We start from the raw sequence: 104,957 nt of genomic DNA, 5'->3' as shown, positions 1-104,957 counted from the left end.
TGACGATGACGACGATCTTGTGCTGGGCCAGCAGGCCGGTCTCCGGCGTGAACCTCATCGTGTTCACGTAGAAGCTGTAGAGGTTCTCCAGCTGGGTGATGATGCTGTTCGGATCGAAGTTGTACGGCGACGGCGCCGACACCGGGTCGGTGCCCGACTTCTCTCCCCAGAGCAGGATGAAGTTGGTGGACTCGCGGGTGCGGTTCGCGGCCCAGGGCACCTCACCGGTCTGGGTCCAGCGGGCGGGGATGTAGACGGTCTTGGCTGCGGCCGAGGCCGGGGGGACGAGCTGCGGCGCGAGGGAAGCACCGGTGAGCAGCGTGAGAGCGAACAGGACGACCAGCCAGGGTCGCCATCTCCGCGCACGGGGAAGCTGCATGTTTCACCACCTGTCGAGGGGAGCGGCCGACGGCCGGGCGGGGAACCCTGATAGGCCGCCGTCTATGCGTGCCACCCTGACCCATGAAAACGTTTTCGGCAAGGTTTCGGTGTGATGAACGCGGAACGTCGCCGCCGGCACATCGGACCGGCGGCGACGTGGCTCCCGCCGTCAGGGAGCCGCCCAGCCGACCGGGATCCGGCCGATGCGCACGCGCTGGGGATGGTCACCGACCGGGACCGAGGCGACCGCCCGCCCGGTGGCGAAACTGATCGCGGTGACCTTGTCGGCGCCCGCCTCGGAGATGACACAGTCACGGCCGTCCGCGCTGACAGTGGCCCAGTACGGCTTGATCGCATTGACCAGCGGCCCCGGATTGAGCGTGGCACGGTCGACGACGGTCGCGTAGTCGTCCATGGTTCCGGCGACGCAGAGTTTCGCGCCGTCCCGGCTGATCGACAGTCCGTGGTGGCGGGAGTCGTTCACCCAGGTGGTGCGGTCGGGGTCGGTGGCCGGGTTCTGCGGCAGGTCCCGTATCCGGGTGATCTTGTCGGTCGTCGCGTCGTACTCGATGAGGCCCGCGAAGAACGAGACCTGGAAGTACAGTTTCGACTCGTCCGGGGCGAACACCGCCGGGCGCACCGCGTCGGACAGGTCGGACCGGCCGAAGGCGTCCAGGCGGGGCCGCATGTCGATGGTCTTGACCACACGGAACGTGCTCGTGTCCGCGACCGTGATCTTGCGGTCGCCCTTGGTGAAGTCGAGCCAGGGCGCGTCGAGGTCGGTGTTGACCTCCCCGATCGACATGTTCCAGAGGTAGCGGCCGCCGCCGGTGTAGATGTTCTCGTGCGGCTTGTCACCCGTGGCGAACGAGCCGAGCTGCCGCCCCGTGACGATGTCCAGGACGTGCACGGTGTTGCCGGTGGAGGCGGAGACCGCGACGGTACGGCCGTCCGGCGAGACCGCCATGTGGTCGGAGCGGAAGCCGCTGACCGCGAATCGCCAGCGCACCGCCCCGGTGGCCAGGTCGATCGAGACCACGTCGGCGAAGCTGGGCCGGGAGACGACGAGAGCGTCACCGGCCGGTGTGGTGTACATGTCGTCGACGAGCTGGTCGTGGCCCTCCCCCGGCCCCTGCTGGATGCCGAGGTAGAACGCCAGCCTGATCGGGTTGAGGTAGATCTCGGCGAGCCGCTGCGTGCGGTCCGGGACGACCGAGAGCCGGCCTATACGGCTGTACGAGCCACTGGCCTCGATGACGTCGACGGTCCCCTCCCAGTTGTTGCCGACGAACATCACCTCCCGCAGGGCGGCCGCCGCATTCGCCGGCACCGCGGTGGCACCGGCCACGAGCAGGCCGCCCAGGGCTGCCGCGGCCAGGCGTTTCAGGGTTGCGAGTGAATTCACGAGTCGACTCCCATCGATGTTTATGGCTGTTACCGATCAGTAACGACCATGAAACAAGAGATAGACTCACATTGATAGATGTCGCAATGTTCCCCTGCTGAACGCGAAGCCCGAGACTCGCCGGACGCCGAGCCCTCGACGGGCCGACCGTCGCCGTGGGGCGCCGCCTTCCACGCCGAGGTGCGGGTCCACGCCGAGGAGGGACTGCTGGCGGCCGTTTCAGGCGTTCGCCGGGGCGATCACCGACAGTTCGAGGACCGGCGGCAGCGGCTCGACGCCCGGGCCGCCGGCGCGCACCCAGGCCATCAGGTCGCTGAGGACCGCGTCGTCGAGAACCAGGCCGAACCACACCGGCCGGGCGCCCTCGCGGCGGGCTCCGGGAGCCGGTTGAACCACGATCACGTTCGACTGGGCACACACGTCCAGGCAGTCGCTCGTGCGTACCCGATGATGGGGTTCGAGGTTCGCCCGGAGGGCGGTCAGCTGGGCGTCGTGGTCGACCGACGGATGTTTGCGCAGGCTGCCGCAGCAGCAGTCCCGGCACACCGTCACCGTACAACCCACAACAGCTCTCCCCTCGCTCCGGCACCACCCTACGTTCACGGGTCGCGCCAATTCGATTGACGGCCTGTCCCGTTGATCGAAGACTGGGATCGTGAGTGAACCGAATCTGCGGGTCGTCCGTCCCGGCGAGGGCCGCAAGGGTGACCTGGGCGACATGACCGTCGAGTTCAAGCTCTCGGGCGCCGACACCGGTGGCGCTCTGGCCATCGTGGAGCATGAATTCCAGCCCGGCGCGCTCGTGCCGCCGCACATCCACACGCTGCAGGACGAGTACTCGATCGTGACCGCGGGCGAGATCGGTTTCCGGTCCGGGGACCGCGAGGCCGTGCTGGGGCCGGGCGGCTACATCACGAAGCCGCGTGGTGAGGCGCACGCCATGTGGAACGCGGGTTCCGTGCCCGCCCGCATGATCGAGATCATCAGCCCGGCCGGGTTCGACCTGTTCTTCCATGCGGTCGTCGACATGGTCGAGGCCGCCGATGAGGACCCGGAGCGGGGTGCCGCGCTGGCTGCCGAGCACGGTCTCGAGTTCGTCGACACGCCGTGGCTGGCCGACGTCGTGCGCCGGTTCGGCCTCAGCGCGCCCTAGACCATTTCAACCCGGCATGACGTACGCCCGAACCGGCGGCCGAGAGAAGGACGACGACCATGGCGGCGGCCAGGATCCGCCAGCCGACGAACAGGCCGAGCAGCGCGCCGACAGCGATGAACGTGGTCTGCACCAGGCTCAGCAGCGACAGGCCCGCGAGGGCGACGCCGGTGGCGGTGGCCGGGGTCCCGCGCTGCTGGAGCGCGCTCGTGTACCCGATCCGGATCCACGGCAGCCCGGCGCCGACCAGGACGAACGCGGCGAGCGGCGGAGAGAGACCCGGCAGCAGGATCACGGCGTAGCCGGCCCCGGCGAGCAACAGCCCGATGGTGACCAGCAGTTCGGGCCGGGCGATACGGCGGATCGCGCCGATCCGGGTGCTGAGCAGCCCCGCCACCGACTGGATGGTCACGAACACCGCGATGAACTCGGCGGCCCGGTGCAGCGAGTGCTGGATGACGAGGAAGCCGAGCGTCTGCGCGAAGCCCTGGGCCGCGCCGGCCGCGACCGCGAGGAGACTGATTCTGCGCAGCTCCGGATCGGACCAGAGCACGCCGTAGCCGCCTCGGCCACGGCGCTCCGGTTCCGGCACCACGCCGACGTCGGGACCGAGCGTGATCAGCGCGGCCCCGAGAACCAGCGAGGCGGCCACCACGAGCACGACGAGCGTGATGTCGCCCGTCGCGAGCAGCCAGACCCCGGCCACCGGCGACATCAGGCGCAACAGCTGGTGCAGTGACTGGAACTCGGCGTTGACCGGGACCCGCAGCGGCTCGGGGACCAGCTCGCGCAGGTAGCCCACGAGGACGCCGGCGGAGACGGATCCGGTGAACGCGTACAGCGCCGAGATCGGGTAGACCAGCCAGAGCGGGCCGTGATCGGCCGCGAGCAGCGACAGCACGACGCCGGTGGCGGCCAGGTTGGCGAGCGCCATCATCCGGCGCGGGGCACGCCGCGCGACGAGGCCGCCGGCCGACGGCGCCAGCACCACGCCGGCTGCGAAGGCGAAGATCGTCATCGAGGCCGCCGAGCTGTTGCCGGTGCGGTTCTCCACCCAGACGGCGAGCGTGAGGATGAGCGCCGTGTCGCCGAAGACGGTGAACGTCTGCGCGGTGAGCAGCTTCGGCACACCGGGTACGCGCAGGACCGTACGCAGACCCGTGCCGTCGGCCATGACCGCAGTCTCCTCCGGCGCTGACCGGGCGACTCAGCCGGCCTCCTCCGCGGGAACGTCGTCCGGGTCGCTCACCCAGGCGGAGAAGACCGGGACGCCGTGCCAGGGTGCCTGTTCCGCGGGCCGCTCGTCGGTGGCCACCGCGACCACCGCGTAGGGGTGCCCGAACCGCAGCTCCGCGGACCGGACCACGCCCTCGGGCGGGAGGCCGGTGACGGCCATGAGGACGGTGACCGCGGCAGCCTCGAAGCCGTACCGGCTGTAGCGAGCCACCGCACTCTGCTTGGCCTTCAGGTCCAGCCCGCTCGCCCCGATGACCGGCTCCAGTACCCGTAGCGCGGCCGGGAATCCGAACACCTCGCGGCTCAGGTCGTGCTCGCTCTCCGCGGACCAGCACGGCAGGACCGACCGATAGCGCTCCTCCCGTCCATAGGTGAGCGCCGGCTCCTCCGTGATGGTCCACAGCGGGGCCTCGCCGAGCGGAAGGTCGTACAGCGACCGCCGTCCCGGCAGGTGGCCGGTCTGCGGGGGCCACTGCCCGAACGGGCCGGCTTCGTGGAGTTCCACGGCGAGGGTGTGCGCGGCGGCGAGCACGGTGGCGGGTGGGATCTCGGGGGCCGCGGCGACCGACAGCACCGAGAGGCCGGGCTCTCCGGGTTCGACCTTGGCCTCCGCCACGTGCACGATGACGTCGCCGGCCTCCTCGGTGGTCACGATGAACCCGTGATGGCCCCGGACCGGACTGCTCAGCACCCGGGTCAGCCGTCCGGCCCAGGCACTGCCGGCTCTCAGCTCCTCGGCGGGGACGATGTCGAACGGATCCCGCCATGACACCCGGGACGCCAGCGCTGTCGCCATCAACAGCACCGCCTCGGCCGGGACCTGCACCGGGAACGTGTTGATCAGGCCGAGGGTGTGGTCGTCCGCCCATCGGTCGAGGTCGGGCTGAGCCGGTATCGGTCCGGTCTCGGTGGAGGACGGCAGCGCGGCCAGCCATGCCCGCAGGGATTGAGTGCCGTCCTCCGGCAGGCCCCAGACCGCCGTCGCCGACAGGACCACCGGATGCTCGTCGGCCAGCATCGCCGTGGCCGCTGCCGCGGCGGAGGCCGGATCCATGCCGAGCGCTTCCGCCAGCTCCCGCCCGGCGCTGCCGGAACGCCGCCCGGCCGCCGCTCCGCACAGCGCCAGGAGCAGCCAGGCTCCGAGCGGCGACGCGACGCCATGCCCTTCGCCGGCCGCCGCATGAAAGCGCTTCGCGTACCGCGCCACCGCGCGGGCCACCTCTGCTGTCGCCATGAGCGGACATTCTGCCCGGCCGACGCCGAACCGGCGAGCCCGGACACAACGGGCGGTCAGGCGCGGCGAGCCCGGACACGACGGCGGTCAGGCGCGGCGGAAGGCTCGGACCGCGATCGGGACGAAGACCAGCAGCAGGGCACCGAGCCAGGCGACGGCCTGCACGGCGGGGCCGGCCGGGTCGGGTGCGCCGATGGTCAGGCCGCGGACGGTGTCGACGACCAGGGTGACCGGGTTGTGTTCGGCGAACGTGCGTACCGGCCCGGGCATCGTCTCGACCGGCACGAACGCCGACGACGCGAAGGTCAGCGGGAACACCCAGATGAAACCGGCGGACTGGGCGGTCTCCGGGTTGCGCACGGTCAGGCCGATCCAGGCACTGATCCAACTGAAGACGTACGAGAAAGCCAGCACCAGCAGGAACGCGGCGCCCAGCCGCCAGGCCGGTTCGGTGGGCCGGAACCCGACGAGCAGACCGACCGCGATCATCACCGTCAGGGTGAAGACGTTCATGACGAGGTCGGCGGCGGTCCGGCCGAGCAGCACCGCGGACCGGGCCATCGGCAGCGAACGCAGCCGGTCGACCACGCCGCTGCCCAGGTCCTCGGTGAGCCCGAGACCGGTGACGAGGGCGCCGAAGATCGCGGTCTGCACGATGATGCCGGGCATCAGGAAGTTGACATAGCTGGTCGCGCCGGTGTCGATGGCGCCGCCGAAGATGTAGCGGAACAGCAGCACGAAGATGACCGGCTGGATGAACGAGAACACGATGTAGGTGGGGCGTCGCAGGGTCTTGCGCAGCTGGCGGGCGGCGAGCACCCGGCTGTCGTGCAGAACGGCGGCGGGTGTGAGCCGTTGCCGGCCTCCGCGGGTGGTCACTCCGGTGGTCATCGAGCCTCCTCGAGGACGGCGGTACGGCCGGTCAGGGACAGGAAGACGTCGTCGAGACTGGGCTGGGTGAGCTGGACGGCGGTCACGTCCACGCCCTGCCGGTCGAGGCGGCGCAGTGCTTCGACGGAGGCGTCCGGCCGGGACACCCGGACCGTGAGCTCGCCGGTCACGCGGTCGGTGACGACCTCGGTGCCGGTGGCGGCCAGGTCGGTCAGCAGTTCCGCGGCCGCGGGCAGTCCGGCCGGTCCGGGCAGGCGCACGCGCAGGATGTCGGTGCCGATGCCGGCCTTGAGGGCGGACGGGGTGCCCTCGGCGATCACGGTGCCGGCGTCGACGACGACGATCCGCTGGGCGAGCCGGTCGGCCTCCTCGAGGTATTGCGTGGTGAGCAGCACCGTCGTCCCGGCGTCGCGCAGCTCGTCGACGATCGCCCACAGCTCCTGCCGGGACCTCGGGTCGAGGCCGGTGGTGGGTTCGTCGAGCAGCAGGACGGGTGGACGACCGGTGAGGCTGGCGGCCAGGTCGAGCCGGCGCCGCATGCCGCCGGAGTAGCCTGCCACGCGCCGGTCGGCGGCGTCGGTGAGCGACAGGCGCTCGAGGACCTCGGCGGCCCGGCGGCGCGCCTCCGCCCGGGGCAGCCGGTAGAGGCGGCCGACCATCTCCAGGTTCTCCCTGCCGGTGAGCTCCTGATCGACGGCGGCGTACTGACCGGCCAGCCCGATGGCGAGGCGGACCGGCAACGGGTCGCGGACCACGTCGTGCCCCATGATCCGCGCGGTGCCACGAGTGGGCCGCAGCAGCGTGGAGAGCACCTTGACCAGGGTCGTCTTGCCGGCCCCGTTGGGACCGAGCAGCCCGACGACGGTGCCCGCCTCGATGCGCAGGCTCAGTCCGTCCAGGGCGGTGATCTTGCCGTAGGTCACGGTGAGGCCCTCGGCCTCGACCGGACACGGCGGCGATTCCGTGTACGTATACATGTATGTAGTCGTACACGTATGAGTACACTCCTGTCCAGAGGGGGAGCCGCATGCCGAACAAGACCATCTACATCGCCGACGACGACCTGCCGCTGCTGCAGAGGGCCCAGGAGCTGACCGGGGGCAACCTGTCCGGCGCGATCGTCACGGCCCTGCGCCGCCTGGTCCAGGTCGAGCAGGCCAAGCAGGCCGGATTCACCGAGATCACGGTCAAGGTCGGGCTCGGGCGTACGTCCATCAAAAGGTTCCTCGGTGTCGCCCTGGGCGAGTGGACCGCCTCCGGCAACGAGGGTGAGGAGACGTTCTCGCTGTTCCGGACCAGCAAGGGCCGCTTCGCCGTGCACCACTCCCGCTCGGAGCTCAACATCCCGGTCGGCCCCCACGCCGACCGCACCCGCAAATGGTCCACCGGCTGGCGTGGCTGGATCGGCGACTGGTCACCCGACCAGGCCTGGATGCGCACCCCGGCGCAGGGAGTGTTCACGGTCGTCGACACGACCGAGGAGCTCGAGCCGCTGCTGCCGCCGGAGCTGTACGCGCTCGCGCTGCGGAGCATCCAGGACGATCCCGACGTGGAGGACCTCGACATCTGAGGGGACGCTTGTAAGGTCAGCGGCAGCGGGCCGGACTCGCATCGACGGGAGAGAGCGCGTGGCACTGACCGACGATGCGATCGGCAAGATCAAGAACATGATCATGTCGGGCGAGCTCGGCCCCGGTGACCGCCTGCCCCGCGAGGCCGATCTGGCCGCTCGTCTCGGTCTGTCGCGCAACTCGCTGCGTGAGGCCGTCCGGGCGCTGTCGATGATCCGGGTGCTGGACGTCCGGCAGGGCGACGGCACCTACGTGACCAGCCTCGATCCCGGCGTGCTCCTGGACGCGCTGAGCTTCGTCGTCGACTTCCACCGTGACGACACGGTCCTGCAGTTCCTCGAGGTCCGCCGCATCCTGGAACCGGCCGCCACGGCGCTCGCCGCGGAGCGGATGAGCGACTCGGACATCGAGAAGCTGCAGGCCCTGCTCGACGAGCTGGGCCCGGGGCCGACCGTGGACGCGCTGGTCGCGAACGACCTGGAGTTTCATCGCCGGATCGCGGCGGGCGCCGGCAACGGTGTGCTCTGCTCGCTGATCGAGGGCCTGTCGGCGCCGACCACCCGGGCCCGGGTGTGGCGGGGCCTGACCCAGGAGGACGCGGTGTCGCGGACCCGCGAGCAGCACCAGGCCATCCACGATGCCCTGGCGGCGCGGCGGCCCGACCTGGCCCGGTCATGGGCCACGATCCACATCGCCGGCGTCGAGGAGTGGCTGCGCCAAGCCCTCTGACCGCCAGTCATCCCATGTCTTGGCCGTACCGGCCATCCGGTTCCGGAACCGGACAACGACCGATGCCGATTGACCGCACCAAACATCGGATGTTAAATCCATGTCACGCCCTGATGTCGGCGGACAGGGCGAGTTGCGACCCCCACTCCCCTGCCACCGAAGGGTCTCCCCATGAAGGTGCTGCTCGCGGCTGCTCTCTGCCTGCTCACCATGGGCGCCACACTGACCGTCCCCGCACCGGCCGCGGCGTCCACGACGGACGCCGCGTTCAACTCCGGCACCGGCGCCCTGAACGTCGACCGCGCCGCGTACCTGTCCCGGCACGACGTCGTCTACAACTCCCCCAACACCGACCCGGTCAAGGGCCTCACCGTCGGCAACGGCCGCACCGGCGCGATGGCCTGGGACCAGAATGGTCTCACCATGCAGGTGTCCGGCGTTGACCTGGCCCAGCAGTCCACCTACGCCGCCGGGAACGTGAACCTCACCGGCGTCGGCGCGAGCACCGGGTCGCGGCTGTCGCTGCACGACGGCACGCTCACCACGCGATACTCCGGCAACCGGACAGTCACCGTCTTGGGCGCAGCGAGCTCCGAGGTGATGGGCCTCCGCGTCGAGGGCTTCGGCTCCACCACCGTCGGCCTCGACCTGAGCCTGTGGGACCTGAGCACCGTGCAGAACATCGCCGACGTGCCCAACCTGGACACCTGGCGGCAGGCGAGCACGTTCGCCGACTCCACGGGCGTGGGCCTGAGCCGCGGGCAGGCCGATCCGAACGGCTTCGGCTACACGCTCGCCGCCACGGTCGAGGGCACTGCCTTCACCTCGACAGTGGTCAACGGCACCCGGGTGCGGCTCAACATCACCCCGGCCAGCAGCTACACGATCTGGTTCACCGCCGCGAGCCGGGTCAACGCCCCGGACCGGAACTCGGTGCAGGCGGCCCGCGACCAGCTCGCCACGGTCAGGCAGGCCGGATACGCCACCACGCTGAACAACTACCGGAGCTGGTGGCACGCGTTCTGGGCCAAGTCGTTCGTGCAGTACAACACCGGCGGATCCGACGGCGACTACCTGGAGAACGTCTACTACCTGGCGACGTACATGATCGCCGCGGGTGGATACGGCAACTATCCGGTCCACTTCATCAACGGCGTGTTCCGGGCCACCCAGGACAACTCCAAGTGGAGCAACGGCTACTGGTACTGGAATCAGCGCGACGTCTACAACTCGTTCTACAGCTCCAACCATCCGGAGCTGATGCGTACGTTCAACAACCTCTACGGCCGCAACTACACCGCGCTGCGGTCGTACACCCAGACCAGGTACGGCACCGACTCGCTGTGGGTGCCCGAGACGATGGGCTGGGACGGCAACGCGCGCGGCACGATCAACAGCGATTACGTCAACGACCTGTACTCCACCGGGTTCGAGGCCGCTTACAACATGTACCTGTACTACCGGTACACCAACGACGCCGCCTACCTGCGTGACGTGGCGTACCCGTTCATCAGGGAGTCGGCCCGCTTCTACCAGAACCGGCTGTCGCGCAACGGCGCCCAGTACTACATGGCCAGCTCCAACGTGCACGAGACGTATTGGGACCAGCGCAACGCGATCACCGACCTGGGAGCGATCCGCAAACTGTTCCCGCTGGCCATCGACGTGTCCACACAGCTCGGCCTCGACTCGGGACTGCGCGCGGGCTGGCAGGACGTTCTGAACAACCTGGCCCCGTACCAGATCCAGAACGGGGCCTATCTGCCGCACGACCCGCCGATCTCGCAGACGCGTAACAACGAGAACCCGGTCCTGGAGCTGGTCTGGCCGTACGACCTGAGCGGCATCGGATATTCCGACACCCCGACGCTGATCAACTCGTGGAACGTACGCCCGCACCCGTACGGCAACGTCTGGTCCAACGACCACGTGCACGCGGCCCGGCTCGGCCTGGGCCAGCAGGCGCTCGCGGGCATGCGGACGATGCTGCAGAAGTACCAGAACCACCCGAACGGCATGACCACCAACACCAACGGCGTCCTCGAGTACCTCGGCATCCATCTGGCCGCGATGAACGAGTCGCTGATGCAGTCGTACAACGACAAGATCCGGGTGTTCCCCGCCGTCCCGGCCGACTCCGGGTTCGCCGGCAAGTTCACCCTGGCGGCCAGGGACGGGTTCCTGGTCAGCGCGGAGCGCGAGGCGAACGAGACCAAGTACGTCGGTGTGCGCAGCCTGCACGGCAAGCAGGCACGCGTGGTCAACCCCTGGGGCAGCCAGGAGATCCGGGTCCGGCGCGCCTCGGACAACACGATCCTGACCACCACGACGGCCGGCGAGGTCGCCTTCGCCACCGCCGCGAACACCACCTACGTGATCGAGCGGACCGCCAAGCCGCTGAGCAACTACACCGCGACCACCCTGACCGCCTCGCCCAACAACGGCGTCAAGGCGCTCAGCGGCACCGCCTCGACGCTCGGTCTCGGTGGCGGGCAACCGCCGCAGGCAGGGTTCGCGCTGCGGGCGGTGGCGAACGACAACTACGTGACGGCGGCCGGCACGTCGCCGCTGATCGCGAGCGCCACCTCGATCGGGGCGACCGAACGGTTCGACGTGATCGATCTCGGCGGCGGCAACGTGGCGCTGCGGTCCCGGGCGAACAGTCAGTACGTCGCGGCCGAGAACGCCGGGGCGAATCCGCTGGTCGCGAACCGGGCCGCGGCCGGGCCATGGGAGACGTTCGCACGGGTCGACAACAGCGACGGGACCATCAGCCTCCGGGCCACGGTCAACAACAAGTACGTGGTGGCCGAGAACGGCGGCGCGGCAGCTCTGATCGCCAACCGCGACGCGATCGGTCCCTGGGAGAAGTTCTACCTGATCACTTCGTGACCCGGCGGCCGGACCGTCACCCCGGACACGGCCCGCAGTATCAGCCTTTGTCGACAATTCTTCCGCTACACAACGGACAAGAAACGGCCTGTTTCAAGAGGCTAAAAATCGCGAATCGGGAACAAATCGAATGCACTCTGATAAGTGCGTCGATAACGCGGTCGTCATGGACAGGACAAGCCGTCGTCGGTACGTTGCATCTACATAGTTCGATGAGAATTCGATAACGGGGGAACTGTATGCGGACGAAACCGAGTCGAATCGGCGGCATCGCCGTCGCCGTAGCCACCGCCGCGGCGGTCGTGTTCGGCACCGCCGCTCCGGCCGTTGCCGGAAACATCGGTTACGAACTGCGCCGGGGAAGCACGCTGTACGCCGACGACTACATCCAGGCCACCTGGCCCGGCGGCAAGACGTACTGGCTCATCATGCAGGCCGACGGCAACCTCGTGCTGTACAAGGGCAACATGAGCCACAGCAGGGTCGACAAGGTCTGCTGGGCCTCGAACACCTTCAGCCACCGGCCCTACGCGGTGTATCAGAACGACGGGAACTTCGTCATCTACACCCCGCTCTTCGGCACCGTCCTCTGGGCCAGCAACACGGTGGGGCAGGCCGGTTCGACCGTCGACATGGACCGCAACGGCCGGTTGTGGGTAGGCCTCAAGACGATATCCGGGAACTGCTGAGGCATCCGGCGATCAATGGGCCGCCGGCCTTCCGGGACCACGACGTGGACGTCGGGGACCGGGAGATGGCGCGGCGGCCCTGGGCGGGAGCGCCAGCCGCATGCTCACTCCTCGAACGCGACGAGGTGGCGCTCGCGGGCGCGGATCAGGTGCAGGCGCATGGCGGCCTCGGCCCGGCCGGGGTCGCGGTCACGGATGGCGGCGGCCAGGACCCGGTGCTCGTCGTTGGTGATGGCGGTCTGGTCGTACGGGAAATAGCGCCGGTGAAGATGCAGGTGGGAATGCAACCGGTTGATCGACTCCCGCAGCAGCGGACTGGCCGACAGCTCTGCCACCAGGTCGTGCAGACGGGCGTCGAGCGCCGTGAACGCGGCGTGCCAGGTGCGGTCGTCGCCGCCCTCGACGGTGCGGGCCGCCTCGGCCGTCAGCTCCTCGCACTGCTCGTCGGTGGCGCGTTCGGCGGCCCAGCGGGCGGCCGCGCACTCCAGCAGCAGGCGCATGTCGAACATGTCGTTGAACTCGGCGACGGTGAGCAGTGGACTGACCGTGTAGCCGGCGCGCGGCCGTTTGCGCAGCAGGCCCTCGGACTCCAGACGGGCGAGCGCCTCACGCACCGGAGTGGGTGAGACGTCGAGCTCACGGGCGAGCGCGTCGATGTTGACCCGGTCGCCGGGCGCGAGGATGTGCTCCAGCACCGCCGACCGCAGGGTCTCGTAGACGTCGTCGCCGAGAGTCGGCCGGTGCAGGCGAACCAGAGACAGCGGCCTGGCCATGTTCACCATCCTTGTTTCGCTCGGGTTTCCACATTGCATCTTGACGGGCTTCAGTGTGAGCGAGTACACATCCAGGAAAGATCCTATAGGATCTACGAACTGGAAAGGGAGTCCGCATGAAGCGGTCCCCGTTCCTCCGCCTCGGCATCGGGGCAGCGCTGATCAGCCTGGTCGCCACGGCCGGGTGCACCAGGAAATCGGACAACGAAGCGGCCACCGCCTCCACCGGCAAGGGCCCCGATCAGGTGAAGGTCGCCCTCATCCCGGGCGGCGCACACCCTTACTTCCAGCCGTGGAAGACGGCCGCCGCCGACGTCAAGACCGAGTTCAAGCTCGGCGACGCCACCTTCAACGAGACCTCCGGCTGGGACCAGACCAAACAGAACGACGTGGTCAAGTCGCTGGCCGCACAGGGATACAACGCTTTCGGGATCTTCGGCGTGGCCCCGGAGAACATCAACTCCACCTTCGAGGACCTCAAACGCCAGGGCTTCCCGGTCGCCTCGCTGGCGTCCTGCCCGGCCGGTGACGTCAACAAGGCCGACTTCTGTCTCTCCACCGACGTCGAGGAGGCCGCGTACAAGGCCACCAAGGCGGCGATCGAGACGATCGGCGGCAAGGGCAACCTGGCCCACCTGACCGGCAACAAGGTCGACTCCAACACCCAGCGGCGGATCGCCGGAGTGGAGAAGGCGGTCGGCGAGACCGGCGGCCAGGTCAAGATCATCCAGGTGGTCACCGACATCGACACCGACCTGCAGACCGCTCAGAAGGCCGTGGCCGACCTCCTGGCGGCCAAGGGCTCCGAGATCACCGCGATCGTCAACACCGCCTACAACCCCGCGGTTGCCTCGGCCGAGGGCGTCAAGCAGGCGAAACTGCCGATCAAGGTGATCGCGATCGACGACGACAAGACGATCCTCGACGGCATCAAGGACGGCTCCGTGGCCGGCACCGTCCTGCAGAACCCGGTGGGTCAGGCGACGGTCGGTTCGTACGGCCTGATGAAGCTCGCCGGAGGTTGCACCATGGCCGACGCCGGCGTGATCGTCGACTCCGGCTCGTTCGTGGTCACCAAGGCGAACGTGGACAGCTACGAGACCGACCGGAAGGCCAAGACCGCCGAACTGCGCCAGGCCTTCGACAGCCAGTACCTCACCTGCAGGTAGGGGGCGTCCGTGCCTGTCGTCACCCACGCCGAGGCGTACCTGATCGATCTCGAGGTCGAGACGGTGCGTACCGATGCCCTTCAGACCTTCGTCAAGCAGGAGACGGTGTTCGTCGAGATCCGCACCGACGACGGCGGCACGGGCACCGGGTACAGCTACACCATCGGCACCGGCGGAACAGCGGTGCTCGCGCTGCTGCGCGACAACCTGCTCCCCCGGCTGCCAGGCTGCGATCCGCGGCGTATCGAGGCGGTCTGGCGTGACCTGTTCCTGAGCACCAAGGCGACCACGGTCGGCGCCATCACCTCCCTGGCGCTGGCCGCGATCGACACCGCCCTCTGGGACTGGCGCTGCCGCGCCGCCGGGCTGCCCCTCTGGGTGCTGGCCGGCGGCGCGAAGGATCGGATCCCGCTGTACGACACCGAGGGCGGCTGGCTGCACCTGAGCACCGACGAGCTGGTCGCCGGCGCACTGGAGAGCCGGAAGGCCGGCTGGCCCGGCATCAAGATCAAGGTGGGCCGCAGTCCCGCCGCGGACGCGGAACGCCTCGGCGCGGTCCGGGCCGCGGTGGGCGCCGGCTTCGACGTCATGCTCGACGCCAACCAGTCGCTGACCGCCGCCGACGCGATCCGCCGGGCGCGGCTGCTGGAGCCGTACGACCCGTTCTGGTTCGAGGAACCGCTTCCGGCCGAGGACGTGGCCGGGCATCAGGCGCTCACGGCCGCCACCGCGATCCCGATCGCGGTCGGCGAGTCGATGTACTCCCCCGGCCAGTTCGCCGAGTACCTGCGTCGCGGCGCGGCCGGGGTGGTCCAGGTCGACGTGGCCCGGATCGGCGGCATCACGCCGTGGCTCAAGGTCGCGCACCTGGCCGAGACCGCGAACGTGATCGTCTGCCCGCACTTCCTGATGGAACTGCACGTGAGTCTCTGCTGCGCGGTACCGAACAGCCGGTACCTCGAGCACATCCCGCAACTGCGCGCGATCACCGGCGGCGAGATCGAGATCGCCGATGGGACCGCCCTCGCCCCGTCCGCACCGGGGCTGGGCATCGCCTGGAATCGTGACGCGATCGACGACCGGAGAACGAGTTGACCGCCCAAGTCGAGACACCGGCACCGCCGGCCGAGCCACCACGCAGACCCCGGCGGATGCCCCTGTGGGCCAACCCCCGGGTCGGCCTCGTGGTGCTGCTGGTCCTGCTCGTGGCACTGTTCAGCACCATCCGCCCGGCCTTCCTGGACACCCGGCTGACCCTGACCCCGCTGCAGTCCGACATCAGCGTGTACCTGGTGATCGGCCTGGCACAGATGAGCGTGCTGTCACTGGGCCACATGAACATGGCGGTCGGCCGGATGGCGGCGACCAGCGCGTTCGCGATGGGCCTGGTCCACCACACGCTCGGCGCCGGACTGCTGGTCAGCCTGTTCACCGGGCTGGTCGTGGGCGCGGGGCTGGGCGCCCTGGCCGGTCTGATCATCTCGCGGACCGGGGTGAACTCGTTCGTGGTCACCCTGGCCATGGACTTCGCGCTGGTCGGCCTGATCACGATCCTCTACACGGGTGTCGTCGACGGGGTGGCCTTCCCGACCATGCCGGCCGGGATGGAGGCGCTGCGCTTCGACACGTTCGCCGACTACTGCGCGGGCGAGATCTGCGGGCCGCGCATCCCGCTGGTGGCGCCGTTCGCGCTGGCTGCGGCGCTGCTCACCGGGCTGCTGTTCCGCTGGTCACGGGTGGGCCGGGAGATCCTGATGACCGGTTCCAGCCCGCGGGCCGCCGAGCTGTCCGGAATCCCGACCCGCGGCCGGGTGGTGCAGGCCCACGCGCTCAGCGGATTGCTCGCCGCCCTGGCCGGTTTCCTGCTGGCGGCCAACAACGGGGCGTTCTCGGCCGGCATCGGCGACGGGTTCCTGCTGCCGTCGTTCCTGGCGCCGGTGCTCGGCGGAACGCTGCTGGCCGGCGGTGCCGTCAGTGTGCTCGGCACGGTCCTCGGCGCGACGCTCACCCAGGTCATCTACAAGGGGCTCAACCTGCTGCAGTTCCAGCTGGACCGGCTGCAGCTCTACATCGGGCTGGTGCTGCTGGCGGCCCTCTCGCTGGACCGGGCACGGCACGTGCTCGCCGGGCGACGGGAGGCCGCGCCATGACGCTGTCCGCCACCGACCGGGTCACCCGACGGGGCCGTCACCTGTGGCGCACGCCCGAGTTCACCCTCGGCGTCATCGTGGCCACCGGTTTCCTCGCGCTCGCCTTCGCCACCGGCGGTAACCTGCTCTCGGCCGGGACTCTGGAGGCGTTCTTCCGGTTCCTCGCCGTGCCGATCGTCATCGGACTCTCCCAGATGGTGGTGCTGGCGGTCGGTCAGATGAACCTGTCGGTCGGCGCGCTCACCGGATTCTGCGCGATGGCCGCCGCCTGGCTGATGATCGAGGCCGGGTTCCCGGCGCCGGTCGCGGTGCCGGCGGCGCTGCTGCTCGGGCTGGTGGCCGGTCTGATCAACGGCGCTCTGGTCGTGCTGACCCGGATCAACGGTTTCATCGTCACCCTCGCGACCATGACGATCATTCAGGGCCTGCGGTACGGGGTGAACGGCCCCGACACCTACCAGGGCTACTCGGAGGGACTGCGGGCGTTCGGACGTGCCTCGATCCTGGGCCTGCCCGCGGTGTTCCTCGTCGCGATCGCGGTCGCCGTCGCGGTGGCGCTGTTCTTCAGCCGTACCGTGACCGGCCGCCAGCTGCTCGCCAGCGGAGGCAGCCCGTTCGCGGCCCGCCTCTCCGGCATCTCCAACGACCGGTCGGTGATCATCGCGCACGGCCTGTCCGGCCTGCTCGCCGGTGTGGCCGCGGTGATCACGGTGTCGGCGTCGGGCTCGGTGAACGCCACCATCGGCGACGACCTGCTGCTGCCCAGCTTCGCCGCGCCGATCATCGGCGGGGTCGCGCTGACCGGTGGCATGGTGAGCGTGGCCGGTACCGTTCTGGCCGCGTTCCTGGTGCGGCTGGTCGATGTGATGCAGGCTCAGTTCGGTATCAACCCCCGCTGGGTGGATCTCATCATCGGCGCCGTGGTGCTCGGCGCGGTCCTGCTCGGCACGATCCGGCAGAGAGTCCGGGAGAGGTCGACCTGATGCTCGTCGCGGAGAACCTGGTCAAGACGTTCCCCGGAGTGCGTGCCCTGGACGGCGCCACGCTGACCCTGCAACCGGGCACCGTACACGCGCTGCTCGGCGAGAACGGAGCCGGAAAGAGCACGCTGGTCAAGCTGCTCACCGGGGTGTACCGCCCGGACGGCGGCCGGATCACCCTGGACGGCGGCGAGCTGCACCTCGGCGGTCCGCTGGACGCGCAGCGGGCCGGCATCGGCGTGGTCCACCAGGAGCGCAACCTGATCCCGGCGTTCTCGGTGGCCGAGAACATCGTGCTCCACCACCTGCCCGGCCGGGCCGGATGGCTCGACCGCGCGCGAATGCGGGCCGAGGCCCGGCGCTGTCTCGACCTGCTCGAGGTGGACCTGGACCCGGACACCCCGGTGGCCCGGCTGTCGGTGGCGCAGGGCCAGCTCGTCGAGATCGCCAAGGCTCTCAGTCTGGACAACAAGGTGCTGCTGCTCGACGAGCCGACCGCGTCGCTGACCGGCGACGAGGCCGACCGGCTCTACACCGTGGTGCGCCGGCTGCGCGACTCCGGGCACGCCGTGGTGCTGGTCAGCCACAAGCTGGAGGAGGTCTTCGCCGTCGCCGACACGGTCACGGTCCTGCGCGACGGGCGCAGCGTGGCCGAGGCCGAGCCGCTGGCCGGATTCACCCAGGGCCAGATCGTCGACCTGATGGTGGGCCGCGCGTTCGCCTCGATCGAGCTGGCCGAGCGTACGGTCGGCGAGCAGGCGCCACCCGCCCTGCGCCTCGACGGCGTCAGTACCGCACTGGGCCACCGCGACGTCTCGCTGGCGGTCCGTCCCGGCGAGATCCTCGGCCTGTACGGGCTGGTCGGCGCAGGCCGCAGCGAGCTGGCCAAGGCCGTGCTCGGGCTGGAGCGGATCACCGCGGGCACGGTCGAGGTGCACGGCGAACCGGCCCGGATCCGTAACGTCGGTGAGGCGCTGCGCCGCCACCGGATCGGCTACGTCACCGAGGACCGCAAGGACGAGGGCCTGTTCCTTGAGCAGCCGGTGACCCGCAACATCGCGGTCACGGTGTGGCGTCGGCTGGCCCGCGCCGGGCTCGTGCCCGACCGCCGGGAACGCGCGCTCGCCGAGACGTACGTGGAGCGCCTCGGCATCCGGGTCTCGTCGCCGCGGCAGCTCGCCGGGCAGCTGTCCGGCGGCAACCAGCAGAAGGTGAGCCTCGCCAAGTGGCTGGCGGCCGACTGTGACATCCTCATCGTCGACGAGCCGACCGTCGGCATCGACGTGCGGACCAAGGCGGCGTTCCACGAGCTGATCGCGGGGCTCGCCGCGCAGGGACTGGCGCTGCTGCTGATCTCGTCGGACCTGCCCGAGGTGGTGGTGCTGGCCGACCGGATCGCGGTGATGAGCGACCTGCGAGTCGTCGGCGAGCTCGACAACGACCACGACTATCCACGGATGAGCCAGCAGATCATCCGGCTCGTCCACGCCGAGACCCATGTCGAGGGCCGGGTGAGCGCGGCATGAACCCGATCGAACGTGTCCGGCTCGGCCGGACCGAGGTGCACGTGACCCGGCTGGGGCTGGGTCTCGCCCCGCTCGGCGGGCTGTTCACCGCGGTCGGCGCCGAGACGGCTCGGGCCACCGTGGAACACGCCTGGCAACTGGGCATCAGGTTCTTCGACACCGCCCCGCTGTACGGCAACGGGCTGGCCGAACGCCGGGCCGGGCAGGTCCTGGCGGGCAAGCCACGCGACGAGCTCACACTGTCCACGAAGGTGGGCCGTCTGCTGCGGCCGGGCGGCTCGGACGTCCAGGACATCTGGGCCGAACCCACCGGGGTGACACCGGTCTTCGACTTCAGTGCGGACGGCGTGCGTACGTCGTACGCCGAAAGCCTTGATCGTCTTGGTTTGAAGAGGGCCGAGATCCTGCACCTGCACGACCCGGACGAGCACTTCGACCAGACCGTCCGGGAGGCGCTGCCCGCGCTGGTGGAACTGCGGGAGCACGGCCGGATCGGTGCCGTGTCGGCCGGGATGAACCAGTCCGCGATGCTCACCGGCCTGGTACGCACCGGCGATCTGGACGCCGTGCTGCTGGCCGGCCGGTTCACATTGCTGGACCAGTCCGGCGCCGACGAGCTGCTGCCGCTCTGCGCCGACCGTGGTGTCGCGGTGATCGCCGGGGGCGTGTTCAACTCCGGTCTGCTCGCCGACCCGCGGCCGGGCGCCCGGTTCGACTACGCGCCCGCCGACGAGCGCCTGATCGAGCGGGCGCTCGCGATCCAGGAGGTGTGCCGCGGCCACGGTGTGCCGCTGCGAGCCGCCGCGATCCAGTTCCCGCTGACCCACCCGGCGGTGACGTCTGTCCTGGTCGGCGCGCGGAACCCGGCCGAGGTCGAGGACGCCGTCCGGATGGCCGCGGTCCCGATCCCCGGCACGCTCTGGCCGGATCTGCGCTCGGAAGGACTGATCCGGTGATCATCGACGCGCACCATCACCTCTGGACCGCCGGCTACGCGTGGTTGCGGGACCCGTCACTGGACCGGATCCGGCGCGACTACACGGTCGACGACCTGCGCGCGGTGATCGGCCCGGCGGGTGTCGACCGGACCGTGCTGGTGGAGGCGGGACGCTGCGAGGCCGCCGAGACCCGACTGTTCCTGGAGATCGCCCGGGACACGCCGGAGATCGCGGGTGTGGTCGGCTGGGCGAGCCTGCTCGATCCGGTGCTGGCCGTGACGATCGACGCGTACCGGGCCGGTCCGGGCGGGCATCTGCTCGTCGGCATCCGCGACCAGGTTCAGGCCGAGGACGACGACTTCCTCGACCGGGCGCCCGTCCGTGACGGGCTGGCCACCGTGGCCGCGGCCGGGCTGGTCAACGAACTGGTGGTCCGCGCCGCCCAGCTGCCGTCGGTGGCGCGGGCCGCCGAGGCGCTGCCCCATTCCACGTTCGTCCTGGATCACCTCGGCAAGCCGGGGATCGCGGCCGGGGAACTCGGGCGCTGGCGCGACCTGATCGCACCGGTCGCCGCCCGGGCCAACGTGGTCGCGAAACTGTCCGGCCTGGTCACCGAGGCGAACTGGGAGACCTGGACACCTGACGACCTGAAGCCGTACGTCGACATCGCGGTCGACCTGTTCGGCACCGAGCGGCTCATGTTCGGCTCGGACTGGCCGGTCCTCGAGGTGGCGGCCAGCTACCCCGAGGTCAAGGACGCGATGATCGGGCTGCTCGGAGGCAGCCCGGCCGACGTGTTCGCCGGCACCGCCATCAGCACCTACCACTTGGAGCTCACGTGAAATACCTGCGAGTCGGACCGGCCGGCGCGGAACGGCCGGTCGCCGAGACCGGCGGGCGGTACTACGACCTGTCCGCGGTGACCGCCGACATCGACGGCGCGTTCCTGGCAGCCGGGGGCGTGACGTCTGCGGACGGACTGCCCGAGATCGACATCGCCGGTCAGCGGCTCGGCGCCCCGATCGCCCGGCCGGGCGTGGTGCTGTGCATCGGGCAGAACTACGCCGCGCACGCCGCCGAGTCCGGCGCCGAGCCACCGACGACGCCGATCCTGTTCTACAAGGCACCGAACACCGTGGTCGGACCGCACGACGACGTGCTGATCCCACGCGGAGCCTCACGGGTGGACTGGGAGGTCGAGCTCGGTGTGGTGATCGGGCGGACTGCGCGCTATCTGGACTCGCCCGCCGACGCGGCCGCGCACATCGCCGGATTCGTGGTGTCCAACGACGTCTCCGAGCGGGAGTTCCAGCTCGAGAGGTCCGGCGGGCAGTGGTCCAAGGGCAAGTCCTGCGAGACGTTCAACCCGCTCGGCCCGTGGCTGGTCACCCCGGACGAGGTGGATGACTCCGACGATCTGCGCCTGCGCAGCCGGGTCAACGGCGAACCCCGGCAGGACTCGAACACCGCCGACATGATCTTCGACGTCGGCTACCTGATCTGGCACCTGTCGCAGTTCACCGTCCTCGAACCGGGAGATCTGATCAACACGGGCACCCCGCAGGGAGTCGCTCTCTCGGGCCGGTTCCCGTACCTGGCCGACGGCGACGTGGTCGAGGTGGAGATCGACGGGCTCGGCGGGCAGCGCAGCGTGGTCCGGAACGCCGCATGAAGATCGCCTCGATCGACACGTACGACGTACGCTTCCCCACCTCGCGCGAGCTCGACGGCTCCGATGCGATGAACCCCGACCCCGACTACTCGGCCGCGTACGTGGTGATCACCGCCGACACCGGCGGGCAGGGACATGGGTTCACCTTCACCATCGGGCGCGGCAACGAGGTCTGCCGGGCCGCCATCGAAGCGCTTGCGCCCCTGGTCATCGGGCAGTCGGTGGACGACCTCGGCGAGTTCGCCAAGCGGCTCACCCACGACTCGCAGATCCGCTGGCTCGGTCCGGAGAAGGGCGTCGTGCACCTGGCGGCGGCGGCGCTGATCAACGCCGCCTGGGACCTCGCCGCCACCGCCGCCGGCAAGCCGGTCTGGCAGTTCCTCGCCGACCTGCCCCCGGAACAGGTCGTCGACCTGGTCGACTGGCGCTACCTCAGTGACGCCCTCGGCCCGGCCGAGGCGCTCGACATGCTGCACGCGGCCCGGCCCGGCCGCCAGGAGCGGATCGAGCAGCTGCGCCGGCACGGGTATCCGGCCTACACCACGTCACCGGGCTGGCTCGGTTACTCCGACGACAAGCTCGTACGCCTGGCCGGCGAGGCGGTCACGGACGGCTACCGGCAGATCAAGCTCAAGGTCGGCCACGACCTCGACGACGACATCCGGCGGATGCGGCTGGCCCGCGACACCGTCGGCGACGGTATCCGCATCGCGGTCGACGCCAACCAGCGCTGGGACGTCGACGAGGCCGTGCGGTGGATGACGGCGCTGGCACCGTACGACCCGTGGTGGATCGAGGAACCGACCAGCCCGGACGACATCCTCGGGCACGCCGCCGTCCGCAAGGCACTGAGGCCGTCGGGAATCCGGGTGGCCACCGGCGAGCACGTGCAGAACCGGATCGTGTTCAAGCAGCTGCTGCAGGCCGACGCGGTCGACATCGTGCAGATCGACGCCTGCCGGGTGGCCGGCGTCAACGAGAACATCGCGATCCTGCTGCTCGCCGCGAAGTTCGGCCGCCCGGTCTGCCCGCACGCCGGTGGTGTCGGCCTGTGCGAACTCGTCCAGCACCTGTCGATGTTCGACTTCGTGGCCGTCTCCGGCAGCCTGCAGGACCGTGTCATCGAGTACGTCGACCATCTGCACGAGCACTTCGTCGACCCGGTGGTCATCCGCGACGGGGCGTACCGGCTGCCGGAGGCGCCCGGGTTCTCGGCCCGGATGCGGCCCGGGACACTGCACCGGTTCGCCTTCCCGGACGGGCCGGAATGGGCCTGATCACGATGAGCCTCGACGGCTCCCGCACCGTCTTCTCAACAGGGAAAGGTTGATCATGTCCTCTTTCAGCACCCTGGTCGCTGTCGTCACCGGCGGAGGCTCCGGCATCGGCGCCGCGGTCGCCGCCGAGTTCCGGGCCCGCGGCGCACGGGTCGGTGTTCTCGACCTCGATCCCGGTGAACCGGCCGACGGCCTGCTGCCCGTGATCGCGGACGTCACCCACCGCGGCTCGCTGCAGTCGGCGATGACCACGGTGGCCGACACCTTCGGCGGCATCGACATCCTGGTCAACAGCGCCGGGATCGGCGCGATCGGGCCGGTCGAGGGCAACGACGACGACGAGTGGCACCGGGTTCTCGACGTCAACGTGGTCGGCATCGCGCGGGCCACCTCGGCGGCGCTGCCGTTCCTGCGCCGCAGCGAACACGGGGCGATCGTGAACCTGTCGTCGATCGCGGCCACCGCCGGCCTGGTGCAGCGTGCCCTCTACTCCGCGTCGAAGGGCGCCGTGCACTCCCTCACCCTCGCCATGGCCGCCGATCTGGTCAGCGAGGGCATCCGGGTGAACTGCCTGGCCCCGGGCACCGTCGACACCCCGTGGGTGCAGCGGCTGCTCGCGCGCACCGACGATCCCGAGGGCGAACGCACCCGGCTGGCGGCGCGGCAACCGACCGGGCGGCTGGTGAGCGCGGCGGAGGTGGCGGCCGCGGCGGCCTACCTGGCGTCGCCGGAGGCCGGTGCGACCACCGGCATGTCGCTCGCGGTGGACGGCGGCATGTCCGGTCTCCGCCTGCCCCGAAAGTGACCGGAAGTCAGCCCAGGCCGAGTCCGCTGTAGAGGTGCTTCGCGGTACGCCGGTGCCGGTCGGCCATCACCTCGTCACCGGTTCCGGCGTACACCAGCGCGAGACCGTCGTGCGCCCTGGCCTGCTCGTGACGGTCACCGGCCTGCTCGGCGCGCCGCAGGGCGTCGGTGAAGGCGGCCCGGGCTCCGTCCGCGTCGCCGCCGGCGTTCAGGGCCGCGGCGAGTCCGTTGATCGCCTCGACCACCACGCTGTGCTCACCGATCTCCCGGTAGATCGCGAGAGCCTGCCGATGCCGGTCGGCGGCCTCCCCCGGCAGTCCCGCCGCGCGCAGGGCATGGCCGAGGCTGTCGAGCGCGGCCGCCTCACCCGGACGGTTGCCGAGTTCCCGGAACAGCGTCAGGGCGCGGCTGTGATGCCGCAGGGCCTGCCGGTGATCACCGGCCGCGTGCTCGGTCTGGCCGAGACGGTTGAGGGTGTGCGCGACGCCGAGCGGATGCCCGAGCTCCTCGTAGAGGCCGAGCGCGCGACGCAGACCCTCGGCCGAGCCGGTGAAATCGCCGACCTGGCGGTCCCCGATAGCCCACATGACCAGCTGGTTCGCCTCGCCGACCCGGTCACCGACGGCGAGGAACACCTCGAGCGCGGCCCGGTGGTCGGCCCGCGCCCGGTCGTAGTCCCCGAGCCGCCAATGCGACACACCCCGTTCGACGAGCGCCCAGCCCTCCCCGGCGCGGTCGCCGACCGCGCGCCGCAGGACCAGAGCGCCTTCGAGGAGCGCGAGAGCCTCGGCGTAGTCACCGCCCCGGCGGCAGGTCACGGCCAGGTGGAAGGCGGCCACGGCCTCCGCCCGAGCGTCACCGAGCCGGCGCGCGGCTTCCAGAGCAAGGCTGTGCAGCTGGTACGCCTCCGCGTGGTGACCGCCCTCGAAGTAGCGGTAGGCCGTCGCCGCCACCGCGACGGTGTGCTCGGGGCGGCCGTGCCGGGCGAGCGCGACGAGGTTGGCCCGCTCGGCGTCCAGCCACGCGCGGCCGTCGGCAGGTCCGGCGAATCCGCCCGTCGGCCCGGCGTCCGGCTCGCCCCGGGAGATCGCCGACACGGCGGCGCGCGTCGTCGTGATCAGGTGATCGGCGAGGCCGGTGAACGCGGCCTCACGGGCGGCGGGTGTCTCCTCGGCCCGGGCGCGGCCGGCCGCGTACGCCTGAAGGAGGTCGTGGGCGGCGTAGCGGCCCGGCCGTGTCTCGGCCAGCAGGTGCGCGGAGGACAGCTCGGCCAGCAGCGGCACGACTGTCATGACCCGCTCGCCGGCCAGGCCGGCGGCCGCGGCGGCGTCCAGATCCGGCCCCGGGTGCAACCCGGCCAGCCGGAACAGGCGTGCCGCGGCGGGGGTGAGGTTCCGGTACGAGCAGTCGAACACCGCCCGGACGTCGGTACCCGGTTCCCCGGTGCTCAGCGGGCCCAGCCGGTCGCCACCGCGAAGTTCCGCGGCCAGGCCGGCCAGGGTGGCGGCGGGTCTCGTGGTGGCGCGGGCCGCGGCTATCGCGAGGGCGAGCGGCAGCCGGGCGCAGCCCTCGGCCATCACGCGTACTGCCTCGGGCTCGGCCGCGACCCGGTCGGCGCCGAGCCGCTGCGCCAGCAGTTGCTCCGCCTCGCCACCAGTGAGCAGGTCGAGCGGCACCGGACGCGCGTCGTCGGTCACGACGAGTCCGGTGAGCCGGCTCCGGCTGGTGATCAGGGTGACGCAACCGGCCGTGCCGGGCAGCAGCGGCCGGACCTGCTCGGCGTCGCGGGCGTTGTCGAGCAGCATGAGGACCCGCCGACCGGCGAGCAGCGTGCGCAGGAGTCCGGTCTGCGCGTCGAGGTCCACCGGCACGCGCGCCGCCGGCACACCGAGCGAGGACAGGAAGCCGCGCAGCGCCTCGCCGGGGGTCAGCGGCTGTGCGGTCGGGTGGAAGCCGCGCAGGTTCACATACAACTGGCCGTCGCGGAACCCCTCGCGCACCCGGTGCGCCCAGTGGATCGCCGTGGTGGTCTTGCCGACCCCGGCGGTGCCCCAGATCACCGCCACGGAGGCGGCCGGGTCGTCGAGGACGGCGTCGAGCGCGGCGAGGGCATCGGCCCGGCCGGTGAACAGCTGAGGCGCGGCGGGCAGCTGGGCGGGAGCCGGAGCGCCGGCATCGCGCGGTCCAGCCGCTTCCCGCCGCAGCACCCGGACATGTGCGCCGGCCAGCGCCGCGCCCGGCGACATCCCCAGCTCGTCGGAGAGACGGTCACGAATGACGGTGTAGGCGGCGAGAGCCTCCGCCTGGCGGCCAGCGGCGGACAGCACCTCCATCAGGCGGGCGTGGACCGGCTCGTGCAATGGCTCGGCGGCGGACAGCGCCCGCAACGCCGGGAGGGCCCGCGCCGGCTCACCCACGGTTATCGCGACATCGGCCAGGCGCAGGACGGTGGTGACGCGCTCCTCGGCGATGGCGACGGCGGCCGGATCGCCGGCCAGTTGCGGCACGTCGGCGAGAAGCTCCCCGCGCCACAGGGCGGCCGCCGACTCGAGCAGGCCGAGCGCCTCGGTGACCGGAGCCGACTCGGCAAGGCGGACCAGGTGCCGGTATTCGGCAAGGTCGAATTGTTCGTCGGTGAGGTCGAGCCGGTAGCCCGCCGGGGTACGGGTGATGGACGCGTCGGGATGCAGCGCCCGCCGTAGCCGCGAGACGTTCGTGTAGAGAGCGTCGGCGGGCGCTTTCGGCGGGTCCTCCCAGAGCAGATCGACCAGCCGATCGACAGGCACGGGCACGCCGGCGGACAGCGCGAGCCTCCCGAGGACCGCACGACGCGACGAGCGCCCGACCGGGATCTCCTCGCTGCCGCGCCGGACGGTGACGGAGCCCAGGATCCCGACCCGGACCGGGCCGCCGACCGGCGCCGCCGCGGCCGCCGGCAGTGGAGGCACCGCGGCACGGCGCAGTGCCGCCGCGCGGTCACCGGCCAGGCCGAGCGCGGCGACGATCGCCTCGACGACGGCTTGGCGTGGCCGCCGGGTGCGGCGCTGTTCGAGGTCACGGACCGTGGCCAGGCTGATCCCGCTGCGGTCGGCGAGGGCGCGCTGGCTGATCCCCGCTGCCTGCCGGGCATCGTGCATCAGCTCGCCGAAGACGTGGACCGTAGTCACATTCCACCCCCGTGAATGTCCCGCTCGACCCTAGCCCGTACGGGTCCGGTACGGGCAGGCCGTTGCCAGTAAGTGGAAAGTCGTCGATGTCAGGCTTCGGCGAGTCCGCAGACCCGACCGAGAGGAGATTCCGGTGCGCGTACGCATGAAGGCAGCGGCGATGACGGCCCTGGTCACGGCAGCGCTGGTGGTGACGCCTGAAATGGCGATGGCCGCCCAGTACGACGGGGTGATGGCGTCCGCCACGTCGTGCGGGACCGGCGCGACGACCCAGCGGGAGATAGCGCTGTCGTACGGCTCTCCACTCGGAACGGTGGTGGCGAGGGTCGAGTTGCGCTACAGCTCGAGGTGCAACACCACGTGGACGCGGGTCAAGTCGACGGTGCTGCCGGCCGACCAGCTCTGGGGAGCGGTCATCCGGAACTCGGACGGCCGGTCCTACTGGTGCTCCGAGTACGCCTGGAGCAGCAATCTCGGGGCGAACTACTGCCTCACGCCGATGATGAACAGGTCCGGCACCTCCACCCTCGCCTACGGCGGAGCCGACCTCGTCAACGACTCGGTCGACGGCTGGACCTCCAACTTCTAAGGACCCGAGCGAATCCACACACATCGGCGCGGCGATGTGGATCCCGGGCACATGGGAATTCGATTAACGTCTTTGTAACGTCCGCGACATGAATCCCCGCAGGTACTGGCCACTGCTGCTGGCGGTGGTGCTGGCCGTCGCCGGCATCGCCGTCTCGCCCTTCGCCCCCGCGAACGCCGCCGCCACCCTGGTCCAGGTCGGCTCGTTCGGCTCGAACCCCGGTGCGCTGCGCATGCACGCGTACGTTCCCGACGCGCTGCCCACCGGCCGTCCGCTGGTGGTGGCGCTGCACGGCTGCACCCAGACCGCCGCCGACTACTACAACCGGTCCGGCTGGCCCAAGTACGCCGACCTCTACCGGGCAGCGGTCGTCTTCCCCGAACAGACCTCGGCCAACAACGCGCTCTCCTGCTTCAACTGGTTCACCGCCGGCGACATCGGCCGCGGACAGGGCGAGGCGCTGTCCATCAAGCAGATGGTCGACCACGCGATCCGCACCTACGGCTCCGACCCGGCGCGGGTGTACGTGACCGGCCTGTCCGCGGGCGGAGCGATGACCGCGGTCATGCTGGCCGCCTACCCCGACGTGTTCGCCGCGGGCGCGGTCGTCGCCGGGCTGCCGTACAACTGCGGCACCGTCTGCCAGTACCAGGCGCAGTCCAAGACCCCGGCGCAGTGGGGCGCCCTGGTCCGTGCCGCGAACCCGGGTTACACCGGCCCCTGGCCGCGCGTCGCCGTCTGGCACGGCACCGCCGACACGACGGTGGTCCCCGCGAACGCCACCGAGCTGCGCGACCAGTGGACGAACGTGTGGGGCATCCCCCAGACCCCGTCGGCGACCGCGTCCCTGCCCGGTTCGACCGGGGTCGAGCACTACCACGACGGCAGCGGCCGGCCGGCGGTCTCGCTCTACCGCGTGCAGGGCCTGGCGCACGGGACCCCGGTGGCGCCCGGAAGCGCCGAGAACCAGTGCGGCGCGACCGGCCCGTACTTCCTGAGCTCGATCTGTTCCTCCTACTACATCGCCCAGTCCTGGGGCCTCACGGGCGGCTCGCCGACGACCCCGCCGCCGTCGTCACCCCCGCCGCCGTCGTCACCCCCGCCGACCTCGCAGCCCTGTTTCACGTCGAGCAACTACGCGCACACGACCGCGGGCCGGGCCCGGCAGTCCGGCGGGCAGACCTACGCCAACGGCTCGAACCAGGCGATGGGCCTGTGGAACACGTTCACGATCCACACCCTCAAGCAGACCGGCCCGAACTACTACGTCCTCGCCGACGGGCAGTGCTGACACCGCGGCCCCCCGGCAGGCGGATCCGGCCGCTGATGTTCTGCCCGAGGTCGACCACGTGACGGCCGGGCCCCAGCTCACGCACGCTGACCGGCCGGATCTCCCCGCCCGCGCGCACCGGCGGCGCCGGAGCACACCAGCTGCTCGTAGCCCCGATCGACGACGGTGACCGGTTCCCACACGGGCTCGATGATGCAGTGGTCCTCGTGCTGGCCCCTCGATCAGGTCGGCGACCACTTGCGGCGCTCGCCAGAGGTCAGCGGGCGTCCCGGCCACGGTACGAGGACGCAGTCGGCGGACTCCGCGTGGACGGTCTTGACGTCGTCGACGTGCAGTTCGTAGGCCTTCCGCACGGCCGCGCCCTCGGGCAGCCGTCAGGAGATACGGGCCCGCGGTTCGCCCAGGCCGAGGGGCTGGCCGAGGTGCTCCGCGCGGAGAGGGGTGGGACGGCTCATGCGGGTCAGCCGGCCACCGCCGCTCCGGGCGGCACACCTCGTCGTCGGCGATACCAGCGATCAGCGCCGCCGATCGCTCATGACTGCGATGACAGGCCGCTCCCGTCGGTCGGGGTCGGCAGCCGGAGCCTGAACGCGACGCCGTCGGGCAGGTCGTCGACCGTCAGGGTGCCGCCGTGCAGGGCGGCGATGTCACGGGCGATCGACAGTCCCAGGCCGGTTCCGCCGTCCTGGCGCGAGCGGCTGTCGTCGAGGCGTACGAACCGGTCGAAGATCCTTTCCTGGTCTTCCGGGCCGATGGCCGGGCCGTCGTTACCGACGACGATCTCGGCCCGGCCGCCCGAAGCGCCGAGACTGACGGTGATCCGGCTCCGGGCGTGGCGCATCGCGTTGTCGACCAGATTGCGCAGCACCCGGTGCAGCTGGTCGGCGTCGCCCATGACGCGCACCGGCGTGACCCGGCCGTCGACCCGCAGGTCTGGCCGGTCCTCGGCCAACCGGTCGCGGGCGGCGTAGACCAGATCGTCGAGATCGACCTCCTCCCGGCGCGGCCGCAGCGCCGCGTCGTCCACCCGGGCGAGCAGCAACAGATCGTCGACCAGGCGCGCCAGCCGGGTGCTCTCCCGGCGGATGCGCGTCGCCGACCGCTCCGCCGGCTCGTCCAGCTCGGCGCCCGTCAGAAGGTCGGCGTTGGCGTGGATCGTCGCGAGCGGGCTGCGCAGCTCGTGGCTGGCGTCCGCGACGAACCGGCGCTGCACCGCCGACGCCGCCTCGATCCGGTCCAGCATCGTGTTCATGGTGGCGGCCAGCGCGGCGATCTCGTCGCCGGAGTCGGGCACCGGCAACCGGGCGTCCAGATTCGTCGCCGTGATCGTGGCGGCCCGGCGGGTCATCGCCTCGACCGGGCGCAGCGTGCGCCCGACGAACACGAACGTCGCCACCCCCACCACGACGGCCAGCACCGGCATGCCGAGCAGCAGCGCCGCCACGATTGCCCGGGTCGCCTCCTCGAGCGTCTCCAGCGACTGCGCCACGAGCACGGTGTAGCGGCCGTCCCGCGTCTCGACCCCGGCCGCGAGCACGCGGAACGACGAGTGCCGGCCGGACCGCAGCCTCGTGGTCTCCTCCGCCGGCCTCGCGGCCTCCCGGCCCGGCAGTCTCGCCGTCTCCCGGCCCGGCTTCCCCGGTGGCGGGCGCAACCCGGACATCGGCCGGCTGCCGGCTCCGGGCGACGCGGCGACGACCCGGCCGGCCCCGTCGACGACCTGCACCATGGTGCGTCCCGGCTCACCCGGGGTCAGTGCCGCCGACAACGCCGGCCCGCTCCCGGCCCGCAGCGCGGCGACCACCTGGTCGACCCGGCCGGAGGCCGTGCCGGTGGCGTTGTCGAGCAGGATTCCCCGGACGGTGACCAGCAGCACCGCGCCGGCGGCCACCGCGGCCACCGCCACCACCGCGCCGGCGGCCAGCGCGGACCGCAGCCGGATGCCGGGCAGCCGGGGCAGCAGGGCTCGCAGACGCATGGTCGTCACGCTAGCCAGGGCCTGCTGAGCGCGGGCTGAAAGCGTGTTCAGCGGATTTTCAGAGTGCGGAGGGCAAGCTGGGACAGGATCGGATCGGGAGGTACGAGGTGCGCGTGCTCGTCGTCGAGGACGAACAGGAACTGGCGGAGACGATCCGCGACGGCCTCAACCGGGAGGGATTCACGGTCGACCTGGCCCACGACGGCGTCGACGGCCTGTGGATCGCCACCGAGCGACCCCACGGGGCGTATGACGCCATCGTGCTCGACATCATGCTGCCGGGGCTCAACGGTTACGAGATCTGCCGGCAGCTGCGGGCCCGCGAGGTGTGGACGCCGGTGCTGATGCTGACCGCCAAGGACGGCGAGCACGACGAGGCCGACGCCCTCGACCTGGGCGCGGACGACTACATGGTCAAGCCGTTCTCGTTCGTGGTGCTGATCGCGCACCTGCGCGCGCTGATCCGCCGGGGCGCCCCGGAACGGCCGGCGATCCTGAGCGCCGGTGACCTCACGCTCGATCCGGCGCAGCGCCGCGTCTGCCGGGGGGACACGCACATCCCGGTCACACCGCGCGAGTTCGCGCTGCTGGAGTTCCTGCTGCGCAACCGGGGCCGGGCCGTCACCAAGACCGCCATCATCGAGAACGTGTAGGACGCCAACTTCAGCGGAGACCCGAACATCATCGAGGTGTACGTCGGATACCTGCGCAAGAAGATCGACCACCCGTTCGGCCGTAACGCCATCGAGACGGTGCGGGGCGCCGGCTACCGCCTGGCCGCCGACGGCTGACGGCGCTTGCGGGCCGGCCGATGTGCACCCGCGTCGTGGCCGTTCACGGTGCCCCGGCGGCGTCACCGTGGGTCACCCGCCGGTAGTAGCCGTCCGGATCACGCAGACGGAAGTCGTACAGGCCCCACGGCTGCGGCCGAAGAGGCTCGACGGCGGAGGTACGTGAGCGAAAGTGCTCGTAGAGCGCGGTGACGTCGTCGACGCCGTCGAGCTTCAGCACGATCTCGACGCCCGCGCCGTTGGCCGGAGCCGTGCCCTGCCGGAGTGGGCCTGGTCCGTTGGCGTCCCGGACGGTCAGGTTCGACAGCACACCGTCCGATCATCCCCGCCGCGGTCTCTGCTCTTCAGCGGGATTTCAGGTGTCGTCTGCCAGTCTGTGCGCCACAGCCCGGCCAGGTGGCCGGGCCGTGCATCTCATCACCGCAGCACCCAGAGGGACCAGGGAAGCCGACATGAGCGATCTGACACCGCGTAAGCCGCACGACGACGACGAGCCCACCGCTCAGGTGAACGCCGGCACCGGAGACGCGCAGGAGGAGCCGGAACCCGCCCCGGTGTCCGCCGTCGCCGGCTCCGCGCCGGGCACGCCGGACCCGGCGACGCCTGCACCCGAGCCCGTGGCATCGCCGGCCGCACCCGTCGCGACGGCCCCGGCCGCACCCGTCGCGGCTGCCCCTGCCGGTCCGGCCCGCGAGCGCTGGCACAGGCGCCGAGTGCCGGTGCTGGCCGCTTTCGGGGCGCTGCTGCTGGGCGGGTTGATCGGTGGCGGTGTGGTGGCGATCGGCGTGTTCGCGGCCGGCGACCATCGTGGTGACGACCGCGGCCAGCACGGCCCACGTTTCGCCAGGGACGGAGGCGACCGGGCCGAGGGCCGCGGCGGCGACCGGTTCGAACGGCGCGGTGAGGCCCGGCGGGAGGGTCGTGAGGAACGGCGCCGTGGCCGCGAGGGGGCTGCGCCGGCTCCGTCGGGCAGCGCCGGGCCCGCTTCGCCGGCACCCAGCGCGTCGTCCTGACAGGCTGACCCGACCAGACTGGCCCGACCGCCGGTGGGGAGCCGGTGACCCCTTCCGCAGCTGCGCGAGCGCTACCGGCGGCGGGCGGCGGGCCGCTCAGCGGACGGGAGTCAGCGGTGGCTCACCCCGACGAGCATCGTCGTGGACGGTGAGATCCGCTGGCAGGGGCGGCTGGAGGGCCGTCGACCGGCGCGATAACGTCGCCGGATGCACGTGATCGAGATGACGGACGAGCCGGCCGAACCCGGCGATCGCAACACCGCCGGCGGCCGGCCGATTCTGGCGCCGGGGCAGTCGTGGCCGGTCTGCACCTGCGGCGAGCGGATGGCGTTCTTCTTCCAGATCGACGTGCCGGACGACGTCCCGGACTTCGGTGGCGAGCACCTGCTGGTGTTCCAGTGCCCGGTGCACAACGAGGCCGCGTTCGGGCCGGCGCGGCTGCCCGATCGCTACTGGGAGACCCCTTCCGGCGGGTACGACATGGCGCACTGGCGTTTCCTGCGCCATCGGGGCGGCGACGTGGCCGACGTGGAGGACGAGGTGATGCAGCCACGCCGACTGGTGCTGCGCGCGGCGGGCCCGGACGACGAGTGGGACTTCCGTGTCGGTGGCGAGCCCGCGTGGATTCAGGGCGAGGAGAAGTACACCTGCGCGTGCGGCGCCGAGCTGGCGTTCCTCGTGCAGATCCCGGAGAACTACGGTTTCCCGAAACTGCCGGAGGCGCCGAGGCAGCCGGACACGTTCGACAGCAACGCCTATGGGCTGCTGCTCGGCAACATGGTCTACATTCTCGCCTGCCCGGACCGCTGCGACCCGGCGGCGGCGTGGCCCGCCAACCAGAACTGAGCGTCACCAACCAGTCTCCGGACCGGCCGAAGGTCATCAGATGCTCGGGCTCGCCGGGTCACAGGCGTAAGCGGATCGTAAGCCGAGCGGTCTGGTGATCATCGGGTGCCAGGCGCTTGACTCGACCTGTGATTCGCCGACTACTCAGCAGACCTGTCACCTGGATCGTCGTCGCGGTGCTCGGCATCGGTGGCGCGGGGGCCCTCTACTGGTTCCAGCCGTGGAAGCTGTTCACCGACACCGTCGTGACCGAGGCCCTGACCGTCGTGCCGTCGTCGGAGCCGGAGCCGGAGCCGGTCGTGTCCAGCTCGGCCGCGCCGCCGAAGGCGACGGCCGTCGTGATCGCGGAGGGGAAGTTCGTGACCCACGAGCACGACACCAGCGGCACGGCCCGGATGGTCCGCAACCCGGACGGCAGCCACCAGCTGGAGCTCGTCGGCCTCGACACCAGCGACGGGCCCGACCTGCGGGTGTGGCTGTCCGACCAGAAGGTCCGCGAGGGGGTCGCGGGCTGGCGGGTGTTCGACGACGGCGAGTACGCCGAGCTGGGCAAGCTCAAGGGCAACCACGGCGACCAGGTGTACCGGCTCGGCGCGGACGTGGATCCGGCGACGTTCCGCAGCGTCAGCATCTGGTGCAAGCGGTTCGCCGTCTCGTTCGGTGCGGCCACCCTCGACATCGCGAAGGCGTGACGATGTCCTGATGGGACGCCGATGCCAGCAGTGTGACGCCCGCTATGCCGGGCAGCCGGGCTCCGGCGGCTGCCTGGGGCATCTCGACGGCATGCGGCTGTTCGAGGCGCGGTGCGGGCTGGACGGCACTCGGTTCAGCCCGCCGGTGTACGAGACGGTCAACCGGCTCGTGCTGCCCCGATCCGGCGCCTATCTCATGCTGGTCAACGGGCAGGAGGTGTTCGTCGACAGCGGCACGGCGGTCCTGACCCGGCGCGGCGACGAGCTGCGGGTGGCGCACCCGCTCGGCGGCGGCGACACGTTCACCGCGGTGGAGCTGGACGCCGAGGTCTGCGAGCGGTTGCCGCGGCGGGCGTACCGCTTCCGGCTCGATGATGCGACCGACCTGCACCACCGTGTCCTGGTGGCCGCCTGCCGGCGCGGTTTCGACGCGCTCGCCGCCGGTGAGCGGCTGCGGGCCGTGCTGGACCGGCTCGCCCCGGACAGCGCGGGTGGCGCTCCGCGGCGGGCGGCGACCGCGGTGGCGCACCGGCGGCTGGTCACCGAGGCGCGCGAGGCCCTGGCCGACGGCCGGTACGCCTCCGGCCTGACCGAGCTGGCGCGGCGGGTCAGCTGCTCGCCGCATCACCTGAGCCGGATCTTCCAGGCCGTCACCGGGGAGTCGCTGACCGAGCATCGCAACCGGATGAGGATCCGCGCGGTCCTGAGCGACCTGCAGGACGGTGACGACTGTCTGCGGATCCTGGCGGCGCGGTACGGCTTCGCCGACCAGTCCCACCTGACCAGGGTGGTCCGCAAGCACCTGGGTGAGGCGCCCGCGACGGTACGGCGAATGCTGAACTGAGTTCGGCTTCCCACCTTTCGGACGTCCCGAGTCCGCTGCGTGGTGACCTACGCCCACGGGCACGCCACACATCACCACGCGAACCGGCAGCGCCGCCTACGTGGTGCCCCACGCCCACAGGCACGCCACACATCACCACGCGAACCGGCAGCGCCGCCTACGTGGTGACCCACGCCCACAGGCACGCCACACATCACCACACGAACCGGCAGCGCCGCCTACGTGGTGCCCCACGCCCACAGGCACGCCACACATCACCACGCGAACCGGCAGCGCCGCCTACGTGGTGACCCACGCCCACAGGCGCGCCACACATCACCACACGAACCGGCAGCGCCGCCTACGTGGTGACCCACGCCCACAGGCACGCCACACATCACCACGCAACGGGGAGGGTTGCGGGAGGCGGAACCGGACCGCCGCGGAGTCGAGAACGAGTAAACGAGCATGAATGTCCAACGTGGTCGCCGACCAGGCGGTGTCGCATCAGGGGACAAGCCCGCGACAGGAGCATTCCATGCCGATACCGATCCGAGTCCTCCGCTGGACCGCCGCCGTCCTGACGACGGTCACGCTGACGCTGCCACCCGGCGCACCCGCGTCGGCCGGTCACCCACCACGTCTCACCGGCTCCGCGCCCTGCGCCGAGATCGCCACGTTCACCTGCTCGTATCTCACCGTCCCGCTCGACCGCACCGGCGCGCGGCCCGGCACGCTGCGGCTGCGCGTGGCGGTGGCGGACAACGCCGGCGCTCCCCGGGGCGTGCTGATGGTGCTGTCCGGCGGGCCGGGTCAGCCGGGCCCGGCCCTCGTGCCGCGCATCTCGCAGCGCCTGTCGTACCTGCTCGCCGACTACCGCATGGTCATGATCGATCAGCGCGGCACCGGCGAGGGCGCGATCGACTGTCCGCAACTGCAGCGGGAGGTGGGTTCCTCCGACGTCACACCGCCCACCCCGGCCGCGGTCCGGGAGTGCGCCGGCCTGCTCGGCCGGAACCGGAACCACTACACCACCGCCGACACCGTGGCCGACCTCGAGGATCTGCGCCGCGCGCTGGGCGTGCCGCGCTGGACTCTGGACGGCGTCTCGTACGGCAGCTTCGTGGCCGCGCACTACGGCCTGACCCACCCACGGCGGGTGGAGCGGATGGTGCTGGACTCGGTGGTGCCGCAGAACGATCTGGATCCGCTGTACGTGGACGGGTTGGCCCGGTCCGGTGAGGTGCTGCGGGCCGCGTGCCGTGAGCAGCAGTGCGGGTACGATCCGGCCGCCGAGCTGGCCGACGTGGTACGCCCATACGACAACGGTGTCGGTGTCCTGGACCTGCTCGTCATCGCCAGCATCGTGGACCCGAAACTGACCGCCACGAACTTCTACCCGGTTCTCCAACTGCTGCATCTGGCGGCGCAGGGTGATCCCGGTCCCCTGAACGCCGTCATCGAGGACCTGCGGCACGGTTCGTTCACGCCGCCGGCCGAGTACAGCAGCGGCCTGCACGTGGCGACGCTCTGCGGTGACCTGCGCAGCATGCCGTGGGGTGACGCGAGCGCGCCGCTGCGGGTCCGCGACGCGGCCGTCGAGCGGGCGCTGGCCAAGGTGTCCGATGACGAGGCGTGGCCGTTCGAGCCGCGGACCGCGGTGGAGCAGGGCATCATCGCCGCCTGCCGGCACTGGCCGCCGTCCCGGCCCAACCCGCGGCCGCCGTACCCGCGGCTGACCATGCCGGTCCTGATGATCAACGGGGACCGGGACCTGTCGACACCGCTCGAATGGGCCCGTCAGCAGGCGGCGCTCACCCCGCGCGGACGGCTGGTCGTCATCGAGGGCATGGGCCACTCGATCCAGGGACGCAACGCCGAGGGCGACCGCGTGGTCCGCGAGTTCCTGACGGGGAGCTGACCGCCGCCCCTGACGAATCAGAATCAGAAGCTGACCGTCGCCCCTGGCGAATCAGAATCAGAAGCTGATCGTCACCCCTGGCGAATCAGGAGCTGACCGCGGCGAGATCCAACAGCTGTTGCAGCATCAGCCCGTGCCGCACGTCGAGGACGTGCGGCACGCCGGTGCGTACGGCGGCGGCGAACTCGGCCCGCAGCACCGGCCAGCACTCCGCGTGATCGACCGTGCCGAAGTCGAGGGCCAGGGTGCCGGCCGGGCCGTACAGCTCGATCCCGGCGTGGGAGGCGGCGAGCCCGACGGCTCCGGACAGCGACATCTGGCTGACCGCGCCGCTGTGGTGGCGGCAGGTCAGCTCGATCCAGCGACGGCTGTCGCCGGTGGCGTGCACGTGCTCGATCGGCCCGAGGGCGGCGTCGGCCAGGTCGAGCAGGTGCGGGCCGAGGTCGTACATGGCTCCGCTGGTCAGCCGCCACCCGGTCGCCATCGCGCCGTCCAGGAACGCACCGTGCAGGTAGCGGCTCCGCGCCCCGATCGCGTCGAAGTCTCGGGCCGCGGCGAGAAAGGCACGCGTGGCCGGGTGGTAGCGCTTGGTCAGCACCAGCTGGGTCACCACGCCCGACTCGGTGACCGCGTCGGCGATCGCCCGCGCGCCGCCGAGATCGAGCGCGAGCGGCTTCTCCAGCAGCAGCGCCTTCCCTGCCCGGGCGGCGCGGGGCGCGAGCTCGGCCTGCACGTCCGGCGGCACGGCGAAGGCGACGGCCTCACATCGGGAGAGCAGATCTTCGAAAGAACCTGCGGCGTACGTGTCCAGCCGCGCGGCCAGGTCGGCGGCGGCCCCGGCGCGGCGCGCCCAGACCGCGGTGAGCCGGGTCTGCGGTCCGGCGGCCAGCACCGGGCCGTGCATCGTCGCGGCCCACGGCCCGGCGCCGACCAGTCCGACCGCGACCGGCGGCGTGGCGGGATCCCATTCCATACCGGCCATCCTGCCCGGACGGACAAGCAGCTCACCGATACTCCGGCCGGCATCAGCCGCGCGAGGACCGGACATCCCGCACAAGCGGATCAGCAGCTCACCGGCACTCCGGCCGGCATCAGCCGCGCGAGTTCGGCGTCCACCGCGTCCGGGGCGTAGACCTGGTCGACCACCATGGCGTACCCGCCGACGACGACCGACTGGGCGCCGAGCCGGCTGGCGCTGACCTCCAGATGCCGGGTGGACCGTGGCAGGGCGCATTGGTAAAGCACCTCGCGGACGCCGGTGACGAAGTGGATGTCGGCCAGGTCACCGGCGATCACGAGCACCGCGGGGTTGACCATGCAGACCACGGTGGACAGCACTTCGCCAACGAGCTTCCCGGCGGTTCGCGCCAGGTGCACGGCCTCGGCGTGCCCGGAGCGGATCCGTTCGACGAGCTCGGCGCCCGAGGACGTACGCGTACCCGAGGCGGTGAGCCGCTGCGCCAGTGCCAGGCCGCTCGCCACCGCGGCGAGACAGCCGTAGAGGCCGCACTCGCAGCGGGCCTCGCGATGCTCGTACAACCGGATGTGCCCGATGTCGCCGGCACCGCCGTCGATGCCCCGGTAGACCCGGCCGTCGATGACCACGCCGGCGCTGATGCCGGTGGCGACCTTGACCAGGACCAGCGCCGGGCAGTCCGGGTAGTGGACCGCCTGCTCCCCCAGCGCCATCAGGTTGGCGTCGTTGTCCACGTAGACCGGCCGCTGCCAGCCGCGACGCAGCCGCTCGGCGATCGGGTAGCCGTCCCAGCCGGGCATGAGCGGCGGCTGGGTGACCATGCCGGCGTCGAACTCGACCGGCCCGGGTACGCCGACGGCGATCCCCCGCACCTGGCCCGCGTCCCACCCGGTCGCGGCCAGGACCCGGCGCAGCGCGGCGTCCACCCAGGACAGCACGGCCTCCGGCCCGGTCCCGATCTTGATCGGCTCGTGCTCCTCGGTGAGCACCCGCCCGCTCAGGTCCACGACGGCGGCCCGGGCGTGGTTGGCGCCGAGGTCGGCGACGAGCACCACGCCGTGTGCCGTGTCGAACTCCAGCAGCTCCGCCGGCCGCCCGCCGGTCGACTCCTCGACACCGCCGGCCCGCAGGTAGCCACCCGCGCGCAACACGTCGATCCGCTGTGTGATGGTCGAGCGGGACAGGCCGGTGTAGTTCTGCAGCTCACCGCGTGTCCGGGCGCGCCCGGTCCGCACCAGCCACAGCAGATGACCTGCCGAATTCTGGTCCCGGCCCCACCTATCCCTGGTCGGCACAGGCCGCTGTTCCCTTCGTTGGCTCACGATTCGCCGTGGCCGACTACCCGCAAAGCAGGCTCTCATGCCGTGGGACGCACGGAAGGCCGACGCGGCCGGTTTCACCCACCGGGGCGGCGACTATTGCGCGGCAGCCCGGCATAAGGGGGCCGGTTCCCAAACGTAAGTTCCCGCGTTCTGCCCGCGCGGCCGCGGTTAGTGCGATGAAATGTCCGAGTGTCGCTCACAGTGCAGATCACCGCGCCGCGCCACGTCGAGGTGATCGATCAGCCCACCCCGCAACTGCGCGCCGGCGAGGTCCGGGTGCGTACCACCTACTCCGGCATCTCCGCCGGCACCGAACTCACCGCCTACCGCGGCTCGAACCCGTATCTGACCCGGTCCTGGGATCCGGATCTGCGGGTGTTCACCGAGGACGCCGGCGGTCTCAGCTATCCGGTCGCCGGGCTCGGCTACTCGGAGGTCGGCCGGGTCGTCGAGGTCGCCCCGGACGTCGCCGGCGACCCCGGTCTGCCGCCGGTCGGCGCGCACGTGTGGGGCATCTGGGGCCACCGCGGCGAGGCCGTTCTCAGTGCGGAGAAACTTCGCGGCTGTACGGTGCCCGACGGCCTCGATCCACTCGCGGCGACGTTCGCCCGGGTGGGGGCGGTCGCCCTCAACGCGGTCCTGGCGGCCGACATCCACCTCGGCGAGACCGTCGCCGTGTTCGGGCAGGGCGTGCTCGGGCTGCTGGCCACGCGCCTGGTCCGGCTCTCCGGCGGCACGGTCGTGGCGGTCGACGCGGTGCCCGGCCGCCTCGAGAAGGCCCTGGAGTACGGCGCCGACACCGTGCTGGACGCCCGCGACGGGTCGGCCGGGCTGCACATCCGCAAGCTCACCGACGGGCGCGGCGCGGACGTCGCGATCGAGATCAGCGGCTCGTACCCGGCGCTGCACGAGGCGATCCGGTCGGTCGCGGTCGGCGGGCGGGTGGTGGCCTCCGGCTTCTACCAGGGCGACGGCACCGGCCTGCGCCTCGGCGACGAGTTCCACCACAACCGGGTGGCCCTGATCTGCTCGCAGATCGGCGGCGTCCCGGCGTCCGTGGCCGGGCGCTGGGACCAGATCCGGCTCAACCAGACGTTCCTGAGGCTCGCCCGGGACGGCCGGATCGACCCGGCCGGGCTGGTCAGCCACGTCATCCCGGTCCACGAGGCGGCATCCGCGTTCCGGATGCTCGACCACAGCCCTCAGGAGGCACTTCAGGTGGTGTTGACGTTCTCATGATCAGAATCTCGTGCCAGGAACAGCTGCTGCCCGGCCGCACGCTGCAGGAGAAGTACGACGTCGCGCGCGACGCCGGGTTCGACGGCATCGAGCTGCGCGGCCACGGCGGCTTCCGGTTCCGCGACAGGCTGCCCGAGCTACGGCGTGCCGCGCGTGACGGTGTGCCGATGCCGTCGGTCTGTGTCGACATGCCGCACTTCTTCGCCGCCTTCGACCCGGAACTGCGCCGTGACGCCCTCGAGCAGATGAAGTCCCAGCTGTCGGTCATCGCCGAGATCGGCGGGCGTGGTGCGGTGGCCTGCACCCCCGCGTCCTGGGGCATGTTCTCGCGACGGTTGCCGCCGTTCGAGCCGCCCCGCAGTGAGGCGGAAGACCGCGCGGTCCTGCTCGACGGTCTCGCCGAGCTGGGTGAACACGCGGCACGGGTGGGCGCGATCCTGGCGCTGGAACCGCTCAACCGGTACGAGGATCACATGGTCAACCGTCTCGAACAGGCCGTCGAGCTGATCGAGGCGGCCGGTCTGACCTCGGTGAGGGTGCTGGCCGACACCTACCACATGAACATCGAGGAGGACGAGCCCACATCGGCGCTGGTCCGCGCCGCTGCTCATCTGGGTCATGTGCAGGTCAGCGACTCCAACCGTCTGCAGCCGGGCGCCGGGCACCTGGACTGGGCGGCGCTGCTGAGCACCCTCGACGCCGTCGGCTACGAGGGGTACCTGGCCGTGGAGTGCCGGCTGCGCGGTGAACCCGCCGTCGCGATCGCCTCGATCCCGGGCTTCCTGCGCCGCCACGACGCGCGGGTGCCGGCATGACCGCGTTGCTGGAACGGCCCCGGACGCACGACGCGGTCCGGGACCTGGACCGGGCTGCCCGGCGGGTGCTGCTCACCAACTGGCGGGGCCACGCCACGGTGCCGGCCGCGCGGCTCTATCCACATCAGTGGAGCTGGGACTCGGCGTTCATCGCCATCGGGCTGCGCCACCTGTCCCCCGTCCGGGCGCAACGCGAACTGGAGTCGCTGCTCGGGGCACAGTGGCGCGACGGCCGGGTGCCGCAGATCGTGTTCGACCCGCACGTGCCGGACGACGCGTACTTCCCCGGCCCGTCGTTCTGGCGATCCGCGCGGGCCCCCGGCGCGCCCGGGGTGCCGACCTCGGGCATCGTCCAGCCACCGGCGCACGCCCTCGCCGCCTGGGCGGTCCACCAGGCGGACCCGGCGGCCTCCCGCGGCCGCGGGTTCCTGGCGCGCGTCTATCCGCGTCTGGTCGCGTGGCACCGCTATCTGACGACCCGGCGCAACCTGACCGGCAACGGGCTGATGTCGGTGGTGCACCCGTGGGAGTCCGGGCTGGACAACAGCCCGGCCTGGGACGTGCCGCTGGCACGGATCACGCCGGTACCCGGCACGGAGTTCACCCGCCGCGATCTGAACCATGCGGCGGCCGGGGAACGGCCCACCGACACCGACTACGGCCGGTACGTGCGGCTGGCACGTGACTACCGCGACGCCGGGTACGCCGACTCCCTGGGGGTGCACGCTTTCGCGGTCGAGGATCCGCTGTGCAACGCGCTGCTGGCCGCCGGGGAGCACGCGCTCGCGTCGATGGCCGCCGAGCTCGGCCTCGACGGGGAGCGGCACCGGTCGGCGGCGGATCGCCTCACCGAGAATCTGACCACCATGCTGTACGACCACGCGGGCGGCGTGTTCTTCCCGCGCGACGCGCACAGCGGCCGCATGCTCAGGTCGTACTCGATCGGTGGTCTCATGCCGTTGATCGTCCCGGGTCTGCCGGTGGCCTCCGAGCTGGTCGGTACGGCGCTCGGCGACCGGTTCCGGCTGCGTGACGCGTGTCCGCTGCCGTCCTACGATCTGAGCGCCGACGACCACGATCCGGGCCGCTACTGGCGTGGGCCGGGCTGGGTCAACACGAGCTGGCTGTTCTGGCACGGCCTGCGCCTGCACGGCGAGCAGGCACTCGCTGACGACCTGCGCGATCGCCTGATCGACCGGGTCCGCGACGCGGGTTTCCGCGAGTACTTCGACCCGCTCACCGGGACCGGCCACGGCACCGACGGGTTCGGCTGGACGGCGGCCCTGGTCCTCGACCTGCTCCGGACCCCGTGACCGGGCACTCGGTGGTCGCGGGCACCACCTGCCTGCTCACGGCCGTCGCCGGCGGGGACGTCACCGGCACGGACACCGACGGGTTCTTCGCCGACGACTGCCGGCACCTGTCCCGGCTGGTGCTCAGCGTGCCGGGGACGGTGCTGCGGGTGCTGCGCCGCGACACGGCCGGGACGGTGTGCGTGCCGGACACGGGGCGGCACGCCGACGCGCCGTACGCGATCGTCCGGCGCCGCGAGGTGTCGGCCGGACGCCTGGTCGAGTCGCTGGAACTGACCGGCTTCGCCGCCACCGGGCAGACCGTCGAGCTGGGTTACGAGCTGGCGGCCGACTTCGCCGACCAGTTCGAGCTCCGCTCGGCGGGGACGTTCGACAAGTCCGACGCCGTCCGCGAGGTGGACGACTCCGGTGGGCGGCTGTCCTTCTCGTACGCCCGCCGGGGTTTCCGTCGCGGGACCTTCATCGACGCCGAACCGCCCGCCGACGTCTGCGCCGACGGTCTGCGCTGGTCGGTGGATCTGCCGCCCCGGGGCACGGTGACGCTGAGGATCACCGTGACCACCACACCGCCCCCCGATCGCACCGGCGGACGCGTTCCCGGTGTGTTCCGCGACGACCTCTCCCGATGCGTACGCCAGGGGCTGGCCGATCTCGACGCGCTGACCATGCCGGCACCGGGCGTGCCCGGCGCCGTCCTTCCCGCCGCCGGAGCGCCGTGGTTCCTCACCGTCTTCGGCCGCGACAGCCTCCTGACCTCGCTGTTCGCCCTGCACCATCGGCCGGAACTGGCCGCCGGCACGCTGCGGGTGCTGGCCGCCACCCAGGGCCGATCCGCCGACGCGTCACGGGTCGAGGAGCCTGGCAAGATCATTCACGAGACCCGTCGCGGGGAACTCGCGACGACCGGCGAGGTGCCGTACGGCCGCTACTACGGCACCGTCGACGCGACCCCGCTGTTCCTGATGCTGCTCGCCGCCTATCACGAGGTGAGCGGTGACGACCGGCTCGTCACCGCGCTGGAACCCGCGGCGCGGGCCGCGGTCGGCTGGATGCTCGGGCCCGGTGGCCTCTCCGCCGGTTACCTGCGCTACCGCACCGACCATCCCGGCCTGGTGCACCACTGCTGGAAGGACTCGGCCGACTCGATCGTCTTCGCCGACGGCACTGCGGCGGCCGGGCCGATCGCGGTCGCCGAGGCACAGGGCTACGCCTACCGGGCGCTGACCGGCACCGCCCGGCTCGCCGCCCGGATCTGGGACGACCCGGCCTGGTCGAAGACCCTGTCCGACACCGCGGCCGGCCTGCGCGACCGATTCGCCATCGACTTCCGTCTGCCCGACGGGTTCGTGGCGCTCGCCCTCGACGCGGCCGGTACCGCCGTCGACGCGGCCGCCTCCAACGCCGGTCACGTGCTGTGGTGCGGGCTGCTCGACGACGACTGGGCGGCCACCGTCGCGGCGCGGCTGGCCGATGACGAGTTCTTCTCCGGCTGGGGCATACGCACCCTCGCCGCCGGTCAGACGCCGTATCACCCGCTGTCCTACCACCGCGGCGGGGTGTGGCCGCACGACACGGCGATCACCGTCGCCGGGCTGGCCGCCACCGGGTACCGCGCCGAGGCGGAACGCATTGCCGACGGGCTGCTGGCCGCCGCGGCCTGGACCGGCGACCGGCTGCCGGAGATCATGACCGGCCTGGCCCGCGAACCCGGCGGCGGGCCGGTGCCGTACCCGCACTCCTGCTCGCCGCAGGCGTGGGCGGCCGCCGCCCCGCTGCTGCTGCCCTGATCCGCGTTCACCGGCCGATTGCCGACGGTGGACGGCGCCCGCCACGATCGTCGTATGGCGAAACCCGACGTGCTGTCCCGAGTGGACGCCGACCTCGAACGCGGCGACACCCGCCTGGCCGCCCGGCGGCTGACGAGCCTGCTCATGGCCGACCCGCAGGACCTGGAGATCCGCGCCCGGCTCGCCGACGTGTACCGCCGGGCCGGTGACGTCGCCGAAGCGGGCCGCTGGGCGTTCCTCACCGAGGACGCCGAACCGCACGAGACCGCGGCGTTCGCCACCAAGCACCGATCGCCGGCCGATCGGCTGCGCCTGCTCCGTCTCCGGGGCGAGAACCCTCGCGAACTCGGGCCTCTCGCCGAATCCCGCTACAGCGACCTGGTCGCCTCGGCCGCCACCGCGGTCACCCCGCCCGCCACCGCGGTGGTCCCGGCCGATGCGGCGGTCACCCCGGCCGCTGCGGCGATGGTCCCGGCCGACGTGCTCCCGCCGGTTCAGCGCCTCACGCCGGCACCCGTCAAGCCCAGACCGGAGCCCAGTTGGTCGTTCATGGATCTCTTCACCGCGGCCGCGGTGTTCGGACCCGGGGTAGTGGTCGTCTGCGTCATCCTCTACGAGATCGTCACGGCGGTCCTTCCGGCGTCCCCTCGGTGACCGGCGATCAGAAGGCCGACGGGGCGGACCGCTGTCGGGTCCGGGCGACCGCGCTGGCCACCAGGTGCAGCATGTCGAGCGCCGCGGCGAAGACGACCCAGAACCACTCCCAGCCGGTCAGGCCGATGCCGGGGGTGTAGAAGAGGATGTAGAGCAGGGTCGCGAACGGGAAGAAGATCAGACCCAGCAGCGGCCAGATCCACGTGTCGAAGGCGGCGTCGACGAATCTCGGCCGCACCAGCCAGATGATGAAGAGGGCCAGTCTCGGGAAGATCCCGGCGAAGATGGCGAACAGGCATCCCATGAGTTCTCCGTCCCACGCTTGCGTCCGGGGTCCCGCCGGACGCCCATCAGGATGCGCGGCTCACCGACCGGCCCGCCTCATGCGTGACGGATGAGCCGGGCTACCCGGTCCGCTCGCGGACGCGGTCGGCGATCGCCCGGCCCAGCTCGACCGTCGTGCCCTTGCCGTGCAGGTCGGGGGTCAGCGGCGCCTCGCCGGGACCGGCCGCCAGAACGTCCTCGATCGCGCCGAGCAGGTGGGCGCCCGCGTCGGGGTGGCCGAGGTGGTCCAGCATCATCGAGGCGCACCAGATCTGACCGACCGGATTGGCGATGCCCTGCCCCGCGATGTCCGGGGCCGAGCCGTGCACCGGCTCGAACAGGCTCGGGTGCTCCCGCTCGGGGTTGATGTTGGCGCTCGGGGCGATGCCGAGCGTTCCGGCACAGGCCGGGCCCAGGTCGGAGAGGATGTCACCGAACAGGTTGCTGGCGACCACCACGTCGAACCGGTCGGGGTGCAGGACGAACTGCGCGGCCAGCGCGTCGATGTGGAGCTTGTCGACATGTACGCCGGGAAACCGCTGCCCCATCGCGGCCACGCGCTCGTCCCAGTACGGCATCGAGATCGAGATGCCGTTGCTCTTGGTCGCCGACGTGAGGTGCCGGGCCGGGCGGCGTTCGGCGTGCTCGAAGGCGTAGCGCAGCACCCGGTCGACGCCGATGCGGGTCATCACCGTCTCCTGCAGCACGGTCTCGCGGTCGGTGCCCTCGAAGACCCGGCCGCCGACGCTGGAGTACTCGCCCTCGGTGTTCTCCCGGACCACGACGAAGTCGATGTCGCCCGGTCCACGGCCGGCCAGCGGGCTTCGCACGCCGGGCATCAGGCGGCAGGGGCGCAGATTCACGTACTGGTCGAAGGTTCGCCGCATCTGCAGCAGGCTCCCCCAGAGCGACACGTGGTCGGGGACGACGTCGGGCCAGCCGACCGCTCCGAAGAAGATGGCGTCGTAGCCGCGCAGCGTCTGCTCCCAGTCGGCCGGCATCATCGTGCCGTGCCGCTGCCAGTAGTCGGCGCTGGCGAAGCCGAACTCGTCGCAGTCGAGCGTGATCCCGAAACGGTCCGCGGTGGCGTGCAGCGCTTCGAGGCCGGCGGGCACGACCTCCTTGCCGATGCCGTCGCCGGGGATGACGGCGATCCGGTACGTGGTCATCGGCCCTCCCGCAGCGCGGTGAGGCCACCCTGGGCGTCCTCGAGGGCGAGCCGCTCGGCGGTCACCGAGTCTCGGGCGCGCAGCGCGCGGACCAGGGCGCGGTGGCTGGTGTACCGCTCGAGGCCGAACGTGTCGTCCTCGGCGACCCGGCTCAGCAGCAGCTCACGGCGACGGGACCGGCTGAACACCCGGCTCTGCTCCAGCATGCGCACCAGCACCGGGTTGTGGGCGCAGGCGCTGACCGTGTCGTTGAACTCCTGCATCGTGTCGAGCAGCTCGGTGAGGTGGCGGTCGGTGGAACGGTCCTGGCGGCGGCGCTCCTTGAGCAGGATGAGCAGGTCGTCGGCACGGTCGAGGACGGTGTCGAGGGCGTCGAGCTGCTCGGCGGTGGCGTGCCGGGCGGCGAACCTGGCGACCAGGCCGCGGAGCCCGACCTCGACCTCGGCCAGGTCGTCGATGGCGGCGTCACGGATCTCGGCGACCTGCACGGTACGCGGACCGATGCGCTCGATCAGGCCGTCGATCTCCAGCCGGCGCAGCGCCTCGCGAACCGGCGTGGGGCTGATGGACAGCCGGTCGGCCATGCCGCGCTCGGTCACCTTCTCGCCCGCCACGAGTTCGCCGTCGGCGATCGCGGTGCGGACATATCGGTACGCCTGGTCGGCGAGCGTCTCAGCGGAGTTCATGCCCGGCACTCTAGCGCATGCCATGGCGAATCTTGTTTGCCACCGTTGACGATTTTGCTGTAGCAAATTACGGTGACGCCGGACACACGGAGGTCACATGTCGGAAAGCCCCCGGAAAATCACGTTCTTCATCGCCCTCACCCTGTTCGCGCAGGAGGCGACCTGGAACTTCTACGACAATCAGGTGCCCGTGCTGCTGCGGGAGCACGTCGCCAGCGCCGCGCTGGTCGGCGCGCTCATGGGCATGGACAACCTGTTCGGCATCTTCATCCAGCCGTGGATCGGCAACCGGTCGGACAACACCCGCACCCGGTGGGGACGGCGGATTCCGTACCTCGCGGTCGGCATGCCCCTGGCGGCGCTGCTGTTCGTGTTCCTGCCGTGGACCACGTCGGCGGCCATGCTGATCGCGGTGATGGCCGGGTACGCACTGGTCGCCAACACGATGCGCCCGCTCGCCGAGTCGCTCGTGCCGGACTTCATCGAACCCGAACGCCGCAGCCGCGCCAACGCCATCGTCAAGATCGCAACGGCGCTGACCATCATCGTCGCCTCGCTGATCAGCATCTTCGTCGTCGACGAGCATCCGAGGGCGGCGTTCGCCATCCCGTCGGTGATCCTGCTGCTGGTCACCGTGGTGATCGTGGGCAAGGTGCGTGACAACCGGTCGGCCGCCTACCAGGCCGCGGTGGCCGAGGACGAATCCGCCGGAGCCGAGGTGGCACGGGTACCGTTCCGGCAGGTCATCACCGAGATGGTCACCGACACCGACCGGCGGCGGCTCCTGCTGCTGCTCACCATCATGCTGTTCGGCGGGGCCTGGTTCGCCTCGCGGTCGCTGGTCACCCCGTACGGCATGGAGGCTCTCGGTCTCTCCCGCGGCGACGCCGGCGGGATCACCCTGCCGAGCGGCATCGCCTACGTGATCGCCGCCTATCCGGCCGCGCTGCTGGCCGAACGCTGGGGCCGGTTGAAGACCATGGGCGCCGGAATGGCCCTGTTCGCGGCCGCGATGGTCGCCGGTGCGCTCTTCCGGACCACCACGGCGACGGTCGTCGTGTTCTGTTTCGCCGCGGTCGGAGCGGCCGCCTTCCTGATCAACGCGGCCGTCGCGCTGTGGAACCTCGCCCCGTCCAGCCGGGTGCTCGGCACCTACACCGGCCTGTACGCGGTGACCTGGTATCTCGGCGGCTTCGGCGGCCCGGCGCTGATCGGCGGCGCGGTCGACCTGACCGGCTGGAACCTGATGATGCTCGACATCGCGGTGCTGGCCGTCCTGTCCATTCTCGTCCTGCTGCGACTGGGCCGGCTCCAGCGCCGGGCCGTCACCCCCATCCTGAAGTGAAGGCACGATGCCGACGATTCTGATCACCACCGACTATCTGACCCCGGGCGACGAGGTCGACGACTATCTGACCGGGCTCGGTTTCACCACCCGCCACCACCCGATGCGAGGGAAGCGCACGTCCGAGGAGCTGATCGCCGCGCTGGACGGGGTCGAGGGCGCGCTGATCGCCAACGAGCCGATGAGTGCCGAGGTGCTCGGACGCGCTTCGCGACTCCGCGCGATCGTGCGTACCGGCGTCGGTTACGACTCCGTCGACGTCATGGCCGCGGACCGGCTCGGCATCACCGTCAGCAACCTGCCGGGCATCAACGCGAACGCGGTCGCCGAGTACACCATCGGGCTGCTGCTCGTGCAGGCCCGTGACCTGGTGCGGATGGCGGCCGGGGTCACGGCGGGCGGCTGGCCCCGGCGCGACGGCTTCGAGCTGCGCGGCAAGACGCTCGGCGTCATCGGGCGGGGTGCGGTCGCTCAGCGGGTGCGGCCGCTCGCCGAGGCGTTCGGCATGAACGTGCCCGACGGTCTGCCCCTCGAGGACCTGCTCCGGGTCTCGGACTTCGTGTCGATCCACACGGCGCTCACCGACCGGACCCGGCACCTGATCGACGCCGCGGCGCTGGCCCGCATGAAACCGACCGCGCACCTGATCAACACCGCGCGTGGCGGGATCGTCGACGAGAACGCGCTGGCCGACGCCGTCCGGACCGGGCGGATCGCCGGGGCGGCCCTGGACGTCGCGGAGACCGAGCCGCTGCCCGCCGGCAGCGTGCTGCGCGGCGTCGACGGCATCACGGTCTTCTCGCACATGGCCGGGCAGACCGCCGAGGCCCGCCGCGACGCCGGCATCGAGGGCGCCCGCGAGCTGGTCGCCGCCCTCGCCGGGCACCCCGCGCACACCGTGGGGCTGGTCCCGTGAACGGCGCGGACGTCATCGTCGTCGGTGCCGGGCTGGCCGGTCTCGTCGCGACCGCCGAACTCGCCGCGGCGGGCCGGTCGGTCATCCTGGTCGACCAGGAGCCCGAGCAGAGCCTCGGCGGGCAGGCGTTCTGGTCGTTCGGCGGGCTGTTCCTCGTCGACTCGCCCGAGCAGCGCAGGATGGGCATCCGTGACTCGCACGAGCTGGCCTGGCAGGACTGGCTGGACAACGCGGGCTTCGACCGGCCGGAGGACGAGTGGCCGCGGCGCTGGGCGCGGGCGTACGTCGACTTCGCCGCGGGTGAGAAGCGGGCCTGGCTGCGGCAACTGGGCATCAAGTTGTTCCCGGTCGTGGGCTGGGCGGAACGGGCGAACAACTCGGTGCCGCGTTTCCACATCACGTGGGGCACCGGGCCGGGCGTGCTGGAGCCGTTCGTCGCGGCCGTGCGGCAGGCGGTGGCCGACGGGCGGGTACGGCTCGCGTTCCGGCATCGCGTCGACGAGCTGACCACGACCGGCGGTGTGGTGACCGGGGTGGCCGGGTGCGTCCTGGAGGCCGACGACGTTCCCCGGGGCGCGGCGAGTTCCCGTACCGAGATCGGGACCTTCGCCTTTGAGGCCCCGGCGGTCGTGGTCACCTCGGGCGGCATCGGAGGCGACCATGATCTCGTACGACGGAGCTGGCCCCCGGCCCTCGGCACGCCTCCGGAGCACATGCTCAGCGGCGTTCCCGCCCACGTGGACGGCCGGATGCTCGCGATCACCGCGCGGGCCGGTGGTGCGATCATCAACCCCGACCGGATGTGGCACTACGTCGAGGGCATTGAGAACTGGGACCCGATCTGGCGGCGGCACGGCATCCGTATCCTGCCCGGACCGTCGTCGCTGTGGCTCGACGCGCGTGGCAATCGGCTTCCCGCTCCGCTGTACCCCGGCTTCGACACCCTCGGCACGCTCGCCCACCTGCGCGCCACGGGGTACGACCACAGCTGGTTCGTACTGACCCAGCGGATCATCGAGAAGGAGTTCGCGCTCTCCGGGTCGGAGCAGAACCCGGACCTGACCGGGCGCAGCGTGCGCCAGGTGCTCGGCCGGATCCGTCCCGGAGCGCCGGCGCCGGTCGAGGCGTTCAAGCGCAACGGGGCCGACTTCGTGGTCGCCGACGACCTCGACGAGCTGGTCGCGGGCATGAACGCGCTCACCCCGGAGCCGCTGCTCGACCCTGCCGGGGTCCGGCGCACGGTCGAGGCGCGGGACCGGCAGCTGGCCAACGGGTTCACCAAGGATCTGCAGATCGCGGCGGTCCGCGACTTCCGGCACCACCGCGGCGACCGGCTGATGCGCACCGTGGCACCACACCGGTTGCTCGATCGATCGGCCGGGCCGCTGATCGCCGTACGCCTGCATGTTCTGACCCGAAAGTCACTCGGCGGCCTGCACACCGATCTGGACGGCCGGGTCCTGTCCGCGTCCGGGGAGCCGGTGCCCGGCCTCTACGCCGCGGGTGAGGCCGCGGGGTTCGGTGGCGGCGGCATGCACGGCTGTCGCGCCCTGGAAGGAACCTTCCTGGGCGGTTGTCTCTTCTCCGGCCGGCAGGTCGGTCGCGCTCTAGTAAGGACGTCTCTGTGAACGAAGTACGCGTGCTCACCCCGACCGGGATGCTCGGGGCCGGGTTCCCGCCCGAGACGCTGACGCGCGGCCTGGAGCTCGGCGCCGACGTCATCGCGGTCGACGGCGGCTCCACCGACTCCGGCCCGTACTACCTGGGCGCCGGCATCGCGAAGACCGCCGCCGCGGCCGTCGCCCGCGACATGCGAATGCTGCTGCGGGCCGCTTCGGCCGCCGGAATCCCGCTGATCATCGGCTCGTGCGGCACGAGCGGCACCGACTCGGGCGTCGACTGGGTCGCCGGCATCACCCACGGCATCCTCGCTGAGGAGGGCCTGGATCTGAAGGTCGCGACGATCTACAGCGAGCAGCGGGCCGACGACCTGGCGGCACGGCTCGACCGGATCAAGCCGCTGCCCCCGGCCGGGCCACTCGACGCGGCGACGCTGGAGAGCTGCCGGCACATCGTCGGCATGATGGGCCACGATCCGATCGTGGCGGCGCTCGAGGCGGGGGCCGATGTGGTGCTCGCCGGGCGGGCCACCGACACGGCGATCGCGGCCGCGTTCCCGCTGATGAAGGGCCTGCCGCCCGGGCCGGTCTGGCACGCCGCGAAGATCGTGGAGTGTGGCGGGCAGTGCACCACCAACCCGCGTGCCGGCGGGGTGCTGGCCACCATCGACGCCGACGGCTTCACCATCGAACCGCTCGACCCGGACAACGCCTGCACGCCTACGTCGGTTGCCGCGCACATGCTCTACGAGACGGTCAACCCGTTCACCATGCGGGAGCCTGCCGGGACGATCGACGTGTCCGAGGCCGTCTACGAGGCCCTGGACACGCGTCGGGTGCGGGTGTCGAAGTCCCGGTTCGTACCGGCCGGACAACACACGATCAAACTCGAAGGGGCGAGGATCACCGGGTACGAGACGATGTCGTTCACCGCGATCCGGGACCCGCACATCCTCGGGCAGATCGACACGTGGGCGGCCCTGATGCGCAAGATGATCGGCGAGTGGGTCTCCGGGACCCTCGGCCTCGACGGCTCGGACTACGCCTTCGACCTGCGGCTGTACGGCCACGACGCGATCCTCGACGGCATCGAACCGGATCGGCGGCCGCCCCGGGAGGTCGGCGTCATGCTGCTCGTACGGGCCGCCGACCAGCAGACCGCCACGGCTGTCGCGAAGGTCGCCAACCCTCTCATGCTGCACCTGCCCACTCCCGACATGAACTACCTGCCCAGCCTCGCGTTCGCCACCTCGCCGGCGGAGACCGAGCGGGGTGCGGTCTACGAGTTCGCCCTGCACCACGCTGTCGACGTGGACTCCCCGACCAGCATGTTCCGCCTCAACCTGCCGCCCGACGCCGACTCCATCAACCCGCGCTCGGACGCCGACGCCACCCACCGGCGCCCGGACGCCGACGCCACCCACCGGCGCCCGGACGCCGTGGCCATCAACCTGCCGGAGGACGGCGATGCCTGAGACCCGTACCATCGCCGATCTCGCCCTTGAGGTCCGCTCCAAGAACGCCGGTCCGTTCTGGGTCACGATGGAGCTGTTCATGCGCGACGCGGCCGGCTACACGATCGTCGCGGATCCCGGCTACCTCAACGCGACAGTGATAGCCGGGCTGTACGGCGTCGAGCCCGACACCGTACAGATCTTCCGCATCCCGGCACTGGACGTCGTGAAGATCTCGTTCCCGCGCCCGGTCCCGCAGGGCAGCCTGCGCGACCGCGACATCCACGCCGGGCAGCATCACGTGCCCCTGGCCCTCTTCCCACTCCCAGGCCCCGTGACCTGATCTGATCAGCTGCCCGGCCCGTACTGTCGCCGGGCGGGCCGCCACTCGTCCCGGCGGCTCGTCCCGGCGGCTCGTCCCGGCGGCTCGTCCCGGCGGCTCGTCCCGGCGGCTCGTCCCGGCGGCGGCAGGCGCACACATAATGGCAGCGTGCGACCTTGCCGTCGCCATCACAACGTTCAAGGCCCACGTAACCGCATCGTGGTCACGTATCGCCGATCCAGGCGACGGCCGGCGCACACAGCGCACCTTTAGGTGCGACCGCACCGCCGCTGTCATGGCTGCAGGGTCGTTTCAGGTCAGTGGTACGCCAGTGAAGTCGGCCAGCGCCCGCAGCAGGCGATCCTGGAAGTCGACGTCTCCGGCGGCCGGGTGTGGGGACTGGCGGCGCTGGTGGTGCCAGTAGCCGCCGGTGTCCGACACGTCGCCGGTGACCAGCCACTCCTGGGTCAGGTGTCCGAGTCGCAGGTCGTCGGGTGCTCCGGGGCCGCCCATCCGGGTCGGCACCCAGCCGGGGTCGACGGCGTTGCTCAGCACCTCGGGCCGGCGACGGGCGACCGCGAACGCGAGGGCGGTGACGAACAGCTTGCTGTCCGAATACGATCCCGCCCGACCTCCGCTCCAGTCCACACCGGTCACGTCGGCCCGGCCGCCACGGTGCATGCCGCTGCTGAGGTAGACGAGGCGGCTCGGCCCGGCGATCAGGGCCGTGAGCAGGTATGGCGCGACCACATTGACCGGCATGATCGCCGCGCCGGTGTAGAGGCCCGCATTGTGGATCACGGCGTCGGGTGGGGTGAGCCGGTTGACCTGTGCGGCCACGGCGCGGATCTGATCGGGATCGGACAGGTCACCGGCGACCGCCTCCGCGCCCGCGTCAACGAGGTCCTTCACCGCGGTCAGCCGGTGCGTGTCCCGGGCGTGCAGGATCACCTCGTGCCCGTCGTCGAGCAGCGTCCGCGCGGCGAGGCGGCCCAGCCCGTCGGCGGAGCCGGTGATGAAGATGCGCGTCATGTGCCCCCCCCGTCAGCCGATGCCAGTCTGGCACGACCCGACCGCCGGCCGGCGGCGCCCGGACCGGGACCGCGGCCAGGACGACCATCCCCGCGATCCGGGCCGGGTCTGGTGACGGCCTTGGTGTGGTACTGGATGATCGTTTTGGCCCGTTTTCGGCGGCGGACTGCGTGTTATGGCTGTCTCCCGGGCCGGGAAGGCTGCGTGAACCGCCGCCGGCCGATCAACTCGGTCGGCAAAGGGTGCATGAACCTCTGCCGACCGATCAACTTGGACGGGAAGGGTGCCAAAGCCGCCGCCGACCGATCAACACAGCCGGCAAAGGGTGCGTGAACCACTGCCGACCGATCAACTTGGACGGGAAGGGTGCCAAAGCCGCCGCCGACCGATCAACACAGCCGGCAAAGGGTGCACGAACCACTGCCAGCCGATCGACTTGGCTGGGAAAGGTGCCGGGCCATAGCCAGCCGATCAGATGAGGGCCTCGGCACCCGTGGCGTATCGGGCCCGCCCCGCGGTCCACGGAACGCAGCGGCCCCGGACCCCGCCTCATCCGGCGCACACAGAACGACGATGTGCGATGCGGCAGGGCGCGCTGGCGACATCCGCGAACCCTCGGCGCAGGCACTCGGAACACCCATAGCGGTCAGGGTCCGGTGTGGCGACGGCCGGATCGCACGCCGACGTCGGGTGTGCGCCGGCCGTCGCGAGGCCCCGCGAGCCGTACCTGAGCCACGCAATGGCCCGGCCGGAAGGCGTCTGAGGTACGGCTCGCGGTCCGGCGCGGAGACCCGGCTCCGGACGCCGTCAGCGGTGCCGGGTCAGGGTAGCCAGGACCTCCCCGGCCAGTGGGGCGGCCAGCAGGTCCTCGACCGGCGCGGGCAGGGCGATCCGCCAGTTCGGATACTCGTCGACGGTGCCCGGCATGTTCGGCCGGTCGGCGACACCCGCGGCGTCGTCGAGCGTGGCCACGACGACCCGGGACGGGCAGGCGGCGAGCACCCGGTACTCGGCGAGGATCGCGGCCCGGATCTGGTCGTCACCGATCGGCCCGGCCGGGTCGACGCCGGCCTGCTCGCACAGCTCGCGCCGGGTGGCCTCGGCGAACACCGGGTCGTACGCCTTGCCGATCCGCTCCATCGCGGCGACGTCCGCACCGGTCAGGATGCCGGCGATGGTGGCCTGATCGTGGGTGCTCGCGGCGCCCATCGAGTTCTCCGGATTGCCCGCGGCCCGCGTGCCGGTCTCGGTGCGGTAGCCGAGCATGCCAATCGACGCCATCGTCTCGCGGACCTCCGGCTCCACGGTGCCGATGTCCTCACCGACGATCCACGCCCCGGCCCGGTCCGCCTCGATCCGCAGCACGGCGAGCAGCTCGTGGACGGGATAACGCACATACGCGCCCTCGGCGACCGTGCCGTCGACCGGCACCCAGAACAGCTGCCACAGCTGCATGACGTGGTCGATGCGCAGCGCACCGGCGTGCCGCAGCCCGGCCCGCACGAGCGCGACGAACGGCGCGAACCCGGCCGCGGCCAGGGCGTGCGGGTCGAACGGCGGCAGCGTCCAGCGCTGGCCCTCGCGGTTCCACGGGTCGGCCGGGCAGCCGACCTCGAAGTCGAAGGCGAGCAGGTCCTGGTACTGCCACGCGTCGGCGGAGCCGAAGTCGAACCCGACGGCCACGTCCAGGCACACCTCCACCCCGCTGCGGCAGGCGACGGCCAGCTGCCGGTCGGCCACCCACTGGCACCACATGTGGAAGCGGACGCGGTCGGCGCAATCGGCGGCGAACACGGCGACGGCCGGACTGTCCGGATGCGCGTACACGCCGGGCCAGGTCCGCCAGTCACCGCCGTACGTCTCCGCCAGAACGCACCAGGTCGCGAACGTGGTCAGATCCCGGGCGCGATCGTCCGCCCACGCCCGGAACTCCGCCGGCTCGTCGAGGCGGGCCACGGCCCAGATCCGTTCGAGGGCAGCCGTCTTGATCCGGGTCACCGCGTCACGGTCGATCCGCCGGGTGGCGTTCAGGGCACGGCCCTCACGGGCCAGGTCGGAGAGGTCGGCGAGTTCGGCGCCGGGGGCTTCACCGGGTGCGATGTGCAGGACGTTCAACCACAAACGGCTTGCCGGGCTGTACGGGGAGTTCAGCGCCGGAGCAACCGGAGCCATCGCGTGCACCGGGCTGACCATCAGCACCCCGGCCCGGCGTGCGGCGACGGTCCGCGCGATCAGCGCCAGGTCCCGGAAGTCGCCGATCCCCCACGAGTCGCGGCTGCGGGCGGCGTACAGCTGAACGGCCAGCCCGGCCGTGCGCGGCGGTTGCGACAGCCGCTCCGGTGCGGCCAGCAGCAGGTGCTCGGCACCGTCGTCGGTGGTGAGCCGGTGGTAGCCGGGCCGGTCCACGGTGCCCTCGACCCGCACGACGGCGCCGTCCTCCATCTCGACCTTGCCGAAAAGCCGTGGATGCGGGCGGCCGGGCGTGGCGATCACGACGTCCGCGCCGGCCGTGCGGCTGCGCCGGAACCGGGCGAGGAGCGCTTCGCTCGTACGGTCGGCGACCCCACGGTGAATACCGAAGGCGTCGGTGTAACCCGGAACGATCCCGTAGGTGCTCATGACTGTGACGGTCGAGGCGCCAGGGTGCTCGCCGGTCCCCGTCGCGGTGCAAGCGCGTTGCAGGACCCGGATCGGCTGCCTATGGTGGTCGGATGCCTTCAGCGGGTTCGCGCTCGACGGCCGTCACCGTGGTGACGGCTGTTCGTGCTGCCCGCCGGCACCTCTTGCCGAGCCCGGTCCCGACCGGTCGTGGCCCACCGGCGGATCCGCATCGTAGATCCACCGCCAGGGCGAAGCTGATCAGCTTCGGCCTTTTTTGTTTTCCGGCCTTTCGACTTCTTACAGGAGCGTTCCGACGATGAGTATCGACATCGCATCTCCCGGGCAGGATCACAGCGCCTTGCGAACGTCGCTGAGTGAGGACTTCGCGTTCCAGACGACCCGTCTGAAAGAACTCACCGAGATCAACGCCGACACCGGTGACCCCTCCCAGGCCCACGACCGGGCGGCACTGCTGGCGGACACCCGCCGGAGCCTGGAGCTGATCACCGGCGCGCTGCGCCGGATCGCCGACGGCACCTACGGACGCTGCGAGCGTTGCGAGTCCCCGATCCCGGCAGAGCGGTTGCGGGTGCTGCCGCACGCCCGGTTCTGCGTGCCCTGCCAGCAGAAACACCACGGCTGACAGCGCCGGGGCCGCCACGGCGGCCCCGGCATCACACGATGATCAGGGGCCGTTCATGGACTCACTGTGGCTGTCGTTTCCGGACGACCTCGGCGGTACGGGCATTCGCGAGCCGATCCGCCGATTTCTCGACGGCCGGCTGCCCCGCGAACAGGTCGACGACGTCCTGGCGGTCGCCGCCGGGCTGGTCCGGGAGAATCCGCGCGGCGGTGAACTGATCCTGAGCCACCGCGACGACACCGTACTCGTCGAGGTTCTCCGCCGGACCGCGGCTGATCCCGCACCGGCCACCTCGGCCGGCGGGCATGTGCGCGGCGCCCATCCGGCCGGAACCGGCAGCGTCGTCTGGGTCTCGGTGCCGGTCCCGCCGCTGGGTCAGCCCTTCGGCGACTGACGGCGCCGCTCCCGGCGGGCGTCGACCGTGGTCACCACCTTCTCGGCGACCTCCTGCCGGTTGCGCCGCAGCAGGAAGACCGACAGAACCATGCTGACCGCGAAGGCGATCAGGACCCGGAGCATCAGGTCAAGCTCCAGCGGCGCGACGGTGAGCACCCCGAAGACCAGCGAGAAGTACAGGAGGCGGAGAGCGAACAGCTGAACGACGGAGCGCATGCGGATACCTCGGACCTGGAAGACGTGACAGCTCCCCAGGGTAGGCGTTACCACCGCGGCCCCCGCATCTCACTCGGCCTCGACCTCTGCTCCCGCCGCACCGAACGCGCCCGCCACCCGCCACCCGCCACCCGCCACCCGCCACCCGCCGATCTTGGATGCTCGCCCCCGCTCGCAGCAGATCTTGTGCGTTTGCGGCTGATCTGACGGCGCAACCTCACAAGATCGCCTTCCCTTCTACCGCTTCGCCTTCCTGGCGGCAGATCTTGTGAGGTTCGGCCGACAACTCGACCCGAACCTCACAAGATCTGCCGCATTGATGGCGGCCGGGACACCGCCGGTGCGGCCGGGACACCGCCGGTGCGGCCGGGACGCCGCTATGCGGCCGGCGCTTCGTCAGGGTCGCCGGGCCGGCGGGCGAGCGCCCCGTCGAGGGCGTTGTCGACCAGGGCGACCGCGAACTCCTCGGTCAGCGGCTCGTCGGGGATGAGCAGGCGGTGGTAGCAGGCGCCCCACAGCTGGTCGACGAGGATGCGCAGGTCGAGATCGTCGCGCAGCTCTCCCCGGGCGCGGGCCTTCTCGAAGGTGGCCAGCGCGAGCGCCCGGCGCGGCCCGGAGTAGTGCCGGGAGAAGGCGGCGGACAGCTCCGGGTCGGTCTGCGCGACCCCGATGAGCCCGGCGATGACCGGCCCGGTGCGATCCTCGGTGAGCAGGCGGACGAACGCCCGCATCTGCGCGGTGAGGTCGGCCCGCAGGTCACCGGTGTCCGGGAACTCCAGCCGTTGCTCGCTGTGGGTGAAGTACGCCTCGGCGGCGAGCGCGCCGGCCGACGGCCACCACTTGTAGAGGGTCACCTTGCTGGATCCGGCCGCCGCGGCGACCCGGTCGAAGGTGACGGCTTTGACCCCCTCGGCGAGCAGCAGACCGGCGGCGGCGCGCAGCACCCCCTCGCGGACCTCGGCGGCCGGCCGGCGGCCACGGCCGCGCCGCGGAGAGGGCTGGGACGTCACGAACCCAGATTAGTGGACAACTTGTTTTTATCGCAGTACCTTTATATGGACAGCGAGTTCATATGACTGAGGAGTCGTCATGACCGAGAAGACCACCCGCGTCGCCATCGTCACCGGCGGTTCCGGGGGCATCGGACGTGCCGTCGCCGAGCGCCTGGCCAAGGACGGTGTCGCCGTGGTCGTGCACTACAGCGGCAACGAGACGAGGGCGCAGGACACCGTGAAGGCCATCGAGGCAGCGGGCGGGCAGGCCACCGCGTTCGGCGGTGACGTCGCCGACCCCGACGCGATGGCCGCACTGTTCCGGCACGCCACCGACACCTTCGGCGGCGTCGACGTGATCGCCCACACCGCGGGCATCATGCCGCTCGCGCCGATCGCCGAGATGGACCTCGAAACCTTCGACCGGATTCAGCGTACGAACGTGCGCGGCACCTTCATCATCAGCCAGCTCGCCGCCAGACAGGTCCGGGCAGGTGGCGCCATCATCAACTTCTCGACCTCGATGACCCGGCTGCAGGCGCCGGCCTATGGTCCGTACGCCGCCTCCAAGGGCGCCGTCGAGGCGATGACCCTGGTGCTGGCCCGTGAGCTGCGCGGCCGTGACATCACCGTCAACACCGTCGCGCCCGGCCCGACCGCCACGCCGCTGTTCTTCGAGGGCAAGAGCGAGCAGGTCGTCGAGCACATCGCGAGCCTCAACCCGATGGAGCGGCTCGGCACGCCCGAGGACATCGCCGAGGTGACCGCGTTCGTGGCCGGCCCCGGCCGCTGGATCAACGGCCAGGTCCTCTACACCAACGGCGGCGCCGCCTGACCGATCGACGAGGTCAGCGACGGCGCGCGGCCATCCACTGCCAGACGCGGGTGCCGTTGCTGCTCGGGTCGTTGCGGGCCAGATAGATCCACGACCAGTGGCCGTTGAAGCGATGACCGTTCCAGACGACCTGGTCGTACAACGTCATCAAGGATCGGGGAATCAGGTCGTGGGCGTGGATGGTGTTCGGCTCGGGCGGGACGGTCGGGTCGTCGCGTGAGGTGATCAGCCAGGTCGGCGTGGTGATCCCGGCCAGCTCGGCGTCGGTGATCAGCTGGGGGCCGCCCGGCGTCAGCGACGCCACGATGCCGCAGACCGGCACGGACGAGGCGAACAGGCGGGGGTACACGGTGGTCATCTTCAGGCTCATGTACCCGCCGTTGCTGCACCCGGCGACGTGGACGCGCCGCTCGTCGACCGGATGCCGACGCGCCACCTCGGCGACGATCTCGCGGATGAGCGGGGCGAAGCGCGACCCGTCCTCCATCCAGAACGAGGTGCTCTGCGGGACCACGACGTACGCGCCGGAGAAGATCCGCTGCGCCTCCGGGGTGGCGAACCCGAGCGCGCCGCGGTTGGCCCGCAGCGTCGTCTCGTTGTCGTAGTAGTCGTCGCGCAGTGAAGCGCCCTCTCCCCCGCCGTGCAGCCAGACGACCACCGGACGCGGCCCGTGCGCGCCCCGGCGGTCCGGCGTGTAGAGCCGGTACTTCATGCCCGAGCGGGACACGTGGTGACTGAACGCGTCCACCTCGGGGTTGAGCAGCTTGCCCTGGACGAAGGACGCGATGGAGACCGGGCGCCCGTCACGCCGCCGGATCGGGGCGGTCTGCGTGATCGTGTACGCGAGGTCGAGCCGGACGTTGCGGCCCCGGCTGAGGATGTAGCCGAGTGTGCCGCCACCGACCTGACCCTCGCCGTACGCGAGATCGAGCACGATGTCACCCCGGCGGTCGAGGCGGATCGCCGTCACGGGGCGGTCCACGTCGTACTCGCTGAAGATCTGATCTCCCTCGGCGATCGGAATCGGGCTGGTGGCCCTGGCGTGCACCGCGAAGGTGCCGGTCGTCAGGCTCGCCGGATCGATCGGGCCGAGCCGGGTGGCACCGAGCGTGATCGACACGATCTGCTCACCGCCGTCGAGCACCCGTGCGTTGAGCGTGAAGCCGACCTTCGCGCCCGTACGCCCATGGGCTCGAGCAGCGGTGACCGGTAGGGACAGCCCGGCGGCGGCGCCCGCGCCCGCGGCCAGGAGAACGGTACGACGGTTGACCGGAGTGACCATGCCGACTCCCATGTTTCGCGTCCGTTACAACGACGTTGGTCTATCACGTGCGCACCGGGCGGCGGAAGGGTTCACCAGCGATCGTCGATAGCATGCGGATGTGAAGCGGTGGGGCGTATTCCTGATCGGCGGCGGCTGCGGCCTGGCGACCGGCGCGAGTGCCGGTGACCCGGCGGTGATCCCGGGCCTGGTCGCGGCCGCTCTGGGGGCGGCCCTGCTCGCCCTCGGCGGACGCTCCCAGGGGGCGCGCCTCATCGAGGACGCGACCGCGGGCGACGTGAAGAAGACGCCCAGGCCGACACTTTCCGGCCTCGGGACACGCGTCGAGGACATTCTCCGGCTGGCCGAGGAGCAGGCCCACGCGCACGTGGCCGCCGCCGAGGACGAGGCCCGGCAGATCGTGGCGCGGGCCAACGCCGAGGCCCGCCGCATCGAGGGCCGGTAGGCGCGGACTCTAGGCCCCGGTGGCAGGCCGGCAACCTCGGCCCGGATGGCATCGAGCGCGGCGAGTGTCGCCAGCCAGGCCTCCCGCCGCTGCTCCTGGGTGAGGCCGGGCTCCCACGGCGGGGCCGCCTCCGTCAGGCCTGCCTGCGGGCCTCCTCCCACGCCAGCTTCTGCAGCGCGGTCGCCAATTCTTCACGCTCGGCCATCCCGACACCCCCGCATCGACGACTCTGATGGTCAACGGGTACATCAAAGCGTCCGGCGCCAATGAGTGATGTGGATCACAGTCACAAAAGATCCGTTCGCGGTACGGCGGTCGTCTATCAGGGCGTGAAAGAGAGCCTGGACGCGGTGGACGAGGGGGAACTCGTACGCCGTACCGCCGCCGGGGACCGGCGCGCCTTCGACGAGTTGTACCGGCGGACGTCGCCGTGGCTCGCCGTCCGGCTGCGCCGGCGGTGCGCGGACCCCGACGTGGTGGCCGACGTCATGCAGGAGACCTACCTCGCGGTGTGGCGGGCGGCCGGCAGCTTCGCCGACGGCGGCACCGGTGGCAGCGCGGTCGGCTGGCTGTGGACGATCGCCGCGAACCGGATGGTCGACGCGTTCCGCCGCCGCGCCCGGCAGGCGCAGGCGCCGCCGGTGCCGACCGCCGAGACGGTCGCACCCGCCGCCGAGGACGAGGTGATGGCCGGCCGTGTCGGCCAGGACCTGGAACAGGCGCTGCTGCGGCTCCCACCCGAGGTACGGCAGGTGCTGCGGGCCATGGTCCTCGACGGCCTGTCGGTCCGCGACACCGCCCTGATGCTCAACGTGCCGGAGGGCACGGTGAAGTCCCGCGCGCGGCGGGCCCGGATCGCTCTGCGGGAGGCACTGTCATGACCACGCACCCCGACGCCGGTGTGCTCGCCCGCTACGCCGAGGGTGACCCGGCACTCGACGAGGCGAACGTGTGGTCGGTCGAGACCCACCTCGAGACCTGCGCGGACTGCCGTGGCCACCTGGCCGGGCACGCGCCGGACGACACGCTGGCGCTGCTGGAACGGGTCGCCGCCGGGATCGACCGCGGCATCGCGGACGGGCCGTCGCCCGTACCCCGGCGAAGGGCCTGGTCGGCGGCGAGCCGCCGCTGGTTCGTGGTGACCCTGGCGCCGTGGCTCACGATGACGGCCGCCGTGCTGGGCTGTGCGGTGCTGCTGCAGCTGGGGATGCCCGAGCTGCCGTCGCTGGTGCTGCTGCTGGCACCGGTCGCGCCACTGCCCGGCGTGGCCGTCGCGTGGAACCGGCGCACCGACCCGGCCTGGGAGCTGATCGCCGGCACACCGGCGGCCGGGCTGGGCATGCTGCTGCGCCGCACCGCGGTGGTGCTGGCCGTGGTGGTGCCGCTGCTGGCGGTCGCCGGAGCCCGTACCGGAGCTCCCCTGGCCCTGATGTTGTTCCCGAGCCTCGCGTTCACCGCCGCGTCGATCGCGCTCGGCGCTCTGATCGGTGTGCGCCGGGCGGTGCTCGTGCTGGCCGCGGTGTGGTCGCTGGCCGTCGTGCTGCCGAGCCTGGTGACCTCGGAACTGCCCGTGGTGCTGCATCCGGGCGGTGCCGCCGGCTGGGCTCTCGCCGCCTGCGCGATGGCCGCCCTCACGGCCGCCCGCGCCGATCTCTTCCGCCGCCTGAGCAGCGGCAACTGACCGCGCAACACCGAAGGGGACACGATGCGAACGATAAGTGCGGCCGAGACGGCGCCGGCCACGTACGCGTGGGCCGTGCACGCGGAGCAGCTGAGGGTCAAGGCCGGCCGGCACCTGGCCGTCGACGGGCTCGACCTGCGGCTCCAGACGGGGGTGCACGGCCTGCTCGGCCCGAACGGCGCCGGGAAGACGACCCTGATGCGGGCGCTCGCGACCGTGCTGAAGCCGTCCGGCGGGCAGCTCACGCTGCTCGGCGAGACGGTGAGCGGCCGCGCCGACCTGCGCCGGGCCCGTCGTGGACTCGGCTACCTGCCACAGGACTTCGGGTTCTACCCGCGGTTCACGGTGCGCGAGTTCGTCGAGTACATGGCGTGGCTCAAGGAGGTGCCGAAGCCCGCGATCCCCGGTGCCGCGCAGCGGGCCATCGAGCGGGTCGGGCTGACCGCCAAGGCGGACGCGAAGATGAAGACACTGTCCGGCGGCATGGTGCGCCGGGCCGGTATCGCGCAGGCCATCGTCAACGACCCGCAGGTGCTGCTGCTCGACGAGCCGACCGTGGGCCTCGACCCGGAGCAGCGCCTCGACTTCCGTGACCTGCTCGCCGACATCGGCGTCGACAGCTGCGTCCTGGTCTCCACGCACCTGGTCGAGGACGTGGTCGCGGCCTGCACCGACGTCATCCTGATGAGCGAGGGCAAGCTGGTCTTCCAGGGTGGCCCGGAAGCGCTGATCGCCCACGGTGACCAGGGCGACGCCGGGTTCAGCCCGGCCGAGCGGGGCTACTCGGCGCTGCTGCGCCGCCACCGGGGCGGTGTGGCATGAGCCGTGTCCTGTCGGTGCAGGTACGCCGCTTCGGCGTTCCGGGTGCGGCGCTGATCCTGCTGGTCGGCGCGGTCGCGCTGTACCTCGTCAGGGGTGAGTGGGCGGTCGGGTGGATGGCGCTGGCGATGACGCAACGGTCGTACCTCATGCTGCTCTGTCCCCTCGCCCTGGCCGTCGGCGCCTGGCTGGCGCACCGCGAGCGCCGGGCGAACGTGGCGGAACTGTTCGCCGGCACACCCCGGCCCGCTCACCAGCGGGCGCTGCTGACCCTGACCGCGGTCGGTGGCGCGGCCGGCCTGGCGTACCTGCTGGTGCTGGCGGTGACCGCGCCCTGGATCGCCGCGACGGCCCGCTACCTGCCCGCCACGGTGTTCGGTGTGGTCACGGTCGGTGTACTCGCGGTGGTCGCGTCAGCCTGGATCGGCCTGGCCGTGGGCCGCCTGGTGCCGCGCCCCGTGACGGCTCCTGCGCTGGCCGTCGTGGGTTTCCTGGCCGTCCTGGCGCTTCCCCTGGGCCTCGAGAAGCAGTGGCTGGCCAGCCTTTCCTCGCCGGCCTGGGCCATGGACCTGCTCAGCGACTACCAGACCGTGCCGGGCGAGGTGAGCGCGGCACAGGCGATCCTGGCGATCGGCGTCGCCACGGCCGCCGCGATCGTGGTGGCCGCGAACCGGTGGCGCACGCGTGCCGCCGCGCTGCTGCCGATCGCGCTCGGTCTGGCACTCAGCGCCGCCGTCATCCCGCACGACCACCAGCGCATGACCTTCGACCCGGTCGCGCAGCAGCTGGTGTGCACCGACGACGCGCCGCAGGTGTGCGTGAGCCGGGTGCACGCCGGCCTGCTCGACGAGGTCACCCCGCACGCCCGGCAGGCCCTGTCGCTGCTGGCGAAGCTGCCCGACCCGCCGACCAGGGCCCAGGAGAACACCAACACCTATCTCGACGAGAAGACCATCGTGCGGTACGGAGCGGACACCGTCGCCTTCGATCTGGACGTCGACAGCGACGGCCACCTGAAGGACACCGACACCATGCTGATCCGGATGCTGGACGCCGGCGGGGCGAGCGCGGTGGGATGCCCCGACGGCTTCGACGTGCCGGTCGAGCGGGCGGCGGGTGCCTGGATCTCCGGCCGTGAACCGGTCCGCGACCCGGACGACCCCGAGATCACCGCCGGACCCGGCGACCCGAACCCGCTCAGCTTCGACGCCGAGGCGGCGCAACTGTGGGAGAAGCTGCGGCAGCTGCCCGAGAAGGAGGCGCTCGCCCGGGTCGTCGCCGTCCGCGAGGCCGCTCTGGAGTGCCGCGACGCGACCGGGCTGCTGGACGGGAGCAACCGGTGAGATACCTGGCGCTGCATCTGCGGTCGAGGCGCGTACCGGCGGCCCTGACAGCGGCGGCGGGTGGCACGGTCCTGATGTGGTCGGTGGTGGCGGCCTTCTCCGAGACCCGCGACGCCGACCTCACGATGGTCGTACTGCTGGTACTGCTGCTGGCCGCGTCGTCGGCGCACACCCTGGGCGGCCCCGACGACGCGCTCGAACGCACCAGCTCCCGCAGCTGGCCACCCCTGCGCGCGGCGCACCTGCTCGCGGCGCTGGCGGTCATCCTCGCGCTGGTGCTGGTGACGCTGGTGACCATGGCCCGGTTCGGCCCGGCCGCACTGGTCCTGAGGGACGCGGCCGGACTGATCGGCCTGACCGCCCTGGGCGCGGTCGTCCTCGGCGCGGCCCGATCGTGGTTCCTGCCGCTGGCCTGGACGCTGCCGGCCCTCATGCTCCCGTACGGCGGGACCGCGGTGGCCGGTCAGATCCTCACCTGGCAGTCACAGCCGCACGACAACCGGGCCGCGGCGGTCACCGCGACGGTCGTCGCGGTCGCCGGGCTGGTCGTCTACGCGGTACGCGGGCCGGCGCTGCGTGACGCCGGTTCCACGGCCTGAACCCGGCTCGTGAGGTCGTCGTCGGTGATCGGCCGGACCACCCGGCACGGGACACCGACGGCGACCGACATCGGCGGGATGTCGCGGCTCACCACGCTTCCGGCGCCGATGACCGAGCCGTACCCGATCCGCACCCCCGGCAGGACCACGACGTTGCTGCCGATCCACACCCGGTCCTCGATCACGATCGGCTCGGAGAACCGGCGGAAGTCCTCCCGCAGGTCCGGGTGGATCGGGTGGCCGGTCGTGGTCAGGGTGACACCGGGCGCGATCATGACACCGTCACCGATGCGGATCTCCACATCGTCGACGAACGTCAGGTTGACGTTGCCGAAGAAGTCGTCGCCGATGTGCACGTTGCTGCCGAATCCGGCGTGGAACGGCGACAGCAGCACGGTCCGCGCACCGACCGACCCGAGGATCCGCTCCAGCAGCTCCCGGCGTACCTCGGCGTCCCCCGGCCGCGTGCCGTTGTACTCGAAGATCAGGTCCGCCCGCCGCCGAGAGTTCTGGAACGCGGCTTCGGACTCGGTGTAGAGCAGCCCGCTCCGGATCCGCCCCAGCACCTCGTCATGGTCACTCATCGGCTGCGCTCCCGGTGCTGTCTACCGCCTCTACAAGTATGATCGATAGTCACTCGCCTAGTCCTCTGCCGGATGCCGGCCGGGATCGACGCGGTGTTGTCTAGCGTGGGCTCATGGTTGACGAGGCACTGGCCCGCGAACTGATCGACATGACCGACGGGGACCGGCGGCTGCAGGCCGGAGCACTCGGCGACGACCTCTCCGCCCAGTTGACCCACCGGCGGGTCACCACCCGCAACGGCGACCGGCTCGCGGCGATCCTCGACGAATACGGGTGGCCGACCGCGGAGCTCGTCGACGGCGCGCCCCTGCCGTGGCCGTGCCGCGATCCCGGGCGGATGGATGAGCTGCGCGCCGAGGTCGGCCTGGACCCGTTCGCCGTATACGTCGCCAAGCACGCGCCCGCGTGAGTCCAGCGGTGCCGAGCGGCTTCCGGCCCGTCGGCGAGCCCGAGGTCGTGCTGGCGTTCCTGCGCGGTGAGATCGACTCGGAACGGTTCGGGGCGGGCGTACGCGCGGCACTCGCCGAAGTGGGCGGCTCGCGTCTCGTACGACATCCGGACCTTGACTCTGACCTGGAGAACCTGGCTCGCGAGCGCGCTCTGGCGACCGCCCGCGGGTGGCGTGAGGGCGGGATGTTCGAGGGTTTTCCGGAGCGGGTGGACTGGTACCACGGTGTGCTGCCGCCGGATGTCCTCGCTCGGGTGCGGTACATCGACTACTCGTACTGGAACGAGTTGTCCGGAGGTTCCCGGCGGCCGGCGGACGTGCCGGCCACACTGCGTTCCGGGCGGCTGCCGCAGTGGGTCACCGAACTCGGCACGGACTGGTGCTTTCAGCTCGCGGCACTGCTCGCCGGCGCCGAGTCGGTCGGCGACCTGATCGTGATGGCGGCGCCCGGCCTGGAACGGCTCGTCGTGCTGGAGGGCCACGCCCGGCTGACCGGCGTCTTCGTGGGCGGGCTGGAGAAGCGGGTCACGGTCCGCGCCTACGTGGGTGTGTCAGCCGCCGTCGACCGGTGGGGCTGCTTCTAGTCACCACCTGGGGAGATCTTGTGCGGTTACGCCCGGTGAACGACCCCGACCTCACAAGATCGCCGGGATTGCCGTGATCAGCGGGCTACTGGTAGGCGGACCTCGAAGCGGCAACCGCTGCCGGTGTTGCGTACGCCGACGCGGCCGCCGTGGGCCTCGACCAGGCCGCGGACGATCGCCAGGCCCAGGCCGCCGCCGGCGCCCGGGGTCCGGGCTCGTTCGCCGCGGAAGGCGACGTCGAAGACTCGGTCCAGATCGTCCTCGGGGATGCCGCCGCATGTGTCCGACACTGACAGCCAGACGTCGTCGTGCTCGTGGCCCGCGGCTATGTGCACCGTGCCGTCCTCGGGGGTGTACCGGACCGAGTTGATCAGCAGGTTGCTGACGACCCGGGCAAGTTCGCGTTCGCCGGCGCGGACGACGGGCCAGCCGCTCTCCGCGGCCACCAGGTGGATCCGGCGGCTCGCGGCCAGCGGGGCCACCCCGGCGAGGGCGTCGGAGACGATCTCCCGCAGCGGTACGGCCGTGGGCGCCAGCCGCAGCGCGCCCGCGTTGATCCGGGACAGTTCGAACAGGTCGTCGACGAGCTGGGTCATCCGGTCGGTCTCCACCCGGATCCGGCGGTGGTACTCGCCGACGGTGGCCGGGTCGTCGATGATGCCGTCCTCCAGAGCCTCGGCCATCGCCCGCAGCCCGGCCAGCGGGGTACGCAGGTCGTGCGACACCCAGGCGACGAGTTCCCGCCGGCCGGCCTCCAGCCGCCGCTCGCGGTCGCGGGCCGCCTGCGCCCAGACCGCCGAGGTGGCGAGCCGCCTGCCGAAGACCGCGCCGACACCGAGGCTGACCAGCGCGGACGCTGTCACCGTGACGAGCACGACCCACAGGTCGTGCGGCGACAGGAACATCGCCTGGGCGACGGTGGCGACTCCGGCCACCACGGCGACCACGGTCACGGCGATCAGCACCAGCACGTGGACGAAGATCGACCGCCCGCGCAGGAGCCGGAGCACCCCGGCACCAGCCAGGCCCACGACTCCCCCGGCCGCGAGGGCGTAGAGCCCGATGAGCAGCGTGTCGTTCACCGGCCGGTCTCCTCGTCGAGCGGGTCGTAGCGGTATCCGACGCCCCAGATGGTGCGGATGCGGCTGGGTTCAGCTGGGTTCGGCTCGATCTTCTCGCGCAACCGGCGCACGTGGACGGTCACGGTCGACTGGTCACCGAACTGCCAGCCCCAGACCTTGTCCAGCAGCTCCGCGCGCGACCAGGCGCGACCCGGATGGCGCATGAGGTGCACCAGCAGGTCGAACTCGCGGACGGTCAGCGCGAGCGGCGCGCCGTTCAGGTCGGCGACGCGCCGGGCGGTGTCGACCGTCAGCTCCGCGTCGACGAGTCTCAGCGGGGCCGCCGGGTTCGGGGCATGGGCTGCGGTGCGGCGCAGCACCGAACGGATCCGCAGCACGAGTTCGCGGGGCGAGAACGGCTTGGTCACGTAGTCGTCGGCGCCGACCTCGAGCCCGAGGACCCGGTCGGCCTCCTCGCCGAGGGCGGTGAGCATGATGACCGGCAGGTCGGGCAGCTGGCGGCGGATCCGGCGGCACACCTCGAGGCCGTCGATGCCGGGCATCATGAGGTCGAGGACGACGAGGTCGGGCCGCCGGGCCGCGATCGCCGCGAGGCCGTCGGCACCGTCGCCGGCCAGCTCGACGTCGCAGCCGTCCTGCAGCAGGTAACGCCGGACGACGTCGCTGACCGTGGGGTCGTCGTCGACGACCAGCACCCGATGCCCCATCCCGGCCACGCTACCGACCCCTGCCGCCTGACCGGCTGCAGCGGGGTCTTTCGGAATCCTTACGGCGTGGCACGAACGTCAGCAGTGCCGCACCGGCGATCAGCACCAGCACGAGGGCGAGATCGCCGGCGGACCGGCCGAGTCCGGGTGTGAGCGGCAACGCCACGAAGCTGATCGCGGCGGCGCTGATCGCGGCGGTCCGCACCGCCGGGCGGCGCTCTTCCGGGACGTACCTGCTGATGGTGGCACCGGCCGCCGACAGCACGGCCATCCAGACGGCGTCGTGGCCGACGAGCACACCGGCCAGGAAGATCAGCACCCCGCCCGGCGACAGGTCGGGGTCGGCGAGGGCACCGGCGACGGCGTACCCCATCAGCAGCACACCGGCGGCCACGAGGAGCGCGCGGGTCCTCATGCGAGCCCTCGCACGGTGATCCGGGCCAGCCACTTGGTCTGCAGCACGCCCGGCCGGTTCGGTGCGATCAGCCGAGCCGGGAAGCCGTGGTCGAGGTGCAGCGGTTCGCCGTCGAGCAGCAGGGCGATCAGGGTCAGCGGGTCACGCACGTGCTCGGCAGCGACGGTCGACGTCCGGTACCGGCCGGCCGGCTCCAGCGACTCCACCTCGACGCTCGCCCGTTCCGGGTCGCCGCCCACCAGCGTCACCAGGTCCCGCAGCCGGACGCCGGACCAGCGGCCGGTGGCGCTCCAGCCCTCGACGCAGGCGATCGGCAGTTCCGCGGTGTGCCGGGTGAGTGCGTGAAGGGCGGCGAGATCCAGGTCCGCGTGTCCGCCGGGGCCGGTGACCTTCAGCCGGTACGAGGGGTCGAGCGCGCGTGCGCGTACATCAGCCTGGTCTGCCGTTCTGTTGACCGGAACCCCCTGCGGACCTGCATCCGGCCGCCTCGGGGCGAGCACCGCGAGTCCGGCCAGGGGCCGGACCGTCTGACCCACGGTGGTCAGCGTGATCAGCCCGGCCGCCGCCGCGACCCCGGCGAGCAGCCCGCGACGGCTCACCGCGTCCGCATCCGCCTCACGAGCGGCACGCGAGAGTGCGGCACGAACCACCGGCAGTTGTACGCCGACGTGCGCCAGGATCGCGCCGGCCATCAACCACGCGACCCAGTAGTGCCCGGCCGTGAAGAAGAACGGCATCGGCGCGTACCAGTGGGCGATGTTCAGCACTCCGCCGACGACCTGGAACAGGCTGGCCGCGACCAGCACCGCGACACCGGCGCGTCCGGCCGCGTGCCCGAACGACCGGATCGGCGGCCACGCGAACAGCCGCGGATAGACCGACCACAGCTTGGCACCGAGCAGCGGCACCGTGGCAAGGCCGGTCGCCACGTGCAGGCCCTGGGTGAACCGGTAGAGCCCGACCGGCCGTGACGGCCACCGGAACCAGTCCGGTGGATGCTGCACGAGGTGGCTGAGCAGCCCCGTCATGAAGCAGACGACGAAGGTGACGCCGAGCGCGACGCCGAGCAGGCTGGTCAGCCGGACCGATCGCAGCCGTGACCGGAAGAGCACCGCGCCGCCGGTCAGCGGGGTGTCAGTGTGGCGAACCATCGATCCGCCTCCGTCCAGGTCTCGAGCAGGCGCATCGCGGCGCCCGCGGCAAGTGCGGAAAGCTGGTCGAGGGGTACGCACGCCCAGCGCAGTGGGCTGCCGCCGCCCGGGCCCTGCACCGTGGCGACGCCGGACCAGGCCGGGGTGCCGGGCGCCGCCAGCTCGGCGTGGAGCCGTCCGTCGGACGCCAGCAGACGGCGGCAGCGGCTCAGCAGGCGATGCGGGTCGCCGCCGATGCCGATGTTGCCGTCGGCGAGGAGCAGATGCCGCCAGCGGCCGGTACCGGGCAGCGGTTCGAAGACGTCACGCTGCAGGGCTGTCGCGCCCCGGCGGCGGGCCAGGCGGACGGCCGCGGCGCTGATGTCGATGCCGAGCGCCGGTCGGCCCGCGCCGGTCAGGGCACCGACGAGGCGTCCGGGGCCGCAGCCGACGTCGAGGGTGGGCCCGGTGCAGCGGTCGAGCAGTCCGGTGTCGCCTGCAATCGCGTCCCGGCACCAGGCGGCCGGGTCGAACCGCAGCTCGGCGCCGCTCGGGTGCCGGGCCGTGAAGCCGGCCGGTACGCCGGCCTCGGCCCGGCTGAGCGCGGTGTCGAAGACGGCCTCAACAGACGGCACGGGCGAACCTGCTGATCGGTGGGCACAGGGCGGCCACGGCCCGGGCGTCCGCGGCGGTGTCGACGTCACGCAACCGCTCCAGCAGACCCACCCGCAGGCCACGGCCGCGCAGTGCGGCCAGGGTCTGCCGGCCGGTGGTCGCGGTGGAGGTCTCGATGGTGCGCAGGACCGTGGCGTGGCCGGGATCGCGCAGGCCCAGGGCCCACCAGCCACCGTCGTCGGCCGGTCCGAGCACGGCGTCGTGCGTAGCGAGCATCCGCGCCGCCGTTTCGAGGTGCGCGACGAGGAGCTGCGGGGTGTCCATTCCGATCAGGATCGAGGGCACCCCGGGCGTACGGGTGTCCTCGAACGCGCCGGCGATGCGCTCCCCCAGCGGGCCGCCGCGCTGGCCGAACGCCGTCCAGCCGGGCGGGGCCGGATACTCGCCGTCGACGACGAGCACCCGGGATCCGGCCGTGGCGGCGGTGACGGTGTCGAGGGTGTCGGCCAGCGCGGCGGCGGCGATCGCGGCTGCCTGCTCCGGTGTGCACGGTGGACACAGGCGGGTCTTGACCCGGCCCGGAACCGGCGCTTTCGCCAGGACGAGGATGCGCGGGTTCATCGGGCCAGCACCGCGCCCATGTCACGGACGGCCCGGGCGGTGCCGAGCAGGGTGCCGGTCACCTTCGACCGGGTGCCGGCCGCCCGCGGGTGATAGTCGACGTCGACCTCGATCACGCGCCATCCGGCCCGGCCAGCCGCGATCAGCAGCTCCAGCGGGTAGCCGAAACGGCGGTCACGCAGGTCCAGCGCGAGCAGGTCGTCGCGGCGTACCGCCCGGATCGGTCCGATGTCGTGGACGTCGAGTCCGGTCGTACGGCGCAGCCGGTGAGCGAGGAAGGTGTTGGCGACCCGGGCGTGCAGCGGCCACACACCGCGGGCGGCCGGACGGCGGCGGCCCGTTGCCAGGTGTGCGCGGCCGTCCCGGACCCGGTCGGCCAGTCGCGGCAGCTGGCCGGGGTCGAACGAGCCGTCGGCGTCCATCACGCACACCACGCCGTCGGCCGGGTCCGCGGCCAGGACACCGGCGTGCACGGCGGCGCCGTAGCCGGGCTCGGCCACGCTGATCACCTCGGCGCCGCACGCGCGGGCCACCTCGGCGGATCCGTCGGTCGAGCCGTTGTCCACCACGATCGGCCGGTATCCGGACGGCATCCGCGCGAGCAGGCCGGGCAGGGCCGGAGCCTCGTCGCGGCAGGGAAGAACCACATCGGTCATGCCGCGTGACGCTAGGTGCGGGCGGGCCGGGAAAGTCTTACGAGGCGATGACGGAGTCTTACGAACCTCTGACGGTACGCCGTGGGCGGCGCACACCAAGGGTTTCCGGCTCTAACGTCGGCGCCGTGACTCACGTACTCGTCACCGGCGGTGCCGGTTTCATCGGAACCCATGTCGTGACCGCCCTGCGGGAGGCCGGTCACCGCGTCACCGTGGTGGACGCCGGTCATCCCGGCGCGCACCGGGTGCCGCCACCGGATACCGTGGCCGGCGCCCCGGTGCTCCGGCTCGACCTGCGTGACCGGCCCGCCGTCGCCGACGCGCTGGCAGGTGTGGACGCGGTGATCCATCAGGCGGCGATGGTGGGACTCGGCGTCGACCTCGACGACCTGCCCGAGTACGTCGGCTGCAACGACCTCGGCACGGCGGTCCTGCTCGCCGCGATGGCCCGCGCGGGTGTGCCCCGGCTGGTGCTCGCCAGTTCCATGGTCGTCTACGGCGAAGGCTCCTACACCTGCCCGGAGCACGGTTCGGTGAGTGCCGCGCCACGGGTCGTCGCCCACCTGGCGGCCGGGCGGTTCGAGCCGCCCTGCCCGGTCTGCGGCGCCGCGCTGGACCCGGGACTGATCTCCGAGGACGCTCCGCTGGATCCGCGCAGCGTGTACGCGGCCACCAAGGTCGCGCAGGAACACCTGACCGCCGCGTGGGCCAGGCAGACCGGCGGCACCGTGGTGGCGCTGCGCTATCACAACGTGTACGGGCCCGGCATGCCCCGCGACACCCCGTACAGCGGGGTCGCGGCGATCTTCCGGTCGGCACTCGAGGTCGGCCGTGCGCCACGGGTGTTCGAGGACGGCGGCCAGCGTCGCGACTTCGTGCACGTGCGGGACGTCGCGGCGGCCAACCTCGCCGCACTGGACGCGACCGTCACACGTAGCGGCTGGCGTGCGTACAACATCGCCTCGGGTCGTCCGGCGACCGTCGGGCAGATGGCTTCCGAACTCGCGCGGGCCGCCGGAGGACCACCCCCGATCGTGACCGGTGAGTTCCGGCTCGGCGACGTCCGGCACATCGTCGCGTCCCCGGCACGCGCCGGGTCCGAGCTCGGGTTCCGGGCCGCCGTGGACCTGGCCGACGGGGTGGCCGAGTTCGCCTGCGCGCCGCTGCGCGGATGAGCGTCCGGTTGTGGCACCGTCCGGCACGCGCCGACCTGATCGCCGCCGGTGTCGCGGTCAGCCTGGTCATGGTGGCCGCCGTGACCGGCGGCGTGCTCCACCTGCTGGGACGCCCGGTCCACGCGAGCGCCGCCCCGCTGTTCGCCCACTGGCTGCCGCACGTCGGTCCCGGCTCACCCCTGGCCCTGCTGACGGCTCTGCTCGTCTGGTGGTACGGCCCCGCGCTGGCCGCGCGGTCGTCGTGGCCGCGGCTGCTCGGGCTGTCCTATCTCGCCGCCGTCACGTGGACGTTGTCGCTGGCACTGATCGACGGCTGGCAGCGGGGTGCCGCCGGGCGGCTGACCACCTCGCACGAGTATCTGCACGAGGTTCCCGGCGTCAGCGACATCCCGGCCATGCTGAGCGGGTTCAGCTCGCGGATCCTGGACTTCCAGCTCGACTCCTGGACCACGCACGTGTCCGGTCACCCGCCGGGCGCACTGCTGGTGTTCGTCTGGCTCGACCGGGCCGGACTCGGCGGCGGTGCCTGGGCCGGTCTGCTGTGCGTTCTCACGGCGGCGCTCGTCGCCGTCGCCGTGCCGCACACCGTACGGCTGCTCGGCTCTGATGAGGCGGCCCGCGCCGTGCTGCCGTTCGTGGTGCTGTTCCCGGGCGCGATCTGGTCCGGAGTATCGGCCGACGGGCTGTTCGCCGGGGTGACGGCGTCCGGGGTCGCCCTGCTGGCGCACGGTGTCACCCGGGGGTCGGCGCTGGGCGCGCTGGCCGGTGGGGGGCTGCTGGCGTTCGGCTGCTATCTGTCGTACGGGCTCGTGCTGATGGGCCCGATCGCGCTGGCCGTCGTGCTTGCCGGACGGCGTCGGCGGACCGCGGGGTGGACGTTCGGTGGTGCGCTGCCGGTGGTGGTCGCGTTCACGGCCGCGGGGTTCTTCTGGCCCACCGGGTATCGCCTGGTCATCGAGCGCTATTACCAGGGGATCGCTGCCGATCGCGCCTACGGTTACTGGGTTTGGGCTGACCTGGCGCTGGTGGCCGTTGCCGCCGGGCCCGTAGCGGCTGTGATCGTCCGGCGCGCGGTTCTGGCCGCCTGGCGGGCCGACACCGTTCTTCCGCTGTTCCTCGCCAGAACGAACGTTCTGTCCACGGGTTGCCTGTTCTTCTCACGCAGAACGAACGTTCTGTCTGCCCAATCTCCGTCCCACCCCGCCAGAACGAACGTTCTCTCCACTGAAACCCCGCCAGCCCCAGACAGAACGAACGTTCTGTCCGCCGAGCCCCCTTCACCCCTAGACAGAACGAACGTTCTGTCTACTGAAACCCCCTCGCCCCCAGACAGAACGAACGTTCTGTCCACCAAATCACTGTCACCCCCTGGCAGAACGAACGTTCTGTCCGCTCACGCGGCTGACCCGAGCGCGGCCTGGCTGCTGCCCCTCGCCGCCGCGACGGCGATCCTGGCCGCCGACCTTTCCGGCTACAGCAAGGCCGAGGTGGAGCGCATCTGGCTACCCTTCACCGTTTGGTTGATGGCGGGGGCTGCACTGATCCCGGCCGCAGACCGTCGCATGTGGCTCGCCGTTCAGGCGGCGGTCGCCCTCACAATCAACCACCTGCTGCTGACGCACTGGTAGAACACCGCCACCGGCCTCGGCGACCGGCGCGGCTGATGCCGCCGAGTGCAGATATCGTGAGGTTTCGCCTCCCAAGCAACCCCAACCCCACAAGATCGCCGACGATTGACGGGCACGCCGCGGGCGGCACGCCGGCTGCTTACCGCCGAACGCAGATCGGATGTACGGGCGACCGACCCCACCGGCTACATCACCCCCGACGCGCCGCCGATCATGATTCGGCACGGCCAGGACGACCCGCTCGTCCCGCACGCGCAGAGCATCCTGCTGTACAACGCGCCACGGGCGGCGGGTGCGGAGGCCACTTTCTTCTCGGTGCCGGGTGCCGGCCACGACCGGCGGCAGGTCCTCGATCCGGCGAACCACTCGCGGCACACCGTCTACCGCACCGGCCGGGGCGTCGAGCGGATCACGGTCGGCCCACCGGCGCCGAGCTGGGAGGTCATCGAACAGTTTCTGCGTACGGCAATGGCCTGGCCGCGGATTTGAGACCCTCGATTACGGTGTGACCTCACCAGAGACGTAGGGAGAGGTATGTCGCGCCGCGTTCCCGGGATCGTGCTGTTCGTGCTGAGCCTTCCACTGCTCCTGCTCGGCATCACGGCCTGGCGGGAGGCCGATCGCGAGACCGGCGTACGCGCCTGGCAGCTGGAGCAGTCGCGTACGGTGGCCGACCCGGCGGAGCGCGAGCGGTTCGTCGGCTACGCCGAGAGCACCCAGTGGCGTATCGACGACGCCGAGTACAACCGCACCATGCTGCTGGCGGCCGGCGCGGCCGGGATGGCCGGCGGTGTCGTGGTCCTGGCCACCGCTCGCAGGCGGCGCGAGTTCGAGCCCGCCGAGGTGAAGGCCACCGGAGCAGTGGGCACGGCCGCTCCGAGGTTCACCGCCTGCGAGGCGTGCGGGCGGCAGATCTCGGTCGCGGCGACCGCCTGCCCGCAGTGCGGCCACCCGCACAGGCCGGAACCGGTCGCTGTCAAAGCGACTCCACCGGAGCCGGTCGACGCGACGCGGCGGGCGTTCTACGCGACGCTGATCGCACTCGGGCTCGGTTCCGCCATGGTGATCTACACGGTGCTGTTCGACAGCCTGTCGGAGACCGTGCTCGTACGCATCTCCCCGTTGTGGATCTTCCCGATCGTGTTCGGTTACTACGGCCTGGTGGCGCAGCGCATGCAGGCGCGGCTCCAGGAGACGCACCTGGACACCGTCTCGGACCAGCTGCTGGATGTCATCAAGGAGAGCCACTGGCTCGGCCGCGTGTTCGCGTTCCTGCTCTACGCGCCGTTCCTGCTGGTCAAGAGCCGACAGCCGTGGGTGACCGCGCTCGTCGGCTCGCTGATCTGGGCGATCGCGCTCGCGCTGTTCTTCAGCGTGATCTTCCCGACCCTCTGACCCGGCACTCCCACGATCGGGCCGGTCCGACGAGCGGGCCAGCCGACGATCGGGCCGGTCCGACGATCGGGCCAGTCCGACGAGCGGGCCAGTCCGACGAGCGGGCCAGTCCGACGATCGGGCCAGTCCAACGATCGGGCCAGTCCAACGATCGGGCCAGTCCGACGGACAGGCCGGCCCGTCCGGCGGGCCGGCCCGATGGTCAGCCGGGGATCTCGGTGCCGACGCCGACCTCCAGCCACCGGATGCTGCGGTGGATGTCGGGGGCGGCCGCGGCGAACTCGCGCTCGGCGGCGTCCCGGTTCTGCCGGAAGTGCCGCCAGCCCTCGTAGTGCACCGGGATCACCGTGTGCGGGCGGAGTGCCTGGCAGAGTTGGACGGCGTCGCGGGCGGTCATGGTGTACCGCAGCGGTCCGGTGATCGGGAACCGCACACCACCGAGGTGCAGCAGCGCGGTGCCGATGCGGAGCCGGTCGGCGACCTCGTGGGTCCCCTGGAACAGCACCGTGTCACCGGAGATCCACAGTTGACCGTGCCGCTGACCGTCCCAGCGCAGCGCGAACCCGACCACGTCACCGACGATCGGTCCGCTCAGCGGCGGGCCGTGCCTGCACGGGGTCGCGGTGACCTCGATGGTCGGCCGGCCCTCGGCTTGAAGGGTCGTGGTGGCCCACGGTGCGAGACCCCGCGCGTTGCCACCGATCCGGCGGGCGCCGGACTCGGTGGTGAGCACCGACCCGGCGTCCGGGAGCATGGCCCGCCCCAGATCGTCGAGATTGTCACCGTGGTGGTCGTGGGTGAGCAGCACGGCGTCGATCGGGCCGAGGTCGGCAGGGGTCATCGACGGTCCGGTCGTCTTCGTCGACGAGGTGCCCCAGCCGAAGTCGTACCGGCGGCCCGGCGGGTCGAACGTGGGGTCGGTCAGCAGGCGCCATCCGCCGACCTCGATGAGGGCGGTCGGGCCACCGATGTGGGTGACCCGGACCTGGGATGTCGTCGTCATCGGGCGTGGCGCAGGGCCCAGTCGAGGACGTGGTCGGCGATCTCCTCCCAGCCCTTCTGTGCGGGCAGCAGGTGGGCGTATCCCTCGTACTCGATGTGCTCGGTGACGGTGTTGGACTTGTAGTGCTTGGCGTTGGATCGCTGCACGGACGGCGGCATGATGTGGTCCTCGCTGCCGGAGACGAACAGCAGCGGCGCCCGCTTGTCGTTGTGGTAGTCGACCCAGGTGTCCTGGTGACCGGGCTGGAAGTTCGCCAGCACACTGCCCCAGAGAATGCCGCCGCTGGCCGGGACGTGATAGCGCCGGTAGAGGATTTCGGACTCCTCGTCGGAGAACGTGTTGGTGAAGGCGTACTTCCACTCCTCCAGCGACAGCCCGATCGACTTGTGCCGGTTGGCCGGCGACCTCAGCACCGGGAACGTCGACTTCACCTGCGACAGCGGTACGACCTTGACGCCCTCGGTGGGTGCCGAGTTCATCGCGACGCCGGCGGCGCCGTAGCCGTGGTCGAGCAGGATCTGGGTGAACGCGCCGCCGGCGGAGTGTCCGATGATGATCGGCGCTTCCGGCAGCGCCCGGATCTCGGCCTCGAGCTTGTCGATGATCGCCGGGACGGTGACCGCGGTGATGATGTCGGGGTTGGCGTTGAGTTCCTCCACCTCGACCTCGAAGCCGGGGTAGCCGGGGGCGATGACCCGGTGGCCCTTGGCCTCGTAGTGGGTGATCCAGTGTTCCCAGCTGCGCGGGGTGACCCAGAAGCCGTGGACCAGGACGATCGGTTTCATGCGTCGTATCCCTTCAGGAAGGCCAGCAGGTCGTTGCCGAGCTGTTCTTTGTGGGTGTCGGTGATGCCGTGCGGTGCGCCCGGGTAGACGATCAGTTCGGCGCCCTTGACCAGCGCGGCCGAGGCCTTGCCGCCGACCTCGAACGGCACGACCTGGTCGTCGTCGCCGTGGATGACCAGCGTCGGCACGTCGAACGCGGCGAGGTCGTCGCGGAAGTCGGTGGCCGAGAACGCCGCGATGGACTCGTAGGCGTTGCGGTGCCCGGCCGCCATGCTCTGCAGCCAGAACGCGTCACGGATGCCCTGTGAGACGTCGGCGCCGGGCCGGTTGTTGCCGAAGAACGGCCCGTCGGCGAGGTCCTTGTACAGCTGCGAGCGGTCCGCGGCGGATCCGGCACGGATACCGTCGAACACCTCGACCGGCACACCGCCCGGGTTGTCGTCACGGCGCACCATCAGCGGCGGCACCGCCGAGACGAGCACGGCCTGCGCGACGCGGGAGGTACCGTGCCGGCCGATGTAGCGGGTGATCTCCCCGCCACCGGTGGAGAACCCGACCAGGGTCACCTCGCGCAGGTCGAGCTGCTCGAGCAACGCGGCCAGGTCGTCGGCATAGGTGTCCATCTCGTTGCCGGACCACGACTGGGTCGACCGGCCGTGCCCGCGCCGGTCATGAGCGATCGCCCGGTAACCGTTGCCGGCCAGGAACAGCTGCTGGGCCTCCCAGCTGTCGGAGTTCAACGGCCAGCCGTGAGCGAGCACGACCGGACGGCCGCTGCCCCAATCCTTGTAGAAGATGTCGGTACCGTCGGCAGTGGTGACGAAGGGCATGAGAGCCGTTCCTTTCATTTCTGGGGAACGGCTCGAACCTATGGCCATGGGAGCGCTCCTCGCGTGAGTCACATGACTGCATCTCACCGTTCGTGTTCAGCTGCCAACCGTTGGAGATCCGAGCGCGAGGCGATGCCGAGCTTCGGGAACATGCGGTACAGGTGGCTGCCGACCGTCCGGTGCGAGATGAACAGGCTCTTGGCGATGTCACGGTTCGTCATGCCCTGCGCGACCATCGACGCGATCTGGATCTCCTGCGGCGACAGCGACTCCCACACGTCGGTGGCCGGCGAGTCACTGCGCTCCCCCGCCGCCCGCAGCTCGGTGCGGGCACGTTCGGCGAGCGGGTGGGCGCCGAGGCCGTCGAACCCGTCACGGGCCTGCCGCAACAGATCACGGGACTCGCGGACCCGCCGTTGGCGGCGCAACGCCGAGCCGTAGGAGAGGAACAACCGATAGCGTTCGTACGGCCACATCGTCATGTCCGCGGACAGCGCCGCAGCGAAGGCGTCGTCGTCACCGGTGAGCACGGCGGCCGCGAAAGCCAGGTTCATCCGGCCGGTCGGGGACGTCGTCGCCCGTACATCCGCCGGAAGGTCGTCGATCAGAGAGCGGGCGGCGTCCACCTGACCGCACGCGACCGCGGCCTCGGCCATGCTGCCCAGTGACCACAGCGCGTGCGCCGGGTGGAAGGCGCTCGCGGCCGGGTCGTGCAGCCGCGCGAGGCAGGAGAACGCCAGCTCGTAGCGGCCCTGACCGGACGCGACGGCCGCGCGGGCCAGCAGCGCCACCGCCTCGATGGTCGCGAACCGGCGCGGGTTGAGCAGGTCGGCGCCGGCCACCAACTCCTCGGCGTGCGCGAAGTCGCCCCGGAACGCGGCCACCATGGCGTGCGCGACCAGCGACGCGGCCTCCCAGAACGGCTGCCGGGTCTCGGCACACAGCCGGGCGCTCTCCTCGGCCGCGACCACGGCGTGCGACCACGAGCCGCGCCGCATCGCCGACCAGGCCAGCAGGGACAACGTACGGCCGAGGGTGTGCAGGTGCCCTTCGGCGCGGATCCGGTCGGCCGCCTCGGTGAGCAGCCCCTCCGACACGTCCGACGCCCCGGCGCACGCCGCCGCGTGCGCGAGCCGGTAGGTGGTCGTCGCGTCCCGTTCGGACGCCGGGATCCCGGCGATCAGCGCGCGGATCGTGCCGTCACTGCCGAACGGCGAGCCGTACGCCAGCAGCTGCGCCCGCGTCGCGGGGTCGGCCACGCCCAGCCGGTCCGCCGCGGCGATCACCTGCCGGCCGACCGGACGGCCCGGCGACAGGTTCCAGCAGCGCAGCGCCGCCGACCGCAGCAGGTCGGTGGCGAGCGTGCCGTCACCGGCCACGGTGGCCCGCTCGGCGAACTCGAGCAGCGAGTGAATGCGCTGCTCACCTCCGCGGTCACCGTCGGCCAGCTCGTTGAGCCACTCGTGCCGCAGCCCGTCGTGCTGGGACTCCACGAGATCACGGTGGTGCCGGCGCAGCCGTTCGCCGGTCTCGAACTGCCCCACCGTGTACGCGAGCGCGGCCCCCCGGTACGTGCGGGCCTCCTTGTCGCCACGCTCGACCGAGAGCTGCGCGGCCTGTTCCAGCGCCGGCACCGCGTTGGCCGGCGCCCCGCGCCGGATCGCCTGCTCGGCGTGCCGTTCGAGTTCCTCCGCGAGCGCCGCGTCCGGCCACAGCGCCGCCCCGGCCCGGTGCCACACCGACCGTTCCGGCCGGTCCACCATCACCCGGGCCAGCGCGGCATGACAGGCACGCCGCCGGTCAGGGCCGAGCCGCTGCAGGACGGCCGACCGGATGAGCGGATGCCGGAATCGCACCGATGCGCCGTCCACCACGATCAGCCCCGCCGACACGGCCGGATCGAGTGACGGCACGGAATCGCGCGGCGACAGCAGCCCGGCGGCCGCGACGATCTCGGCCACGTCGTCGGCGTCACTGAGCGCCGCCACCTCCAGCACCGTGGCGCTCGCGGCGTCGAACTCGCCGATTCGAGCCAGGAACGAACTCTCCAGCCGGGCGGTCAGCGGCAGGCGGTCACCGTTCACTCCCCAGTAGGCGCCGACCGCGCGCGGCAGCTCCAGCAGGGCCAGCGGGTTGCCGCACGCCGCGTCGAGCAGCTGCGACCGGACACCCGGATCCAGCCCGCCGGCCACCCCGTCGAGCAGTGCGGCCGCCGCGTCGTCGTCCAGCGGGGCGATCTCCACCGACGGGATCGCCGCGTCCAGCAGCAGGCCCGACTCGGTGTCGCGGTGGGTGGCCAGCAGGACGATCCGGTCGGCCGCGACCCTCCGGGCGAGGAAAGCCATGGCCTGCTGGCTGGCCAGGTCCATCCACTGCGCGTCGTCGGCGAGCAGCAGGACCGGCCGGTCGGCGGCCACCTCCGCCAGCAGTTCGAGCACCGCCATCGCCACCGTGTAGAGGTCGGGGGACGCTCCCGAGGTACGTCCGAACGCGACCTCCAGAGCGAGCCGGTACTTCGGTGTCAGCCGGTTGCGATGCCCGAGCACCGGGCGCATCACCTGATGCAGGGCCGCGTACGGCAGCCCGAACTCGGTGACCGACCCGATCGCCCGCAGCACGCGGAACTTGTCACCGGCCGTCGTGGCGGCCCACTCCAGCAGCGCCGACTTGCCCACGCCGGGCGTACCCCGGATCACCAGCGCGGCGCCGCCGTCGACCGCCTGGTCGAGCAGGCCGCTGATAGTCGCCTGCTCCGGCGCCCGGCCGACCAGCGCGTGCGGACCGTTCGCCACCGACCCTCCCCACCCGCGACCATGACGAACACGAATTCCGGCGTCCCGCATCTCTGTCTACGCACCAACCGTCGAAGGAACAAGGCTTTCCTACTCACATGCAAGCAGCGACCTTCCTGGAAGCCCACGCAGAACGACAGGAAGAATCAGTCGTGTGGAGATGCTCCGATGAAGCGGCGCCGGCGTAAGAAGCTGCAGAGCCGGCTGGTGAGTGCGGCCGGTTCCGGCACACCGCAGCGGATCGGCGAGCTGCTGCGGGCCGGGGCCGACCCGGATCTGCCCGGCCGGGACGGGACCACGCCGCTGTATCGGGCCAGCGTGCAGAACCGGCCGGCGAACGTGCGCGTGCTGCTGGCGGCCGGTGCCGACCCCAATCGGGAGAGCGGACACGGCGACGAGGGACTGCCACTGTGTGCCGCCGCCTGCTGGGGCCACCAGGACTCGGTGCGCGAACTCCTGGCCGCCGGTGCCGATCCGCGGTTGCGCGAGGACGGCGGTCACGGCCGGACGGCCCTGGAGTGGGCCGAGGCGGGTGGCCACCTCCTCTTCCGGTCCTGAGGCGCCCGGATCCTATATCCTATTCAATCAATAGGCTATGTGTGCTTGAACATTGACAGTCCTTGTTGGACGGATCAACGATCGCGGGCATGTTGCGAAGACTCGCCGCCTCCACCGCGGCAGCCTCCCTCGTCGTCACCGGGTGGGCCCTGCCCGCCCGGGCCGACGCCCTGCCCGCGATCCCGCCACAAGCGCCGCGCATCACCGACATCGACGGTTACCCGCAGCGCAACACGCTGCCGGTCTGGCCGGACAACCCGGCCGACGCGTCGCTGCCGATCGGTGTCATCCCCTACGACGACATCGCGCCGAAGCTGAACGCGCTGCAGGCGTCGAGCGACCGGGTGTCGGCCCGGGTCGCGGGCCGATCCTCCGGTGGCTACGACCTGTACGTGGTCACCGTGACGGCGCCCGAGTCCCGCGCCGAGGCGCAACGGCAGGAGCGGTGGAAACGGCAGATCGAGGATGACCCGGTACGGGCACGCGCCGACCGGAAGCTGCTGAGCTCCTACAAGACCCCACTGTTCGTCAACGCGAACATCCACGGCAACGAGTGGGAGGGCACCGACGCGGCCCTGCGGGTCATCGAGGAGTACTCGACCAGCACCGACCCGGCGGTCGAGACGCTGCTGCGCCGCAACCGGCTGGTCTTCAACGTCACCTCGAACCCCGACGGCCGGGTCGCCGGGACCAGGGCGAACGCCAACGGCTACGACCTGAACCGCGACCTGACGATCGTGTCGCAGCCGGAGACCAACCTGATCCGGGAACTCGCGGTCGGGGTCAAGCCGATCATCACGCTCGACCTGCACGGGTACGTGAGCCCGACGCTGCTGCACCCGAGCACCCCGCCGCACAATGTCAACAACGAGTACGACCTTTTCATCAAGCACGCGCTGCCGAACGCTCTCGGCATCGAACAGGGACTCAAGGACCTGGGGTACGCCGAGACGCAGAGCGCGCGAATCCCGTTCCGTGACGACGAGCCGGGTGTGTGGGACGACTTCCCGCCGATCTACGTGCCGTCGTTCTCGCTGCTGCAGAGCAGCATCCCGTACACCATCGAGGCCCCGCTCAACCCGCGCGGCAACCTCACACCGGAGGAGAAGCGCCGCCGCTCGGGCATCAACACCGACGTCCACGAGGTGGCGATCAAGAAGTCGCTGCAGTACATCCAGGACCACCGTACGCGGGTGATCTTCGATCAGGCCGAGGTGTATCGGCGCGGCTGGGCCGGTGAGCCGCTGCGCGACCTGCCGGACGGCTACGTGCCCGGCTGGGGCCCGGAGGACGACTACCGCACCGAGTTCCCGCGCTCGTACGTCATCCCGGCCGGTGACCGTCAGCATTCGGAGGCCGCCGCGGCACGCCTTGTCGACCTGCTGATCGGCAGTGGTGGCCGGGTCTGGCGGGCGGAGCGCTCGTTCCGGGCCGCCGGTAGGTCGTACCCCGGCGGGTCCTATGTCATTGATCTTCATCAGCCGAAACGCGGGATCGTCAACTCCCTGCTGGAGCCGGGCGCCGACATCACCGAGAGGGTCTCGGACCTGTATGCCGGGCCGGCCGCCTGGAGTCAGGGCCTGACCTGGGGCGCCACCGTCGACACCCTGTGGAACGAGCTGCCGAGGGTGCCGCTGGAGCGTGTCCACGACGGTGTGGCCCGCGGCGGTCACCCGGACGGCCGGGCCGGCTACCGGCTCGACCCGCAGGACGCCACCGACCTGCGTGCCGTCAACGCCCTGCTCGCCCAGGGCGCGCAGGTGTACCGGCTGGCCGACGGCTCGATCGTCGTCCCCTGGTCTCCGAAGCACCAGAGTCTGGTCGCGGCCTCGGTCCGCGAGTTCCGGGTGACCTTCGAGCGGGCGCCGCGCCACTGGTCGGGAACGCTGCTCGACCCGGTCGTCGTCGCGTTCGCCGGCACGGTGGAGGCGCGTGACACCCTGGCCGCCACCGGCTTCGCGGCCCGGCAGGTGACCCCGGCGACGCTGGCCACCACCCTCACCGACGACGTGGACGTGCTGCTCGTGGCGAGCACTCTCAACCCGGCCACGCTGACCGCGGAGAACCGGGCCGCCCTCGACGCGTTCCTCGCGCGCGGCGGCGGTGTGGTCGGCCTGGAGACGGCCGGGCCGGCGTTCAGCAACGCGGCCGGGCTGCTCAGCGTCACCGCGCACGCCGGGCCGGGCCTGGCCAGCGGCGTGGTGAACGTGGTCAACAGCGGCGGTGCGGTCACCTCCGGCGCGCTGCCGCACTCGTTCGTCGCCCAGCCCGTCTGGTACACCGGGCTCGGCGCCGGGGTGAACATCGAGCAGGCGTACGCCGCCGATCCGCTGCTGTCGGGCTGGTGGGCTCCCGCCACCGGACCCGGCGGCCAGTCCGAGGCGGCCGGGCAGGCCGCGATCGTCAGCGGCACCACGGCGGCCGGCAACGGCGTCGTGCTGATCGGCACCGACCCGATCTGGCGGCTGCACGCCAAGGGCCTGCAGTCCCAGCTGGGCCGGGCGCTGCTCTGGGCCTCCCAGCGGTGACGCGAGGGCGCCCGTCGCACCCGCGGCGGGCGCCCCTGTACACAGATCCACTATCGACTTTGATCGACAAGCCTGTACCCTTCGCCAGTCTCCCCCGGCTGGTGAAAGGTGTACCGCTCGTCGTGCGCGCGCTGTTCGTGACTGCTATCGCCGTACTCTTCGCTTTCCTGATCAGCCCACTGGTCCGCGCCGACGCCGGTGGTGAATGCACGACGGCACCCGCCCCGGCCGTCTCCTCGCCGGTGCTGAAGGGCTGGAGTGACGAGCAGGTCAGCAACGCGCGGCTCATCGTCACCATCGGCGCCGAGCGGAAGATCCCCAGCGAGGGTGTGGTGATCGCGGTCGCGACCGCCCTGCAGGAGTCCAGCCTGCGTAACCTGCGCGGCGGCGACCGTGACTCGATCGGCCTGTTCCAGCAGCGGCCCAGCCAGGGCTGGGGCACCCCCAGGCAGCTGTCCGACCCGGCGTACCAGACCCGGAAGTTCTACGACAAACTGCTCAAGATCGACGGCTGGCAGGGGATGCGGCTGACCGAGGCAGCGCAGGCGGTGCAGATCTCGGCCTTCCCGGATGCGTACGAGAAGCACACTCCCGCCGCCACCAGCCTGGTCGAAGCCCTGACCATCACGGCACCCTGCGTCTGAAGCTGCGGGCCGAGAAGTTCTGGCCGGTCGACGTGCGGACCAGGGACTTCGCCCGCAAGGCGTCGCGATCATGGCGGTGGGGGCGCACGTAGTGGCTGCGCGCGACCCTGCCGTCGCCATAGCGCCGGTGTGCGCCCACGGACCCGCAACGTGAGACCTCACCGTCGCTACCGACGACGTCAGGAGCACACGCGAAGCCTGCGTGTGTGCCCCGCGGCTCGAGAGCCCTTCCTAGTCAGGGTCCAGCCCGCCAGCCGCGGCGCCGGGTTCGGGTGGCTGTTGGATCGCCCGGCCGTGGCCGACGAACCCTTCCCGGCACCTCTTGACCGCCCGGCGGTGGCCGGGGAACCCTTCCCGGCGCGGGAGGCAGCCGTATCGCGGAGCCCGACCCGAAAAACGGCCGTAGTTGATCGTCCAGCACCGGACCGTGGCGGTATCGGGCCGCGAGCCGTGGCCCAGGCCGGTATCACCGAGCCGGCCACCGGCCGCGGGCCGAGCACCGCCGACGACTCAGCCAGACAGCCTAAGAGGAGGCTGCCGGTCGTGGGCCCCGGCGGCGAAGGCCTGACCGCGTCGCGTCTGGCAAGGTGGTCGGGTGAGCGTGGACGAATCAGACCTGACCGTACGCCGGAACCGCCATCAGGCCATCTCGCAGAGGCTGGCGGCGGTCGACGACGCCACGCTGACGGGGCTGCTCGACGGGCCGCCCACGCCCGGGTTCGGTGGGGCGGTCGCGACGGCCGCGGTCGACGGCGTGCCGATGTTCGTCAAGTTCGTGCCGCTGACCGACCTCGAACGCGACCACACCGGGTCGACGGCGAACCTGTTCGGGCTGCCGACGTTCTATCAGTACGGCATCGGGTCGGCCGGGTTCGGTGCGTGGCGGGAGATCGCCGTGCACGACATGACCACCCGGTGGGTGCTGGACGGCGAGTTCGACGGGTTTCCGCTGGTGTACCACTGGCGCGTGGTGCCGTACCGGCCGGCCCCGACCGACCCCGCCGAGCTGGAGCGCTGGGTGACCCACTGGGAGGGCCACGACGCGGTCCGGGCCCGGCTCGAGGCGATCGGCGACGCGTCGGCCGCCGTCATCGTGTTCATGGAGCACTTCCCGCAGACCGTCGACGCGTGGCTGACCGAGCACGCGGCCACCGGCGGCGCGCTGGAGTTCGTGCGGGCGGGGGTACGCGACGGCGTCGAGTTCATGGGCGCGCGGGGGCTCGCCCATTTCGACGCGCACTTCCGTAACCTGCTGACCGACGGGCGGCGGATCTACTTCGCCGACTTCGGCCTCGCCCTCCACTCGGACTTCGACCTCGACGAGGACGAGCGCGGCTTCCTCCGCCGGCACCACGACTACGACCGGGGCCACACCACCGCCCACCTGGTCCGATGGATAGTGAGCAACGGGCTCGGCCTGCCGTGGAACGAGGTGCACGGTCATCTGCGGGGGCACGCGGCGGAGCCGGGCGCGGGCCTGCGTGGCCCGGCGGCGGAGATCGTCGCCGAACACACGCCGGTGGCGATGGTCATGGGTGACTTCTTCGAGGAGCTCTGGGCCGACAAGCGGTCACCCTTCCCTGCTGACGACCTGGCCAAGGCCCTGACGGTCAGATCCCGTCGATCAGCGCCAGCTCCTCAGGGGTGAGCTCGGGGAAGTCGAGCGCCCGGACGTTGTGGTCGAGCTGCGCCGTCGAGCTGGCCCCGATCAGCGCCGAGGTCACCTCGGGCCGCCGCAGGACCCACTGCAGCGCCAGCTGGGCCAGGGACTGACCGCGTTCCGAGGCGATCTTGTCGAGGGCGGCCGCCCGCTGCCGGTAGTCGTCGGTGATGGCGTCCGGCTTGAGGAAGGCGCTGTCGAGGGCGCGGGCGCCGGCCGGGATGCCGTCCAGGTACTTGTCGGTCAGCAGCCCCTGAGCCAGTGGCGAGTAGACGACCAGCCCGAACCCGTCCGATTCGGCCTGGCCGAGCAGCCCGGTCAGCTCCGGAGTCCGGTCGAAGATCGAGTAGCGGGGCTGGTGGACGAGCAGCGGCACCCCGGCCGCGTGCAGCAGCTCGGCGGCCCGGTGCGCGCGGGCCGTCTCGTAGTTGGAGACGCCGACGTACAGCGCCTTGCCCTGCTGGACCGCACTGACCAGGGCACCGACCGTCTCCTCCAGCGGGGTGCCGTCGTCCTGCCGGTGGTGGTAGAAGATGTCGACGTAGTCGGTGCCGAGGTCGCGCAGGCTGTGGTCGAGCGAGGCGAGCAGCGACTTCCGCGAACCCCCACGCTGGTACGGGCTACGGCCGATCGGATTACCGGCCTTCGTCGACAGGATCAGCTCGTCGCGATGAGGTGCCAGGTCGCGCTGCAGCACCCGGCCGAAGAACTGCTGCGCGGCCCGGTGCGGCGGTCCGTACCGGTCGGCGTTGTCGAAGTGGACGATGCCCAGATCGAACGCGTGCAGCACGATCTCGCGCTGCGTCTGGAACGGGTGGTCGGTGCCGAACTTCTGCCACAACCCGAAGGAGAACGCGGGCAGGTCGAGGCCGGACTTCCCGGCGCGGCGGAACGGGATGTCGTCGTAGGTCGGGCTCATGCCGCATACCCTACACGCTAGGTAGGATTAACAGCTCGGCCCAGACCACCTTTCCGGACTCGGTCGGTTCGGCGCCCCACGCCGCCGCGACCGCCTGCACCGCCTGCAGGCCGTGGCCCCGCACGTCGAACGGCGCCCCGCCGTCCACCGGACCCGGCGCCCGCAGGCGCGGCAGGCGTGGATCACCGTCGGCGACGGCCAGCCGCAGTCCCCCGTCACAGCGGGTAACCGTCACCACGAGGCCGGTACGGGCGTGCTCGACCGCGTTCAGCACCAGCTCGGCCATCACCCTGCGGGCCGGGTGCAGCAGCTCCACGAGCCGCCAGGCCAGGCACGCGTCGGCGACCAGCGTGCCGGCCAGGCTCGTGGCCTCCGGCTCAGGCGCCAGCACCATCAGGTACGGCTGCTCCCGCAACTGCGTCATGGTCATGACGGTAAGCGGTCCGGCGGCACGGACGATTACCGCGACTAATCACGGATTCCGCACCGGCCGGCCAGCCCGCGCATCCGGCTGTCGCGCCCGAACCGCGGCCGCGACAGCAGCGCCCGCAGCGCCTCCCTGGCGCCCGGCGAGGCCGACACCTGCTGCGGAGCGATCGTCTCGGCCCGGTACAGCGCGGCGGCGGCCGAGTCCTCGGTCCCCCGGCCCTGCAGCAGGGCACGGGCGAGATCGATGAAGTAGGTGGCCTGGCGCTGCGGCGACGGCAGGGCCTCCGGGCGGAACCCGGCCGTCAGGGCCCGCGCGGCACGCCCCTCCCCCAGCGCCACCAGGATCGCGAGACGCCACATCACCACGTTCGTCGGCCCGAAACTGAACCAGTCGTCCGGCCGTTCCCCGGTGTGGGCGGCCACCGCCTCGGCCTCGGCCAGGTGCGCCGACGCCACAGACGCCCGCCCGGCCTGCGCCGCCATCTCGGCGCTGATCAGGTGATGCATGCCGTACGTGCTGGCGGCCGCGGCGTCCTTACCGACGTACGGCGACAGGCGATCGATCCCCTCACCGGCGACCCGGGCCGCGCCCGTGGTGGCGTACACCGCCCGGATCCTGGCGTAGTTGGCCAGCCCGAGGTGCGCCGGCTCGCCCAGCTCCTCAGCGGTCCGCATCGCCTCCCCGGCCATCACGAGCGTCAGATCCGGATGCCCGAGCTGTACGCAGGTCGCCACCGTGGTCGAGCAGACCTCCACGACCCGTCGCTGATGCCGCCGCCCGGCCGTGTCGTCCAGGTCGCGCGGTGGCGACGCCAGCGCGGTCAGGGTCCGGGCGAGCGCCGGTACGAGCAGGTCGTACCGGCATCCGACGAAATAACCGTCCAGCACCGCGGTGTCCACACCGGCGTCCGGCGGGTCGATCCCTTCACCGCCGTTGACCGCGGGCACCGCCAGCGCGATGATCCCGGACCGCAGCTCCGTCATCGCCGCGGCACTGACCAGTGCCCGCGACGGCTCCTCGTCGGGCCGCCCGGTCAGCTCACGCACCGAGATCTGCAGCGCGCTCGCCAGCGCCTCACGGGCCGCCAGCCGGTCCAGCGGCGCCGACCCGTTCTCGATCTGCGCGATGTAACCCTGGCTGAACCCGGCCAGACCGGCCAGCACCCGCTGGGAGAGCCCCCGGCGCAGCCGCCAGCGACGCAGCCGGGCACCCACATGGTCACTGTTCATCGACGTCCCCGATCTTCACGATCAGTGGAACAGCGTCCCGGCCACAGCGGAACGGACAACGAGTCCGTCGATCCCTCGCCAATTCCGATCAAGAGCGACAGAATGCGGTACGGGGTGACGAGCGTGAGCCAGACACTGCAGTTCGAGCCGGCGCTGATGGGTGTACGCCGCTACTGGCTGGTCCGGGGCGAGCAGACCGGCGGCCGGTTCACGATCCCCGACGACAATCTCGACATCAGCCTGGTCGGCGCCCGGCTGTCCGGTGTCGACTTCTCCAGGATCCGGTTCGGCGGCTTCCTGGCACACGACTCGGTCTTCGAGGGCTGCGACTTCTCCCGGACCTCGTTCAGCAAGGTGCAGTTCGGCGCCACCGGCTACGACGGCACCCGCTGGGACGAGCAGCGCTGGCCAGAGACCGTCTACCGGGACTGCGCGTTCGCCCGTACGAAGATCCCCGCCCGGGCCTTCTTCGGCAACGCGCGGTTCGAGCGCTGCGTGCTCGACCACGCCGGCCAGCTCGGGTGGCGGTTCTCCGGCCAACCGGCGCAGTTCGTCGACTGCACGTTCCGCGGCCGGATCAAGAACTGCATCTTCGACGGCACCGTGACCGGGCACTCGACGGCGCTGGGCCGTGACCGCAACGCGTTCACCGGCAACGACTTCACCGGCGCCGAGCTGGTCGACAATGTCTTCCGGCACATCGACCTGCGGGCGCAGATCTTCCCCGGCCCGCCCGGCCACGCGCTGCTGGACCGGTTCGACGAGCGCGTGGAGGCGGTTCTGGCCGCCTACCCGGACCCACCGGCCGACCACATCTGGTCCGGCGTGGTGTGGTGGCTGCGATACCGGGCCGAGAAGGCGGTCGAGTTCAACGACGGCTACGCCCAGGTGTCCCCGGACAGTCTCGGCCCGTGGATCCCGCACGACGTCGGTGAGCGGCTCTTCCACCTGCTCGTCGCACACGGACAGGTCAGCCGGCGATGACGAACTCCAGTTCACCGACGGGGTTGGTGAACTGGGTGACCCGCAGGGAGACCTGCATCCGCCACGTCCCCGGGGCGGGGATCGTCACCTGCGCGGTGTAGAACCCCGCGGAGACCTGCGTCAGCGGGACGGCGCCGAGCGGTGCCCGCTCCGAGGACAGCCGGACGACGGGCGGTGCGACGCCCTCGGCGGGTTCACCGCTCGCGGACCTCAGCTTGAGGGTGATGGTGTTCGGGCCGCGGGACAGCGGGGTGAGGGTGGCCTCCACCGCGATGTCACCCAGCGTCGTCGTGCGGGTGCCGGGACTGGTCACGGCCGCCGGTCGCGCGGGTGCGGCCTCAGGGCTCGTGTCGACGAGGAAACCGGTGATGAGCAGCGCGGCGACGAGGATCGACCCCTCGATCGCGGTGGCGCGTACCACCGGTCGGGCCGAGGTCCGCCGGTCGGCACTCTTCGTGGCCGCGACCCGCGGAAGCAGTGACCATCTGTTCCAGGCCGCGATGGCGAGTGCGGCCAGCACCAGGGCGATCTTGGCGAGCAGCAACCGGCCGTACCCGGTGCCGGCGAGCGCACTCCAGGAGCCGAGGATCCGCCAGGCGAGCAGCGAGCCGGTGGCGATCAGGGCCACGAGGACAGCGGCGGCGGTCGCGGAGAACCTGGTCAGCGTCCTGGCCGCGGCGGCGCCGTGACCGGAGAGGGCCGGCAGTGTCAGCGCCAGGCCGGCGAGTCCGCCGAGCCAGACGCTGCCGGCGAGCAGGTGCAGCGCGTCCGCGCCGACGACGAGGGCTTCCGGGCCGGCCGCGCGGGTGTGCCCGGTCAGGGCGGGCGCGATGACCGCGGCCGTCGCGGCCGCCACCGCCGCGACGCGTCGCCGCCGCGATCCCGGCGAGGTCCCGAGCCCGGCGGCCGCCGCGAGGCCGGCGACGACGACGGCGACCACGGCGTACTCGGCGGGCGGCAGGGATGACCAGGTCGAGCCCTCGCCCAGCAGTTCCGGTCCGCCGCCGAGCAGGTAGACCGCGGTGATCGGCAGCGCGGCCGTCCAGGCGACGGCCGCGAGAGCCACCGCGGCCCGGGTGAGTGTGGCCGCCCGGTGGCGCGCGCGGCCGGTGCCGGGGCCGGCCGGCAGGAACACGGCGGTGAACACGACGAGCCCGGCCGCCAGGAGCAGACCGGCGTAGCCCAGCCAACGGGCCAGGGTCAGCACCCAGGGAACCTCCGGGACGGTGTTCGAGAAGCTCGGCGGGGTGGCGATGCCGGGGGTGCTGGGAGCGCCGACGGAGAAGGTGAGGGCTCCGCTGATCGGGTGGCCGTCCTCGGAGACGACCCGCCAGGTGATCACGATCGTGCCCTCGAGCGGCCGCTCGGTGAGAGCGACGGCGAGTTCGGACCCGGTGGCGGTCGTCCCGGCCGCGACCGGGTCACCCTGCGGGTCGAAGATCTGGACGCCGTCGGGGACGGCACGCACCGGCTCGTCGAACGTGAACAGGATCCGGCTGGGAGCACTCTGCAGGACCGCGCCCTCGGCCGGGTCGGTGCGGACCAGGTTGGCGTGCGCGTGCGCGGGCCGGGAGGTTCCCAGCAGCAGCAACACCAGTGCCAGGAACAGGGACGCGGTCGCCCGCAGGGGTCGATGGCCGATCATGTCCGGCGGCGCTGCCTGAACAGCGCCACGCCACCGAGGACCGAGCCGACAAGGCCGGTCACCAGGGCCGCCAGCGTGATGCCGTCTACGGTCTCCGACGCGGGTACGGGCGCGGCGAGGCGCGCGTTGCCGGCGACCGCGTGGTGGTTCGTGCCCGCGTCCGGGGCGGAGAGGACGAAGCCCGGTGCGGGCGACTCCAGTTCCGGGACGTCCTGACCGTCCTGCGGGACCTCCGTCCAGGCCGATTCGCCCGTCACGCAGGTCTGGATGGTCGGGAACACGAGCTTGCCGCCGGTGTCCTCGGGCAGCTGGACCGCGAGCTCGAAGACCTCGCGGTAGCCGTCCGGGAGCGGAGTCCCGGTGCTGAAGGTGACCGAGCCGACGCGCTCGACGATTCTGTTGCCGTGCGCGTCCACGGCGGGCGGGTCGACCTTCTCCGTCTTCATCGTGACCTCCCACAACGCGGTGCGTGTGGGGGTGACCGAGGTGATCCGCGCCGGGATCTGGATGGTGATCGCGGTGGTGGGTGACTTCGCGCAGCCGTGCGCGACGCTGAACGCGAGGATCGCGTGAGCCCCCGCCGTGGTCGTCGAGGGAGTGACGGTGACATGGGCGTACGCCGGGGAGGCGAGACCTGCGGCGCCGACGGCCGCCGCCACGGCACCGATCCTCAGGGCCCGGATGCGGGTGAGTCCTCTGTCATCGCGGCGCATGTCGTCGCATCCTCACTCACACCTCGGGACGGGGGCGTTGATCGGGTCGATCAGACCAACATGCCGAACTCATGTCAAGTATGTGAACTCAGATCGCGTGCATTGCGGCTTCCCTGGTAAAACGGTAGCCTCCGTTCACATTAGTGAACTGGGATCCATATGGTGAGCAACTGAGGGGACAGCTTCATGCCTAACATCACCGTCGAGCTGCTCGCGGGCCGGTCGATCGAGCAACGCAAGGACTTCGCGCGGGCCGTGACCGACAACGCCGTCGAGATCCTGGGCGCTCGCCGGCAGGACGTCCGCATCGTGTTCACCGAGATCACCGCGGACGACGTCGCCAACGGAGGTGTGCTGGCCAGTGAGGACGCCTCCCGCGCCGGCGTCATCGCCGCGCTCGAGAAACGCTGAGCCCACCGGGACGGACACGAGAGGTGCCGGGGCTGGAGACGCCCCGGCACCTTTTCGTCGCTTTCAGCGCACCAGCCGGTTGTCGCGGGTGGCCGACAGGCGCGCCTTGATGCTCAGCAGGGTCTCGATGATGAAGTCCTCCCGGCCGTTGGCGAGGCGGCTGATCGGCACCGCCACACTGATCGCGTCGACCGATCGGCGTGAGAAGGGCAGCGCGACCCCGAAGCAGCGCACCCCCAGGCAGGACTCCTCACTCTCCTCGGCGTAGCCGAACTGGGCGGCCTTGTCGATGATCGCGAGCAGGGCGTCCCGGTCGGTGGTCGTCTGCGAGGTCAGCGCCTTGATCTCGTGAGGGACGAGCGGTCCGCGGGCCTCCTCGGGCATCTCGGCGAGCATCGCCCGGCCGAGCGCCGTGGTGTAGGCGGGAAGACGCCGGCCGACGGCCGAGTACATCCGCAGCGGGTGCTTGGACTCGCGCTTGGCGGTATAGATGATCTCCGCACCGTCCAGGCGGCCCAGATGCACCGTCTCCTCGGTCGCCGACGCGATCTCGTCCATCACCGCGCCGGCGCGCGACAGCACCGGGTCGCCGTCGAGATAGGCGGAACTGACCGTCAGTGTGTGGACGCCGAGCCGGTAGACACTGCCGGTCTCGTCGGTGTCCAGCCATCCGCGGGAGCACATCGTGCGCAGGAGGGCGTGCAGACTGCTCTTCGGAATACCGAGGCGCTTGGCCAGTTGCAGCTGGGTGCCCGGGCCGTTGGCGGCGATGTCGTCCAGGACGTCGAGGACGCGCGCAGCGGACTTGACCTGCGAGGTGGCCGCACCGCCGCCGACCGTCTTCTCCGGGTCCACCTTGGGGTCCACCGGTCCTCCTCGTCGCTCATGAATCGTTTCGGGGTCGCACAACCCTACCTCACGGTTCACATAGGGAGACAAAATTCAGCCCCTTGACCTGTGATCGCGCTCATAGGTATGTTCCCTTCCAGTTCACGTAGCTGAACGCGGTTCACAAACGAGGAGCAGTTTTGATCGAGGTTAGGTACTCCGCATCGCCCCACGACGTTGAGACGGCGACGAACGCGGACCTGCGGAAGAACTTTCTCGTCGAGGACCTGTTCCGTGCCGGCGAGGTGCGCGGGGTGTACACCCACGACGACCGGCTGGTCGTCGGCGGAGCGGTCCCCGGCACCGATCAGCTCGAGCTGCCGGCCTGGGAGGTCCTCGGCGCCACGTCCCATCTGGCCCGGCGCGAGCTCGGCATCGTCAACGTCGGGCAGTCCGGTCACGTGATCGTCGACGACGAGAAGTTCGAGCTGCGCCACCTCGACGGGCTGTTCGTCGGACGCGGCAGCAACGTCGTCTTCACCGGTGCCGACGCGGCGTTCTACTTCGTCTCGGCGCCGGCCCACGCGACCTACCCGACCACCCTGCTGAGCCACGCGGCGGTCGAGCCGGTCAAGCTGGGCGCGCCGGAGAGCGCCAACGAGCGCAGCCTGTACCGCTACGCCTGGGGCCAGGAACTGCAGACGGCGGTCCTCCAGTTCGGCGTCACGGTCATCGCCGACGGCTCGGTCTGGAACACATGCCCGCCGCACCTGCACGACCGGCGCACCGAGGTCTACATGTACGTCGACCTCGACGAGAAGGAGCGGGTCTTCCACTTCATGGGCCGGCCCGCCGCCGCCCGCCACCTCGTGATCCGCAACCACGAGGCCGTCATCTCCCCGCCGTGGTCGATCCACTCGGGCGTCGGCACCGGCTCGTACGCCTTCATCTGGGCGATGGGCGGCGAGAACAACGAGTACACCGACCTGACCCCGGTGGCTCTGGAGGAACTGTGACCAGCCCGGCCACGGCCGAGACCCCCTCGCCCTTCGACCTGCACGGCCGCCGCGCGGTGGTGACCGGCGCCGGACGTGGTCTGGGGCAGGCCATCGCCCTGGGGCTCGCCCGGGCGGGGGCCGACCTGATCCTTCTCGGACGGCCGGGCGCCCAGACCTCCACCCGCGACCAGGTGGCCGAGCTCGGCCGCGACGTGCGGGTGGTCGACCTCGACATCAGTGACCACGACGCCGTCGAGCGGGTCGCCGCCGAGGTCGCCGGCAGCCGGCAGGTGGACATCCTGGTCAACAACGCCGGGATCATCGACCGCCAGGACTCGGTGCAGGTCAGCCGGAAGTCGTGGAACCACGTGGTGGACATCAACCTCAACGGCGTGTTCCTGCTCTGTCAGGCGTTCGGACGACCGATGACCGAGCGCGGCTACGGCAAGATCGTCAACGTCGCGAGCCTGCTCTCCTTCCAGGGCGGCATCCGCGTCGCCTCCTACGCCGCCAGCAAACACGCCGTCACCGGGATCACCAAGGCACTGGCCAACGAGTGGGGGCCGCTGGGCGTCCAGGTCAACGCCATCGCCCCCGGATACATGGTCACCGACAACACGACCGCCCTGCGCGCCGACCCGGACCGCTCCCGCTCCATCCTCGAACGCATTCCCGCCGGCCGCTGGGGAAACGCCTCCGACATCGCCGGACCCGCCGTCTTCCTCAGCTCTCCCGCCGCCGACTACGTCAACGGCCACGTCCTGGTCGTCGACGGAGGCTGGATGGCCCGCTGACCCGGGCCGTCCACCGTACCGAGCACTCCGTTCCTCCCGTTCCCGCCGGAGTCTCCGGCACCATAGAGATAGAGGATCGACAATGAAATTCACCTCTCGCCCAGCCGCCGCGATAATGAGCCTGTCCCTTGCCGCCGCCGTCCTCGCCGGCTGCACCGAGCAGGCCGGCGGAGAGGACACCGCCGCCGGATCGAGCAGCTGCGAGTCGAAGGACGTGCGGCTGGTCGGCCAGGTCCGCAACGAGTCCAACCCGTACGAAGCCTCCTGGCTCGCCGGCGGCGACGCCTTCGCCCAGTCGGTCGGCCTCAAACAGGAACGCCTCACCTACGACGGTGACTCCACCAAGCAGCAGGAACAGATCAGCCAGATCCTCGCCGGCAACACCAAGTGCCTGGTGATGAACGTGCTCCCGAACGGCGACGCGGACACTCCGCCGATCGTCAAGGGCGCCGACCAGGCCGGGGCCTACCTCGTCACCCAGTGGAACAAGCCGGCCGACCTCAAGCCGGCCGACCACAAGACCTGGCTCAGCCACATCACCTACAACGGCATCGAGTCGGGCCAGCAGATCGGTGACGCGCTCTCCGAGGCGATCGGCGGCAACGGCGGCATCATCGCGCTGCAGGGTGTGCTGGACACCGCCGCCGCCAAGGACCGGTTCGCCGGCCTCGAGGCGTCGCTGAAGAAGAACACCGGCGTCAAGCTGCTCGACCAGCAGACCGCCAACTTCTCGCGGGCCGAGGCGCTCACCGTCACCAAGACGCTGCTGACCAAGCACGGCGACAACGTCAAGGGGATCTGGGCGGCCAACGACGACATGGCGCTCGGCGCCTTGGAGGCACTGCAGCAGGCGGGCAAGGCCGGCAAGGTCGCGGTCGTCGGCATCGACGCCGTGCCGGACGCGGTCAGCGCCGTCCAGGGTGGCACCATGACCGCCACCGTCTCCAGCGACGGCACCTGGCAGGGCGGCATCGGCCTGGCGATCGGCTACTGCGTCGCCACCGGCAAGCTGAAGGTCGAGGACATCGCCGCGGACAACCGTGCCTTCTTCGCCAAGCAGTTCCTCATCACCAAGTCCAATGCCGCCGAGTTCGCGGCGCCGAAGACCAACCCGTCCGACTTCGAGTGCGCCAACGTCTTCAACCGCGTGGCCGGGCCCCTGACGTGACCATGACCAACGAGGTCGTCGCAGCGCCTCGCCGTAGCTCTCGGCGAGGCGCGTCGTTCCGGGATGCGGGGCCCCCGGTCGCGCTGGTCGTCATCTTCGCCGTCTTCGCGGCCCTGAGCCCGCAGTTCCGCAGTGTCGAGAACGTCCAGAACATCGTGGACGCGGCGGCGGTGCTGGCCGTCGTCACCTGCGGAATCACATTCGTACTGATGATGGGGTCGATCGATCTGTCGGCGGCCGGTGTGATGGGCGCGTCCGCCCTGACCGTCTCGCTGCTGGTGGCCAACAACCGCAACGACAACGACTTCGGGCTCCTCGGCATTCTGGTCGCTGTATTGCTCGGCTGTGCGTTCGGCTGCCTGAGCGGGCTCGCCCTGGTGCTGCTGAAGGTGCCGTCGTTCATGGCCACGCTGGGGGTGTCGGCCGTCGGGCTCGGCGTAGCGACGCTGATGTTCGCCGGTGTCCAGCCCAACATCACCGACGCCATGCTCGAGAGCTGGGCCGTCGAGCGCTTCCTGGGCTTCTCCTATCTCACCTGGATCGCCGTCGCGTGCATCGTGGTGGGCTGGCTGATCCAGCGTTATACCCGGCTGGGCCGGTACGCCTTCGCGATCGGTGGCGCCGAGGAGGTGCTCACGCTCTCGGGTGTCAAGGTGAAGCCGTACAAGGTCGCGGTCTTCACCCTCGCCGGCGCCTTCTACGGGCTGGGCGGGGTGATGGTCACCAGCCAGCTCGGCGCGGGCCTCGTCCAGGCCGGTGACGGGTACGACTTCTCGGCCATCACCGCCGCGGTCGTCGGCGGAACCCTGCTCACCGGAGGCCGCGGCGGGATCCTGCACTCCGCCGTCGGTGTCGTGCTCGTCATGGTGCTGACGAACGGCCTGGTGCAGGTCGGCGTCAGTCCCTACTGGCAGGGCGGCGTCGAGGGCCTCATCGTCGTGGCCGCGGTCGCCGCCGCGGTCATCCCACAGCGTCGCAGAAACCAGGTGGTCAAATGAGTGTGCCGGCGTTGGAGGTCCGCGGCCTCGTCAAGCACTATCCGGGCGTCAAGGCGCTCGACGGCGTCGACCTGGTGGTTCGCCAGCATGAGGTGCTCGGTCTGGCCGGTGAGAACGGCGCGGGAAAGTCCACGCTGCTCAAAGCACTGGTCGGACTGGTCACCCCGGACGCCGGTGAGATCTATGTACGCGGCGAGCCGGTCAGGCTGCGCAGTGTCGTCGAGGCCGCCGGTCACGGCATCGGCATGGTCTTCCAGGAGCAGTCCCTGGTGCCCAACCTGACCGCCGCGGAGAACATCGTCCTCGGCAGTGAGGGCGCCGCGGTCCGCCGTGGCCTCTACCGCTGGGACACGATGCGCCGCCTGGCCCAGGAGCAGCTCGACAAGATCGGTTCCCACATCGACCCGCTGGCGCGTACCGACTCGTTGTCCTTCGCCGACCGGCAGATGGTCGAGATCGCGAAGGTGCTGCGCATCGAACAACGCAGCCAGCACCCGCCGGTCGTCATCCTCGACGAGCCGACCTCGGTCCTGGAGTCCAAGGAGATCGAGACCCTGTTCGCGCAGATCCGGCGGCTGCGCGAGTTCGCGTCGGTCATCTTCGTCTCGCACCGCCTCGACGAGGTGCTCGACGTGTGCGACCGGGTCGCCGTGCTGCGCGGCGGCCAGTCGGTCGGCGAGGTCACCACCGAGGGTGCCGTCCCGCGCGAGCTGCACCGGATGATGATCGGGTCCACCGGCTCCGACGACCACTATCACGAGAACGCCGCCGTGGCCGTCTCCTCCGAGCAGCCCCGCCTGTCGGTCCGCGGCCTGTCGGGCGCGACGTTCAAGGACATCGACCTGGACGTCGCGGCCGGTGAGATCGTCGGCATCGTCGGCGTCCACGGGTCCGGACGCGAGGACGTCTGCCGCGCCCTGTTCGGCGCCGAGCCGACCACCGCCGGCGAGGTCCGGATGGACGGCAAGCGGATCGACCTGACCAGCACCCGCGCGGCATGCGCCGCCGGCATCGGGTATGTCCCGGCCGAACGCAAGACCGAGGGGATGGTCGGTCCGATGTCGGTGGCCGACAACATGACCCTCACGAAGCAGAAGGCCCGGTGCACAGGACCCTTCGTGGCGCCCGGGAAACAGGCCGGCCTGGTCGACAGATGGATCGAACGGCTTTCCATCCGTACGCCGGGGCGTGACACCGCCATCGGCCGGCTCTCCGGCGGCAACCAGCAGAAGGTGGTCCTCGCCCGCTGGCTGGTCGGCGGCGACATCCGGCTGCTGCTGCTGGACCACCCCACCCGCGGCCTCGACATCGGCGCCCGATCGGAGGTGTACCGGCTGATGCGCGAGCTCGCCGCTACCGGCGTCGCCACCGTGCTGCTGGCCGACAGCCTCGAGGAGGCCATCGGCATGGCCGACCGGATCCTGGTCATGACCGACGGCCGGGTCGCGACCGAGGTCGCCTGCCCCAACGGCGGCAAGCCGAGCCCTCTGGACCTCGTGAAGGAAATGGTGTGAGCACTCCCGTCGCCATGAAGCCGGCCGCCGAACCGGCCACCGCCAAGAGCACCGCCCGGCCGGCCGCGCGGCTCACCGGGTTCATGCCGCTCATCGCCCTGGTCGTGCTGGTCGCCGCCCTCACCGTCGCCGACCCGGACTTCCTGACCCAGCGGAGCCTGACCGCGGCGTCACGGACCGCGGCGCCGCTGATCGTGCTCGCCGCGGGGGCGACGCTCGTCGTCCTGTGCGGCGGCATCGACCTCTCGATCGCGGCGCTGGCCTCGCTGTCGACGGTCCTGCTGGCCCTGTGGCTGCCGGATCTCGGTGGTCTGGCCACACCGGTCGTCATCCTGGCCGCGGCCACCATCGGCGCGGTGCAGGGCGTCGCGCACGTGCTGCTGCGGATCCCGTCGTTCATCGTCACCCTGGGCGGGATGAGCGTCCTCTCCGCGGTCGCGCTGGTCGTCTCCGGCGCCGGAACGGTACGGGTCGTCGACGACACGCCCGTCGCCTGGCTCGACCTCTACCTCGGCGGCTACGTGCCGATGTCGGCCGCGATGGCGCTGCTCGTCGTCGCCCTGATCGCACTGGTGCTCAAGGTGACCCCGCTGCAGAGCTGGGTCTCGGCCACCGGCTACTCCGAGTCGGCCGCGCGTCTCGCCGGCACGCCCGTCGATCTGGTCAAGATCGGTGCGTTCTGCGTGTCCGGCGCCTGCGCCGGGTTCGCCGCCGTCATGCTGGTCTCACGTCAGTTCAGCGGGGGCCCGACCATGGCCGACAACCTGCTCCTGCCGGCGGTCGCGGCGATCGTCGTCGGCGGCACCGCGATCACCGGTGGTCACGGCAGCGTGTGGCGCAGTCTCGCCGGCGCTCTCGTCGTGACGCTGCTGCGGGTCGGTCTGCCGATCGTCGGTGTGCCGTCCGCCTACGAGCAGATCCTTTACGGCGCGATCATCGTCGTCGCCGTCGCACTGACCCTCGACGGGTCCAAGGTCTCGATCATCAAGTAACTGTCCGAAACACGGAAGGCAATCATGCCCAACGAGAACACCCCCCTGCTGCCCGCCGTCCGCGACTTCCTGTCGTCGCCGAAGCAGCTGCTCATCGACGGCGACTGGGTGGACGCCAAGGACGGCCGGACGTTCGCCACCGTCAACCCGTCGACCGAGCAGGAACTGGTCCAGGTCGCGCACGCGTCCCAGGTCGACGTGGACCGCGCGGTCACGGCGGCCCGCACGGCGTTCGAGCACGGTTCGCCGTGGTCGAAGTTCACGCCGCGCGAGCGCTCCCATCTACTGTGGCGCATCGGTGACCTGATCGAGGCCCACGCCGACGAGTTCGCCCAGCTGGAGGCGCTCGACAACGGCAAGCGCGTCGAGGCGGCCCGGGACGGCGACATCGCGGTCTCGGCCGAGCTGTTCCGCTACTTCGCGGGCTGGGCCACCAAGATGGAGGGCACGACCATCCCGATGTCCGTACCGGGGCGCGACTTCCACGCGTACACCCGGCGGGAGCCGGTCGGTGTCGTCGCGGGCATCGTCCCGTGGAACTTCCCGCTGCTGATGGCCTGCTTCAAGATCATTCCGGCGATCACCGCCGGCAACACCGTCATCCTCAAGCCCGCCGAGCAGACCCCGCTGACCGCTCTGCGCCTCGGTCAGCTGCTGCTGGAGGCCGGTCTGCCCGCCGGTGTCGTGAACATCCTGCCCGGCTTCGGTGACACCGGTGCCGCGCTCGTCGACCACCACGGCGTCGACAAGGTCGCCTTCACCGGCAGCACCGAGGTCGGCAAGAAGATCGCCGCGGCGGCCTCCGGCAACCTCAAGAAGGTCTCCCTGGAGCTCGGCGGCAAGGCCCCGAACATCATCTTCAACGACGCCGACATCGAGGCCGCCATCGCCGGCGCGGTGCTGGGTGGCTACTTCAACGAGGGGCAGTGCTGCGTCAACGGCTCGCGCCTCTACGTACAGCGTGGTGTCTTCGACCAGGTCGTCGAGGGTGTGGCGGCGGCCGCGGCCGCGATCCGGGTGGGCGACGGCTTCGACCCGGCCTCTCAGATGGGCCCGCTGGTCTCCCAGGAGCAGCACGAGAAGGTGCTCGGTTACATCCGCGGGGCCGTCGACGACGGGGCCGTCCTGAACGCGGGCAGCGCCGACCGGGTCGGCGATCGCGGCTTCTTCGTGCAGCCGACCCTGATCACCGGTGTCACCGAGCAGATGGCCGTGCAGACCGACGAGATCTTCGGCCCGGTCGTCACCGCGATCCCGTTCGACACCGAGGACGAGGTCGTCGCGGCCGCCAACAACACGGTGTACGGCCTGGCCGCCGGCGTCTGGTCGAACAACATCGGCACGGCGCACCGCGTCGGCGCCCGCCTGCGGGCCGGCACGGTGTGGCTCAACACCTGGCACGCCGACGACGTCACGCTGCCGCGTGGCGGGTTCAAGCAGTCGGGCTGGGGCCGTGAGCTCGGGTCGTTCGGTCTGGACGACTACACCGAGCTCAAGACCGTCATCGCCGAGCTGCGATGAGCCTCGCCGATGTGCTGGGCGGCCACCGGGTGGTGCCGGTCGTCGTCCTGAACGATCCGGAACGCGCCGGCGACCTGGGTGCCGCCCTGGTCGCCGGCGGCCTGCCAATCGCGGAGGCCACGTTCCGCACGCCCGAGGCGGCGGCCGTCCTCCGCCGTCTCGCGCAGCGCGGTGACCTGGTCGTCGGGGCCGGCACGGTAATCACGGCCCAGCAGGTCAACCAGGCGTACGAGTCGGGCGCGCGCTTCGTGGTCTCGCCCGGCCTGAGCGCGGACGTCGTACGCCGATGTCAGAAGCTCGGCCTGCCGGTGATCCCCGGGGTCAGCACCGCCACCGAGATCATCGCGGCGCTGGACCTCGGCCTGGACACCGTCAAGTTCTTCCCGGCCGAGGCCAGTGGCGGGTTACCCACCGTCAAGGCGCTGGCGGCGGCGTTCCCGCAGGTCCGCTTCGTGCCGACCGGGGGGATCACGGAGAGGAGCGCACCGGCGTACCTCGCGCACCCGGCGGTCGCCGCGGTCGGCGGGAGCTGGATGGTCGCGCCCGATCTGCTGGCCGCCGGCCGGTGGGACGAGGTCACCGCGAGGTGTGCCGCGACCGTGGGCCTCGACATGCAAGGGACAGCACCGTGATCGAGACACGTCCGGCCGCGGAGTGCGAGTTCGACATCGTCGCGCTCGGCGAGGTGATGCTGCGGCTCGACCCCGGCGAGGGCCGGGTCCGTACCGCACGCCGGTTCGAGGTGTGGGAGGGCGGCGGCGAGTACAACGTCGCCCGCGCCATGCGCAAGGTGTTCGGGCTCCGGGCCGCGGTGGTGACCGCGCTCGCGGACAACGAGATCGGACGCCTGGTCGAGAACCTGGTGATGCAGGGCGGGGTCGACACGTCGCTGATCCGCTGGGAGAAGTACGACGGGATCGGCCGCACCGGCCGCAACGGTCTCAACTTCACCGAACGCGGCTTCGGCGTACGCGGCGCCGTCGGGGTGTCCGATCGCGCCCACACGGCGATCGCGAACCTGAAGCCGGGCACGTTCGACTGGGACGACCTGTTCGGGCGCCGGGGTGTTCGCTGGCTGCACACCGGCGGGATCTTCGCCGCGCTGTCGGAGAACGCGGCCGCCGTGGCCGAGGAGGCGATGGCCGCCGCGCGGCGGCACGGCACGGTGGTCTCCTTCGACCTCAACTACCGGCCCAGCCTGTGGGCCGGCATCGGGGGCAAGGAGGTGGCGCGCGAGGTCAACACCAGGCTGTCCCGTCACGTCGACGTGATGATCGGCAACGAGGAGGACTTCACGGCCTGTCTCGGGTTCGACGTCGAGCACGTCGACGAGGAACTGCGGGCGCTGCCGATCGACAGTTTCGCGGCGATGGTCGGCACGGTGGCGGAGAGGATGCCGTGGCTGTCGGTCGTGGCGACGACGCTGCGGACGGTCCACACCGCCGCCGACAACGACTGGCAGGCGATCGCCTGGTCGCCGGAGACCGGCGTGCTGGCCTCGGTCCCGCGCGACCACCTCGGCATCTTCGATCGGGTCGGTGGTGGCGACGGTTTCGCCTCCGGGCTGGTCTACGGCCTGCTCGAGGGTGAACCGCTGCGGGCGTGCCTGGAGCTCGGTGCGGCGCACGGCGCGCTCGCGATGACGACGCCCGGGGACACCTCGATGGCGACCCGTGAGGAGGTGCTGGCGCTCGCCGGCGGCGGCAGCGCTCGCGTACGCCGATAGTTCTTCCGATGAGGCAGGCCCCACGGGAATCCGTCGGGGCCTACCTCTGCATCTCCCTCCAGGCGCACTGAGTTCATGTATAAGAACTGAAACGTATTGAGTTCAGATATGGAAATTCAGTTCTTGACTCCGTGTTCAAAAGCGTCTTACGTTCAGCCTCCGATGACGGTGACCGTCCTCACTGTCATGTCTGACGAACCTTGAGGGATCTCTCATGAAAGTGCCCCGAAGGTCTGCCCGCTCCCGATCCGGTCCGATAGTCGCGGCGTTCGCCGCCCTGCTTTTGATCGCCACGTCGCTGTCCCCCGTCGCGGCGCGGGCCGCCGTCGACGACGGCCGGCTCAACGTCCTGCTCTTCTACAAGTCCAACTTCCACGCCTCGCATGTGCAGGCGCGGCAAGCCGTGCGCGATCTGGCCACCCAGCTCAGCACGCAGTACAACCAGCCGCTCGACATCCAGGAGACCGACGACCCCTCGGTGTTCAACACGGCGAACCTCGCCACCAAGGACACCGTGGTCTTCGCCCAGACCGGCGGCGTGCTGTTCAACGCGTCGCAGCGCTCCGCCCTCGAGGCGTACATCCGTGGTGGCGGCGGCTACATGGGCCTGCACTACACCGGCTGGTCGGTCGGTGAGAGCGAGCACGACGTCAACCCGTTCTACTACCGTCTCGTCGGCGCCGTCTCCGAGGGCCACCCGGAGGACCCGGGTGTCCGGCCCGGCCGCGCGTTCGTCCGGGACACCACCCACCCGCTCACCCAGGGCGTGGGGGCCTCGATCACCCGCAGCGACGAATGGTACGACTGGGTCGTCAACCCCGCCCCCAACGTCCGCACCCT

General features: G+C 71.3%; 103 protein-coding genes and 1 pseudogene (1 of these 104 only partly in view). 64 read left to right on the top strand and 40 right to left on the bottom strand.

Features of this window, described 5'->3' with window-relative positions; all coding sequences use genetic code 11:
* The 3 genes from CLV67_RS25685 to CLV67_RS25675 all read right to left on the bottom strand — a co-directional run.
* Positions 1-379: DUF6055 domain-containing protein (locus tag CLV67_RS25685; RefSeq protein WP_249037962.1), on the bottom strand; the 379-nt coding region annotated here is incomplete at its 3' end.
* A 171-nt stretch (positions 380-550) separates the two neighbouring features.
* Positions 551-1,786, bottom strand: coding sequence for a YncE family protein (locus tag CLV67_RS25680; RefSeq protein WP_170153984.1), 1,236 nt, complete (start codon positions 1,784-1,786; stop codon positions 551-553).
* Positions 1,787-2,005: 219 nt separating this feature from the next.
* On the bottom strand, positions 2,006-2,338 hold the full coding sequence (locus CLV67_RS25675) for a hypothetical protein (protein WP_106322628.1): 333 nt from the start codon (positions 2,336-2,338) through the stop codon (positions 2,006-2,008).
* Positions 2,339-2,441: 103 nt separating this feature from the next.
* Here CLV67_RS25675 and CLV67_RS25670 point away from each other — a divergent pair, with 103 nt between their 5' ends.
* Positions 2,442-2,939 carry a cupin domain-containing protein gene (locus CLV67_RS25670; protein WP_239166296.1) on the top strand — a complete coding sequence of 166 codons (498 nt, stop codon included), beginning with the start codon at positions 2,442-2,444 and terminating at the stop codon, positions 2,937-2,939.
* Here the strand turns inward: CLV67_RS25670 and CLV67_RS25665 are convergent.
* The 4 genes from CLV67_RS25665 to CLV67_RS25650 all read right to left on the bottom strand — a co-directional run bounded on the left by CLV67_RS25665 (position 2,926) and on the right by CLV67_RS25650 (position 7,277).
* Positions 2,926-4,113, bottom strand: a complete 1,188-nt coding sequence (locus tag CLV67_RS25665; RefSeq protein ID WP_106322626.1) for an MFS transporter — start codon at positions 4,111-4,113, stop codon at positions 2,926-2,928. The genes CLV67_RS25670 and CLV67_RS25665 overlap by 14 nt on opposite strands.
* A 33-nt stretch (positions 4,114-4,146) precedes the next feature.
* Positions 4,147-5,409: a hypothetical protein gene (locus CLV67_RS25660; RefSeq protein ID WP_106322624.1), complete on the bottom strand. Its 1,263-nt coding sequence runs from the start codon at positions 5,407-5,409 to the stop codon at positions 4,147-4,149.
* A gap of 87 nt (positions 5,410-5,496) precedes the next feature.
* Entirely contained in the window at positions 5,497-6,300 is an 804-nt protein-coding gene (locus tag CLV67_RS25655; protein ID WP_106322622.1) for an ABC transporter permease, read from the bottom strand.
* Entirely contained in the window at positions 6,297-7,277 is a 981-nt protein-coding gene (locus CLV67_RS25650; RefSeq protein WP_106322620.1) for an ATP-binding cassette domain-containing protein, read from the bottom strand. Before CLV67_RS25650 ends, CLV67_RS25655 begins: the two co-directional genes overlap by 4 nt.
* Before the next feature lie 50 nt (positions 7,278-7,327).
* On the opposite strand from CLV67_RS25650, the gene CLV67_RS25645 reads away from it, so the two are divergent.
* From CLV67_RS25645 to CLV67_RS25630, 4 genes are all read left to right on the top strand, one after another.
* Complete coding sequence (locus tag CLV67_RS25645) at positions 7,328-7,870, top strand: EXLDI protein (RefSeq protein WP_106322618.1); 543 nt, start codon at positions 7,328-7,330, stop codon at positions 7,868-7,870.
* Between the two features lie 58 nt (positions 7,871-7,928).
* Positions 7,929-8,600 carry a FadR/GntR family transcriptional regulator gene (locus tag CLV67_RS25640; protein WP_106322616.1) on the top strand — a complete coding sequence of 224 codons (672 nt, stop codon included), beginning with the start codon at positions 7,929-7,931 and terminating at the stop codon, positions 8,598-8,600.
* Between the two features lie 171 nt (positions 8,601-8,771).
* Complete coding sequence (locus CLV67_RS25635; RefSeq protein WP_106322614.1) at positions 8,772-11,492, top strand: glycosyl hydrolase family 95 catalytic domain-containing protein; 2,721 nt, start codon at positions 8,772-8,774, stop codon at positions 11,490-11,492.
* A 239-nt stretch (positions 11,493-11,731) separates the two neighbouring features.
* A complete protein-coding gene (locus CLV67_RS25630; RefSeq protein WP_106322612.1) occupies positions 11,732-12,181 on the top strand; it encodes a hypothetical protein in 450 nt (149 codons plus the stop codon).
* 104 nt (positions 12,182-12,285) lie between these two features.
* On the opposite strand, the gene CLV67_RS25625 is transcribed toward CLV67_RS25630, so the two are convergent.
* A complete protein-coding gene (locus tag CLV67_RS25625) occupies positions 12,286-12,954 on the bottom strand; it encodes a GntR family transcriptional regulator (RefSeq protein ID WP_106322716.1) in 669 nt (222 codons plus the stop codon).
* A gap of 116 nt (positions 12,955-13,070) precedes the next feature.
* Between CLV67_RS25625 and CLV67_RS25620 the strand changes: the two genes are divergently transcribed.
* From CLV67_RS25620 to CLV67_RS25575, 10 genes are read left to right on the top strand one after another with little or no spacing between them, the layout of a single operon-like run.
* Positions 13,071-14,123 (top strand): sugar ABC transporter substrate-binding protein, encoded by a 1,053-nt coding sequence (locus tag CLV67_RS25620; RefSeq protein ID WP_106322610.1) that lies wholly within the window; start codon positions 13,071-13,073, stop codon positions 14,121-14,123.
* Between the two features lie 9 nt (positions 14,124-14,132).
* Positions 14,133-15,218, top strand: a complete 1,086-nt coding sequence (locus tag CLV67_RS25615; RefSeq protein ID WP_106322608.1) for a mandelate racemase/muconate lactonizing enzyme family protein — start codon at positions 14,133-14,135, stop codon at positions 15,216-15,218.
* A 56-nt stretch (positions 15,219-15,274) separates the two neighbouring features.
* A complete protein-coding gene (locus CLV67_RS25610; protein WP_106322606.1) occupies positions 15,275-16,273 on the top strand; it encodes an ABC transporter permease in 999 nt (332 codons plus the stop codon).
* Positions 16,270-17,256, top strand: a complete 987-nt coding sequence (locus CLV67_RS25605) for an ABC transporter permease (RefSeq protein WP_106322604.1) — start codon at positions 16,270-16,272, stop codon at positions 17,254-17,256. The genes CLV67_RS25610 and CLV67_RS25605 overlap by 4 nt, the downstream gene beginning before the upstream one ends.
* On the top strand, positions 17,256-18,779 hold the full coding sequence (locus CLV67_RS25600; RefSeq protein ID WP_106322602.1) for a sugar ABC transporter ATP-binding protein: 1,524 nt from the start codon (positions 17,256-17,258) through the stop codon (positions 18,777-18,779). The genes CLV67_RS25605 and CLV67_RS25600 overlap by 1 nt, the downstream gene beginning before the upstream one ends.
* Positions 18,776-19,735 carry an aldo/keto reductase gene (locus CLV67_RS25595; RefSeq protein ID WP_106322600.1) on the top strand — a complete coding sequence of 320 codons (960 nt, stop codon included), beginning with the start codon at positions 18,776-18,778 and terminating at the stop codon, positions 19,733-19,735. The genes CLV67_RS25600 and CLV67_RS25595 overlap by 4 nt, the downstream gene beginning before the upstream one ends.
* Positions 19,732-20,559: an amidohydrolase family protein gene (locus CLV67_RS25590; protein ID WP_239166297.1), complete on the top strand. Its 828-nt coding sequence runs from the start codon at positions 19,732-19,734 to the stop codon at positions 20,557-20,559. The genes CLV67_RS25595 and CLV67_RS25590 overlap by 4 nt, the downstream gene beginning before the upstream one ends.
* Positions 20,556-21,389, top strand: coding sequence for a fumarylacetoacetate hydrolase family protein (locus tag CLV67_RS25585; protein ID WP_106322598.1), 834 nt, complete (start codon positions 20,556-20,558; stop codon positions 21,387-21,389). Before CLV67_RS25590 ends, CLV67_RS25585 begins: the two co-directional genes overlap by 4 nt.
* The gene (locus tag CLV67_RS25580) at positions 21,386-22,666 is read left to right on the top strand and encodes an enolase C-terminal domain-like protein (RefSeq protein WP_106322596.1); all 1,281 of its coding nucleotides are present in this window, start codon (positions 21,386-21,388) and stop codon (positions 22,664-22,666) included. The genes CLV67_RS25585 and CLV67_RS25580 overlap by 4 nt, the downstream gene beginning before the upstream one ends.
* 55 nt (positions 22,667-22,721) lie before the next feature.
* A complete protein-coding gene (locus CLV67_RS25575) occupies positions 22,722-23,471 on the top strand; it encodes an SDR family NAD(P)-dependent oxidoreductase (RefSeq protein ID WP_106322594.1) in 750 nt (249 codons plus the stop codon).
* 7 nt (positions 23,472-23,478) lie between these two features.
* Here the strand turns inward: CLV67_RS25575 and CLV67_RS25570 are convergent, their stop codons facing one another.
* Complete coding sequence (locus CLV67_RS25570; protein ID WP_106322592.1) at positions 23,479-26,637, bottom strand: tetratricopeptide repeat protein; 3,159 nt, start codon at positions 26,635-26,637, stop codon at positions 23,479-23,481.
* Positions 26,638-26,770: 133 nt separating this feature from the next.
* Between CLV67_RS25570 and CLV67_RS25565 the strand changes: the two genes are divergently transcribed.
* Together CLV67_RS25565 and CLV67_RS25560 are read left to right on the top strand one after the other, a co-directional pair.
* Positions 26,771-27,226 carry a DUF2690 domain-containing protein gene (locus tag CLV67_RS25565; protein ID WP_146169287.1) on the top strand — a complete coding sequence of 152 codons (456 nt, stop codon included), beginning with the start codon at positions 26,771-26,773 and terminating at the stop codon, positions 27,224-27,226.
* Between the two features lie 88 nt (positions 27,227-27,314).
* Positions 27,315-28,517, top strand: a complete 1,203-nt coding sequence (locus CLV67_RS25560; RefSeq protein ID WP_106322588.1) for an extracellular catalytic domain type 1 short-chain-length polyhydroxyalkanoate depolymerase — start codon at positions 27,315-27,317, stop codon at positions 28,515-28,517.
* Positions 28,518-28,738: 221 nt separating this feature from the next.
* On the opposite strand, the gene CLV67_RS54315 is transcribed toward CLV67_RS25560, so the two are convergent.
* The gene (locus CLV67_RS54315) at positions 28,739-28,870 is read right to left on the bottom strand and encodes a hypothetical protein (protein ID WP_275414902.1); all 132 of its coding nucleotides are present in this window, start codon (positions 28,868-28,870) and stop codon (positions 28,739-28,741) included.
* Positions 28,871-29,049: 179 nt separating this feature from the next.
* A complete protein-coding gene (locus tag CLV67_RS25555; RefSeq protein ID WP_106322712.1) occupies positions 29,050-30,495 on the bottom strand; it encodes a sensor histidine kinase in 1,446 nt (481 codons plus the stop codon).
* Between the two features lie 107 nt (positions 30,496-30,602).
* Here CLV67_RS25555 and CLV67_RS25550 point away from each other — a divergent pair.
* Positions 30,603-31,286: pseudogene (locus CLV67_RS25550) on the top strand (response regulator transcription factor).
* A 43-nt stretch (positions 31,287-31,329) separates the two neighbouring features.
* Here the strand turns inward: CLV67_RS25550 and CLV67_RS25545 are convergent.
* A complete protein-coding gene (locus tag CLV67_RS25545) occupies positions 31,330-31,596 on the bottom strand; it encodes a VOC family protein (RefSeq protein WP_106322586.1) in 267 nt (88 codons plus the stop codon).
* A 142-nt stretch (positions 31,597-31,738) separates the two neighbouring features.
* Here CLV67_RS25545 and CLV67_RS25540 point away from each other — a divergent pair, with 142 nt between their 5' ends.
* From CLV67_RS25540 to CLV67_RS25520, 5 genes are all read left to right on the top strand, one after another.
* Positions 31,739-32,299, top strand: a complete 561-nt coding sequence (locus CLV67_RS25540; RefSeq protein WP_106322584.1) for a hypothetical protein — start codon at positions 31,739-31,741, stop codon at positions 32,297-32,299.
* A 207-nt stretch (positions 32,300-32,506) separates the two neighbouring features.
* Complete coding sequence (locus CLV67_RS25535; RefSeq protein WP_106322582.1) at positions 32,507-33,145, top strand: hypothetical protein; 639 nt, start codon at positions 32,507-32,509, stop codon at positions 33,143-33,145.
* A gap of 128 nt (positions 33,146-33,273) precedes the next feature.
* Positions 33,274-33,837, top strand: coding sequence for a DM13 domain-containing protein (locus tag CLV67_RS25530; RefSeq protein WP_106322580.1), 564 nt, complete (start codon positions 33,274-33,276; stop codon positions 33,835-33,837).
* 10 nt (positions 33,838-33,847) lie between these two features.
* Entirely contained in the window at positions 33,848-34,681 is an 834-nt protein-coding gene (locus CLV67_RS25525) for a helix-turn-helix transcriptional regulator (protein WP_106322578.1), read from the top strand.
* Positions 34,682-35,198: 517 nt separating this feature from the next.
* Positions 35,199-36,581 (top strand): alpha/beta fold hydrolase, encoded by a 1,383-nt coding sequence (locus tag CLV67_RS25520; RefSeq protein ID WP_170153983.1) that lies wholly within the window; start codon positions 35,199-35,201, stop codon positions 36,579-36,581.
* Between the two features lie 85 nt (positions 36,582-36,666).
* Here the strand turns inward: CLV67_RS25520 and CLV67_RS25515 are convergent, their stop codons facing one another.
* Both CLV67_RS25515 and CLV67_RS25510 read right to left on the bottom strand, forming a co-directional pair.
* Complete coding sequence (locus CLV67_RS25515) at positions 36,667-37,554, bottom strand: Gfo/Idh/MocA family protein (RefSeq protein WP_106322576.1); 888 nt, start codon at positions 37,552-37,554, stop codon at positions 36,667-36,669.
* 89 nt (positions 37,555-37,643) lie between these two features.
* Positions 37,644-38,792: an ROK family protein gene (locus CLV67_RS25510; protein WP_203737073.1), complete on the bottom strand. Its 1,149-nt coding sequence runs from the start codon at positions 38,790-38,792 to the stop codon at positions 37,644-37,646.
* A gap of 276 nt (positions 38,793-39,068) precedes the next feature.
* Here CLV67_RS25510 and CLV67_RS25505 point away from each other — a divergent pair, with 276 nt between their 5' ends.
* The 5 genes from CLV67_RS25505 to CLV67_RS25485 are packed head-to-tail and all read left to right on the top strand — an operon-like array spanning position 39,069 to position 44,687.
* The gene (locus tag CLV67_RS25505) at positions 39,069-40,118 is read left to right on the top strand and encodes a zinc-binding dehydrogenase (protein WP_106322574.1); all 1,050 of its coding nucleotides are present in this window, start codon (positions 39,069-39,071) and stop codon (positions 40,116-40,118) included.
* Positions 40,115-40,933: a sugar phosphate isomerase/epimerase family protein gene (locus tag CLV67_RS25500; protein WP_106322573.1), complete on the top strand. Its 819-nt coding sequence runs from the start codon at positions 40,115-40,117 to the stop codon at positions 40,931-40,933. Before CLV67_RS25505 ends, CLV67_RS25500 begins: the two co-directional genes overlap by 4 nt.
* A complete protein-coding gene (locus CLV67_RS25495; protein ID WP_106322572.1) occupies positions 40,930-42,246 on the top strand; it encodes an MGH1-like glycoside hydrolase domain-containing protein in 1,317 nt (438 codons plus the stop codon). The genes CLV67_RS25500 and CLV67_RS25495 overlap by 4 nt, the downstream gene beginning before the upstream one ends.
* Positions 42,243-44,033 carry a glycogen debranching N-terminal domain-containing protein gene (locus tag CLV67_RS25490; RefSeq protein WP_106322571.1) on the top strand — a complete coding sequence of 597 codons (1,791 nt, stop codon included), beginning with the start codon at positions 42,243-42,245 and terminating at the stop codon, positions 44,031-44,033. The genes CLV67_RS25495 and CLV67_RS25490 overlap by 4 nt, the downstream gene beginning before the upstream one ends.
* 54 nt (positions 44,034-44,087) lie before the next feature.
* Positions 44,088-44,687 (top strand): DUF6584 family protein, encoded by a 600-nt coding sequence (locus CLV67_RS25485; protein WP_106322570.1) that lies wholly within the window; start codon positions 44,088-44,090, stop codon positions 44,685-44,687.
* A 7-nt stretch (positions 44,688-44,694) separates the two neighbouring features.
* Here the strand turns inward: CLV67_RS25485 and CLV67_RS25480 are convergent, their stop codons facing one another.
* From CLV67_RS25480 to CLV67_RS25470, 3 genes are all read right to left on the bottom strand, one after another.
* Positions 44,695-44,991, bottom strand: coding sequence for a hypothetical protein (locus CLV67_RS25480; protein WP_106322569.1), 297 nt, complete (start codon positions 44,989-44,991; stop codon positions 44,695-44,697).
* 100 nt (positions 44,992-45,091) lie between these two features.
* Complete coding sequence (locus CLV67_RS25475) at positions 45,092-46,180, bottom strand: tartrate dehydrogenase (RefSeq protein WP_106322568.1); 1,089 nt, start codon at positions 46,178-46,180, stop codon at positions 45,092-45,094.
* Positions 46,177-46,866: a GntR family transcriptional regulator gene (locus CLV67_RS25470; RefSeq protein WP_203737076.1), complete on the bottom strand. Its 690-nt coding sequence runs from the start codon at positions 46,864-46,866 to the stop codon at positions 46,177-46,179. The genes CLV67_RS25475 and CLV67_RS25470 overlap by 4 nt, the downstream gene beginning before the upstream one ends.
* A 97-nt stretch (positions 46,867-46,963) precedes the next feature.
* On the opposite strand from CLV67_RS25470, the gene CLV67_RS25465 reads away from it, so the two are divergent.
* From CLV67_RS25465 to CLV67_RS25445, 5 genes are read left to right on the top strand one after another with little or no spacing between them, the layout of a single operon-like run.
* Entirely contained in the window at positions 46,964-48,211 is a 1,248-nt protein-coding gene (locus CLV67_RS25465; protein WP_106322566.1) for an MFS transporter, read from the top strand.
* A gap of 7 nt (positions 48,212-48,218) precedes the next feature.
* Positions 48,219-49,127 (top strand): NAD(P)-dependent oxidoreductase, encoded by a 909-nt coding sequence (locus CLV67_RS25460; protein WP_106322565.1) that lies wholly within the window; start codon positions 48,219-48,221, stop codon positions 49,125-49,127.
* On the top strand, positions 49,124-50,755 hold the full coding sequence (locus CLV67_RS25455) for an FAD-binding dehydrogenase (protein ID WP_106322564.1): 1,632 nt from the start codon (positions 49,124-49,126) through the stop codon (positions 50,753-50,755). The genes CLV67_RS25460 and CLV67_RS25455 overlap by 4 nt, the downstream gene beginning before the upstream one ends.
* Positions 50,752-52,221: an acyclic terpene utilization AtuA family protein gene (locus CLV67_RS25450; protein WP_106322563.1), complete on the top strand. Its 1,470-nt coding sequence runs from the start codon at positions 50,752-50,754 to the stop codon at positions 52,219-52,221. Before CLV67_RS25455 ends, CLV67_RS25450 begins: the two co-directional genes overlap by 4 nt.
* Positions 52,214-52,543: a DUF4387 domain-containing protein gene (locus tag CLV67_RS25445; protein WP_106322562.1), complete on the top strand. Its 330-nt coding sequence runs from the start codon at positions 52,214-52,216 to the stop codon at positions 52,541-52,543. Before CLV67_RS25450 ends, CLV67_RS25445 begins: the two co-directional genes overlap by 8 nt.
* 291 nt (positions 52,544-52,834) lie before the next feature.
* Here CLV67_RS25445 and CLV67_RS25440 read toward each other — a convergent pair whose 3' ends face one another.
* Together CLV67_RS25440 and malQ are read right to left on the bottom strand one after the other, a co-directional pair.
* Positions 52,835-53,554, bottom strand: coding sequence for an SDR family NAD(P)-dependent oxidoreductase (locus CLV67_RS25440; RefSeq protein WP_106322561.1), 720 nt, complete (start codon positions 53,552-53,554; stop codon positions 52,835-52,837).
* 807 nt (positions 53,555-54,361) lie between these two features.
* The gene (gene malQ, locus CLV67_RS25435; protein WP_106322560.1) at positions 54,362-56,173 is read right to left on the bottom strand and encodes a 4-alpha-glucanotransferase; all 1,812 of its coding nucleotides are present in this window, start codon (positions 56,171-56,173) and stop codon (positions 54,362-54,364) included.
* 298 nt (positions 56,174-56,471) lie between these two features.
* Between malQ and CLV67_RS25430 the strand changes: the two genes are divergently transcribed.
* Both CLV67_RS25430 and CLV67_RS25425 read left to right on the top strand, forming a co-directional pair.
* Positions 56,472-56,798: a TraR/DksA family transcriptional regulator gene (locus CLV67_RS25430; protein ID WP_106322559.1), complete on the top strand. Its 327-nt coding sequence runs from the start codon at positions 56,472-56,474 to the stop codon at positions 56,796-56,798.
* A 55-nt stretch (positions 56,799-56,853) separates the two neighbouring features.
* The gene (locus CLV67_RS25425; RefSeq protein WP_106322558.1) at positions 56,854-57,192 is read left to right on the top strand and encodes a hypothetical protein; all 339 of its coding nucleotides are present in this window, start codon (positions 56,854-56,856) and stop codon (positions 57,190-57,192) included.
* Here the strand turns inward: CLV67_RS25425 and CLV67_RS25420 are convergent.
* Together CLV67_RS25420 and CLV67_RS25415 are read right to left on the bottom strand one after the other, a co-directional pair.
* Entirely contained in the window at positions 57,174-57,410 is a 237-nt protein-coding gene (locus CLV67_RS25420) for a DUF4229 domain-containing protein (protein WP_106322557.1), read from the bottom strand. The genes CLV67_RS25425 and CLV67_RS25420 overlap by 19 nt on opposite strands.
* 377 nt (positions 57,411-57,787) lie before the next feature.
* Positions 57,788-58,420, bottom strand: a complete 633-nt coding sequence (locus tag CLV67_RS25415; RefSeq protein WP_106322556.1) for a TetR-like C-terminal domain-containing protein — start codon at positions 58,418-58,420, stop codon at positions 57,788-57,790.
* Positions 58,421-58,499: 79 nt separating this feature from the next.
* On the opposite strand from CLV67_RS25415, the gene CLV67_RS25410 reads away from it, so the two are divergent.
* Entirely contained in the window at positions 58,500-59,237 is a 738-nt protein-coding gene (locus CLV67_RS25410) for an SDR family oxidoreductase (protein ID WP_106322555.1), read from the top strand.
* 13 nt (positions 59,238-59,250) lie between these two features.
* On the opposite strand, the gene CLV67_RS25405 is transcribed toward CLV67_RS25410, so the two are convergent.
* A complete protein-coding gene (locus CLV67_RS25405) occupies positions 59,251-60,531 on the bottom strand; it encodes a prolyl oligopeptidase family serine peptidase (protein WP_239166299.1) in 1,281 nt (426 codons plus the stop codon).
* Positions 60,532-60,619: 88 nt separating this feature from the next.
* Here CLV67_RS25405 and CLV67_RS25400 point away from each other — a divergent pair, with 88 nt between their 5' ends.
* The 6 genes from CLV67_RS25400 to CLV67_RS25375 all read left to right on the top strand — a co-directional run bounded on the left by CLV67_RS25400 (position 60,620) and on the right by CLV67_RS25375 (position 65,406).
* Complete coding sequence (locus CLV67_RS25400) at positions 60,620-60,964, top strand: hypothetical protein (protein WP_106322553.1); 345 nt, start codon at positions 60,620-60,622, stop codon at positions 60,962-60,964.
* Between the two features lie 329 nt (positions 60,965-61,293).
* Positions 61,294-61,845, top strand: a complete 552-nt coding sequence (locus tag CLV67_RS25395) for an RNA polymerase sigma factor (RefSeq protein WP_239166300.1) — start codon at positions 61,294-61,296, stop codon at positions 61,843-61,845.
* A complete protein-coding gene (locus CLV67_RS25390) occupies positions 61,842-62,645 on the top strand; it encodes a cupin domain-containing protein (protein WP_106322551.1) in 804 nt (267 codons plus the stop codon). Before CLV67_RS25395 ends, CLV67_RS25390 begins: the two co-directional genes overlap by 4 nt.
* A 24-nt stretch (positions 62,646-62,669) precedes the next feature.
* Positions 62,670-63,467 (top strand): ABC transporter ATP-binding protein, encoded by a 798-nt coding sequence (locus CLV67_RS25385; RefSeq protein WP_106322550.1) that lies wholly within the window; start codon positions 62,670-62,672, stop codon positions 63,465-63,467.
* Positions 63,464-64,807 carry a hypothetical protein gene (locus CLV67_RS25380; protein WP_106322549.1) on the top strand — a complete coding sequence of 448 codons (1,344 nt, stop codon included), beginning with the start codon at positions 63,464-63,466 and terminating at the stop codon, positions 64,805-64,807. The genes CLV67_RS25385 and CLV67_RS25380 overlap by 4 nt, the downstream gene beginning before the upstream one ends.
* Positions 64,804-65,406, top strand: a complete 603-nt coding sequence (locus tag CLV67_RS25375; RefSeq protein ID WP_106322548.1) for a hypothetical protein — start codon at positions 64,804-64,806, stop codon at positions 65,404-65,406. The genes CLV67_RS25380 and CLV67_RS25375 overlap by 4 nt, the downstream gene beginning before the upstream one ends.
* Here CLV67_RS25375 and CLV67_RS25370 read toward each other — a convergent pair.
* A complete protein-coding gene (locus CLV67_RS25370; protein WP_106322547.1) occupies positions 65,358-65,990 on the bottom strand; it encodes a sugar O-acetyltransferase in 633 nt (210 codons plus the stop codon). The genes CLV67_RS25375 and CLV67_RS25370 overlap by 49 nt on opposite strands.
* A gap of 113 nt (positions 65,991-66,103) precedes the next feature.
* Between CLV67_RS25370 and CLV67_RS25365 the strand changes: the two genes are divergently transcribed.
* Together CLV67_RS25365 and CLV67_RS25360 are read left to right on the top strand one after the other, a co-directional pair.
* Positions 66,104-66,400, top strand: coding sequence for a hypothetical protein (locus CLV67_RS25365; RefSeq protein ID WP_106322546.1), 297 nt, complete (start codon positions 66,104-66,106; stop codon positions 66,398-66,400).
* On the top strand, positions 66,397-67,023 hold the full coding sequence (locus CLV67_RS25360; protein WP_146169286.1) for a hypothetical protein: 627 nt from the start codon (positions 66,397-66,399) through the stop codon (positions 67,021-67,023). Before CLV67_RS25365 ends, CLV67_RS25360 begins: the two co-directional genes overlap by 4 nt.
* Positions 67,024-67,100: 77 nt before the next feature.
* Here the strand turns inward: CLV67_RS25360 and CLV67_RS25355 are convergent, their stop codons facing one another.
* Genes CLV67_RS25355 through CLV67_RS25325 form a run of 7 tightly spaced genes read right to left on the bottom strand, consistent with a single transcriptional unit; the run spans position 67,101 to position 72,249 of the window.
* Positions 67,101-68,105 carry a sensor histidine kinase gene (locus tag CLV67_RS25355; protein ID WP_106322544.1) on the bottom strand — a complete coding sequence of 335 codons (1,005 nt, stop codon included), beginning with the start codon at positions 68,103-68,105 and terminating at the stop codon, positions 67,101-67,103.
* On the bottom strand, positions 68,102-68,812 hold the full coding sequence (locus tag CLV67_RS25350) for a response regulator transcription factor (protein WP_106322710.1): 711 nt from the start codon (positions 68,810-68,812) through the stop codon (positions 68,102-68,104). Before CLV67_RS25350 ends, CLV67_RS25355 begins: the two co-directional genes overlap by 4 nt.
* Positions 68,813-68,822: 10 nt before the next feature.
* A complete protein-coding gene (locus CLV67_RS25345) occupies positions 68,823-69,227 on the bottom strand; it encodes a hypothetical protein (RefSeq protein WP_106322543.1) in 405 nt (134 codons plus the stop codon).
* A complete protein-coding gene (locus CLV67_RS25340) occupies positions 69,224-70,378 on the bottom strand; it encodes a molybdopterin-dependent oxidoreductase (RefSeq protein WP_106322542.1) in 1,155 nt (384 codons plus the stop codon). Before CLV67_RS25340 ends, CLV67_RS25345 begins: the two co-directional genes overlap by 4 nt.
* Positions 70,351-70,992, bottom strand: coding sequence for a methyltransferase domain-containing protein (locus CLV67_RS25335; RefSeq protein WP_203737078.1), 642 nt, complete (start codon positions 70,990-70,992; stop codon positions 70,351-70,353). Before CLV67_RS25335 ends, CLV67_RS25340 begins: the two co-directional genes overlap by 28 nt.
* The gene (locus CLV67_RS25330; protein WP_106322538.1) at positions 70,979-71,593 is read right to left on the bottom strand and encodes a TIGR04282 family arsenosugar biosynthesis glycosyltransferase; all 615 of its coding nucleotides are present in this window, start codon (positions 71,591-71,593) and stop codon (positions 70,979-70,981) included. Before CLV67_RS25330 ends, CLV67_RS25335 begins: the two co-directional genes overlap by 14 nt.
* Complete coding sequence (locus tag CLV67_RS25325; protein WP_106322536.1) at positions 71,590-72,249, bottom strand: glycosyltransferase family 2 protein; 660 nt, start codon at positions 72,247-72,249, stop codon at positions 71,590-71,592. The genes CLV67_RS25330 and CLV67_RS25325 overlap by 4 nt, the downstream gene beginning before the upstream one ends.
* Before the next feature lie 125 nt (positions 72,250-72,374).
* Here CLV67_RS25325 and CLV67_RS25320 point away from each other — a divergent pair, with 125 nt between their 5' ends.
* The 4 genes from CLV67_RS25320 to CLV67_RS25300 all read left to right on the top strand — a co-directional run bounded on the left by CLV67_RS25320 (position 72,375) and on the right by CLV67_RS25300 (position 76,447).
* On the top strand, positions 72,375-73,424 hold the full coding sequence (locus CLV67_RS25320) for an NAD-dependent epimerase/dehydratase family protein (RefSeq protein WP_239166301.1): 1,050 nt from the start codon (positions 72,375-72,377) through the stop codon (positions 73,422-73,424).
* Positions 73,421-75,052 (top strand): hypothetical protein, encoded by a 1,632-nt coding sequence (locus tag CLV67_RS52740; protein WP_203737080.1) that lies wholly within the window; start codon positions 73,421-73,423, stop codon positions 75,050-75,052. Before CLV67_RS25320 ends, CLV67_RS52740 begins: the two co-directional genes overlap by 4 nt.
* Before the next feature lie 105 nt (positions 75,053-75,157).
* A complete protein-coding gene (locus tag CLV67_RS25305; RefSeq protein WP_106322532.1) occupies positions 75,158-75,541 on the top strand; it encodes an alpha/beta hydrolase in 384 nt (127 codons plus the stop codon).
* Positions 75,542-75,586: 45 nt separating this feature from the next.
* A complete protein-coding gene (locus CLV67_RS25300; RefSeq protein WP_106322530.1) occupies positions 75,587-76,447 on the top strand; it encodes a zinc ribbon domain-containing protein in 861 nt (286 codons plus the stop codon).
* 202 nt (positions 76,448-76,649) lie between these two features.
* Here the strand turns inward: CLV67_RS25300 and CLV67_RS25295 are convergent, their stop codons facing one another.
* The 4 genes from CLV67_RS25295 to CLV67_RS25280 all read right to left on the bottom strand — a co-directional run bounded on the left by CLV67_RS25295 (position 76,650) and on the right by CLV67_RS25280 (position 81,857).
* Entirely contained in the window at positions 76,650-77,450 is an 801-nt protein-coding gene (locus CLV67_RS25295; RefSeq protein ID WP_106322528.1) for an MBL fold metallo-hydrolase, read from the bottom strand.
* Positions 77,447-78,235 carry an alpha/beta hydrolase gene (locus CLV67_RS25290; protein ID WP_106322526.1) on the bottom strand — a complete coding sequence of 263 codons (789 nt, stop codon included), beginning with the start codon at positions 78,233-78,235 and terminating at the stop codon, positions 77,447-77,449. The genes CLV67_RS25295 and CLV67_RS25290 overlap by 4 nt, the downstream gene beginning before the upstream one ends.
* Positions 78,232-79,065, bottom strand: a complete 834-nt coding sequence (locus CLV67_RS25285; protein WP_106322524.1) for an alpha/beta fold hydrolase — start codon at positions 79,063-79,065, stop codon at positions 78,232-78,234. The genes CLV67_RS25290 and CLV67_RS25285 overlap by 4 nt, the downstream gene beginning before the upstream one ends.
* 83 nt (positions 79,066-79,148) lie before the next feature.
* The gene (locus tag CLV67_RS25280) at positions 79,149-81,857 is read right to left on the bottom strand and encodes a helix-turn-helix transcriptional regulator (RefSeq protein ID WP_170153982.1); all 2,709 of its coding nucleotides are present in this window, start codon (positions 81,855-81,857) and stop codon (positions 79,149-79,151) included.
* A 168-nt stretch (positions 81,858-82,025) separates the two neighbouring features.
* Between CLV67_RS25280 and CLV67_RS25275 the strand changes: the two genes are divergently transcribed.
* The 4 genes from CLV67_RS25275 to CLV67_RS51190 all read left to right on the top strand — a co-directional run bounded on the left by CLV67_RS25275 (position 82,026) and on the right by CLV67_RS51190 (position 87,235).
* Positions 82,026-82,415 carry an ankyrin repeat domain-containing protein gene (locus CLV67_RS25275; protein ID WP_106322520.1) on the top strand — a complete coding sequence of 130 codons (390 nt, stop codon included), beginning with the start codon at positions 82,026-82,028 and terminating at the stop codon, positions 82,413-82,415.
* Between the two features lie 89 nt (positions 82,416-82,504).
* On the top strand, positions 82,505-84,943 hold the full coding sequence (locus CLV67_RS25270; RefSeq protein ID WP_106322518.1) for a M14 family zinc carboxypeptidase: 2,439 nt from the start codon (positions 82,505-82,507) through the stop codon (positions 84,941-84,943).
* A gap of 122 nt (positions 84,944-85,065) precedes the next feature.
* The gene (locus tag CLV67_RS25265) at positions 85,066-85,587 is read left to right on the top strand and encodes a transglycosylase SLT domain-containing protein (protein ID WP_106322708.1); all 522 of its coding nucleotides are present in this window, start codon (positions 85,066-85,068) and stop codon (positions 85,585-85,587) included.
* 595 nt (positions 85,588-86,182) lie between these two features.
* Positions 86,183-87,235 carry a BUD32 family EKC/KEOPS complex subunit gene (locus CLV67_RS51190; protein ID WP_203737082.1) on the top strand — a complete coding sequence of 351 codons (1,053 nt, stop codon included), beginning with the start codon at positions 86,183-86,185 and terminating at the stop codon, positions 87,233-87,235.
* Here the strand turns inward: CLV67_RS51190 and CLV67_RS25255 are convergent.
* Genes CLV67_RS25255 through CLV67_RS25245 form a run of 3 tightly spaced genes read right to left on the bottom strand, consistent with a single transcriptional unit; the run spans position 87,198 to position 89,825 of the window.
* The gene (locus CLV67_RS25255) at positions 87,198-88,166 is read right to left on the bottom strand and encodes an aldo/keto reductase (RefSeq protein WP_106322516.1); all 969 of its coding nucleotides are present in this window, start codon (positions 88,164-88,166) and stop codon (positions 87,198-87,200) included. The genes CLV67_RS51190 and CLV67_RS25255 overlap by 38 nt on opposite strands.
* Before the next feature lie 10 nt (positions 88,167-88,176).
* On the bottom strand, positions 88,177-88,590 hold the full coding sequence (locus CLV67_RS25250) for an ATP-binding protein (protein WP_146169285.1): 414 nt from the start codon (positions 88,588-88,590) through the stop codon (positions 88,177-88,179).
* 44 nt (positions 88,591-88,634) lie between these two features.
* Positions 88,635-89,825, bottom strand: coding sequence for a helix-turn-helix domain-containing protein (locus CLV67_RS25245; protein WP_106322512.1), 1,191 nt, complete (start codon positions 89,823-89,825; stop codon positions 88,635-88,637).
* Between the two features lie 123 nt (positions 89,826-89,948).
* Here CLV67_RS25245 and CLV67_RS25240 point away from each other — a divergent pair, with 123 nt between their 5' ends.
* Positions 89,949-90,809 (top strand): pentapeptide repeat-containing protein, encoded by an 861-nt coding sequence (locus CLV67_RS25240; protein ID WP_170153981.1) that lies wholly within the window; start codon positions 89,949-89,951, stop codon positions 90,807-90,809.
* On the opposite strand, the gene CLV67_RS25235 is transcribed toward CLV67_RS25240, so the two are convergent.
* Complete coding sequence (locus tag CLV67_RS25235) at positions 90,796-92,454, bottom strand: copper resistance CopC/CopD family protein (protein ID WP_203737084.1); 1,659 nt, start codon at positions 92,452-92,454, stop codon at positions 90,796-90,798. The genes CLV67_RS25240 and CLV67_RS25235 overlap by 14 nt on opposite strands.
* The gene (locus CLV67_RS25230; RefSeq protein WP_106322509.1) at positions 92,451-93,167 is read right to left on the bottom strand and encodes a YcnI family copper-binding membrane protein; all 717 of its coding nucleotides are present in this window, start codon (positions 93,165-93,167) and stop codon (positions 92,451-92,453) included. The genes CLV67_RS25235 and CLV67_RS25230 overlap by 4 nt, the downstream gene beginning before the upstream one ends.
* Before the next feature lie 186 nt (positions 93,168-93,353).
* Between CLV67_RS25230 and CLV67_RS25225 the strand changes: the two genes are divergently transcribed.
* Positions 93,354-93,578 carry a tautomerase family protein gene (locus CLV67_RS25225; protein WP_106322507.1) on the top strand — a complete coding sequence of 75 codons (225 nt, stop codon included), beginning with the start codon at positions 93,354-93,356 and terminating at the stop codon, positions 93,576-93,578.
* A gap of 63 nt (positions 93,579-93,641) precedes the next feature.
* On the opposite strand, the gene CLV67_RS25220 is transcribed toward CLV67_RS25225, so the two are convergent.
* Positions 93,642-94,445 (bottom strand): IclR family transcriptional regulator, encoded by an 804-nt coding sequence (locus CLV67_RS25220; RefSeq protein WP_203737085.1) that lies wholly within the window; start codon positions 94,443-94,445, stop codon positions 93,642-93,644.
* Positions 94,446-94,606: 161 nt separating this feature from the next.
* On the opposite strand from CLV67_RS25220, the gene kduI reads away from it, so the two are divergent.
* The 10 genes from kduI to CLV67_RS25170 all read left to right on the top strand — a co-directional run.
* Complete coding sequence (gene kduI, locus CLV67_RS25215; protein ID WP_106322505.1) at positions 94,607-95,422, top strand: 5-dehydro-4-deoxy-D-glucuronate isomerase; 816 nt, start codon at positions 94,607-94,609, stop codon at positions 95,420-95,422.
* Positions 95,419-96,198, top strand: coding sequence for a 2-dehydro-3-deoxy-D-gluconate 5-dehydrogenase KduD (gene kduD / locus CLV67_RS25210; RefSeq protein ID WP_106322503.1), 780 nt, complete (start codon positions 95,419-95,421; stop codon positions 96,196-96,198). The genes kduI and kduD overlap by 4 nt, the downstream gene beginning before the upstream one ends.
* 82 nt (positions 96,199-96,280) lie before the next feature.
* A complete protein-coding gene (locus tag CLV67_RS25205) occupies positions 96,281-97,366 on the top strand; it encodes a sugar ABC transporter substrate-binding protein (RefSeq protein ID WP_106322501.1) in 1,086 nt (361 codons plus the stop codon).
* Positions 97,367-97,368: 2 nt separating this feature from the next.
* The gene (locus CLV67_RS25200; RefSeq protein ID WP_106322499.1) at positions 97,369-98,364 is read left to right on the top strand and encodes an ABC transporter permease; all 996 of its coding nucleotides are present in this window, start codon (positions 97,369-97,371) and stop codon (positions 98,362-98,364) included.
* Entirely contained in the window at positions 98,361-99,878 is a 1,518-nt protein-coding gene (locus tag CLV67_RS25195; RefSeq protein WP_106322497.1) for a sugar ABC transporter ATP-binding protein, read from the top strand. Before CLV67_RS25200 ends, CLV67_RS25195 begins: the two co-directional genes overlap by 4 nt.
* Positions 99,875-100,870, top strand: coding sequence for an ABC transporter permease (locus CLV67_RS25190; RefSeq protein ID WP_106322495.1), 996 nt, complete (start codon positions 99,875-99,877; stop codon positions 100,868-100,870). Before CLV67_RS25195 ends, CLV67_RS25190 begins: the two co-directional genes overlap by 4 nt.
* A 24-nt stretch (positions 100,871-100,894) precedes the next feature.
* Positions 100,895-102,391 carry an aldehyde dehydrogenase family protein gene (locus CLV67_RS25185; RefSeq protein ID WP_106322493.1) on the top strand — a complete coding sequence of 499 codons (1,497 nt, stop codon included), beginning with the start codon at positions 100,895-100,897 and terminating at the stop codon, positions 102,389-102,391.
* The gene (gene eda, locus CLV67_RS25180) at positions 102,388-103,023 is read left to right on the top strand and encodes a bifunctional 4-hydroxy-2-oxoglutarate aldolase/2-dehydro-3-deoxy-phosphogluconate aldolase (protein WP_106322491.1); all 636 of its coding nucleotides are present in this window, start codon (positions 102,388-102,390) and stop codon (positions 103,021-103,023) included. The genes CLV67_RS25185 and eda overlap by 4 nt, the downstream gene beginning before the upstream one ends.
* Complete coding sequence (locus CLV67_RS25175) at positions 103,020-104,117, top strand: sugar kinase (protein ID WP_239166302.1); 1,098 nt, start codon at positions 103,020-103,022, stop codon at positions 104,115-104,117. Before eda ends, CLV67_RS25175 begins: the two co-directional genes overlap by 4 nt.
* A gap of 214 nt (positions 104,118-104,331) precedes the next feature.
* Positions 104,332-104,957: the start of a LamG-like jellyroll fold domain-containing protein gene (locus CLV67_RS25170; RefSeq protein ID WP_106322489.1), read on the top strand. Its footprint extends 3,628 nt past the window's final position; 626 of the gene's 4,254 nt are visible here — the first part of the coding sequence; it begins with the start codon at positions 104,332-104,334; its stop codon lies beyond the right edge, outside the window.

Source organism: Actinoplanes italicus (assembly GCF_003001815.1).
Taxonomy (GTDB): domain Bacteria; phylum Actinomycetota; class Actinomycetes; order Mycobacteriales; family Micromonosporaceae; genus Actinoplanes; species Actinoplanes italicus.
This window is presented reverse-complemented; position numbering and strand designations above follow the sequence as displayed.

Excerpts from the sequence above, each read along its gene's own strand:
- CLV67_RS25405 (WP_239166299.1), bottom strand. The coding sequence starts at position 60,531 with ATGGGAGTCGGCATGGTCACTCCGGTCAACCGTCGTACCGTTCTCCTG.
- CLV67_RS25225 (WP_106322507.1), top strand. The coding sequence starts at position 93,354 with ATGCCTAACATCACCGTCGAGCTGCTCGCGGGCCGGTCGATCGAGCAA.
- CLV67_RS25250 (WP_146169285.1), bottom strand. The coding sequence starts at position 88,590 with ATGACGCAGTTGCGGGAGCAGCCGTACCTGATGGTGCTGGCGCCTGAG.
- CLV67_RS25470 (WP_203737076.1), bottom strand. The coding sequence starts at position 46,866 with ATGAACTCCGCTGAGACGCTCGCCGACCAGGCGTACCGATATGTCCGC.
- CLV67_RS25390 (WP_106322551.1), top strand. The coding sequence starts at position 61,842 with ATGACCACGCACCCCGACGCCGGTGTGCTCGCCCGCTACGCCGAGGGT.
- CLV67_RS25460 (WP_106322565.1), top strand. The coding sequence starts at position 48,219 with ATGCCGACGATTCTGATCACCACCGACTATCTGACCCCGGGCGACGAG.
- CLV67_RS25650 (WP_106322620.1), bottom strand. The coding sequence starts at position 7,277 with ATGTATACGTACACGGAATCGCCGCCGTGTCCGGTCGAGGCCGAGGGC.
- CLV67_RS25230 (WP_106322509.1), bottom strand. The coding sequence starts at position 93,167 with ATGCGCCGCGATGACAGAGGACTCACCCGCATCCGGGCCCTGAGGATC.
- CLV67_RS25425 (WP_106322558.1), top strand. The coding sequence starts at position 56,854 with ATGGACTCACTGTGGCTGTCGTTTCCGGACGACCTCGGCGGTACGGGC.
- CLV67_RS25620 (WP_106322610.1), top strand. The coding sequence starts at position 13,071 with ATGAAGCGGTCCCCGTTCCTCCGCCTCGGCATCGGGGCAGCGCTGATC.
- CLV67_RS25660 (WP_106322624.1), bottom strand. The coding sequence starts at position 5,409 with ATGGCGACAGCAGAGGTGGCCCGCGCGGTGGCGCGGTACGCGAAGCGC.
- CLV67_RS25630 (WP_106322612.1), top strand. The coding sequence starts at position 11,732 with ATGCGGACGAAACCGAGTCGAATCGGCGGCATCGCCGTCGCCGTAGCC.
- eda (WP_106322491.1), top strand. The coding sequence starts at position 102,388 with ATGAGCCTCGCCGATGTGCTGGGCGGCCACCGGGTGGTGCCGGTCGTC.
- CLV67_RS25515 (WP_106322576.1), bottom strand. The coding sequence starts at position 37,554 with ATGGAATGGGATCCCGCCACGCCGCCGGTCGCGGTCGGACTGGTCGGC.
- CLV67_RS25440 (WP_106322561.1), bottom strand. The coding sequence starts at position 53,554 with ATGACGCGCATCTTCATCACCGGCTCCGCCGACGGGCTGGGCCGCCTC.
- CLV67_RS25595 (WP_106322600.1), top strand. The coding sequence starts at position 18,776 with ATGAACCCGATCGAACGTGTCCGGCTCGGCCGGACCGAGGTGCACGTG.
- CLV67_RS25345 (WP_106322543.1), bottom strand. The coding sequence starts at position 69,227 with ATGAGGACCCGCGCGCTCCTCGTGGCCGCCGGTGTGCTGCTGATGGGG.
- CLV67_RS25600 (WP_106322602.1), top strand. The coding sequence starts at position 17,256 with ATGCTCGTCGCGGAGAACCTGGTCAAGACGTTCCCCGGAGTGCGTGCC.
- malQ (WP_106322560.1), bottom strand. The coding sequence starts at position 56,173 with ATGAGCACCTACGGGATCGTTCCGGGTTACACCGACGCCTTCGGTATT.
- CLV67_RS25480 (WP_106322569.1), bottom strand. The coding sequence starts at position 44,991 with ATGGGATGCCTGTTCGCCATCTTCGCCGGGATCTTCCCGAGACTGGCC.
- CLV67_RS25380 (WP_106322549.1), top strand. The coding sequence starts at position 63,464 with ATGAGCCGTGTCCTGTCGGTGCAGGTACGCCGCTTCGGCGTTCCGGGT.
- CLV67_RS25350 (WP_106322710.1), bottom strand. The coding sequence starts at position 68,812 with ATGGGGCATCGGGTGCTGGTCGTCGACGACGACCCCACGGTCAGCGAC.
- CLV67_RS52740 (WP_203737080.1), top strand. The coding sequence starts at position 73,421 with ATGAGCGTCCGGTTGTGGCACCGTCCGGCACGCGCCGACCTGATCGCC.
- CLV67_RS25275 (WP_106322520.1), top strand. The coding sequence starts at position 82,026 with ATGAAGCGGCGCCGGCGTAAGAAGCTGCAGAGCCGGCTGGTGAGTGCG.
- CLV67_RS25195 (WP_106322497.1), top strand. The coding sequence starts at position 98,361 with ATGAGTGTGCCGGCGTTGGAGGTCCGCGGCCTCGTCAAGCACTATCCG.
- CLV67_RS25185 (WP_106322493.1), top strand. The coding sequence starts at position 100,895 with ATGCCCAACGAGAACACCCCCCTGCTGCCCGCCGTCCGCGACTTCCTG.
- CLV67_RS25385 (WP_106322550.1), top strand. The coding sequence starts at position 62,670 with ATGCGAACGATAAGTGCGGCCGAGACGGCGCCGGCCACGTACGCGTGG.
- CLV67_RS25610 (WP_106322606.1), top strand. The coding sequence starts at position 15,275 with ATGCCCCTGTGGGCCAACCCCCGGGTCGGCCTCGTGGTGCTGCTGGTC.
- CLV67_RS25340 (WP_106322542.1), bottom strand. The coding sequence starts at position 70,378 with ATGGTTCGCCACACTGACACCCCGCTGACCGGCGGCGCGGTGCTCTTC.
- CLV67_RS25325 (WP_106322536.1), bottom strand. The coding sequence starts at position 72,249 with ATGACCGATGTGGTTCTTCCCTGCCGCGACGAGGCTCCGGCCCTGCCC.
- CLV67_RS25420 (WP_106322557.1), bottom strand. The coding sequence starts at position 57,410 with ATGCGCTCCGTCGTTCAGCTGTTCGCTCTCCGCCTCCTGTACTTCTCG.
- CLV67_RS25645 (WP_106322618.1), top strand. The coding sequence starts at position 7,328 with ATGCCGAACAAGACCATCTACATCGCCGACGACGACCTGCCGCTGCTG.
- CLV67_RS25270 (WP_106322518.1), top strand. The coding sequence starts at position 82,505 with ATGTTGCGAAGACTCGCCGCCTCCACCGCGGCAGCCTCCCTCGTCGTC.
- CLV67_RS25580 (WP_106322596.1), top strand. The coding sequence starts at position 21,386 with ATGAAGATCGCCTCGATCGACACGTACGACGTACGCTTCCCCACCTCG.
- CLV67_RS25255 (WP_106322516.1), bottom strand. The coding sequence starts at position 88,166 with ATGAGCCCGACCTACGACGACATCCCGTTCCGCCGCGCCGGGAAGTCC.
- CLV67_RS25410 (WP_106322555.1), top strand. The coding sequence starts at position 58,500 with ATGACCGAGAAGACCACCCGCGTCGCCATCGTCACCGGCGGTTCCGGG.
- CLV67_RS25285 (WP_106322524.1), bottom strand. The coding sequence starts at position 79,065 with ATGCCCTTCGTCACCACTGCCGACGGTACCGACATCTTCTACAAGGAT.
- CLV67_RS25200 (WP_106322499.1), top strand. The coding sequence starts at position 97,369 with ATGACCAACGAGGTCGTCGCAGCGCCTCGCCGTAGCTCTCGGCGAGGC.
- CLV67_RS25520 (WP_170153983.1), top strand. The coding sequence starts at position 35,199 with ATGCCGATACCGATCCGAGTCCTCCGCTGGACCGCCGCCGTCCTGACG.
- CLV67_RS25525 (WP_106322578.1), top strand. The coding sequence starts at position 33,848 with ATGGGACGCCGATGCCAGCAGTGTGACGCCCGCTATGCCGGGCAGCCG.
- CLV67_RS25540 (WP_106322584.1), top strand. The coding sequence starts at position 31,739 with ATGAGCGATCTGACACCGCGTAAGCCGCACGACGACGACGAGCCCACC.
- CLV67_RS25430 (WP_106322559.1), top strand. The coding sequence starts at position 56,472 with ATGAGTATCGACATCGCATCTCCCGGGCAGGATCACAGCGCCTTGCGA.
- CLV67_RS25625 (WP_106322716.1), bottom strand. The coding sequence starts at position 12,954 with ATGGCCAGGCCGCTGTCTCTGGTTCGCCTGCACCGGCCGACTCTCGGC.
- CLV67_RS25445 (WP_106322562.1), top strand. The coding sequence starts at position 52,214 with ATGCCTGAGACCCGTACCATCGCCGATCTCGCCCTTGAGGTCCGCTCC.
- CLV67_RS25300 (WP_106322530.1), top strand. The coding sequence starts at position 75,587 with ATGTCGCGCCGCGTTCCCGGGATCGTGCTGTTCGTGCTGAGCCTTCCA.
- CLV67_RS25500 (WP_106322573.1), top strand. The coding sequence starts at position 40,115 with ATGATCAGAATCTCGTGCCAGGAACAGCTGCTGCCCGGCCGCACGCTG.
- CLV67_RS25465 (WP_106322566.1), top strand. The coding sequence starts at position 46,964 with ATGTCGGAAAGCCCCCGGAAAATCACGTTCTTCATCGCCCTCACCCTG.
- CLV67_RS25295 (WP_106322528.1), bottom strand. The coding sequence starts at position 77,450 with ATGACGACGACATCCCAGGTCCGGGTCACCCACATCGGTGGCCCGACC.
- CLV67_RS25330 (WP_106322538.1), bottom strand. The coding sequence starts at position 71,593 with ATGAACCCGCGCATCCTCGTCCTGGCGAAAGCGCCGGTTCCGGGCCGG.
- CLV67_RS25475 (WP_106322568.1), bottom strand. The coding sequence starts at position 46,180 with ATGACCACGTACCGGATCGCCGTCATCCCCGGCGACGGCATCGGCAAG.
- CLV67_RS25665 (WP_106322626.1), bottom strand. The coding sequence starts at position 4,113 with ATGGCCGACGGCACGGGTCTGCGTACGGTCCTGCGCGTACCCGGTGTG.
- CLV67_RS25605 (WP_106322604.1), top strand. The coding sequence starts at position 16,270 with ATGACGCTGTCCGCCACCGACCGGGTCACCCGACGGGGCCGTCACCTG.
- CLV67_RS25365 (WP_106322546.1), top strand. The coding sequence starts at position 66,104 with ATGGTTGACGAGGCACTGGCCCGCGAACTGATCGACATGACCGACGGG.
- CLV67_RS25575 (WP_106322594.1), top strand. The coding sequence starts at position 22,722 with ATGTCCTCTTTCAGCACCCTGGTCGCTGTCGTCACCGGCGGAGGCTCC.
- CLV67_RS25560 (WP_106322588.1), top strand. The coding sequence starts at position 27,315 with ATGAATCCCCGCAGGTACTGGCCACTGCTGCTGGCGGTGGTGCTGGCC.
- CLV67_RS25485 (WP_106322570.1), top strand. The coding sequence starts at position 44,088 with ATGGCGAAACCCGACGTGCTGTCCCGAGTGGACGCCGACCTCGAACGC.
- CLV67_RS25245 (WP_106322512.1), bottom strand. The coding sequence starts at position 89,825 with ATGAACAGTGACCATGTGGGTGCCCGGCTGCGTCGCTGGCGGCTGCGC.
- CLV67_RS25555 (WP_106322712.1), bottom strand. The coding sequence starts at position 30,495 with ATGCGTCTGCGAGCCCTGCTGCCCCGGCTGCCCGGCATCCGGCTGCGG.
- CLV67_RS25535 (WP_106322582.1), top strand. The coding sequence starts at position 32,507 with ATGCACGTGATCGAGATGACGGACGAGCCGGCCGAACCCGGCGATCGC.
- CLV67_RS25655 (WP_106322622.1), bottom strand. The coding sequence starts at position 6,300 with ATGACCACCGGAGTGACCACCCGCGGAGGCCGGCAACGGCTCACACCC.
- CLV67_RS25635 (WP_106322614.1), top strand. The coding sequence starts at position 8,772 with ATGAAGGTGCTGCTCGCGGCTGCTCTCTGCCTGCTCACCATGGGCGCC.
- CLV67_RS25290 (WP_106322526.1), bottom strand. The coding sequence starts at position 78,235 with ATGAAACCGATCGTCCTGGTCCACGGCTTCTGGGTCACCCCGCGCAGC.
- CLV67_RS25235 (WP_203737084.1), bottom strand. The coding sequence starts at position 92,454 with ATGATCGGCCATCGACCCCTGCGGGCGACCGCGTCCCTGTTCCTGGCA.
- CLV67_RS25205 (WP_106322501.1), top strand. The coding sequence starts at position 96,281 with ATGAAATTCACCTCTCGCCCAGCCGCCGCGATAATGAGCCTGTCCCTT.
- CLV67_RS25370 (WP_106322547.1), bottom strand. The coding sequence starts at position 65,990 with ATGAGTGACCATGACGAGGTGCTGGGGCGGATCCGGAGCGGGCTGCTC.
- CLV67_RS25495 (WP_106322572.1), top strand. The coding sequence starts at position 40,930 with ATGACCGCGTTGCTGGAACGGCCCCGGACGCACGACGCGGTCCGGGAC.